Source organism: Enterococcus crotali, assembly GCF_000633635.1.
Classification (GTDB): Bacteria; Bacillota; Bacilli; order Lactobacillales; family Enterococcaceae; genus Enterococcus_L; species Enterococcus_L crotali.
In genome coordinates, this window is sequence record NZ_AYPQ01000001.1 from 1 (window position 1) to 115,343 (window position 115,343).

At 36.0% G+C, this 115,343-nt stretch carries 100 protein-coding genes and 9 pseudogenes (1 of these 109 running past the window's edge); 72 read left to right on the plus strand and 37 right to left on the minus strand.

The features are described 5' to 3' along the window. From V192_RS18815 to V192_RS18820, 8 genes and pseudogenes are all read left to right on the plus strand, one after another. A pseudogene (locus V192_RS18815) lies at window positions 1-531 on the plus strand (transposase); the annotation flags it as partial. Window positions 532-838: 307 nt separating this feature from the next. Next, a complete protein-coding gene (locus V192_RS0100010; protein ID WP_025868373.1) occupies window positions 839-1,660 on the plus strand; it encodes a YusW family protein in 822 nt (273 codons plus the stop codon). A gap of 275 nt (window positions 1,661-1,935) precedes the next feature. Then, complete coding sequence (locus V192_RS0100015; RefSeq protein ID WP_025868374.1) at window positions 1,936-2,268, plus strand: PadR family transcriptional regulator; 333 nt, start codon at window positions 1,936-1,938, stop codon at window positions 2,266-2,268. Then, on the plus strand, window positions 2,255-3,808 hold the full coding sequence (locus V192_RS0100020; protein WP_025868375.1) for a DUF4097 family beta strand repeat-containing protein: 1,554 nt from the start codon (window positions 2,255-2,257) through the stop codon (window positions 3,806-3,808). The genes V192_RS0100015 and V192_RS0100020 overlap by 14 nt, the downstream gene beginning before the upstream one ends. A gap of 525 nt (window positions 3,809-4,333) precedes the next feature. Beyond that, a complete protein-coding gene (gene rapZ / locus V192_RS0100025) occupies window positions 4,334-5,218 on the plus strand; it encodes an RNase adapter RapZ (protein WP_025868376.1) in 885 nt (294 codons plus the stop codon). Then, a complete protein-coding gene (locus tag V192_RS0100030) occupies window positions 5,215-6,213 on the plus strand; it encodes a gluconeogenesis factor YvcK family protein (protein ID WP_025868377.1) in 999 nt (332 codons plus the stop codon). The genes rapZ and V192_RS0100030 overlap by 4 nt, the downstream gene beginning before the upstream one ends. A 27-nt stretch (window positions 6,214-6,240) precedes the next feature. Continuing rightward, window positions 6,241-7,176, plus strand: coding sequence for a DNA-binding protein WhiA (gene whiA / locus V192_RS0100035; RefSeq protein WP_025868378.1), 936 nt, complete (start codon window positions 6,241-6,243; stop codon window positions 7,174-7,176). A gap of 47 nt (window positions 7,177-7,223) precedes the next feature. Beyond that, entirely contained in the window at window positions 7,224-7,463 is a 240-nt protein-coding gene (locus V192_RS18820) for a hypothetical protein (protein ID WP_025868379.1), read from the plus strand. On the opposite strand, the gene V192_RS0100045 is transcribed toward V192_RS18820, so the two are convergent. Together V192_RS0100045 and clpP are read right to left on the minus strand one after the other, a co-directional pair. Then, on the minus strand, window positions 7,437-7,958 hold the full coding sequence (locus tag V192_RS0100045) for a DsbA family protein (protein ID WP_025868380.1): 522 nt from the start codon (window positions 7,956-7,958) through the stop codon (window positions 7,437-7,439). The genes V192_RS18820 and V192_RS0100045 overlap by 27 nt on opposite strands. Window positions 7,959-8,065: 107 nt before the next feature. After that, window positions 8,066-8,662, minus strand: coding sequence for an ATP-dependent Clp endopeptidase proteolytic subunit ClpP (gene clpP / locus V192_RS0100050; protein WP_010760682.1), 597 nt, complete (start codon window positions 8,660-8,662; stop codon window positions 8,066-8,068). A 325-nt stretch (window positions 8,663-8,987) separates the two neighbouring features. Here clpP and V192_RS0100055 point away from each other — a divergent pair, with 325 nt between their 5' ends. The 7 genes from V192_RS0100055 (at window position 8,988) to V192_RS0100090 (ending at window position 18,778) form a co-directional block, all read left to right on the plus strand. Next, window positions 8,988-9,503: a hypothetical protein gene (locus V192_RS0100055; RefSeq protein WP_025868381.1), complete on the plus strand. Its 516-nt coding sequence runs from the start codon at window positions 8,988-8,990 to the stop codon at window positions 9,501-9,503. Between the two features lie 562 nt (window positions 9,504-10,065). After that, window positions 10,066-11,757, plus strand: a complete 1,692-nt coding sequence (gene ilvD, locus V192_RS0100060) for a dihydroxy-acid dehydratase (protein WP_025868382.1) — start codon at window positions 10,066-10,068, stop codon at window positions 11,755-11,757. A gap of 13 nt (window positions 11,758-11,770) precedes the next feature. Continuing rightward, on the plus strand, window positions 11,771-13,465 hold the full coding sequence (gene ilvB, locus V192_RS0100065; protein WP_025868383.1) for a biosynthetic-type acetolactate synthase large subunit: 1,695 nt from the start codon (window positions 11,771-11,773) through the stop codon (window positions 13,463-13,465). 1 nt (window position 13,466) lies between these two features. After that, window positions 13,467-13,949 carry an acetolactate synthase small subunit gene (gene ilvN / locus V192_RS0100070; RefSeq protein ID WP_025868384.1) on the plus strand — a complete coding sequence of 161 codons (483 nt, stop codon included), beginning with the start codon at window positions 13,467-13,469 and terminating at the stop codon, window positions 13,947-13,949. Between the two features lie 54 nt (window positions 13,950-14,003). Next, window positions 14,004-14,999: a ketol-acid reductoisomerase gene (gene ilvC / locus V192_RS0100075; RefSeq protein WP_025868385.1), complete on the plus strand. Its 996-nt coding sequence runs from the start codon at window positions 14,004-14,006 to the stop codon at window positions 14,997-14,999. A 71-nt stretch (window positions 15,000-15,070) separates the two neighbouring features. Continuing rightward, window positions 15,071-16,324, plus strand: coding sequence for a threonine ammonia-lyase IlvA (ilvA, locus tag V192_RS0100080; protein ID WP_025868386.1), 1,254 nt, complete (start codon window positions 15,071-15,073; stop codon window positions 16,322-16,324). Between the two features lie 585 nt (window positions 16,325-16,909). Beyond that, window positions 16,910-18,778 (plus strand): acyltransferase family protein, encoded by a 1,869-nt coding sequence (locus tag V192_RS0100090; RefSeq protein ID WP_025868388.1) that lies wholly within the window; start codon window positions 16,910-16,912, stop codon window positions 18,776-18,778. Between the two features lie 118 nt (window positions 18,779-18,896). On the opposite strand, the gene V192_RS0100095 is transcribed toward V192_RS0100090, so the two are convergent. Next, complete coding sequence (locus tag V192_RS0100095) at window positions 18,897-19,418, minus strand: GNAT family N-acetyltransferase (RefSeq protein WP_025868389.1); 522 nt, start codon at window positions 19,416-19,418, stop codon at window positions 18,897-18,899. Between the two features lie 31 nt (window positions 19,419-19,449). Next, window positions 19,450-20,277, minus strand: a complete 828-nt coding sequence (locus tag V192_RS0100100) for an NUDIX domain-containing protein (protein WP_025868390.1) — start codon at window positions 20,275-20,277, stop codon at window positions 19,450-19,452. A 218-nt stretch (window positions 20,278-20,495) separates the two neighbouring features. Here V192_RS0100100 and V192_RS0100105 point away from each other — a divergent pair, with 218 nt between their 5' ends. The 10 genes from V192_RS0100105 to V192_RS0100145 all read left to right on the plus strand — a co-directional run bounded on the left by V192_RS0100105 (window position 20,496) and on the right by V192_RS0100145 (window position 34,954). Next, entirely contained in the window at window positions 20,496-22,748 is a 2,253-nt protein-coding gene (locus V192_RS0100105; protein ID WP_025868391.1) for a helix-turn-helix transcriptional regulator, read from the plus strand. Between the two features lie 144 nt (window positions 22,749-22,892). Further along, window positions 22,893-25,655 carry a glycoside hydrolase family 3 protein gene (locus tag V192_RS0100110; protein ID WP_025868392.1) on the plus strand — a complete coding sequence of 921 codons (2,763 nt, stop codon included), beginning with the start codon at window positions 22,893-22,895 and terminating at the stop codon, window positions 25,653-25,655. Between the two features lie 44 nt (window positions 25,656-25,699). Further along, window positions 25,700-28,039, plus strand: coding sequence for a beta-glucosidase (locus tag V192_RS0100115; protein ID WP_025868393.1), 2,340 nt, complete (start codon window positions 25,700-25,702; stop codon window positions 28,037-28,039). 190 nt (window positions 28,040-28,229) lie between these two features. Further along, window positions 28,230-28,775 carry a biotin transporter BioY gene (locus V192_RS0100120; RefSeq protein WP_025868394.1) on the plus strand — a complete coding sequence of 182 codons (546 nt, stop codon included), beginning with the start codon at window positions 28,230-28,232 and terminating at the stop codon, window positions 28,773-28,775. A 4-nt stretch (window positions 28,776-28,779) separates the two neighbouring features. Then, window positions 28,780-29,091 carry a CHY zinc finger protein gene (locus V192_RS0100125; protein WP_082265964.1) on the plus strand — a complete coding sequence of 104 codons (312 nt, stop codon included), beginning with the start codon at window positions 28,780-28,782 and terminating at the stop codon, window positions 29,089-29,091. Window positions 29,092-29,780: 689 nt separating this feature from the next. Next, the gene (locus V192_RS0100130; RefSeq protein ID WP_025868396.1) at window positions 29,781-31,226 is read left to right on the plus strand and encodes a PTS mannitol transporter subunit IIBC; all 1,446 of its coding nucleotides are present in this window, start codon (window positions 29,781-29,783) and stop codon (window positions 31,224-31,226) included. Window positions 31,227-31,256: 30 nt separating this feature from the next. Then, window positions 31,257-31,556, plus strand: a complete 300-nt coding sequence (locus V192_RS21780) for an HTH domain-containing protein (RefSeq protein WP_239644524.1) — start codon at window positions 31,257-31,259, stop codon at window positions 31,554-31,556. An 11-nt stretch (window positions 31,557-31,567) separates the two neighbouring features. Then, window positions 31,568-33,328 carry a BglG family transcription antiterminator gene (locus tag V192_RS18825; RefSeq protein WP_239644525.1) on the plus strand — a complete coding sequence of 587 codons (1,761 nt, stop codon included), beginning with the start codon at window positions 31,568-31,570 and terminating at the stop codon, window positions 33,326-33,328. Window positions 33,329-33,371: 43 nt separating this feature from the next. Further along, window positions 33,372-33,806 carry a PTS mannitol transporter subunit IIA gene (locus tag V192_RS0100140; protein WP_025868397.1) on the plus strand — a complete coding sequence of 145 codons (435 nt, stop codon included), beginning with the start codon at window positions 33,372-33,374 and terminating at the stop codon, window positions 33,804-33,806. Next, window positions 33,803-34,954, plus strand: a complete 1,152-nt coding sequence (locus V192_RS0100145) for a mannitol-1-phosphate 5-dehydrogenase (RefSeq protein ID WP_025868398.1) — start codon at window positions 33,803-33,805, stop codon at window positions 34,952-34,954. The genes V192_RS0100140 and V192_RS0100145 overlap by 4 nt, the downstream gene beginning before the upstream one ends. Before the next feature lie 77 nt (window positions 34,955-35,031). Here the strand turns inward: V192_RS0100145 and V192_RS0100150 are convergent, their stop codons facing one another. Both V192_RS0100150 and V192_RS18830 read right to left on the minus strand, forming a co-directional pair. After that, on the minus strand, window positions 35,032-36,219 hold the full coding sequence (locus V192_RS0100150; RefSeq protein WP_025868399.1) for a toxic anion resistance protein: 1,188 nt from the start codon (window positions 36,217-36,219) through the stop codon (window positions 35,032-35,034). 69 nt (window positions 36,220-36,288) lie between these two features. Next, a pseudogene (locus tag V192_RS18830) lies at window positions 36,289-36,950 on the minus strand (5-bromo-4-chloroindolyl phosphate hydrolysis family protein). A 276-nt stretch (window positions 36,951-37,226) separates the two neighbouring features. Between V192_RS18830 and V192_RS0100160 the strand changes: the two are divergent. From V192_RS0100160 to V192_RS0100205, 10 genes and pseudogenes are all read left to right on the plus strand, one after another. Beyond that, window positions 37,227-37,925 carry a hypothetical protein gene (locus tag V192_RS0100160; protein ID WP_025868400.1) on the plus strand — a complete coding sequence of 233 codons (699 nt, stop codon included), beginning with the start codon at window positions 37,227-37,229 and terminating at the stop codon, window positions 37,923-37,925. Between the two features lie 264 nt (window positions 37,926-38,189). Then, the gene (locus tag V192_RS0100165; RefSeq protein ID WP_025868401.1) at window positions 38,190-38,774 is read left to right on the plus strand and encodes an NUDIX hydrolase; all 585 of its coding nucleotides are present in this window, start codon (window positions 38,190-38,192) and stop codon (window positions 38,772-38,774) included. Next, complete coding sequence (gene macP, locus V192_RS0100170) at window positions 38,771-39,067, plus strand: cell wall synthase accessory phosphoprotein MacP (protein ID WP_025868402.1); 297 nt, start codon at window positions 38,771-38,773, stop codon at window positions 39,065-39,067. The genes V192_RS0100165 and macP overlap by 4 nt, the downstream gene beginning before the upstream one ends. A gap of 16 nt (window positions 39,068-39,083) precedes the next feature. Further along, a complete protein-coding gene (locus V192_RS0100175; protein WP_025868403.1) occupies window positions 39,084-39,776 on the plus strand; it encodes a 5'-methylthioadenosine/adenosylhomocysteine nucleosidase in 693 nt (230 codons plus the stop codon). A 31-nt stretch (window positions 39,777-39,807) separates the two neighbouring features. Next, window positions 39,808-40,355, plus strand: a pseudogene (locus V192_RS18835) (cysteine hydrolase family protein). Window positions 40,356-40,522: 167 nt separating this feature from the next. Next, window positions 40,523-41,623, plus strand: coding sequence for a low temperature requirement protein A (locus V192_RS0100185; RefSeq protein WP_025868404.1), 1,101 nt, complete (start codon window positions 40,523-40,525; stop codon window positions 41,621-41,623). 173 nt (window positions 41,624-41,796) lie between these two features. After that, entirely contained in the window at window positions 41,797-42,768 is a 972-nt protein-coding gene (locus tag V192_RS0100190) for an ATP-binding cassette domain-containing protein (protein ID WP_239644526.1), read from the plus strand. Next, window positions 42,768-43,541, plus strand: coding sequence for an ABC transporter permease (locus V192_RS0100195; protein ID WP_025868406.1), 774 nt, complete (start codon window positions 42,768-42,770; stop codon window positions 43,539-43,541). Before V192_RS0100190 ends, V192_RS0100195 begins: the two co-directional genes overlap by 1 nt. An 84-nt stretch (window positions 43,542-43,625) precedes the next feature. Continuing rightward, a complete protein-coding gene (locus V192_RS0100200) occupies window positions 43,626-43,907 on the plus strand; it encodes a hypothetical protein (RefSeq protein ID WP_025868407.1) in 282 nt (93 codons plus the stop codon). 55 nt (window positions 43,908-43,962) lie between these two features. Further along, entirely contained in the window at window positions 43,963-45,843 is a 1,881-nt protein-coding gene (locus tag V192_RS0100205; RefSeq protein ID WP_025868408.1) for a serine hydrolase domain-containing protein, read from the plus strand. Between the two features lie 285 nt (window positions 45,844-46,128). Here V192_RS0100205 and V192_RS0100210 read toward each other — a convergent pair whose 3' ends face one another. From V192_RS0100210 to V192_RS0100230, 5 genes are read right to left on the minus strand one after another with little or no spacing between them, the layout of a single operon-like run. Next, window positions 46,129-47,037, minus strand: a complete 909-nt coding sequence (locus V192_RS0100210) for a sensor histidine kinase (RefSeq protein ID WP_025868409.1) — start codon at window positions 47,035-47,037, stop codon at window positions 46,129-46,131. Window positions 47,038-47,041: 4 nt separating this feature from the next. Then, window positions 47,042-47,716: a response regulator transcription factor gene (locus tag V192_RS0100215; protein ID WP_025868410.1), complete on the minus strand. Its 675-nt coding sequence runs from the start codon at window positions 47,714-47,716 to the stop codon at window positions 47,042-47,044. Between the two features lie 5 nt (window positions 47,717-47,721). Continuing rightward, window positions 47,722-47,991, minus strand: coding sequence for a GIY-YIG nuclease family protein (locus tag V192_RS0100220; RefSeq protein WP_025868411.1), 270 nt, complete (start codon window positions 47,989-47,991; stop codon window positions 47,722-47,724). After that, complete coding sequence (locus V192_RS0100225; RefSeq protein ID WP_025868412.1) at window positions 47,981-48,715, minus strand: tRNA1(Val) (adenine(37)-N6)-methyltransferase; 735 nt, start codon at window positions 48,713-48,715, stop codon at window positions 47,981-47,983. Before V192_RS0100225 ends, V192_RS0100220 begins: the two co-directional genes overlap by 11 nt. Window positions 48,716-48,747: 32 nt before the next feature. Beyond that, entirely contained in the window at window positions 48,748-49,164 is a 417-nt protein-coding gene (locus tag V192_RS0100230) for a GNAT family N-acetyltransferase (protein WP_025868413.1), read from the minus strand. A 157-nt stretch (window positions 49,165-49,321) separates the two neighbouring features. On the opposite strand from V192_RS0100230, the gene V192_RS0100235 reads away from it, so the two are divergent. Beyond that, on the plus strand, window positions 49,322-49,942 hold the full coding sequence (locus V192_RS0100235) for a lysophospholipid acyltransferase family protein (RefSeq protein ID WP_025868414.1): 621 nt from the start codon (window positions 49,322-49,324) through the stop codon (window positions 49,940-49,942). A 78-nt stretch (window positions 49,943-50,020) separates the two neighbouring features. Here V192_RS0100235 and V192_RS0100240 read toward each other — a convergent pair whose 3' ends face one another. Further along, window positions 50,021-51,202: an NADH-dependent flavin oxidoreductase gene (locus V192_RS0100240; RefSeq protein WP_025868415.1), complete on the minus strand. Its 1,182-nt coding sequence runs from the start codon at window positions 51,200-51,202 to the stop codon at window positions 50,021-50,023. 154 nt (window positions 51,203-51,356) lie between these two features. On the opposite strand from V192_RS0100240, the gene V192_RS0100245 reads away from it, so the two are divergent. The 4 genes and pseudogenes from V192_RS0100245 to V192_RS18845 all read left to right on the plus strand — a co-directional run bounded on the left by V192_RS0100245 (window position 51,357) and on the right by V192_RS18845 (window position 59,419). Further along, window positions 51,357-51,731, plus strand: coding sequence for a winged helix-turn-helix transcriptional regulator (locus V192_RS0100245; protein ID WP_025868416.1), 375 nt, complete (start codon window positions 51,357-51,359; stop codon window positions 51,729-51,731). A gap of 191 nt (window positions 51,732-51,922) precedes the next feature. Beyond that, window positions 51,923-53,062, plus strand: a complete 1,140-nt coding sequence (locus tag V192_RS0100250; RefSeq protein ID WP_025868417.1) for an exonuclease SbcCD subunit D — start codon at window positions 51,923-51,925, stop codon at window positions 53,060-53,062. A gap of 1 nt (window position 53,063) precedes the next feature. Then, window positions 53,064-56,206, plus strand: a pseudogene (locus tag V192_RS18840) (AAA family ATPase). A 16-nt stretch (window positions 56,207-56,222) separates the two neighbouring features. Continuing rightward, window positions 56,223-59,419, plus strand: a pseudogene (locus tag V192_RS18845) (DEAD/DEAH box helicase). A gap of 190 nt (window positions 59,420-59,609) precedes the next feature. On the opposite strand, the gene V192_RS0100265 reads toward V192_RS18845, so the two are convergent. Beyond that, window positions 59,610-60,320 carry an HAD family hydrolase gene (locus V192_RS0100265; RefSeq protein WP_025868418.1) on the minus strand — a complete coding sequence of 237 codons (711 nt, stop codon included), beginning with the start codon at window positions 60,318-60,320 and terminating at the stop codon, window positions 59,610-59,612. Window positions 60,321-60,605: 285 nt separating this feature from the next. Next, window positions 60,606-60,785: a hypothetical protein gene (locus V192_RS0100270; RefSeq protein ID WP_025868419.1), complete on the minus strand. Its 180-nt coding sequence runs from the start codon at window positions 60,783-60,785 to the stop codon at window positions 60,606-60,608. 292 nt (window positions 60,786-61,077) lie between these two features. Here V192_RS0100270 and V192_RS0100275 point away from each other — a divergent pair, with 292 nt between their 5' ends. Continuing rightward, window positions 61,078-61,317, plus strand: a complete 240-nt coding sequence (locus V192_RS0100275) for a hypothetical protein (RefSeq protein WP_025868420.1) — start codon at window positions 61,078-61,080, stop codon at window positions 61,315-61,317. 434 nt (window positions 61,318-61,751) lie between these two features. Here V192_RS0100275 and V192_RS0100280 read toward each other — a convergent pair whose 3' ends face one another. Next, window positions 61,752-62,108 (minus strand): hypothetical protein, encoded by a 357-nt coding sequence (locus V192_RS0100280; RefSeq protein WP_025868421.1) that lies wholly within the window; start codon window positions 62,106-62,108, stop codon window positions 61,752-61,754. A gap of 257 nt (window positions 62,109-62,365) precedes the next feature. Here V192_RS0100280 and V192_RS0100285 point away from each other — a divergent pair, with 257 nt between their 5' ends. Then, the gene (locus V192_RS0100285; protein ID WP_025868422.1) at window positions 62,366-64,081 is read left to right on the plus strand and encodes an ABC transporter ATP-binding protein; all 1,716 of its coding nucleotides are present in this window, start codon (window positions 62,366-62,368) and stop codon (window positions 64,079-64,081) included. Window positions 64,082-64,170: 89 nt separating this feature from the next. On the opposite strand, the gene trpS is transcribed toward V192_RS0100285, so the two are convergent. Then, complete coding sequence (gene trpS, locus V192_RS0100290) at window positions 64,171-65,187, minus strand: tryptophan--tRNA ligase (RefSeq protein ID WP_025868423.1); 1,017 nt, start codon at window positions 65,185-65,187, stop codon at window positions 64,171-64,173. Window positions 65,188-65,550: 363 nt separating this feature from the next. Between trpS and spxA the strand changes: the two genes are divergently transcribed. From spxA to pepF, 4 genes are all read left to right on the plus strand, one after another. Continuing rightward, the gene (gene spxA / locus V192_RS0100295) at window positions 65,551-65,949 is read left to right on the plus strand and encodes a transcriptional regulator SpxA (RefSeq protein ID WP_010760718.1); all 399 of its coding nucleotides are present in this window, start codon (window positions 65,551-65,553) and stop codon (window positions 65,947-65,949) included. Between the two features lie 256 nt (window positions 65,950-66,205). Further along, window positions 66,206-66,856: an adaptor protein MecA gene (locus V192_RS0100300; RefSeq protein WP_025868424.1), complete on the plus strand. Its 651-nt coding sequence runs from the start codon at window positions 66,206-66,208 to the stop codon at window positions 66,854-66,856. Between the two features lie 93 nt (window positions 66,857-66,949). After that, window positions 66,950-68,140, plus strand: a complete 1,191-nt coding sequence (locus V192_RS0100305) for a competence protein CoiA (RefSeq protein WP_025868425.1) — start codon at window positions 66,950-66,952, stop codon at window positions 68,138-68,140. 36 nt (window positions 68,141-68,176) lie between these two features. Continuing rightward, window positions 68,177-69,991 (plus strand): oligoendopeptidase F, encoded by a 1,815-nt coding sequence (gene pepF, locus V192_RS0100310; RefSeq protein WP_025868426.1) that lies wholly within the window; start codon window positions 68,177-68,179, stop codon window positions 69,989-69,991. Between the two features lie 62 nt (window positions 69,992-70,053). Here pepF and V192_RS0100315 read toward each other — a convergent pair whose 3' ends face one another. Then, window positions 70,054-70,704 carry a ClpXP adapter SpxH family protein gene (locus V192_RS0100315; RefSeq protein ID WP_025868427.1) on the minus strand — a complete coding sequence of 217 codons (651 nt, stop codon included), beginning with the start codon at window positions 70,702-70,704 and terminating at the stop codon, window positions 70,054-70,056. Window positions 70,705-70,821: 117 nt separating this feature from the next. After that, the gene (locus V192_RS0100320) at window positions 70,822-71,406 is read right to left on the minus strand and encodes a CYTH domain-containing protein (protein WP_025868428.1); all 585 of its coding nucleotides are present in this window, start codon (window positions 71,404-71,406) and stop codon (window positions 70,822-70,824) included. A 194-nt stretch (window positions 71,407-71,600) separates the two neighbouring features. Between V192_RS0100320 and yjbM the strand changes: the two genes are divergently transcribed. The 7 genes and pseudogenes from yjbM to V192_RS0100350 all read left to right on the plus strand — a co-directional run bounded on the left by yjbM (window position 71,601) and on the right by V192_RS0100350 (window position 76,941). Continuing rightward, entirely contained in the window at window positions 71,601-72,281 is a 681-nt protein-coding gene (gene yjbM / locus V192_RS0100325; protein ID WP_025868429.1) for a GTP diphosphokinase, read from the plus strand. A 10-nt stretch (window positions 72,282-72,291) separates the two neighbouring features. Beyond that, a complete protein-coding gene (locus V192_RS0100330; RefSeq protein WP_025868430.1) occupies window positions 72,292-73,089 on the plus strand; it encodes an NAD kinase in 798 nt (265 codons plus the stop codon). 7 nt (window positions 73,090-73,096) lie between these two features. After that, window positions 73,097-73,989: pseudogene (locus V192_RS18850) on the plus strand (RluA family pseudouridine synthase). A gap of 19 nt (window positions 73,990-74,008) precedes the next feature. Beyond that, complete coding sequence (mgtE, locus tag V192_RS0100340; protein ID WP_025868431.1) at window positions 74,009-75,370, plus strand: magnesium transporter; 1,362 nt, start codon at window positions 74,009-74,011, stop codon at window positions 75,368-75,370. A gap of 179 nt (window positions 75,371-75,549) precedes the next feature. Continuing rightward, window positions 75,550-75,951 carry a TetR/AcrR family transcriptional regulator gene (locus tag V192_RS20765; protein ID WP_051581906.1) on the plus strand — a complete coding sequence of 134 codons (402 nt, stop codon included), beginning with the start codon at window positions 75,550-75,552 and terminating at the stop codon, window positions 75,949-75,951. Beyond that, window positions 75,903-76,184, plus strand: coding sequence for a hypothetical protein (locus tag V192_RS20770; RefSeq protein ID WP_051581907.1), 282 nt, complete (start codon window positions 75,903-75,905; stop codon window positions 76,182-76,184). Before V192_RS20765 ends, V192_RS20770 begins: the two co-directional genes overlap by 49 nt. A gap of 355 nt (window positions 76,185-76,539) precedes the next feature. After that, the gene (locus tag V192_RS0100350; RefSeq protein ID WP_128080785.1) at window positions 76,540-76,941 is read left to right on the plus strand and encodes a hypothetical protein; all 402 of its coding nucleotides are present in this window, start codon (window positions 76,540-76,542) and stop codon (window positions 76,939-76,941) included. Between the two features lie 71 nt (window positions 76,942-77,012). Here the strand turns inward: V192_RS0100350 and V192_RS18860 are convergent. Continuing rightward, window positions 77,013-77,644: pseudogene (locus tag V192_RS18860) on the minus strand (copper homeostasis protein CutC). A 138-nt stretch (window positions 77,645-77,782) separates the two neighbouring features. Between V192_RS18860 and V192_RS0100360 the strand changes: the two are divergent. After that, window positions 77,783-78,628 (plus strand): methyltransferase domain-containing protein, encoded by an 846-nt coding sequence (locus V192_RS0100360; RefSeq protein WP_025868433.1) that lies wholly within the window; start codon window positions 77,783-77,785, stop codon window positions 78,626-78,628. A gap of 242 nt (window positions 78,629-78,870) precedes the next feature. Beyond that, window positions 78,871-79,377 carry a tRNA (uridine(34)/cytosine(34)/5-carboxymethylaminomethyluridine(34)-2'-O)-methyltransferase TrmL gene (trmL, locus tag V192_RS0100365; protein ID WP_025868434.1) on the plus strand — a complete coding sequence of 169 codons (507 nt, stop codon included), beginning with the start codon at window positions 78,871-78,873 and terminating at the stop codon, window positions 79,375-79,377. A gap of 57 nt (window positions 79,378-79,434) precedes the next feature. Here the strand turns inward: trmL and gloA2 are convergent, their stop codons facing one another. Beyond that, complete coding sequence (gloA2, locus tag V192_RS0100370; protein WP_025868435.1) at window positions 79,435-79,815, minus strand: SMU1112c/YaeR family gloxylase I-like metalloprotein; 381 nt, start codon at window positions 79,813-79,815, stop codon at window positions 79,435-79,437. 207 nt (window positions 79,816-80,022) lie between these two features. Between gloA2 and V192_RS0100375 the strand changes: the two genes are divergently transcribed. The 3 genes from V192_RS0100375 to V192_RS0100385 all read left to right on the plus strand — a co-directional run bounded on the left by V192_RS0100375 (window position 80,023) and on the right by V192_RS0100385 (window position 84,555). Then, window positions 80,023-80,652: a histidine phosphatase family protein gene (locus V192_RS0100375; RefSeq protein ID WP_025868436.1), complete on the plus strand. Its 630-nt coding sequence runs from the start codon at window positions 80,023-80,025 to the stop codon at window positions 80,650-80,652. 31 nt (window positions 80,653-80,683) lie between these two features. Beyond that, complete coding sequence (gene recD2, locus V192_RS0100380) at window positions 80,684-83,260, plus strand: SF1B family DNA helicase RecD2 (protein ID WP_025868437.1); 2,577 nt, start codon at window positions 80,684-80,686, stop codon at window positions 83,258-83,260. 179 nt (window positions 83,261-83,439) lie between these two features. Beyond that, complete coding sequence (locus tag V192_RS0100385) at window positions 83,440-84,555, plus strand: PLP-dependent transferase (protein WP_025868438.1); 1,116 nt, start codon at window positions 83,440-83,442, stop codon at window positions 84,553-84,555. Window positions 84,556-84,738: 183 nt separating this feature from the next. Here the strand turns inward: V192_RS0100385 and V192_RS0100390 are convergent, their stop codons facing one another. Further along, window positions 84,739-85,698, minus strand: coding sequence for a diacylglycerol/lipid kinase family protein (locus tag V192_RS0100390; RefSeq protein WP_025868439.1), 960 nt, complete (start codon window positions 85,696-85,698; stop codon window positions 84,739-84,741). A gap of 235 nt (window positions 85,699-85,933) precedes the next feature. Between V192_RS0100390 and V192_RS0100395 the strand changes: the two genes are divergently transcribed. Then, complete coding sequence (locus V192_RS0100395; RefSeq protein ID WP_025868440.1) at window positions 85,934-86,440, plus strand: QueT transporter family protein; 507 nt, start codon at window positions 85,934-85,936, stop codon at window positions 86,438-86,440. Window positions 86,441-86,627: 187 nt separating this feature from the next. Beyond that, window positions 86,628-87,833 carry an aminoacyltransferase gene (locus V192_RS0100400; RefSeq protein WP_025868441.1) on the plus strand — a complete coding sequence of 402 codons (1,206 nt, stop codon included), beginning with the start codon at window positions 86,628-86,630 and terminating at the stop codon, window positions 87,831-87,833. A 72-nt stretch (window positions 87,834-87,905) separates the two neighbouring features. On the opposite strand, the gene V192_RS0100405 is transcribed toward V192_RS0100400, so the two are convergent. The 4 genes and pseudogenes from V192_RS0100405 to V192_RS0100420 all read right to left on the minus strand — a co-directional run bounded on the left by V192_RS0100405 (window position 87,906) and on the right by V192_RS0100420 (window position 90,887). Further along, the gene (locus V192_RS0100405; RefSeq protein WP_025868442.1) at window positions 87,906-88,550 is read right to left on the minus strand and encodes an ECF transporter S component; all 645 of its coding nucleotides are present in this window, start codon (window positions 88,548-88,550) and stop codon (window positions 87,906-87,908) included. A 17-nt stretch (window positions 88,551-88,567) separates the two neighbouring features. Then, complete coding sequence (gene coaC, locus V192_RS0100410) at window positions 88,568-89,110, minus strand: phosphopantothenoylcysteine decarboxylase (protein ID WP_025868443.1); 543 nt, start codon at window positions 89,108-89,110, stop codon at window positions 88,568-88,570. Window positions 89,111-89,112: 2 nt separating this feature from the next. Beyond that, window positions 89,113-89,879: pseudogene (gene coaB, locus V192_RS18865) on the minus strand (phosphopantothenate--cysteine ligase). A 15-nt stretch (window positions 89,880-89,894) separates the two neighbouring features. After that, window positions 89,895-90,887 carry an oxidoreductase gene (locus tag V192_RS0100420; RefSeq protein WP_025868444.1) on the minus strand — a complete coding sequence of 331 codons (993 nt, stop codon included), beginning with the start codon at window positions 90,885-90,887 and terminating at the stop codon, window positions 89,895-89,897. Window positions 90,888-91,085: 198 nt separating this feature from the next. On the opposite strand from V192_RS0100420, the gene V192_RS0100425 reads away from it, so the two are divergent. The 8 genes from V192_RS0100425 to V192_RS18870 all read left to right on the plus strand — a co-directional run bounded on the left by V192_RS0100425 (window position 91,086) and on the right by V192_RS18870 (window position 99,180). Next, complete coding sequence (locus tag V192_RS0100425; RefSeq protein ID WP_025868445.1) at window positions 91,086-91,604, plus strand: FUSC family protein; 519 nt, start codon at window positions 91,086-91,088, stop codon at window positions 91,602-91,604. Window positions 91,605-91,806: 202 nt separating this feature from the next. Then, complete coding sequence (locus tag V192_RS0100430) at window positions 91,807-92,349, plus strand: helix-turn-helix domain-containing protein (RefSeq protein ID WP_025868446.1); 543 nt, start codon at window positions 91,807-91,809, stop codon at window positions 92,347-92,349. A gap of 137 nt (window positions 92,350-92,486) precedes the next feature. Continuing rightward, window positions 92,487-93,572 carry an ABC transporter ATP-binding protein gene (locus V192_RS0100435; RefSeq protein WP_025868447.1) on the plus strand — a complete coding sequence of 362 codons (1,086 nt, stop codon included), beginning with the start codon at window positions 92,487-92,489 and terminating at the stop codon, window positions 93,570-93,572. Window positions 93,573-93,583: 11 nt separating this feature from the next. After that, window positions 93,584-94,393: an ABC transporter permease gene (locus V192_RS0100440; RefSeq protein ID WP_025868448.1), complete on the plus strand. Its 810-nt coding sequence runs from the start codon at window positions 93,584-93,586 to the stop codon at window positions 94,391-94,393. Next, window positions 94,390-95,226, plus strand: a complete 837-nt coding sequence (locus V192_RS0100445; protein ID WP_025868449.1) for an ABC transporter permease — start codon at window positions 94,390-94,392, stop codon at window positions 95,224-95,226. The genes V192_RS0100440 and V192_RS0100445 overlap by 4 nt, the downstream gene beginning before the upstream one ends. Beyond that, a complete protein-coding gene (locus tag V192_RS0100450; RefSeq protein ID WP_025868450.1) occupies window positions 95,223-96,296 on the plus strand; it encodes an ABC transporter substrate-binding protein in 1,074 nt (357 codons plus the stop codon). The genes V192_RS0100445 and V192_RS0100450 overlap by 4 nt, the downstream gene beginning before the upstream one ends. Before the next feature lie 383 nt (window positions 96,297-96,679). Then, complete coding sequence (locus tag V192_RS0100460) at window positions 96,680-97,240, plus strand: GNAT family N-acetyltransferase (protein WP_025868451.1); 561 nt, start codon at window positions 96,680-96,682, stop codon at window positions 97,238-97,240. A gap of 629 nt (window positions 97,241-97,869) precedes the next feature. Then, window positions 97,870-99,180, plus strand: a complete 1,311-nt coding sequence (locus V192_RS18870) for a glucosaminidase domain-containing protein (protein WP_025868452.1) — start codon at window positions 97,870-97,872, stop codon at window positions 99,178-99,180. A 322-nt stretch (window positions 99,181-99,502) separates the two neighbouring features. Here the strand turns inward: V192_RS18870 and V192_RS0100475 are convergent, their stop codons facing one another. From V192_RS0100475 to V192_RS0100510, 7 genes are all read right to left on the minus strand, one after another. Continuing rightward, window positions 99,503-100,099 (minus strand): YcxB family protein, encoded by a 597-nt coding sequence (locus V192_RS0100475; RefSeq protein ID WP_025868453.1) that lies wholly within the window; start codon window positions 100,097-100,099, stop codon window positions 99,503-99,505. Between the two features lie 272 nt (window positions 100,100-100,371). After that, window positions 100,372-102,087, minus strand: coding sequence for an ABC transporter permease/substrate binding protein (locus tag V192_RS0100480; protein WP_025868454.1), 1,716 nt, complete (start codon window positions 102,085-102,087; stop codon window positions 100,372-100,374). Continuing rightward, window positions 102,080-103,270: a quaternary amine ABC transporter ATP-binding protein gene (locus V192_RS0100485; RefSeq protein ID WP_025868455.1), complete on the minus strand. Its 1,191-nt coding sequence runs from the start codon at window positions 103,268-103,270 to the stop codon at window positions 102,080-102,082. The genes V192_RS0100480 and V192_RS0100485 overlap by 8 nt, the downstream gene beginning before the upstream one ends. Before the next feature lie 638 nt (window positions 103,271-103,908). Continuing rightward, complete coding sequence (locus tag V192_RS0100495) at window positions 103,909-104,412, minus strand: GyrI-like domain-containing protein (RefSeq protein ID WP_025868456.1); 504 nt, start codon at window positions 104,410-104,412, stop codon at window positions 103,909-103,911. Window positions 104,413-104,565: 153 nt separating this feature from the next. After that, on the minus strand, window positions 104,566-105,273 hold the full coding sequence (locus V192_RS20775) for a helix-turn-helix domain-containing protein (protein WP_025868457.1): 708 nt from the start codon (window positions 105,271-105,273) through the stop codon (window positions 104,566-104,568). Window positions 105,274-105,421: 148 nt separating this feature from the next. Continuing rightward, window positions 105,422-106,057: a GntR family transcriptional regulator gene (locus V192_RS0100505; protein WP_025868458.1), complete on the minus strand. Its 636-nt coding sequence runs from the start codon at window positions 106,055-106,057 to the stop codon at window positions 105,422-105,424. Window positions 106,058-106,077: 20 nt separating this feature from the next. Continuing rightward, a complete protein-coding gene (locus V192_RS0100510) occupies window positions 106,078-108,018 on the minus strand; it encodes an ABC-F family ATP-binding cassette domain-containing protein (RefSeq protein ID WP_025868459.1) in 1,941 nt (646 codons plus the stop codon). A 217-nt stretch (window positions 108,019-108,235) separates the two neighbouring features. Here V192_RS0100510 and V192_RS0100515 point away from each other — a divergent pair, with 217 nt between their 5' ends. Beyond that, window positions 108,236-108,901, plus strand: a complete 666-nt coding sequence (locus tag V192_RS0100515) for a redox-sensing transcriptional repressor Rex (RefSeq protein ID WP_025868460.1) — start codon at window positions 108,236-108,238, stop codon at window positions 108,899-108,901. Window positions 108,902-108,966: 65 nt separating this feature from the next. Here the strand turns inward: V192_RS0100515 and V192_RS0100520 are convergent, their stop codons facing one another. Then, window positions 108,967-109,647, minus strand: a complete 681-nt coding sequence (locus V192_RS0100520; protein ID WP_025868461.1) for a CPBP family intramembrane glutamic endopeptidase — start codon at window positions 109,645-109,647, stop codon at window positions 108,967-108,969. 77 nt (window positions 109,648-109,724) lie between these two features. Then, complete coding sequence (locus tag V192_RS0100525) at window positions 109,725-109,907, minus strand: hypothetical protein (protein WP_025868462.1); 183 nt, start codon at window positions 109,905-109,907, stop codon at window positions 109,725-109,727. A 231-nt stretch (window positions 109,908-110,138) separates the two neighbouring features. Between V192_RS0100525 and groES the strand changes: the two genes are divergently transcribed. Together groES and groL are read left to right on the plus strand one after the other, a co-directional pair. Then, window positions 110,139-110,423, plus strand: coding sequence for a co-chaperone GroES (gene groES / locus V192_RS0100530; protein WP_025868463.1), 285 nt, complete (start codon window positions 110,139-110,141; stop codon window positions 110,421-110,423). Between the two features lie 57 nt (window positions 110,424-110,480). Continuing rightward, window positions 110,481-112,109, plus strand: a complete 1,629-nt coding sequence (gene groL, locus V192_RS0100535; protein ID WP_025868464.1) for a chaperonin GroEL — start codon at window positions 110,481-110,483, stop codon at window positions 112,107-112,109. Between the two features lie 255 nt (window positions 112,110-112,364). Here the strand turns inward: groL and V192_RS0100540 are convergent, their stop codons facing one another. From V192_RS0100540 to V192_RS18875, 3 genes are all read right to left on the minus strand, one after another. Next, window positions 112,365-113,540 carry a hypothetical protein gene (locus V192_RS0100540; RefSeq protein ID WP_025868465.1) on the minus strand — a complete coding sequence of 392 codons (1,176 nt, stop codon included), beginning with the start codon at window positions 113,538-113,540 and terminating at the stop codon, window positions 112,365-112,367. A gap of 359 nt (window positions 113,541-113,899) precedes the next feature. Continuing rightward, the gene (locus V192_RS22510) at window positions 113,900-114,085 is read right to left on the minus strand and encodes a TraX family protein (protein WP_275574515.1); all 186 of its coding nucleotides are present in this window, start codon (window positions 114,083-114,085) and stop codon (window positions 113,900-113,902) included. Further along, window positions 114,067-114,642: a TraX family protein gene (locus V192_RS18875; RefSeq protein WP_275574516.1), complete on the minus strand. Its 576-nt coding sequence runs from the start codon at window positions 114,640-114,642 to the stop codon at window positions 114,067-114,069. The genes V192_RS22510 and V192_RS18875 overlap by 19 nt, the downstream gene beginning before the upstream one ends. A 641-nt stretch (window positions 114,643-115,283) precedes the next feature. On the opposite strand from V192_RS18875, the pseudogene V192_RS18880 reads away from it, so the two are divergent. Further along, window positions 115,284-115,343, plus strand: a pseudogene (locus V192_RS18880) (tyrosine-type recombinase/integrase); it runs 1,067 nt beyond the window's last position.

A 115,343-nucleotide genomic window follows, 5' to 3' on the forward strand; every position in this document is an offset into this window, starting at 1 on the left:
CGCGCCTTTAATACCTTTCGCATCAAAGAGGTTGCCCGATTAAGGCAAGATAATAAGCATAATTTAGCCAATAAAATTGAAAAGTAATTGGCGATTTTTTATTGAAAGATCGTGCCAACATTAATCATTCAACTTACAAAACATGGCGCAGTTTTAGAGCTAACTATTCCTTATCTGACAGAAGCTATGATGATTGATCGACTCCTTGATTTTTCTCCAGCACTGCGTTTTACGTATCAAGTATTTCATGAATTAACAGAAACTTTCCGAAGGAAAGATCATGAACAATTCTTTGAACAATTACGCTCTCTTCCAGAGGAATTGGATGAGACCTTTCGTACAACTATTAGCCACTTACTCTCTTATGAAGAAGGGATTCGTAATGCCATGATTTACCCTTATTCWAATGGRAAGCTGGAAGCMATGAATACACATATAAAGACATTGAAACGTGTCTCTTATGGTTTTAAATCCTTTCAAAATATGAAAACACGAATTTTTCTTATGAATGATTTGATAAAAATGACATAACAAAGAAGTTGGTTATCGAAAGCCTTTCTCTTTCAATAACCAACCTCCTTATTTCTACTCATCAGTCCGATTTGACAAAGAGCCAACATTTCAATGTTTGTTATGGATTCTTTTTTTTAGATCGACAATATATTTCAATATTAACGATATTGTTTTGATATAAATCTTATATCAAATTTTATAAATATATCTTTCTAAAGATTGGTTGACGAACAGTACTATAGACTGTATACTACTGTTGTAAGTTAGTTATTGTTTTATAACGACTACAGAAAAAGGGATATGAAATAAGAAAGGAAGATTATTAATGAAAATGAAAAATTTGACAAAATCATTACTTGTAGCAGGAGTAGCTTTATCAGTTGGTGTAACAGCTTTTTCGGGAGGAGTAGCAGCAAGTGCTTCAACTGTGATTTCTGAAACAGCGTACGAGAAAATCGTTAGCTTTACAAAAGAAGATTTAGAAAAAGCAACGAATGAGCAATTAGATTTGGCATCAATAAATCATGTATATACGTCTTTAAAAGATACAAAAACTTGGGTGAAGTTAGGCTATAATTCAGCTGATGCTAAAAGAATCGCAGATCGTTTTGTTCAAAGTCAATATCAAGCGATCGGAATTTTGACTGATATTGCACACAATGAAGGTTTATCTTTGAAAGTAATAACTGTGAATAAGCCTTATTTTAATACTGTAAACATTGGAACAGTAGGAGAAATCACAAATCCGGAAACAGGTGAATCAAACACTGAGGATTCTGGGGCAACAGAAGAGTCAACTTTGGAATCAACTGAGGAAAGTAACCAAGGAACACTAAGCAAAGCTGTAAAAGAAATTGATATTGAAATTGAATACAAAAACAAAGAGATCGAATTAGAATATGACGTAAAATCAAATGGTACAGTAAAAGCAAAATATGTTAATGAATTTACAGGTGAAAAAACTGAAGGAGCTAAAGCACAAAAAACAATCGAAGCCCTTTTTGTAGGTTTAGATGCTAAAAATAGCAGTAAAACAGAAATCAAAAATCATGTGATCAGTAAACTTAATGCCAGTCAAAAATTCAAAAAATTTGATTTTAAAGTAAAATTTGCGGATAAATCAAAAGTTGATTTTAAAATCAAATAATCTTTAAACAATCAGTCGGAAGAACGTGACGGATATGAGGATGGATTCCTTTTATTTTGTCAATTATCCGAATTTGGAAAGATGGAACAAAACTGTTGGCGGTTTGTTCCATCTTTTTTATACAATTATAAGAATCAAGCAATAAAAATAAATCAGTTGAGCGGGCCTCTTTTTTTAGATCCAGTACAAGCTCTTTCACTTATAATAGAAATAAGTTAAACTAAGCTTTGGAGTTCAAAAAAGAAACCATTACATTTGGAAGGCGGCAATCTGACTTGGGAAAAACAAATCAGTTTAAAAAAGGTGTTTTAGAGCTGTGTGTATTATACCTATTACAAAATAGAGATCGCTATGGCTATGAGTTGACACAAAAAGTTGATAAATATATTTCACTGACAGAGGGAGCTTTGTATCCAATTTTAAGACGCCTAGTCAAAGAAGGATATTGTGAAACGTATTTAAAAGAGTCTTCCAATGGGCCGGCAAGAAAATATTATAAAATTACAATTGCAGGTAGAGAGTACTTAACCGATTTGGAATCGGAATGGACTATTTTTGTAAAAAATGTATCGTTGATAAAAATGGAGGAAGATAATGAAGAAGATTGAAGATTTCTTTGAAGAAATGAAATCTCATTTTTTAGAGAGTGATATGGATTCATTTAACGAAATCAAGGAGGATTTAGTCGAACAGATAGACATTCAGTTAGATGAAGGTAAAACAGAACAAGAGATAGTAAAAGGATTAGGTGATCCAGAAACAATAGCTGCTTCATTTTATGAAGACCAACGATTAGATAAAGCATTAAAAGCAGAGACCGATATTATTGCTGTGGAAGATGTAAAGAAAGTCTATAAAAAAGACCAACAATTAAAACGTAAAAAGCAATTGAAAAAGGCTAAACTAATTTCCTATCTCATTTTGGCTATTTTGTGTTCAGTTCTAGTGATTTATTTGTTCAGTTTTGCGATGATTTATGCTGTTCAAGAGGGCTTCTTTGCAATTGGTCCGATTAGTTTAGCACTTTTTTTCTTATGTGTTTTATATTATTTCATTTGGTTTCTTAGAGGGAAAAAAATGTTACATATTCGTGCGATTTTTCTACTTAGCATCATCAGCTTATTCGTTAGTGGCGTGACTTTATTTAGTGGTCAATGGTTTTACGAAGGGAACTACTATAAGAAAGTATTTGAACTGGAAGAATTGACTAAAGACAAAGCTGCCTTTTTTTCTGAATATCCAGTTGAAATAAGCACGATACCGATTGGCAATGATGAGACACCAAAGGTTGAAATCGAAGGGTACTTAAAAAAAGCAGATGAAGATAAACTAGTGACCACATCTGAAAAGAAAACCACCATTCAACTTGGAACGAAAGATTGCTTTGGTCTATTGAAGCGTATGGAAAAAAGTGAAGTTATATTTTATTTACCACAAAAAGAGCCATTTGTTGATGTCTCATTTACTCTTAATCAAGGAACAGTTTTTTTAAGTCACCTACAAGCTGAGAAATTAACAATCAATATCGAAGCTGGTGAATTACGTTTAAATGATATTTACTCTGACCAAATTAATATTGAGAGTGATAAAGCAGAGACAACAATTTCTAATTTTTATGCCGATATTCAACTTAATAACAAACAAGGCAAGTCTATTTTGAAAGAAGGACAAGGGGAAATCGAAGTAACCTCTCAAGCAGGATTGATCAATTTAAATGATATAACAAGCAAAAAAATGACCATCAAAAATGAAATTGGGAAAAACGTCGTTAGTTCAAGTGCAATCGATTTATTGGCTGTTTCAAATAGGGAAGGTATTACTATAATAGAAAAACAAATCGGTAAAACAGCGATTGAAAATGAAAACGGAAAAATAGTTTTGACGGATCTAGAAGGAAACTTGACACTAAATAATAAAAAAGGTCAGGTCATTGTCTATGAAGAAAACCCGCTTGATGCTGTTATATATAGTGATACAGGCATTGTTAAATGGATTCAAAACTATAATTCAGCCGTTGATTTTGAATTGTCGAGTGAATCTGGAAAAGTGAGCAATGAATTTGAAAATAAACAAGACGCTGCTTACAAAGTGTCGATTAAGACGAAGACAGGCGATATTCGTATTATTGAGAAAGACGAAAAGCAATAAGCAAACGAATCATTTAATCCAAAAATCAGCATGGACATATAAGGATGAATTTCTTGTGTTTTCATGCTGATTTTAAGTGATTGTGTAAAGGTTCAAATAGGCTTTGGCCAATGTTTTTAGCTACGAGAACCAGGTAGGTATTTTACAATAATAGTTAACTGCGGTAGGCTTTTGGCGAGAAAGCAATTACTCCCATCACGTAGCAATAAGGGAGAATTCACGAAAATTGCCAAGAATCATGTAAGTTTATAAACGAATGATTCTTGGTACTTACTTGGTATTCTTCAAACTAGCAATACTCAATAATCTTGGCTTATTCCGAAGACCTTCAACGCTTAGAGCATAGCTCTTAGAAGTTGATGTAGTCGAAACGGAGTGTGGTCTCTTTTTTTCTATCCGTTTATTTGAGCTTTTTGTCTAAATCCTAAGAAAACCTGAACGAAAGACTAGAAAGGTTAGAAAAGCTTTCTTTGATACGCCCGGAATGTTATAATTAGTAAAATGTTTCCAAAGGAGCGCTAAAAAATGGCTGATAATTTACAATTAGTGATAATTACTGGAATGAGCGGAGCAGGGAAAACTGTGGCCATTCAAAGTTTTGAAGATATGGGGTATTTTTGTATTGATAATATGCCTCCAAGCTTGATTCCTAAGTTCTGGGAGTTGATCAAAGAATCTGGGAAAGTAACAAAAATCGCCTTGGTGATCGATTTACGTTCCCGCAATTTTTTTAGAGAGATTCAAGATATGTTAGTTGAACTTGAAAATACGAATCTGATTGATACAACAATCATGTTTTTGGATGCGACTGATGAAGAACTTGTTTCGCGTTATAAAGAGACTCGTCGTGCGCATCCGTTAGCGATGGATGGCCTAATTACAGAAGGAATTAGAAAAGAGCGGGCGATTCTTGAAGAAATTAGAGGGGATGCTCAAGTTGTTATTGATACAACTGATTTGTCCCCTAGACAATTAAGAGAAAGAATCAATGAAGAATTTAAATCAAGAGATACCCATGAGTTTCGTGTGGAATTAGTTTCTTTTGGCTTCAAGTATGGCTTGCCGATCGATGCCGATATTGTGATGGATGTTCGTTTCTTACCAAATCCACACTATATCCCAGAGTTGCGGCCTTTGACTGGACAGGATCCATCTGTTTATGATTACGTCATGAGCTTTCCAGAGACGGAAAGTTTTTATACTCGTTTTATCGATTTGTTAAAAAATGTGATGCCTGGCTATGAAAAAGAAGGAAAATCAAGCATTACGATTGCTATCGGTTGTACTGGAGGACAGCATCGTTCTGTGGCTTTAACTGAACGAGTTGGTAAAGATCTGGAACAAGACTATCATGTTAATATTACGCATCGCGATAAAGGGAAGCGGAAAGAGACGGTGAACCGCTCATGAAAATGAAAACGTACCGTATTAGAAAACCCAAAATCGTCGTTGTCGGTGGTGGGACTGGTTTACCCGTTATCTTAAAAAGCCTTCGTAATCAAAGCGCAGATATCACAGCAGTCGTAACAGTGGCCGATGACGGCGGCAGTAGCGGTGAAATTCGAGAATCAATGAATATGACACCGCCTGGAGATTTAAGAAACGTATTAGTGGCACTTTCTGATATGCCTCAGTTGTATGAGGATATTTTTCAATATCGTTTTGATAAATCTGACAATTATTTTGCCAATCATGCCATCGGCAATTTGATCATTGCAGCTGTTTCTGAAATGCGCGGCAGTACCTATGAGGCTATTCAGCTACTTTCAAAGATGATGCATGTGGACGGTCATATTTATCCTTCGTCAGAACGACCATTGACTCTTCATGCTGTATTTAAAGATGGCACAATCGCAGTCGGTGAATCCAATATTGCGGTCGACCGAAAAACGATCGATCATGTTTTTGTGACTAACACGAATGATGATGAACAGCCAAAAGCTGCTAGAAAAGTGGTAAAGGCGATCGAAGAAGCGGATATGATCGTGTTAGGACCTGGAAGTATGTTTACAAGTATTTTACCTAATCTGGTAATCAATGAGATCGGTGAAGCAATCATCAATGCAGAGGCTGAGGTTGTGTATATTTGTAATATCATGACTCAAAAAGGGGAGACCGAGCATTTTAGCGATGCAGACCATGTGTGTGTATTACATGAACATCTAAAAAGCAAATTTGTAGATACAGTTTTAGTGAATACTGAAAATGTACCAGAAGGCTATATGGACCCAGAAGTCTATGATGAGTATCTAGTCCAAGTAGAACATGATTTTAAGAAGTTAAGAGATGAAGGCTGTCGTGTGATTTCAACTGATTTTCTAAAATTACGAGATGGCGGTGTTTTCCATGATGGTGATAAAGTGGTGGATGAACTATTCCGTATTGTATTTGGCGCGAGATATTAAAGAAAAGATAGAGAGGAGGAGAGATAAGTGTCTTTTGCAGCAGATGTAAAAAAAGAGCTGACCACTTTAGAAGTTCATCGGGAACATGCTAGAGCAGAGTTGGCTGCATTAATCCGTATGAATGGTTCATTAAGCATTGTGAATCAACAATTTGTATTGAATGTTCAGACAGAAAATGCCGCGATTGCCAGACGAATCTATTCTCTTTTAAAAGATCATTATGATGTCCGTTCGGAATTACTAGTTCGAAAGAAAATGAAGTTAAAGAAGAACAATGTCTATATCGTTCGCTTAAAACAGGGCACTAAAAATGTTCTTGCTGATTTGGATATATTGGATGGAATGATGTTTAATACACATGTGTCAGAGGATATCATAGGAAATGCCCAAAAAATGAGATCCTATTTAAGGGGTGCTTTCATGGCTTCAGGGTCTGTTAATAATCCAGAAACTAGCCGTTATCATTTGGAAATATTTTCGATTTATGAAGAGCACAATGATGATATTTGTCAGATGTTGAACTATTATGACTTAAATGCAAGAACATTGGAGCGAAGAAATGGTTATATTTCCTACCTAAAAGGGGCCGAGCGGATTGCCGATTTTCTAACGTTGATTGGTGCGACAAACTCAATGTTAAAATTTGAAGATGTTCGTATCGTCCGTGATATGCGTAATTCAGTGAATCGATTAGTCAACTGTGAAACGGCGAATCTTAATAAAACAATCGATGCTGCGTCAAAACAAATCGATAATATTCAGTATATCGAAAGTACAGTAGGCTTAGCGGCTTTACCAGGGAAATTACAGGAAATCGCCGAATTACGTTTGGAGCATCCTGAAGTGAGCTTAAAGGAATTAGGTGAGATGATTCCTTCTGGTGCAATTTCAAAATCTGGGATTAATCATCGGATTCGTAAAATCAATGAGTTCGCTGATAAACTAAGAGAAAAAAGCGCGTAACTTCTTATGAATTGCTATGACGAATAGCAGAGAGTTTGGTGAATAGAATGGGCGTAGAAGATAAAGATTTTATTATGAGACAAATCAAACAGCTCGGAGAAGGTCTAGGAGATTTTCTTGGAAAAGAAGATGTAGATAAGATTTTAGGCTTTGGAGAAGATGCACAAAACGAAGTGGAAGATTCTACAGCTGAAAAGAAATCACGTTTCACTTGTAAAACTGAAAAAATGAGACAAAGCCCGAGTAGCTTTGTCTCATTTTTATTTACCTTCTATATAACCAATTAATTCTTCTTTAGTAACAGATTCGTCAAAGATATGTTCACCGATCACGATCGTTGGGACAAACTTGATATTTGCCGCTTCTGCTTCAGCAATTATGTCTTGAACGATCTTAGTTTCTTCTTTTTTAGACAACTGCAAATTATCTTCAGCAAATACTGCGACATCTTCTAAAGAAAGATTTCCCCATTGATCTTGTGTATCGTACATTTGTTTCAAGTCAGTCAAGCCCTTTTCGGGTAAATCATAATTAATATGATGATGCATCACGTTTCCACGTTGCAAGCTTTCCTTTTCTTTATCTAAAAGTTTGATGATTCGTTGCACTTTGCCTTCTTTGACGTATTCATTCAATAAATCAAAAGACTCCTCAAACCATTTTTTACAATACGGACAACGAACATTCATAAATTCGACCATTTTTATTGGAGCTGAATCTTTTCCAATGGCTAAACCATTTTTTGTAGTAACCTTTGTTGCATCAATAACTGAAATATCCATTTTACTAACATCCTTTCATTTCTTCTATCTTTAGTGTAGCGCTTTTTAGCTAGAGTTTAAATAAAAATGCCCAAAAATTTCAAAAGAAATTTCGGGCATCGATCGTATTACTTACTTAAAGAGCTGCTGTTTTCCATTACTTCATCGATCAAACCGTATTCTTTAGCTTGTTGAGCTGTCATAAAGTTATCACGATCCGTATCGCGTTCAATCACTTCAAGTGGTTGACCAGTACGCTCTGCTAAGATTTTATTCAAGCGATCACGTGTATCAAGAATGTGTTTCGCTGCGATTTCGATCTCAGTTGCTTGACCTTGTGCGCCGCCTAATGGTTGATGGATCATAATTTCAGCATTTGGTAATGCAAAGCGTTTGCCTTTTGTACCAGCTGTTAGTAAGAAACTTCCCATAGAAGCAGCCATTCCGAGAACGATTGTTTGAACATCAGCTTTAACAAAATTCATTGTATCGAAAATCGCTAATCCAGCAGAAACACTTCCCCCTGGTGAGTTGATATAAATATAAATATCTTTTTCAGAGTCTTGGGCATCCAAAAATAGTAATTGGGCAATGACTGAGTTGGCTACATTATCATCGATCGGACCACTTAACATAATGATTCTATCTTTTAATAGTCGTGAATAAATATCATAGGCTCTTTCTCCACGAGATGATTGTTCAATAACTGTTGGTATTAAATTCATAGTATATTCCTCCTATATAAAAACTCTTCAAACTATTTTATCACAAAGCATACGGTAATGCCTAAAAAAAGTATACTTTATTGGTCAATAAAGGTCAACCTTAATGCTCTGAAAAGCCACTCAAAATGAACCAGTATATGGTTTTAAAACCTTCATTAAAGAATGTACACAATAGTTGTTATGAAAAGATCAGGAGAGAGGATGATTAAACTGAAAACTAAGCAAAATAACTTTTAATTTTTTTGTTTTAGTTCTCTTTTTTTTTACGCTTGTGAAAGAATATGTTATACTGAAAAAACAAGAACGAAAGGGTGAGGGAATCCGAATGGTTGTTTTTATCGCAGGTATGACCGGTGTCTTGATTGGTGCAGTGATTGTATCAGTTGGTGTTGCGTTACGTGTAACATATGAAGAACGAAAAGCAGTACGTTATCGAGAATTAGAAAATTTCGTCAAAGAGATAGAAACACTGAATCTTTTGAACAAGAAAATTAATGAGATTCTGCAGAAAAGAGATATTTATGTAGATAAATCCGTGAATTTTATCTCAATGGATGACTGTTATATCAGCATTGATGATTTTATCTATTTAGAATCGTTTTCAGCTCAAAATAATTTCTATTTGCCTACATATTTGATTGAAGAGTTTTTCAAAAAGATTGCCCATAGAAAGGTGATCCTGACTCCTGATGAAGTGATTTCAATGGGAGGAAGCACCTATAAAGGCGGTCGAGTTATCTTAGAAAGCTTCTCAGAAGAGCTACTTTCGATCATTGAAGATAAGAAAAGACAAATGAAACGTTTAACACATAAGCCCCTCTATTACTTCCAAAAAGGCTAAGACACTCGAATAACGACTGCTCACGCAATAATGAGCAGTCGTTTTTTTTTGATTTAATTTGATGAGAAAATATTAGGAAATAATTTGGACTTAAAAAGGGAAATCAACTTTTGAAACCGCTTCACTTCAATTGCAACGAAAATGAAAAACAATAAGTAAGAAAGGAAATACAAACGTTTTTAGAATTTTCTGAATCTTTTTACCAAATTTTATTGACATTCTCATTTATTAGGTTTATAGTTAACAAAAGCTTTTATTTATCACATGCTATTTTAATCTTTATAGATTTTTTAAAAGAGGAGACCATTGCCATGAAAAAGACAAACAATCACGTATTAGTCATTATTTTATCGTGTAGGACTTAGAACACTGAGAAATTTCGCAGATGTTAGAGTCCTGTTTGTCTTTGGTAAATGGGGGTCTTACTAAAGCATCCCATTCAATCGATGGGGTGCTTTTTTTGTAGAAAGTATTGTAAAGAGGCGAGCAGAATAAATAAGAAAACGAAACAGAGGAATTAGAACTAGTTCTTCTAGAAACGACTGAATTGGAGTGGATGAAAATGCGTAGTGATCAAATAAAAAAAGGAATTGAAGCAGCACCGGCCAGAAGTTTGCTTTATGCGACAGGTCAGGTGAAAAATGCCAAAGATATGCAAAAGCCGTTTATAGCAATTTGTAATTCTTATATCGATATTGTGCCAGGTCATGTGCATTTAAGAGAATTAGCCGATGTTGCCAAAGAAGCAATCCGTGAAGCTGGAGGTATTCCTTTTGAGTTCAATACGATTGGGGTAGATGATGGAATTGCTATGGGGCACATAGGGATGCGTTACTCATTACCTAGTAGAGAGATCATTGCGGATGCAGCAGAGACGGTAATCAATGCTCATTGGTTTGACGGTGTCTTCTACATACCAAACTGTGACAAAATCACTCCAGGCATGTTGATGGCCAGCGTTCGAACGAATGTCCCTGCAATCTTTTGTTCAGGTGGACCGATGAAAGCGGGTGTTGATCCAAGGGGTCATACAACGACACTATCTAATATGTTCGAAGCTGTCGGCACATTTAAAGAAGGCAAAATGACTGAAGAAGAATTTAACTTTATGGAACAAAATGCTTGTCCAACTTGCGGCTCATGTGCAGGTATGTTCACAGCCAATTCCATGAATTGTTTGATGGAAGTTTTAGGGATGGCTTTACCGGGGAATGGAACGATTTTAGCGGTGTCAGACGAGCGAAGAGAACTCGTTAGAAAATCAGCATTTCATTTGATGGACTTGGTCAAAAACCAAGTCAAACCAAGAGATATCATTACTAAAGAAGCAATCGATGATGCTTTTGCATTAGATATGGCAATGGGCGGTTCAACTAATACAGTCTTGCATACCTTGGCAATTGCAAATGAAGCGGAGATTGATTACAACTTAGAAGAAGTTAATGCAATCGCTGAGCGAGTTCCATACCTATCGAAAATTGCGCCATCTTCTGCTTATTCCATGCATGATGTTCATGAAGCAGGTGGTGTTCCAGCAATCATGAAAGAGTTAGTAGACTTAGGGGATGCGATCCATCCAGACCGCATCACAGTAACTGGAAAAACGATTCGTGAAAATGTTCAGGATGCTGTGATCAAAAATGAAGAAGTGATTCATCCAAAAGAAAATCCATACAGCCCAGTTGGTGGTTTGTCTATTTTATATGGAAACATTGCACCAAAAGGCAGTGTGATCAAAGTTGGCGGAGTAGACCCATCAATCAAAAAATTTGTAGGGAAAGCGATTTGTTTCAGTTCTCATGATGAAGCCGTAGCTGCAATTGATGATCATACTGTAAAAAAAGGTCATGTTGTTGTGATTCGTTATGAAGGACCAAAAGGTGGACCAGGTATGCCAGAAATGTTGGCACCAACGTCTAGTATTGTTGGGCGAGGTTTAGGCAAAGACGTTGCTCTGATTACAGATGGTCGTTTCTCAGGAGCGACCCGGGGAATCGCAGTAGGACATATTTCGCCAGAAGCAGCCGCTGGAGGCCCGATCGCATTGGTTCAAGATGGGGATGAAATCGAAATTGATTTAGTCAATCGAACATTAGAATTACATGTTTCAGATGAAGAGTTGGCTAAAAGAAATGACCAATTGCCGAAATTCAAAGCGAAAGTAAAAACAGGATACTTAGCTCGATATACGGCACTGGTAACATCTGCTCACACAGGAGGAATCATGCAGATTCCAGAAGACTTGCTAGACTAGAGGAGGGTAGTTCATGGCAGAACAAGAGAGAAAAATGAAAAATGGTTCAAGGATTTTAATTGATGCGTTGTTGAAGCAAGAGGTAGAGATGATTTTTGGCTATCCCGGTGGAGCAGTGCTTCCTCTCTATGATGCGTTATATGATGGGGACATTCCACATATTTTAACGAGACATGAGCAAGGAGCCGTTCATGCAGCAGAAGGATATGCCAAAGCAACAGGTAAACCAGGAGTTGTCATCGTGACTAGTGGTCCTGGGGCGACAAATGCGATCACCGGCATTGCAGATGCAATGAGCGATTCAATACCAATGATTGTTTTCACCGGACAAGTAGTTTCAGATGGAATAGGAAAGGATGCTTTTCAAGAAGCTGATGTTCTAGGGCTGACAATGCCGATCACCAAAAATAATTACCAGGTTCGGGAGACAAAGGAATTACCGAGGATCATTGAAGAAGCGTTTCATATAGCAACGACAGGCAGAAAAGGTCCTGTGGTGATTGATTTACCAAAAGATATAACCATAATGGAAGCGGCGGTAGATACGGAGGTCAAACTAAACTTACCAAGCTATCAGCCTACAGTAAAACCAAATAAGCTTCAAGTGAAAAAACTGATGGATGCTTTAACTGTTGCAAAAAAACCATTGGTATTAGTTGGAGCAGGAGTCTTGCATGCAGATGCAGGAAAAGAACTAGTGGAATTCATCAACAAATATCAACTACCTGCATTAAGCTCACTACTAGGATTAGGAGCTGTGCCAACAAATAATGAGCTCTTCTTAGGAATGGGTGGTATGCATGGTTCATTTGCAGCAAATATGGCGTTGACTGATTGCGATTTTTTGATCAACATTGGTTCTCGCTTTGATGACCGCTTAGCTAGCGCACCTAAAGAATTTGCGCCCAATGCAGTGATTGCTCATGTTGATATCGATCCAGCTGAAATTGGTAAAACGATCGAAACACAAATTCCAATCGTGGCCGATGCTAAAGAAACACTAAAAGAAATGCTTAAAATCGAGGTAACGTGCGTAGATACTACTGATTGGAAGAAGCTGAATCTTTCACGGAAAAAGCGACATCCATTCAAATATGATAAAGAGCAACAAGCAGAAATCAAACCACAAAAGGTCATTGAATTTATTGGTGAGTTAACAAAAGGCGAGGCGATTGTTGCAACGGATGTAGGACAGCACCAAATGTGGGCTGCTCAGTTTTATCCATTTAAAAATGAAAAGCAACTTGTGACAAGTGGTGGATTAGGAACAATGGGATACGGTGTTCCTGCTGCTATCGGAGCAAAACTAGGTTGTCCCGATAAAGAGGTCGTCCTTTTTGTTGGCGATGGTGGATTCCAAATGACGAACCAAGAGTTAGCTATTTTAAATATATACAATATTCCAATCAAAATCGTGATTTTAAATAATCGCTCATTAGGAATGGTGCGGCAATGGCAAGAAAGTTTCTTTGACGAACGCCGTTCAGAATCTGTTTTTGAAACGCAGCCTGACTTTGTGAAGATGGCAGAAGCTTATCATATCAAAGGAATTAGAATAGAAGATCCAAAAACTGTGGAAGCTGAATTGACTGAGGCGTTTAAAGAAACTGGTCCTTTGTTGATCGAAGTCATGGTATCACCAACGGAACATGTATTGCCGATGGTTCCGGCAGGTAAAGCAAACTATCAAATGCTGGGGGTGGACTAAAATGAGACGAATCATTACAGCAACCGTCAATAATAATTCCGGTGTCTTAAATCGCTTCAGTGGTGTACTGACACGCCGACAAGTCAATATTGATAGCATCTCGGTAGGCCCAACAGAATTGGATGAGGTTTCACGGATCACGATTGTTGTCCAAGTGGCAGATTTAAATGAAAGTGAACAAGTGACCAAACAATTAAACAAGCAAATCGATGTGATCAAAGTTTCCGACATCACAGATGAAGCACATTTAGAAAGAGAATTAGCATTAGTCAAAGTCAATGCTCCAGCAGCTGTTCGAGCTGAACTTTTTTCAGTGATCGATCCATTTCGAGCAAATGTCATCGATGTTGGGACACGCTCTGTTGTGATTCAAGTCACAGGAACTAGTGAAAAAATCAGTGCATTCGTAGATGTCGTTGCGCCTTATGGTATTAAACAATTAGCACGAACAGGCGTTACAGGATTTACTAGAGGCAACAACTAAAAAAGGGTCTTAAAGCATACGCTTATAAGCATAAAAAATTTGGAGGGTTCAATAATGGCAAAAGTATATTATGATAATTCAGTAGAGAACAATCAACTAGAAGGTAAAACAATCGCGATCATCGGCTATGGTTCACAAGGACATGCCCATGCGCAAAACTTAAGAGACAATGGCAATCAAGTAATCATCGGAATCCGTGAAGGAAAATCAGCAGAAGCTGCTCGTAATGATGGATTTGATGTATTATCAGTTGAAGAAGCATCTAAAAAAGCAGATGTTGTGATGATTTTAGCTCCAGATGAAATTCAAGGAGATCTTTATGACAAAGAGATTGCACCAAACTTAGAAGCAGGCAATGCGTTAGCATTCGGACATGGCTTCAATATTCACTTTGATGTAATCAACCCACCAAAAGATGTGGATGTTTTCTTAGTTGCTCCTAAAGGCCCAGGACATCTTGTTCGCCGTACCTTTACAGAAGGATTTGCAGTACCTGCGTTATTTGCAGTTTATCAAGATGCAACGGGAAAAGCGAGTGATGTTGCATTGTCTTATGCAAAAGGAATCGGAGCAACACGTGTTGGAGTATTAGAAACAACCTTTAAAGAAGAAACGGAAACAGACTTATTCGGTGAACAAGCAGTGTTGTGTGGTGGTTTAACAAGCTTGATCGAAGCAGGTTTTGAAACATTAACAGAAGCTGGCTACCAACCAGAATTAGCATATTTTGAAGTATGCCACGAATTGAAATTGATTGTTGACCTTATTTATGAAGGAGGATTTGAGAAAATGCGTAATTCTATCTCAAATACTGCGGAATACGGTGATTACGTTTCAGGTCCTCGTGTTGTAACTGCAGAAGCAAAAGCAAATATGAAAGACGTTTTAACAGATATTCAAAATGGTAAATTTGCTAAAGGCTTCATTGATGATAATAAAAATGGCTTCAAAGAATTCAATCAAATGCGTAAAGAAAATGCTGGACACCCAATTGAAAAAGTTGGAGCAGAACTACGTAAGATGATGCCTTTTGTATCAAGAGAAGACTAAACTAGTAATTAAAGGTTGAGAAAAGAATATTTTTCTCAACCTTTTACATAGTAAGAGGTGAGGGGAATTTGGTGAAATTAACAAAAGCAAAAATCGAAGCAGCATATGATGCACTAAGTAATGTCGTAACAAAGACACCGTTACAATACGATCTATATCTATCTCAGAAATATCAATGTAATGTTTATTTAAAAAGAGAAGATTTACAAAAAGTGCGTTCTTTCAAATTAAGAGGAGCCTACTATGCAATTAAACAAACTTCTCCAGATAAGCTAAAAAACGGTGTAGTTTGCGCTAGTGCTGGCAATCACGCTCAAGGTGTAGCTTATACTTGTCATGAAATGAATGTTGCAGCCACTATTTTTATGCCAACAACAACACCACAGCAAAAAATCTCCCAAGTAAAATTTTTTGGAGGAGATGAAGTAACGGTGCAATTAATTGGTGATACGTTCGATGCATCTGCCAAAGCTGCTAAAGAGTATGCCAAAGCCAATAACAAAGCATTTATTGATCCTTTTAATGATTTAAACATTATGGCTGGTCAGGGAACTGTAGCGGTAGAAGTATTTCAAGAAGCAAAGGATTCGGAATTTCAGGTAGATTATTTGTTAGCAGCGATTGGTGGTGGAGGGTTAGTCAGCGGCGTTTCAGCATATACCAAAAGTGTTAGTCCAACTACAGCTGTCATTGGTGTAGAGCCGCTTGGTGCTCAATCTATGCGGGCGGCCTTTGATCAAGGAAAACCAGTAATGCTAGATAGTGTGGAAAAATTTGTCGATGGCGCAGCAGTTAAACAAGTTGGAGATTTAACGTACGAGCATGCACTTGAATATGTCGACCAATTATTAGCAGTAGACGAAGGGCAAGTTTGTTCCACTATATTAGAATTATATACAAAACAAGCAATCGTTGTAGAGCCAGCAGGTGCCTTGAGTGTATCTGCATTAGAGCTGATCAAAGACGATATCCGAGGAAAGACTGTTGTTTGCATTATCAGCGGCGGTAATAATGATATCAATCGCATGGAGGAAATCGAAGAGCGTTCATTGATTTTTGAAGGACTCAAACATTATTTTGTCATCAATTTTCCTCAACGTCCAGGAGCGTTACGAGAGTTCGTGACGGATATTTTAGGACCTGATGACGATATTACTCGTTTTGAGTATACAAAAAAAGTCAATCGCGGGACAGGTCCAGTTGTTTTAGGAATTTTATTGAAGAATAAAGAAGAATTGCCCAATTTGCTAAATAAAATGGCGCAATTTGACCCTAAATATATTGATTTAAGTGATAATCCTTCCTTATATGCATTACTGGTTTAAAAATGACTGAAAGTATTAAGATTAAAGAGAAATGAATAATAAAGCTAAACAAAAAGTTTTTTATCAACTTTTTGTTTAGCTTTTTTTATAGCAGATGATAACTACATTATATACGAAAAATAGATAAGATCCATTATTTAAAAAAAATAGATTAATTGAAAAAAATGAATAGCTCGATAGACCAAGAAAATCTGAGTCAAAGACTATTTTATATTTATTAAACTGATTTTAAGTATAAAATAAAAGACGGTAAAAGCCACCTTTTTAGGTCGTTTAGGGCACTTTGATTTTGTCCAGAAAAAAATATCTAAAATTTGCTTAAAAAAATTAAAAATCAGAGGAAGAGTCCTTGCCATTTAGTAAGAAAGAACGTATATTAAACTTACTACAACAAATCGGTCAAAAAAAAACAACGACCGTCAAAGAGCATGAGCTAGATAGAAATTTTTTTACACTTCAACAGACCACCTTTTTTGGTCAAACGCGACTTATTTTTTCTATCATCTGTCATTTACACATCATGTTTCCTTTGTTAAAAATTACTCGAATTATAAAAAAGAATACTAGTAAAGTTGGAAAATATAAATGAATAATAAAAAAAGATTAGAAAATCGTCGTTATATTACCGGGTTCGATGGGATCCGAACTATTGCGGTTGTCGGCGTGATTCTCTATCATTTGTTCCCTAATATCATGCGCGGGGGCTATTTAGGCGTCCCTATTTTTTTTGCGGTTTCTGGATATTTGATTACGGATTTACTAAGACAAGAGTGGCTTCAAAATGAAACAATCGATGTTAAAGGATTTTATATTCGGCGAATGAAACGGCTTTACCCCGGGCTTATTGCCATGCTGGTCGGAGCGTCAGCTTATATTGTGTTTTTTCAAAAAGATTTACTTAATAACTTACGTAGCGTTTTTGCCAGCAGTGTATTTTATTATAATAATTGGTGGCAGATTTTTAGAGGGTTCTCGTACTTTGATCGATTTACAACGCAATCGCCATTCACTCATATTTGGTCACTTGCTGTTGAGGCACAGAATTATTTAATTTGGCCGTTGTTATTTATTGTTCTTAAAAAGTATATAAAACACAGTGGGAAAATATTTGGATTGATTATGGCACTGGCTGTTAGTTCTGGGATTTTGATGGCAGTATTGTACACACCCGGAGCAGATCCGACAAGAGTGTATTATGGAACAGATACGAGGTTATTTTCGATATTGATGGGAAGTGGTTTGGCCTTTGTTTGGCCAAGTTTCCGTTTAAAAGAAGAAATTCCAATAAAAGCCAAAACGCTGTTAAATGGAGTCGGTATTGCATCACTAGCCGTCCTTTTGCTCTCCTTTTTATTTTTAGCAGACCATTTTGCTTTTGTATATTATGGCGGTATGTTTATTGTCAGTATTTTCGCAACGTTATTGGTTGCAGTTACTGCTCATCCTGGTGCAGATTTAAATCGTTGGCTGACGAATCCTGTATTTAGCTGGTTTGGAAAAAGAAGCTACGGCATTTATTTGTATCAATTTCCAGTCATGATTTTTTATGAAGCAAAAATCACAAATTTAAGTGATCATGTACTTTTACATTCATTGATTGAGATTGTTTTGATTTTAGGTATCAGCGAACTTTCTTATCGGTTTATTGAAAAACCGCTGGGCAAATTCTATTATCAGTATACATGGTTTGCGATCAAAGACTTTTTCCGCAAGCCGTGGGTTACAATACCAAAAATAACGGCCTTGATCAGTGTTGTCTTATCTTGTTTTGCTTTGTTTGCTTTGGCTGTGGCCCCTTCCAATGAAGTTACTGCGCAACAAGAACAACTTCAAAAAAATATCGAAGCTAACAAAAAGAAGGCTGATCAAAGAAAAGCAGAAGAAAAAGCTAAAAATGAAGGAAAGACAACAGATTCTACCAAGCAGTCTACTGTACCACCACAAGCCAATCTTGATTTGACCCCAGAGGAAATCAAGAAAGCCCAAGGGATGGAGATCACGGCCTTTGGTGATTCGGTTGTTTTAGATGCAGCAGCAGGATTACAAGAAATTTTTCCTAAAATGATCGTCGATGGAGAAGTCGGCAGGCAGTTATACACGAGCACGCCAACCATCGAAAAACTAGATAAAGAAAAGCTGTTGAAAAAAAATGTTCTTGTTGGACTTGGAACAAATGGATCGTTTACAGAAGCCCAATTTGATGAATTTATGACGGCAATCGGTTCTAACCGCAATGTTTATTGGATCAATGTTCGAGTTCCGACACGAAGATGGCAAAATGAGGTTAATGGAATGTTGGAATCGATGAAAAAGAAATATAAAAATTTAGTTGTACTTGATTGGTACGGTTACAGTAATGATCATGAAGAATGGTTTTATGATGATCGTGTTCATCCAAATGTGGAGGGACAAGTAAAATATTCAAGTTTTATTGCAAAGCAAGTCTTAAAATAATTCTGCAAAAAGAGCAACCGAAGTCTTGTTGCTTATTTTAGACAGATTTTAGGTGAGTTCCCCCAGTTCGTAGAATGGGGGTTACTCACCTGTTTTTTATTAAAGAAAAATCCAGAGCTTATGACACTATTAACTGGTAGGCAACACGTTCACCATTATCTACAGGGAGCAAAATATCCCCACAATACATGAAACCTGCTTTTTTTATTAATTGTTGCATAGCTATATTTTTGGGATGCGTATCGATTCTGATATCAAGATGTTCTTTTAATCTAGCAGCAGTAATCAGAAAATTCATTAAAGTCAATGCCAGACCTTGACCTTGATAACTAGGAGCGAGGGCAACACGATGAAGTACAGCATAGTCTCCCGTAGTTTCCTGCCATTGACCGTTTGTGATCTGCTCATAGGGCGCTTCTTTATCTGCTGAAACGATTCCAAGGCCGGCAATCTGTTGATCAACAATCAATAGATAACATTGCTGACTGGCAATATCTTGCTCTAGCTGTAATTTGTTTGGACCTTCGCCATTTTGCCATTGAGGCACTTTATTTTTTTGTAATAGCTGACGAGCAGCCTGAATGATTTCCAATATCTCAGGTAGATCAGTTGTTGTTGCTTTTCTTAAATAGATAGCCATGATACATACCTTTCTTATGTGAGAGTAATTATTAATTTTGGTAAGATGTCTCAGGTTTTAACTGATAAATTTTAGAAGGACGTCCAATGCCTACTGGTCGTTCTCCGATTTCTTCAAAATGATGGAGCATCGCCTTTTTAAAGTTTGAGTGATCAATTGTTTTATAATCAACGCCGGAAAACTTAGCAAAAACTTTACGGGCTTCTGTGATCGTAAAATCTTTGCCTAAAACTTGCAGTACTTGTGGATCATGTTCCATTTTATTGGCTACACGATTGAAGGCCTTTAAAATGATTTCACTGTGGTCGAATGCTAGTGTATCTTTTCCTGTTGAAGCACCACTAGTCAAATCTAATATAATTTCTACGTCACCGTTTGTAAGTGAAAGGATGTTCTCTTTGCGTTCCATCGTAAACCAGCGAACTTCTTTTGCATCATCTCCTGCAATCAATGGTTCTTCACCAATAAAAGCTAGATAACTAATAGTGACAACCCAACCTCTGGGATCACGGTCTGGTCTACTGAAGCTATGAAGCTGCTCAATATTATCTTTAGAAATAACAACACCCGTTTCTTCTTTTGTCTCTCGCAAGACACTTTCACCAGTTGACTCATTTCTATTGACGAATCCGCCTGGTAATGCCCAAGAGTTTCTATACGGATGTCCTTTTCGTTTGATCAACAATATTTTTAATTGATCTTCTTCTTTGTTATAACACATCAAAACAATATCTACAGTCAGAGAAGGTTTTTCATATTCAGGAAGTTCTTGTTGATGGTACCATTTCAAAAATTCAGTCTCATCGGCTTGCTGCTCATAATATTGCTTTTCTGCTTCCTTTGAACTAAAGTGTGTCAAGTTGCTCATCCTCTCTAAAATTAGATAAAAGTACTTTTTACTTTATTGTATCATTCTCATCAAGAAAAACAACTAAAGACTTGTTTTTTGTTAGTCAAACTGAGTTTTAAAAACAAAGGAATATAAGTGTCTCATTGAATATGATAAACTAAGGATGTCTTCTAGAAAAGAACTAGTTATTGGTAAAAATTGTTGAAAAAGTATAAGGAGTGGCAAAGTTGAATCGTGAACTGCAGCTTAAAGGTGACATTACTTCTCTTGAAATCGAGAAAATAGAAGAGAGTGCTTTACATTTCAATGTGGAACTAAAGTTTTTTTTTGTATTATCAGGTTATTTGGAATTGATAAAAAATGACCGTTGTATTGTTTTAAGAGCTGGTGATGTTTATCTTTTAAATAGAGGAGAATTGGTCAGTATTTTAGGGAGTGAGGATAATCTAACGTTAACACTTACTATGACGCTTGATTATACTTATGAAGAGCTTTTTTTTAGACTAGATCGTCCCTTATCCATGGTTTATAAGAGAGAAGCTTATGAAGAGTTTACAAGTTGTTTAGCGGCATTATTTACTGAAAGTAATTATCAAAGAGCAGGTTATCGTCAATTAATGGATGGCTATACCCACTATTTATTAGGGCTATTAATTCGCTATATTACGATTTCAACAAATCAAATGACCAATGTTGATGCACAGACATCCAATAAAAATGAGGAAGTTCTACAGTATTTAACCAGCCATTATACTGAAAAGTTAAATTTAGATCAAATTGCTGATCATTTCTTTTTGAATAAATATTATTTAGCTCATATATTTAAAGAAAAATTAGGTATTTCTATTGGAAGTTACCTAAAAGAGCTAAGATTGTTTCATAGTGTTCGCATGCTAGAGCAGACAAACGAAAAAATTGTTGATATCGCTTTAAATAATGGTTTTTCAAGTTTACGTTCATTCAATAAAGCATTTAAAGAAAAGTTTGACACTTCACCAGCGGCTTTTCGAAAAAAACGTGATTCTGTTTCTCTTGGTACTGATAAAACAGAACCTAAGCAAGATGTACTACGATTATTGGCACCTTATTTACAAGGAAAAATATTTTCTGAACGAGAGAATGTAATCCAAAAGGTAGAGGTAGATACGAAACAAACGAGCATGACGTATCGTGACATCAAATACATTTTGAAAGCTCAGGTTCAAAATATGAATCAACATTTAACAGCAGTTAGACGCGATTTAGGAATCAAGTATTTTGCTGTAACAAATATCTTGGACAAAATTACCTGGTCATTCGATCAAAAAGAACTCGTCTTATCTTTTTCTAAGCTGGACTATCTCTTGCAACAGATCATTGATCAACACATGATTCCTTATATCCAAATTCAAATCACAGATTATGATCATTGGATAGAAAAAAAGGGACAAACAGAGGAATTATTAGAGATGATCCTGACTAGACTGAAGTATCATTTGGTTAACCGATACTCTAATTTTAAAGAATGGTTTATTGAATTTCGTTGCTTTTACGAATTAGGAGATCATAGTAAGCTGTGCGTACCTTTGGCTGAATTGATTCATGTATTTGATGAATATGAAAATATCATCGTTCATTTTCCGGTGACTCCAAATAAGGCAGTTGAATTTGATTTAAAGCATCCTGATCTGGTGTATTGTATCGACGACAGTATGATCGTGAAGAAACTTCCACGTCAACTATTGCAACAAAGCTTGCATGACGACCATTTTATTGAGTTGATTCGTGGCAGTAGAAATATGCAAGTCCAGATGCAACTACTGCAAAAAGCCCTTATGTTGGAAAAAGATGATTATTTATGGCCGTATTTTGATTTGGCATTAGCAAATTTAACGATTTGGCAATTTATCAATCAGCGACTTAGCGAAGAGCAATATTTTACCCCGATTTCCTTAGATGCTGAAAAAGTATTTGAATATTTTCCTGCTGAACTCGCTGATAAGGTATCTTTATGTACTGAAACAGGTTTAATCAAGGAAAGCTGGTATGCGTATAAATTTTTAAATCGATTATATGAAACAGTCATCTTTAAAAATGATTTTTGTGTGGTAACGAAATCAAGAGAGAATTACCGTATTTTAGGTGCGTACCCTGAAGAAGAGCTAAGTAGTTTTTTTTATCAAAAAGAAATTTCTGATGTTGATGAGTCTTTAAAAAATGCGAAAAGTCCATTGATTACGTTATTTATAAATTTGGTGCAGTTAAAAGGACACTATAAAATTACTAAGCAAGAATTGACACCTGAAATTATCGATCGTAGGAATGAATTGTCAAATATAAGGAATAGTCAAAACTTGTCATCGGAAGATGTCGCCTTTCAAAATGCGTATTCAAAACCTTCAAGGATACTGTCTGAAGCTGATATAAATGGGAGTTACGAGGTGAAAATCGACTTGCCAATTTTTGGAATCGTGATGTTTGATCTGGAAAAAATACAATAGTTGAATACCAGAAATTGCTTTTTGTCTTTTTTTTAAAAAGATAATAAAGCAATTTTTTGCCTATTTTTAACCAAAAATAGCACAGAATAATTGAAAGCGCTATTATAAAATGGTCATATCATAAAGTATTGGAGAGAAAATGATATGTTTGAGTATTTTAAAAAGCGTAGGGGATTGAAACAAGAACTGGTTCAGCAAGTAAAGCAAGCGAAAAAAGAGGAGCAGTCCAGAAAAGCGACATTGAAGAACCTTTCTGAAGATGAGTTGAAAAAAGAAAAAAACAAACACAAACAAAGAAAACAAGAGCAAAAGTCGGCTCAAAAAGCTACGTTCAAAAAAATGACTAGGCAAGAGCGTCGTCAAGCTAAAAGAAAAAATAGAATGTATCGTAAAATCAAAAATAGACCGCGTCGTTTCGTTGGTTGGTCATTAGTTGTTATTATCTTACTTACAATCGTTGTTAAAATCGGACCAACGATTTCTGACATGTATCAGGTGATGTCAGGAAAAGAATTAACTATCACAACCGATAGCAAACAAGCAAAAGCTGCACGAATAGAAGGGGAAAAAGTTGCAGAAAAAATCTCTGATGAAGGAATTGTTCTATTAAAAAATCAAGACCAACATTTGCCTTTAGCAAGTAAGAAAGTTAATGTATTTGGTGTTTCTGCTCTTGATTTACGTTATGGCGGTGGTGGTTCAGGTGCTGCAGACGTGACACGTGCCGTTGGTTTATTTGACGGTTTAAAAAATGCAGGAATTGAATACAATGCCCAATTATATGATTTTTATCAAAAAGTAGCTGAGGATGGTAAAGGAAGTAGTAAGAACGATACGGGAATCGTACAGGTGGTTAAAGGAATGCTCAATAAAAAAGAGATCGATGAGCCTGCCATTGACTACCTAAAAGAAGAGACACTGAAACAAGCGCAAGCATTCTCAAAAGATGCACTGATTGTAGTTTCTAGTGACGGAACTGAAGCAAGTGATCTAACGCATGATCAATTAAAATTAACGGAAAATAAAATGGACCTAATCAAAAAAGTCAGTGAAAAATTTGAAAATATTACGTTGATAATCAATGCTGGAAATGCGATTGAATTAGGATTTATCGAGGAAATTCCTGCAATTAAATCAGTTGTTTGGATCGGGACCCCAGGACCTTTAGGGGCACAATCTTTAGGGAAAATCCTAGCAGGCAAACTAAATCCTTCTGGTCGACTCACAGATACTTATGCGTATGATAGTCAGTCAGCGCCAGCTAGTGTGAATTTTGGTAACTATAAATATGACAACGTTGATAAGGCATTTCTTAATTACCAAGAAGGAATCTATGTCGGCTATCGGTATTATGAGACGTATTATGAAAATGATGAAAAAGGATATCAAGAAGCGGTTCAATTTCCGTATGGTTATGGATTGAGCTATACAAACTTTGATTGGAAAGTAACAAATAAGAAACTGACCAAAGAGCAAATGACCGTCAATATTGACGTAACAAATACCGGTAATCAGGCAGGAAAAGATGTTGTTCAACTATACTATTCTGCGCCTTATAAAACAGGTGAAATCGAGAAATCAGCGATTGAACTTGCAGCCTATGAAAAAACAAAATTACTGAAACCAGGTGAAAAACAAACACTTGAATTAACTTTTGCTACAAGAGACATGGCTTCTTATGATATGTCTGATACACAAGCATATGTTTTAGACGAAGGACGTTACACAATCAAGTTAGCCAAAAATGTTCATGAAATCGTAGAATCCTTTGATTTTGATTTGCCGGAAAAAATGATCTATAAAGAAGATGCTGATACGAATACAGCGTATAAAAATCAATTTGACGTTGCCAAAGGTGAGCTGACTTATTTATCACGGAATGAGTGGAAGAAAACGTATCCATCAACGAAAGAGTTAAGCTATACGGCACCGGAATCTGTTGTTGAGGCATTGAATGAGAAGGTCCAACCATCGAAGGCTAAAATGCCTAATATGGGTGTTGATCATGCCTTAAAATTAGAAGAGCTAAAAGGACTTGATTTTGATGATCCAAAATGGTCACAATTTTTAGATCAGTTAACCTTAACGGAAATGAAAGAGTATGTCACTCATGGTGCTTATACAACTCAAGCTATTGAGCGCTTAGGGATTCCCAAAGCTATTTTGATGGATGGCCCTGCCGGGTTTAGTTTCTTCTTTAAAAAAGTTGAAGCAGCCGCTTATCCAACAGAAGTAGTGATCGCCTCGACTTGGAATAATCAATTAGCGTATGAAATGGGGACCGCTGTTGGTAATGAAGCAAAAGCATATGGAATTCAAGGCTGGTATGCTCCAGGAATGAACTTGCATCGAACCGCTCAAGGCGGACGGAATTTTGAATATTTTTCTGAAGATCCACTATTATCAGGAAAAATGTCTGCAGCAATGATCAAAGGAGCTCAAGAAGAGGGAATCATCGTATTTATGAAACATTTTGCGTTAAATGATCAAGAAACCAATGCTCGTTCCGGCATTATGATCTGGTCTAACGAACAGACCATTCGTGAATTATATTTAAAACCGTTTGAAATCACAGTCAAAGAAGCACAGCCATTAGGCGCGATGTCCAGCTTTTCTTATATTGGCACAAAATGGGCAGGAGGTAATCCAGAGCTTCTAAACAACGTATTACGTGATGAGTGGGGCTTTGATGGTTTTGTTTCCAGTGATGCTGTCTTTGATTTTATGGAAGCACCGACTGCTATCAGGTCAGGGAATGACTTGATGCTGGATGTAATGAGTGCCAGTAAAAATGTCAAACGTTTGAATCAAGCCTATAAAGAAGATCCTTCGGGAATTGCTAATGGACTGCGTGACAGTGTGCATCATATCTTCTATACTTTATTGAAGACTGATCAGTTTGAATGAATAAGAGGGAATAAAATAGGATAAAACGTTAAGGTGGAACGAAGATGAATTATAAAGAGTTAATCGATAAAATGACACTAGAGGAAAAAGCTTCATTAATGTCAGGTGAGAATTTTTGGAATACTAAAGCAGTTGAACGGCTGAATATTCCAGCTATTATGCTAACGGATGGGCCTCATGGATTAAGAAAACAAGGGGGAAAGGCAGACCACTTAGGATTGAATAAAAGTTTACCTGCTACTTGTTTTCCGACCGCAGCTACTTTGGCAAACAGTTGGGATCGTTCATTATTGTTTGAAGTTGGTGAGGCTATCGGCAAAGAAGCGGCAAGTGAAAAGGTCAGTGTACTCCTAGGACCCGGTCTAAATATCAAGCGGAATCCTTTGTGCGGACGTAATTTTGAGTACTTTTCAGAAGATCCTTTTTTATCTGGAGAATTAGCCAGCGATATGGTGAACGGAATCCAATCACAAGGGATTTCAGCATGTCCTAAACATTATGCAGTCAACAGTCAAGAGCACATGCGGATGACAATTGATGAAATCGTGGATGAACGGGCATTAAGAGAAATATATTTAGAAGGATTCCGTAAAGTGATTGAAAAAAGTCGACCTAAAACAGTGATGTCTTCTTATAATAAAGTCAATGGGGTTTTTGCGAATGAAAATCAACATTTGATGAATGATATTTTATATGATGAATGGGATTTTGAGGGGGTAGTAGTGACTGATTGGGGTGGTAATAATGATCGTATCAAAGGTCTTAAGGCTGGTAATCAATTAGAAATGCCTGCTACCAATGGTATTACGGATCGTGAAATCGTGACGGCTGTAGAGACGGGTGATTTAAAAGAAGAGCTATTGGATCAAGCAGTTGATCATTTATTAAAATTAGTCTTTGAAACAGCTTTTGATTCAAATCAGCCAGAAGTTACAGTTGATTATGAAGAACAGCACCAAAAGGCCATAGATGCGGCCAAACGTTCGTTAGTGCTATTGAAAAATGAAGCGAAAATTTTACCATTAAGAACAACAGAACGCGTGGCCATTATTGGAGATTTTGCTGAAACACCTCGATATCAAGGGGCAGGAAGTTCATTAATCAATCCTTATAAAATCAGTAGTCCGCGAGCAATCTTAGAAGAAAAATTGAATGTAGTAGGGTTTGCCAAAGGATTCAAGCGAATGGGTGGGAAAAGTCAAGGCTTGCTGAAAGAGGCGATCGCATTAGCTAAAACAGCGGACAAAGTGTTATTGTTTTTAGGATTGGACGAAGGCAGTGAGGCTGAAGGAGTCGATCGGACCGATTTAAAGCTTCGGGAAAATCAGTTGCTTTTAATTTCTGAATTAAGTCAGATCACTTCTAATATCATTGTGATTTTAGCTGGCGGTGGTGCGATCGAAATGCCGTTTATCAATCATGCAAAGGGAATTGTGCACACTTATTTAGCGGGCCAAGGCTCAGCTGAAGCGTTGGCGGCCGTTCTTTTAGGCGAGTATAATCCTAGTGGAAAATTAAATGAAACTTTTCCTTTGAAGTATGAAGATGTTTCATCTGCTCCTTATTTTCCTGGCAAAGAGGCAACCTCAGAACATCGAGAGAGTCTTTTTATTGGGTATCGTTATTTTGATACAGTTGATCAAAAAGTATTATTTCCATTTGGTTTCGGATTATCTTATACTGATTTCACATACTCGGATTTAGTGGTAGAGGGGTTGTCTGTCCGATTTAAAGTTACAAATAGTGGTAAGGTTGCTGGAGAAGAAATAGCACAGCTTTATGTACAAAAAAAAGATTCTAAGATTTTCCGGGCGAAGCGAGAATTGAAAGGTTTTGAAAAAATTCATTTAGAACCAGGTGCAACTCAAGAAATTGTGATTCAGCTAAATGAGCAGGACTTTGCCTATTATAATACCCAGATCAAAGACTGGGCGGTTGAACCAGGAGCGTATGAGATTCAAGTGGGAAGTTCATTACTGACGATCTATCTACAGAAAAAGATTCAGGTAGCAGGGAGCAAATTTAGTGGTAGTAATGACAAAGAAGAATTCCCTAATTATTATACAGGCAATATCAAAGCAATCCCAGATCAAGAATTTTATCGACTATTAGGCTACAAACCACCAAGTCTTTTATGGGATCGAACAGCTGATTTAGGAATGAACGATACTATTGCTCAAGCTCAGTACAAAAACTGGCTGGGACGAAGTACTTATCGTTTCGTACTTTTCTTTAATAAGCTGTTTAATAAAATGAATAAACCTTTAACTGCCAACAATGTTTATTTTATTTTGAATATGCCGTTTAGACAAATTGAACGTTTTACAGGAGGCAAAATCAGTCAGAAAATGGTTACTAGATTTTTAAACAGGATCAATAAATAGTTGATAACTTAGAATGATTGAGACAGATCGAGTGTTAAGAACATCCAATGAAGAGGGGATATGACTCAGAGAGTTATGTTCCACTCACATTCATTGAGGTGTTTTTTTTGGTTAACTTTATTTTTAAATAGGTTGACAAAAAGAGGCGGAAAAGGTATTTTAAATAGAGAATATATATTGGAGGGAATCAATGAAAACAAATGATATCACCAGAATCGCTATTATGATCAGTATTATAATTGTCTTAGGCTTTTTTCCGCCGATCCCGATCAGTCTTTTACCAGTTCCAATCGTTATCCAAAATGCAGGTTTTATGCTGAGTGGTTTACTTCTGGGTAAAAAGAATGGCACGATTGCAACGTTGCTTTTTTTATTACTTGTTGCTATTGGTTTTCCTATTTTAGCGGGAGGCAGAGGCGGAATGACAGTCTTCTTCAGTGTGACAGCAGGATATCTTTTTGCGTATCCTTTTGCCAGCTTTCTAATTGGTTGGTTGAGTGAAAGAATTAATCCAAATAATCAGAAGCTTAGCTATGCTTTTGGCATCACGTTTCTTTTCGGCGCATTGTTTATTGACTTTTTGGGAGCTGTAGGTGTTAGCATATTATCTGATGTATCTCTATCTGCTAGCTTAGCTGGTAGTTTGGCTTTTATTCCTGGAGACACGATTAAAGCCTTTTTAGCTGCTGTTATTGCCAAGAGAATCTCGAAAAGTCTCGCACAAAGGAGCACATAATTTGGTGGAAATATATGGTTCAGTTGTCGATGATCAAGGACGATGTGTTCATTATGATTCTGCTGTGGATGTTGTCGCGAATAAATGTTTTCTTTGCAAAAAATACTATGCTTGTTTTCACTGTCATGATGAATTAGAAACACATAAGTTTATGCCGTGGCCCCTTGCAACAGATTCTAGTGAAAAAGTAGTAATGTGCGGAGTTTGCCAGTTTGAAATGACTGTAAATGAGTATAAGAAGCAGGGGAAGTGTTCAAATTGCGGACAATTGTTCAACCCGAATTGCTCAAAGCACAGCGCTATTTATTTTAGTTAAAGAAGGAATTGAGGTTGGGTCAGAAGTGTTTACCCCGAGAACCAAGTAGGTACCGTTCTACATCAGCTCACACTTCGCTGTGTTTCACAGGAATTTCAGCTTATTTCTGAAGGTGGGGGCTTCTGCTACCACCGTTTATTCAGATTTAGAGCCCTGAACAAAACTGATTTTTAGTTTTGTTCAGGGCTCTTTTTTATTCGGAAATCATTTGTCTGAGGAAAGTCTTTTTCATTTTTTGTCCAAGTACTTTGGACAAAACTACATTTTGATCTTCTTGTATCCTTTTAAGTGAGCGTTTACAATATAGGAGACAACAAAGTGTTGTCTAAGAGCAGATCTGCGCAGATCTAAAGACATTATATTTTAAGAAGTTTATTGGGCTTCAAGAGCTAATTTCTCGGGTCGAGACTAAACGAGCTCTTCAGCTTTTATGTTATCTAGCTTCAAGAGCTAGTCTCTCGGGAAAAAGATAAAAATGGAGTGAGCCAAAGAGCGCCTCAATCCATTTGTCCTATTTTCCATTCGAGACTAAACGAGCTCTTTCAGCTTTTATGTTATCTAGCTTCAAGAGCTAGTCTCTCGGGAAAAAGATAAAAATGGAGTGAGCCAAAGAGCGTCTCAATCCATTTGTCCTATTTTCCATTCGAGACTAAATGAGCTCTCTCAGCTTTTAATTTAGGAGGAAAAAGATGGAACAAACACATGGAAATCTAAAAGTGAAAGTTCAGCAATTCGGCAGTTTTCTTAGTGGAATGATTATGCCTAATATTGGGGCATTTATTGCTTGGGGGATTTTGACAGCTTTATTCATCCCAACAGGCTGGTTCCCTAATGAACAATTAAATGAAATAACAGGTCCGACAATTACTTATCTGTTGCCCATCTTGATTGGGTTTACAGGTGGGCGTCTAGTGTACGACATTCGTGGTGGAGTCGTTGGGGCAATGGTGACAATGGGAGTAATCACAGGTGCCGATATTCCAATGTTTCTTGGTGCAATGATAGTTGGACCAGCTGGAGCTTATTGTATTAAGAAGTTTGACGAGCTTGTTGATGGAAAAATCAAACCAGGCTTTGAAATGTTAGTTAATAATTTTTCTTCTGGTATCTTAGCTTCGATTTTAGCCATTATTGCTTATTTGATTGTCGGGCCTGCTGTAGAAGCTTTGAATAACGGTTTAGCAACGGGTGTTGGCTTCTTAGTAGAAAATGGCTTACTTCCTTTAGCGAGTATTTTTGTTGAGCCAGCTAAAGTGCTGTTTTTGAATAATGCGATCAATCATGGCGTAATTAGCCCGATTGCAATTGAGCAGGCTGCTGAAACTGGTCGCTCGGTATTGTTTTTATTGGAATCAAATCCTGGACCTGGATTAGGCATTTTGTTGGCATACACGTTTTTTGGTCGAGGAAGTGCCAAACAAACTGCACCAGGGGCTATCATCATTCATTTTTTAGGTGGAATTCATGAAATTTATTTTCCATATATTTTGATGAAACCAGCGTTGATTCTTTCAGCAATCGGCGGAGGAATGGCTGGTGTAATGACATTTTCACTATTTAATGCTGGATTAGTTGCACCAGCTTCACCAGGGAGTATTTTTGCAATTTTAGCAATGACTCCTCGTGATGGTTATTTAGGCGTATTTGCTGGAATCATCGTGGCAACGGTCGTTTCATTTGCTGTTTCAGCTGTTATCTTGAACACATCTAAGGCGACGGATCAAACGATTGAAGCGGCTTCTGAGAAAGCAAGTGCCTTAAAGGGTCGCAAGACAATAACTGTAGATGCGGGAACTAGTTTTTCAGCATCTGAAAAACTAAGTGATACAGTAGAGCTGCTTGCGAATACGAAAAAAATTATTTTTGCTTGTGATGCAGGAATGGGTTCAAGTGCGATGGGCGCCTCAGTCTTACGTAACAAAGTCAAAAAGGCTGGTTTGTCGATTGAGGTGGTTAACTCTGCTATTGCTCAGCTTCCAAATGATGCTGATATTATAATAACTCATAGAGATCTGACTACGCGAGCAAAAGAAAAAGTACCGCAAGCTTATCATGTATCTGTTGATAATTTTTTAAGCAGTACGAAATACGATGAATTAGTTGGAAAATTAACAGCAGTACAAACTTCTGTTTAAATAGGTAAATATTTCTAAAGGAGGAATTTCATGTATCTTTCAGCACGAGCTAGACTAATCCTGGAACAACTGTTGATCAATAATCGGCCAGTTTTTATTAAAGAGTTAGCAGAAGACTTGGGTGTCAGTGAGCGGACAATTCGGCGTGATTTAAAGGAAGTAGAGGCCACTTTAACTTCTTATCAGTTGAAACTGGTGAAAGAACAGGGGATTTTAACTTTAGAAGGACCAGACTCTGCTAGGCAAAATTTTCGTTGGCAATTGATGGATTTATCATATAACGAATATAGCCAGAAGAGCGTCAGCAAAAAATTCTTAAAGCGTTATTAAAAGAAGAGGGCTTGAAGTTAGTAGGATTAGCAAATGATTTAAATGTTACCATTTCAACAATTAGCAATGACCTGACTAGAATAGCAGAACGGCTACCTAAAACGGTTACTATTGAAAGAAAAAGGGGATTGGGTGTTTCTTTACAAGCCGATGAAGCACAAAAAAGAGGATTGTTAAGTGAACTATTTGGGAAGCAATTTCCAGATTACCAACTACTAAAATTTTTTCAAGAAAAATCCCGTACCGTAGCTACTAATGACCGAGTCGAAGGACGACTACTGGAGTTGGTCAGTGAAGAATTATTAGAAAAAGTCGAACACAATGTTCGTTTTTGGCGTATAAATAATCCCGATGAGATCAGTGATGAAGCCTATGCTAATTTGATCGTACATATTTCAATTTCGGTAGAACGGATGATTGCAGGAAACTTTATTCAATTATCTACAAGTAGTGATCAGATCCACTATCCAGAATTTGAAACGGCAAAACAATTGTTGGCTGCTATCTTAGAAATGGAACCAGAGTTTGTTCCAGAAGGCGAGGCAATCTATGTCACTTCTCATCTTAGAGGAGTAAAAATCACGCAAAGTAATACTCATCATTTGGAAAGTGAAGAATTAGAAGTGAGAGTTTTGGTTAACAGGCTGATTGAACAAGTGGAGCGTGAACTAGAGCAAGAGTTACCTAAGGAGCTTTTAAGTAAAGGGTTGATTGCTCACTTACGCCCTACAGTAAGACGTTTGCAGCAAGGAATGCGGATTTATAACCCACTAATCCATTCGATCAAACAAGATTATCCAGATTTGTTTAATGTTATTCGGCAGGCGTTCGATTCCGTCTATCAAGAGAGTGTTGCACCAGATGAGGAGATTGGTTATTTAGTACTTCATTTTGGCGCAGTACTCCTACAACTGGAAAGTGAGTATAGTTTTTCTGGATTAGTAGTGTGTGCTAGCGGAATCGGGACATCTAGAATGCTAGTCACTCGATTACGTCAACGAATCCCACAACTAAAAAAATTGGAAACAGTCTCTTTATTTGAACTAAGAAAAAAACAATCTGAGGGAGACTATCATGTGATCATTTCAACGATTGATTTAGGTCCAGTGGATTTTGATTATTTTTTAGTTTCGCCAATCTTGTCTGAAAGAGAGTTATCTCAAATCAGTGTATTTTTGAAAAGTTTGCATAGTGGATCCCACAAAAAAGTTGCAGATGAAAAAAAAGCTGTCGAACTTACTTTACTTGAAGCGACTCACTTTTTAGAAAAAAGGCAGCGATTTACATCAATTGTTCTTACTATTTTAGGCAATTTCAACTATTCCAAATTAAATGAACATCTAGGGACGACCGAAGATACGATTCGAGTCATATGTACGCAACTTTTGGAAAAGGAGCCTGGACTAGATATCGAAACACTAGTCAGAACTTTCCTAAATGATAGCACGTGGAAATCTTTTGGAATTCCAGGTACAAAGATCGGTATGTTCCATGCGCGTAATGAATCAATTAAGGAACCTGTCTTCCAGTTGTTTTCATTAGAAAAATCAATCTCGATCGAAACCATGGATCGGGCTGTGATAGCGGTTGACCGAATTGTTTTACTTTTAGTTCCAGAAAAGTTTTCACAAGAGGGTCTGGAAGTGGTTAGTCATATTAGTATGCTGTTTGTTGAGGATAAACAAATGATCCAGCTTTTAGAACAGGGAGTCAATGAAGCGATCACTACTTATTTTGTCCAAAAAATGCTCTCTTATTTAGAAACGATTTAACTTTGACAACAAATTCAATACTCAAGTTCAAGGAGGAGATAAAATGATCACATTAAAAAGAGAAGATATTGCTTTGAATCAAAGCTTTGATAATAAAAAATCTGCAATTGAAGCAGCAGGTCAACACTTGGTAAACCAAGGGTATGTAAGTGATGAGTATATTGATAAGATGATCGAACGAGATGAATTAACCACAACATATATTGGCAATATGGTAGCGATTCCTCATGGGACAGATGAGTCGAAACATTTGATCAATCGAACAGGAATCGTCATCTTACAAGTACCAGAAGGGGTTGATTTTGATGGGAACGAAGTGAAATTGCTGATTGGTATAGCAGGTCTAGGTGACGAACACTTGGAATTATTGGCTAGTATCGCTTTGGTTTGTTCTGAAATAGAAAGTGTCGAACAAGTGATTGCAGCCAAAACAGAGGCTAAGATCATTGAACTGTTCAAGGAAGAGGTGATGTCATGAAAAAAATTGCCGTTCATTTTGGTGCAGGGAATATTGGTCGGGGGTTTATTGGCTGGTTGTTAGTCCAAGCAGGTTATCAAGTGATTTTTGCTGATGTCGATGATCGTATCGTAAAAGAAATCAATACACAAGAACAATACGAAGTTATTCTGGCAAATGTTGAGCAGGAACAGTTCACTGTAAAAGGAATCAAAGCGGTCAATAGTGCGACGGATTCTGAAAAACTAGCAACTTATATCAGTGAAGCGGAAATTGTGACCACAGCGGTCGGACCAACTATTTTACCCAAACTAGCGGAAGTTATTGCTAAAGGGATAGAATCAAGGGTTGATACGAATCGACATTTGACGGTGATTGCCTGTGAGAACATGATTGGTGGTTCTGAAATCCTTCAAGCCGCTGTAATACCCTTATTAAGCTCGAAAGCTCAAAAATATGCTCATGAATTCATCGCATTTCCTAATTCAGCAGTTGATCGCATTGTGCCTAATCAAAAACATGAAAATCTGTTAACTGTAACAGTCGAACCTTTTTATGAATGGGTGGTGGAAAAGCCGGCGCAAGAAAAAAATGCTCCGAAGATTATGGGATTAAACTATGTGCCGGATTTAACCCCTTATATTGAACGAAAATTATTTACAGTCAATACAGGACATGCTGTGACTGCCTATTTTGGCCATATGAGAAATATCGACTCTATTGAAGATGCGATTCATAATGAAAAAGTTCTCTTTATTGTGCGGAGTGCATTAGAAGAAACAGGCGCTTTACTGGAGAAAAAATTCCAATTTTCTCATCAAGAACATCAAGCGTACATTGATAAAATCATTGAGCGCTTTAAAAATCCTTATGTTTCAGATTATGTGACACGTGTTGGTCGATCGCCGATTAGAAAAATAGGCGAGAATGATCGATTTATCCAGCCGGCAAGGCAATTTGTAGAAGCCTTTAATGAAACACCAAAAGCCTTAGCAATCGCAATTGCCGCAGCAATGAAATTTAAAGAACCTAGTGATGAAGAAGCATGCGCCTTGCAAGAGGCAATCAAGGAACAGGGTCTAGATAATACGATCGAACGATTTACTGGTTTGAAACCTTATACAAAATTATTTGAAAAAATTCGTACTTCTTATTATGAATTAGTATAATAACAAAGACAAGAGCTATTCAATGCGTTTTCTGCATTGAATAGCTCTTGTCTTTCTTACAAATTTTCAGTCACATTTTACTGAGTTAATTCTAATAGCTTGCTCTTTAAATCTTCTTCCATATGACCTAATTCGATTTCAGCAGCACGGCGTTTTTCTTTTCCTTCTTGCTGGATTCGTAAGGTTTCTTGGATTGTTTCAACTAAATCATTTTGTGTTTTTTGTAAGGTATCAATATCAACGATACCGCGCTCATTTTCTTTAGCCGTCTCGATTGCAGAGATTTTCAGCATTTCAGAATTTTTCTTCAATAGATCATTCGTCGTTTCAGATACTTGACGCTGCGCAGTAACAGCGTCTTTTTGACGTAATAGCGTCAATGCAATGACCACTTGGTTTTTCCAAAGAGGAATCGCAGTGTTGATTGAAGCTTGGATTTTTTCAGCCAAAGCTTGGTTTGTATTTTGAATCAAACGAATTTGTGGTGCTTGCTGAATCGTGATTTGACGAGCTAAACGTAAATCATGTGTTCGCTTATCTAAACGATCTAAAAATTGCGTGTAATCATTGGCGATTTGAACATCCATTTGATCACCAGATTCTTCCGCTTTTTTCATCGCTTCAGGGATGATCGTTGTCTGTAATTCCTCCATCTTCAATTCACCAGCTGCAATATAGATATTCAGAGCATCAAAATAGTCTTTATTTTTATTATATAGTTGGTCTAACATAAGATTATCTTTTAAAAGACCGTTTTTTTCATGGTCTAATTTGATTGAAATTTTATCGATTTGCGCACCAATTTTTTGGTATTTGGCAGTGATTTCAAAAACGGATTGCTTCACCTTACCAAGCATTTTTGAAAAGAAATTACCTTCACCAGCACGTAACTGATCTGGATTGGCTTCATTCAAACGATACATCAAATCGGTAAGCGAATCACCAACAGGACCAATATCTTGAGCTTGAACATGGTTTAACATCGATTGTGAAAATTCACTTAACTTTGTTTGAGCTGCAGAACCGTATGTAATGACAGCTTGAGAATCTTGAACATCGATTTTTGAAGCAAGTTCTCTTGCTTGGGCTTGTCTGTCTGCAGGTAGTTTGTCCACTAAGCGATTAGCGACTTGCTGCTCTTGCAAAGCTGAAATCTCACTTTGCTGAGTTGTAGTCAATGAATCGACTGGTGTCGAAAACGGATTATTTAATAAATCATCCAGTGTATCATTTACTGGGGTTACATTTTTTGGATCATTTTCCATTATGATTCCTCCTAAAATTAAAAGCATAGCGGACTTGTATAGTCCGCTTAGCCAGACGTATAAAAGTAACTATTCTTGATTGTTGTTACTTTCATTATCTCTTTTTAAACTATTTTTGGCAACGTTTATCTCTACATCTAGATCTTCTAGATCATCAGAGACAAATTGCTCGTAATCTTTTTTGATTAATTTAGATACTTGATCGATGATTTGAGCGCTTTCCTCTAATTTTTCATAGGTTTGTTTATTCTTGATCTCATGATCATCGATTTCTAAGTACTTACTAGTCAAATCAACTAAGTTGGGCAAGTGAGTATAAAGAAAGTGATTTGCTAAATGCAATTTTTTTGGTTCTTTCACTAATTCTTTAAAGAGTGCTTTTGAAACGCGTAATGTATCATTACGCAAATCGATCGCTCTTAATTTAGTAGAGGCACTCATATTTTCCTGCAGTTGAACGATTTGTTTTTTAGTTATGTTCATCGTGTCGCGGAAAAAATTGATTTCCTGATCAGTCATACCTAGGTTGGCATAATGCTCTTCTTTTGTTTTTGTGAGGTTAGGCAGTTGTTCCTCCACCCCAGTTTTTTCTTAGATCCAATAAAAAATAGAACCATAAGAATCAAAAGAACTACGGCGATGGCAGGAGTGTGTATATCAAGGGTAAGACGTAGAACGAAACCAACTAAAAATAAACAAGCAACTATTTTGATGAATTTTCCTTTTCTCATATTAAGTTCCCTCCAATCATTCATTTCATCGAAAGTTGTTAACCTCCGCTATATAAGTTATTTTAGCACATTCAGGTCAATAAAGAATATCAGTCCAAAGGTTGATTTTAATATTTAGAGAAAATGTAAGAAATGGCAAGGAAAAACAGCACTTTTTACTACTTTAGATGTAGAATGAATAGGTCTGTTCACAAAAAAGTCAAAAAGAAACATGAGAAAAAAAGTGAAACGTGAGGTATAATAGAAGATAACGATTAGGACTAAAGGAGAAAGATAGTGAAAAAATTTAAAATCATTACTATACTATTAGTAGGATTAGTGCTAACAGGTTGTTCTGGCTCTAAGGTAGTCGAAGAAGAAGATGATGATGACATTTATATAGAAGAAACAAGTTCTAGTGTGGAAGAGCTGGGCTCTTATGGAGATGATGAAGTCTTTTATGAACCACGGGATCCTTCAGCGACAAGTGAGGCAAAAGATGAAAACAAAGTTGCCACCGAAGAAACGAAAGAACAATCAAACGATGAAAAAGGAAAAGTAGAGGTAATCAAAACTAAAAATGGCGACTTTAAGCTCGAATTGACCGATGGCTGGGAATCAGTTGAATCAAAAGAATTAAGTGATAACGCAGACGTTAGTCTAAAAAATACAGCAAATGAAGCCTACTATATGGTTTTAAGTGAAGCGAAAAATGGCTTTGACAACTTTGATGGATTTAAAAATTCTGTAGATTTATCTGATCTTGGTGAAAGAACAGATGAGAAGAAAGAGACCATCAAATACAATGGGTTAAAAGGTGAACGTCGCACGTTTACCGCAACTAAAGAGGGTGTAGAGGTTTATTATATCTATGATTTAGTAGAAAGCAAAGATCATTATTTACAGTGTATCAGCTGGACCTTAAACAACAAAAAAGATGAAAATAAGGCTGATTTGATTAAAATCATGAACTCTCTAGCAGAATTGGCTAAATAAGTAGCTGAAAAGTAGTACAGAGTAAGAGAGAAGTAAAACTAGTCAGCTAGTGGTGCTTCTCTTTATTTGTATGGAAAAGTTACACCTGTCACAGCTTCTAAATACTGGTATAATTAAATAGGCTAATTTAGCATATAACACATAAATAGAAGCGATAATCATAAGAATCTTAATTTATAGCTGAGAAAGGATTCACAAAAAGAACGATAAGTGATAAAATTTCAAAATTAAGGTATTATATCCATAGAAAGATTGGTGAACTGCATGATGAACTTTGAAGAGTTTGAAGAAAAGACGATTTCTAGAAAAGAGATTTTTAAAGGACATATGATTGATGTTGTTTTAGACGAAGTGAGATTGCCAAATGGGGAGATGGGTACTCGTGAATTAGTTTTTCATCCAGGGGCAGTTGCGGTCATTCCGATTACAGCTGACAATAAAATGATCATGGTCAAACAATTTAGAAAACCCATGGAAAAAGTTCTTTTGGAAATTCCCGCAGGAAAAATCGATCCAGGGGAACAGGATCACCCAAAAAAGACAGCTGAAAGAGAACTAGAAGAAGAAACGGGGTATCGTGCGAATCAGTTTACCTTTGTGACTTCTATGTATGTATCACCTGGTTTTGCAAACGAACTCCTTCATATTTATTATGCTGAAGACTTAGAAAAAGTTCCTAATCCCCGTCCTCAAGATGATGACGAAGTTTTAGAATTATATACCTTGACATTAGACGAAGCGAAAGCGGAAATTGCTACTGGTCTGATTTGTGATGCAAAAACGATTTTTGCCGTACAATATTGGGAACTACAGCAACTAAAAAAGCTGCTGAAGGAGGATAAACGATGAGTAAAAGTCCGCTGGTTACTCGGACGGAATTACGGAGACGCAAAGAAGAAGCTGAAAAAGAAGCACAAAAAATATATGAACAAGAACAAAAAGAAGCTGATAAAGAGTACCGTAAAAAAGAAAAGGAAATATCTAATTTTTACCGTAAAGAGCATAAGAAGCAAAAAGAAATCACTAAATCGCGTTCAAATGAGCAGACAAAAATTCGTGAACGTAGCAATACGCTAACCAAAGCAATTATTGTTGTGGCTATTTTGTTGGCCATTGTAATATTTATAGTATTGAATTTATAGAAAAGAGGAAATTACAATGAAAATCGGTATTATCGGTGCTATGGATCAAGAAGTAAAAATTTTAAAAGAAACATTATCTGATGCTAGATCTTGGGAAAGAGCTGGTGCGTTATTCATTTCAGGTTCTTTAGGACGTCATGAAGTCATCGTAGTCCGTTCTGGAATTGGTAAGGTTTTATCTGCTGTAACGACAACGTTATTGATTCACCAATACGGTGTTAATATGGTGATCAATACAGGATCTGCAGGTGGTATTGGAAAAGGTCTTGCTGTAGGTGATCTAGTGATAGCTGATAAATTAGCCTATTTCGATGTAGATGTTACAGGATTTGGCTATAAACCAGGTCAATTACCAGGCATGCCTTTGTATTATGAATCAAGTGACTATTTAAAATTAGAAATGAAAAAGGCGGCAGAAAGTACTGGTATGTCCATCCATCATGGGTTGATCGTAACAGGAGATTCTTTTGTGAACGACAAGGAAAAAGTCAAGGAAATCATCAAAGATTTTCCAGAGGTACTCGCTTGCGAGATGGAAGGCGCGGCAATTGCTCAAGCAGCAGCACAATTCAATATTCCATTTCTCGTTGTTAGAGCAATTAGTGATACCGCTGATCACGAAGCTTCTCAAACCTTTGATGAGTTTATTGAAGAAGCCGGAGAAAAATCTGCAAAAATGGTGATTAATTTTGTGGAGCATCTTGTTTAAACAAGCAGACTTTTAAAGTGGAGGTTCTAGAATGAAAGCATTGATTTCAATCGATTATACAAATGATTTGTTGCAACAAATGGTGCGCTGACAACTGGCAGTGCCGGACAAGCCATCGAACAAGCTATTTTAGCTGTGACAGAAACATTTAATAAAAATAAAGATTTTGTGGTTTATGCTATCGATCGCCATGAATCAAACGATCCCTATCATCCAGAAAACGCGCTATTTCCACCACATAATATTGCGGGTACGAATGGTCGTAAGCTTTACGGAAAACTTGCAGATATTTATCAGCAAACGCGAGAATATGAAACGGTTTATTGGATCGATAAACGTCATTATTCCGCTTTTAGCGGCACGGATCTAGATATTCGATTGCGAGAAAGAGGTATTACAGAACTCCATTTAGTTGGTGTTTGTACGGATATCTGTGTATTGCATACAGCAGTAGATGCTTATAATTTAGGGTATCAAATCATTATCCACAAGAATGCAGTGGCTAGCTTTGATCCAATCGGACATGAATGGGCACTAAAGCATTTTAAAGAAACACTGGGTGCAGAAATAGTTGAATAGTAGAATAAATAAAGAAATAGTCGAAAAGTTATTGTGCTTTTCAACTATTTCTTTTTTTGTGAGGAAAAGGATAAAAAAACGTCACTATCTTTGTATTAAATGGCAAGTCAAGACTATAATGAAAAAAGAAACGAAAATAACTTATCATTCAGAATGGAAGTGATCGAATGCAGGTGCTAAAAAAAGAGGTTTCCGAGTTCGAACTGTTTTATGATCTGATTTTTGCGTATGCGATCAGTCGTGTTGCAGCAATCTTGTTTGTTGATGCAAATCAGATGCTCTCTTTCAAAAGTTTGGGAGAATTTTCAATGTTGACGCTGGTTTTTTGGACGATTTGGACATATCAAACGGTTTTTGCCAATCGATTTTCTATTAAAAACAAAATAAGTGCACTTTTTCTATTTTTTGATATGTTCTGGGTAATTATCTTGGCGCAAGCGATCAATGTTGATTTTGAAAAAACGCATTTTACTTTTGCAGGAGCAACATCAATTCTATTCTTCAGTATTGCGTTACAATATTACTTGAAAATGAGGAGTACTGAGGACCCTGTTGTCAAAAAAATGTGTTATCAGTTGGTCATAGTTTTATGTGCGAGTGGGGTGATCGGGTTTAGTACGATTTTACCGTGGGGAACTTATACTATCCGCTTTGTAGTATATGCTTTTTCTATCTTTATTCCGGCATTTTTTCCAATTGTTATGAAAAAAGCGTTAGCCGATTTTCCAACGAACTTTGGTCATTTGACTGAGCGTTATAATTTATTTACCCTGTTACTATTTGGTGAAGCAGTGATCGCTGTTGCTAGTACAATTGTTTTTAATAAGATAAGTATTGGTAGCGTCTTCTTCTTTTTAGTCGTCATTGTGATGTTTCTCTTTTACAATACTATATACAAGTCAGGTATGGATCGGCACAAGGCTACAGCAGGATTGATCTTGATCCACTCTCATTATTTGATTTTTGTCGGTTTGGGTTTGTCGATTGTTTTATATGAAAATTATGTAAATAATGACATCCAGCCACTCTTTTTCGTACTATGTCTGGCTGCTAGTTTGATTTGTTTTTTAGGTGGAACCCTTGTTAATATGATTATTTATACTAAAAAAGAACATAATTATCTGCCTTTTATTAGTAAAAGTGTCTTGTATTTTGCTGGCTGGATTATAGTAAGTTTACTGTTGCAGGATTTTATGGTACCATTTTTATTTGTTAATGTGGTATTTCTGTTATTTTTACTGTATAAAGTTAAGCAAGAACTTAAATAATCAATAGGTGTAAAATTAAAGCTGAGATAAGATGGTTGCTTCTGAAAGAGTTGTCTTCTCAGCGCCTTTTATTCGGTTTGAAAGCTCGAAACAAAACTGATTTTTTTAGTTTTGTTTCAGGCTTTTTTTGATTTAAGAAATAGTTAATAAATGGTTAAGAGATCAATTAAGAGATGCCTGATATAGTTAAGATGTTGAATGAAATGGAGCGAGTAATGATGAGTGAAACAGTATTGGCTTTAAAAAATGTGAGGAAAAATTTTGGTAAAGAAGAGGTTCTTAAAGGTGTTTCTATGGAAGTTAAAAAAGGGGATATATATGGTTTGGTTGGAAGAAATGGTTCAGGCAAAACAACAATCATGAAATTGGTTGCAGGTTTATCTGAACAAACATCTGGTGAAATTGTCCTTTTAGGCAAAACAAAACAATCAGGAGAGTATAACAAGGTCTTACAACGAATGGGTTCAATGATTGAAGAACCAACTGCTTTCAATAATTTGACCGCCTACGATAATATGAAAATCACGTGTATTCAAAATGGAATTCATGATTTAGTGGTTATTGAAGAAATGTTAGCCTTTGTAAACTTGGCCGACATGAAGAATAAAAAATTTAAACACTTTTCATTAGGAATGAAGCAACGTTTAGGGATTGCAATGGCCTTAGTCAACAATCCTGACTTTCTTATTTTAGATGAGCCAATCAATGGCTTAGATCCAATTGCGATAATTGAATTTAGAGAGATTATTGAACGAACCAATCGTGAGAAAAATACTACGATTTTGATTTCAAGCCATATTTTAACTGAACTTTATCATGTATCTACTCGATTTGGTTTTATTCATAATGGGCAAATAATCCAAGAAATAGCGAAATCAAAATTTGAGACTTCTAATACAGAAGCGATTGTTGTAAAAGTGGCAGATGTCAATAGAGCGGCTGTTGTATTGAGAGAACGAATCGGTGACCAATTCGAAGTAGTGCAGCAAGATGAAATTCATATTTTTTCTAAAGATTTACTAGTTAGAGAAATTAACTTGTTACTCGTAGTAAATGGTGTGATGGTAGATTTCATAGGAAAAAAAGAAAATAGTTTAGAAAGTTATTACACAAATCTCGTGAGTAATATGAAGGAGAAAAGCTAATGTTACGTTTGATACAAGCCGATTTTTACCGATTATTTCATTCAAAAAGTTTTTATGTTATTCTTTTAGCTATTTTTGGGATGGCAAGTATAGTACTTAGTTTTCATTTTTTTCCTGCAATTGGTCCGAATGAAGCAACATACAAGTTGGTATTAAAAATGAAGAATGAGGCATGGAACACAAAGGTTGCATTTCAAGGAGCACTCGCTACGTATCCTTTTTTAATTTACTTGTTTATCAGTTTTTTTATTATGAGTTCTGGTTACGAATTTTCCCAGAAATGTTATAAAAATACCTTAACTTCTGGAGTTAGTCGTGCCACATTTTGTATCGCTAAAAATACTGTGCAATGGTTGATGGTTACACTTGGTACAGCGATTTATTTTGGATTGATCTTTATTTTCTCTTACTTTAAATATGGTATGACAGATAGTGATAGTGGATCATTAGTCAATGATATGCTCTATGCAGGTTTTTGTTTGGCCCTTGGTATTAGTTTTATTTTGAGCTTAGCTAATATTATATTAATCATTACTACAAGCAATGTGGCAGCAACTGTTTTTATCGCCGTATCTCCTTTACTGATCCCAATGATCAGGCTAAATACTGGCTGGAACTGGGTAGTATATTTTGATTTTGTCACTCTTGCACAGTCTATGGCATTTTATGAACTTTTCGGAAAAGCGCTATTTCCTTATATAGTGGTATATATAGTGCTTATTATTTGCTCAACGACAATTAGCATAAGTGTTATTAAGAGAAAGGAATTATAGTTTAATGGTTGCTAAGGCTATCCAAAAAAATCGGAAGATAAAAACCTTAAATAACAGGTAAGGTATGAGTGGAATGGCAATAACATGAATAATAACGAGATAGATTTCGCAAAAGTCATCAAGTATATCGATGAACGATATTCAGAGATCGATTTAAAGGAACAAAACCTGTCAACGGCATTTGAACAAAAAAACATCTTAAATAGTGACGTAGAAATCAGTCAGTTTTTGATTTATTTAGGCTACTCTGAAGAAGGCGTCACGTATTATTTTGAACATGATATGGCCGCAGATATTTATTATGAAGTGTTTATGATCTTGTCTAGGTGGGACTTAATAAATTACTTGAATACAGAGGAACTATAGCGAGCAATTTAGAACAGATAAAAGGTTAAATAGTGAAAGTTATAGAGGTGGAAAAATGAAAAGATTAATGACAATTATGGGTATGTTAGTGTTGTTTTTACAATCAGGTTTAGTAGTCTATGCACAAGAAAATCAGAAAGAAGCAAGTGCAGATGAAACAATTGAAAAACAAGTGGATCAAATCATGGAGAAATATATTGGTAAAGAAATTCCCGGCGCGTCAATTGGAATCGTCAAAGATGGGAAAGTCATTTTAACGAAAGGCTATGGTGTCTCAGATATTGAGAAAAAAACCCCCGTTAATGGAGATACAACAGTTTTTGAAACGGCATCTGTTACGAAGGTTTTTACTTGGAGTATGCTCATGAAGCTTGCAGAAGAAGGGAAAGTCAAGCTAGATGCAGATATTCAGGAGTACTTGCCAAAAGGAACGCTGAACCTAGCCTTTGACAAAAAAATTACAATCTTAGATTTGATGAATCATACAGCTGGATTTGAAGAAAAACTTGAAGGTATGGACTTAAAAAATAAAAATCAATTAAAACCATTAAAAGAAACCATAACGAAGGAAAATCAACCAAAACAAGTCTACGAACCGGGAACAGTTACATCGTATTCCAATTATGGTGCTAACTTGGCTGGCTATATTATTGAACAAGTGACAGGTCAAGAGTATATGAAGTATATGAATCAAACGGTATTAAAACCGCTTCAGATGAATTATTCAACGTTTTCTATGATTTATGATGATCAGCCTCTAATAAAAGACAATAAAAGCTCAGGTTATTTATATGATGGTTCAAAATTTGAGAAAATGAACGTTGATCTTACGAATGATTTTCCAGCGGGTTCACTAAAATCGACAGCAACAGATATGACGCATGTTATGTTGGCTCTGTTGAATGATGGAGGAAAAACGCCCTATAATTTCTTTGAGCAAAAGGAAACGTCAAAACAGATGCAAGCACATTCTTATGGAATAGTACCAGGTGCACTAGGTAATGCTCATGGTTTTTGGGAAGAGGAAGTAGGCGGGAAACGCATCATCCAGCATGGTGGAAACTCAGGTGGTTTTTCTTCACAATTAAATTTAGTTCCAGAAGAGGGACTGGGGTATATCCTATTAACGAATCTTAATAATGAGGCAACAGGCATTCGAAATGAGTTAAATACATTATTAGTGGGCAATGAAAAGATAACTTTCGATTTACCATTGAAAAAAAGTTCAAATGATCAAAAAGTAGCAGGACGCTATCGAATGGCAAGACAACCCGTTTCAACTTTGGGGAAAGTAGCCTATATCATTGCAGATTTTGATATGGTCGTAAAAGCAAATAAAGAAGGTGGCATCAATGTCACATCACCTCAATCGAAAAAAGGCATTTATTATGTGGAAGTCAAGCCAGGTATCTATCAAAAAATTCAAAAGGGCTCCAAGGATAAATACCTGTATTTTAAACTAAATGACAAAGGGCAAGTTCTTACCGCTGGCAATGGTATGACGACTGACTCATTACCAGTATCTTTTCTGGATACACAATTATTTAACTTTATTACCTTTGGTGTTTCCTTTGCAGCTTTTTTAGGGTCGTTGATTTATCTGTCAGTTAAGTTTGTCAAACAAAAACGTAGAAAGAAAGTTGCTGGATGGTCAAGAAACTACACTGTACTTGCAGTCTTTTCAACAGTTGGGTTACTTGTGATGATTACAGCTGTTGTGATGATATTTAAATATGCATCGAATCTTTCGATTGTCTTTTCTTCAATGCAACCGTTATATTATATAAATTGTTTATTACCACTCTTTACCATTGGGATGATCATTTGGCTAGCTAGGACTTGGCGTAAAAATGAAACAAAATGGCTGACGATTTTCTTGATTCTAATCGGTTTAATCACTACTCTACAATTTTATAATGTCCATTTATTCTTTTAAAGAGGTCAAATCTTACTAGTAAAACGAGTGTTAATTTTAACTTAAATTGAACTTTAGAGATTATAGTGAGTTAGCAATGATGAAGCTGTATATTGCTCCTAATAAAATTTATTATCAGTCTATCCTTGGATCTGGTAGTGCAGTTTTGGATCACATTATCTCCACCATACTCAATCAAAAACAATCGCAGATAACTTAAAAAAATTTATGAACGAAAAATAAATAAGTATAAAAAAATCAAGCCGGTTTTTGATATATTCTATCAAAACTGTGCTTGATTTTCTTTTATAGCCCAAACGATTTTTCTGAATGGTTTTTTAAGGTCAAAACTAAGTGAAACTCATTGTTCTCTGCATGCAACGTAACCTCGCTATGGAGTAAACTTGCCAACTCTTTAATAATACTTAAACCTAACCCCGTACTCTTATTCGATCTTGATAAATCTTCTGTGAAAAAACGGTCAAAGAAAATTTGGACATTTTCTACTGGCTTTAATAAACCATTAGAAAATCTAATTTGAATATCATCCCCATTATTTTCTAATACAATATGGGCATAATCTTTGCCGTGTTTTAGGATATTACCTAAAATGTTTTGAATCAATCGTTGGAACACTGAAACATCTAAGAGTAGTTTTTGGTGTTCTTGAATTTGTAAGTCTAAATGGATTTGCTGTTTTTCAAATTCTTCGTAATAAGTAAAAAGATTCTCTTGTAAAAATTCAGATACATCGACGATTTCCAGATTTAATTTGATTGTTTTTTCTTGAATCAAATTATACTCCATTAAATAACTCAAATAATGAGAGATATCCATTAAACTAGTGTCGATTTTTCCTAAGATTTCTTTATGTTCTTCTCTTTCAATTTCTTTTAAAAGAAGCTGTGTGTAGCCAGATGAAACGGTTAGAGGCGTTTTTAAATCATGTGTTAAATTTGTTAGGATCTTTTGGACCTCTTTTTCCTTTTGCCGTTGTTGTTGATAAAATGATTTGTTTTTCTTAATTAGAAGATTGTTTTTAGATAGTAAATGTTTAATCAGTTTATTTTTTGAAGTAGAGGTCAGCTCTGCGTTTGTTTCATGTTCAGTGATATAGGTCAGCTGGTTAACAATGTGTCGTAGTTCATTTAAAATGAAAATAAAATAACCGCTCACTACTAAAAAAAGTAATGCAAATAATAATGTCCACTTCATCGAATCAATCCTCCTTTGATAGGCGAATACCGGTGCCCCAGATCGTTTCGATGTATTCTTCATTAGGATCTAATTCTTTCAATTTTTTTCTGAGGGAACTAATATGGACATTTACAGTATTTTCCCCGCCAATATAAGCATCATGCCAGATAGCTTCATATAAATTAGCTTTAGAGTAGATCTTATTTGGATGCCGCAATAATAACTCTAATAGTTGAAATTCTTTATTAGAAATCGTCAAAGTATTTTCATTGATGAGTGCTTCAGAGTATTCAGTATCTAATCTTAAATTTTTATGTATGAGGAGTTGTTTTTCTTTTATAGAAGTCTGATGTGTGTGGATCTCGATCCTTGCTTCTAATTCTTCGATATGAAAAGGTTTCGTCACGTAATCATTGGCGCCATTACGCAATAACTCGACCGTTTTTTCTTTAGTATCGATGGCTGTAAGAATGATGATCGGAACATCGGATGTCTTTCTGATAGTCTGCAGCACACTTTCTCCAGTAACACCAGGGAGCATCAAATCAAGCAAAATCAAATCATAAGAATGGCTGAGGGCTTCCAAAATCCCTTCTGTACCTGATTGTTTTACAGATAGTTTGTATTTGTCCTTAAATAAAAGACGAACTAAGTCACAAATATTTTGATCATCTTCGATCAGTAAGATTTTTTTCATCAAGTTTATTTCTTTCCCCCTTTCTCTTTTAAATAAGCAATTTTATGTTTTCTCGTTAATTTTTTAAATGCATACTCTGCTTTGGTTGCTTCACTGCGGCTGCTAAATTTCTCAATATGGATCATTTTTGCAGGTAAGCGGGAGGGAAGCCGCGTATACTTTGCTCCAGTCCCACTGTTGTGTTCTTTTAAACGCCTTTTTGGATCTGTTGTGTAGCCACCATAAAAGGTGTTGTCTTTACAATAAAGAACGTAAAAATAATGATCATTCTCCATATAACATCGCCTTCATTTCTGGTAAATAATTGTTTTGTTCATCATAGGTATATAACGGTGGTAAAACGCGAAAACCGTCCTTTTTCCCTTGTTTAATCCCTTCGATCAATAAAGTATTGGCTTCTTTTCCAATTTTAGGATAAATGAAACGTACGCGTTTGGGGGCGATATTAGCAGACTCCATTGCATGTAGAATGTCTAAAAAGCGGTCAGGCCGATGGACCATTGCCAGACGGCCATTTGTTTTTAAGAGTTTTGCCGATACTGCAACAACTTCATCAAGAGTGGTATGTATTTCGTGACGGGCGATCGCTAAGTGAGGGTTAGGATTTTTTTGACTTGTTGGTAGTTCTTTAAAATAAGGCGGATTGCATAGAACTAAATCAACGGAGTCTGGTTTTACAACAGTTGTTGCTAGTTTTAAATCTAATTCAAGCATAGTCATTTGGTCTTCCAAATGATTCAACTGAATACTTCGTTTGCCCATGTCAGCTAATCGCTCTTGGAGTTCGATTTGTTTTATTTTCGCCTTCGTTTTTCGACTGGCAAATAAACCAACAGCACCATTTCCAGCACAAAGATCAACAATTAAACCATTTTTAGGAAATAAGGGGAAATTTGCGAGTAAAACAGCATCAATTGAGAATGAAAAAACTTCTTTACTTTGAATGATCTGAATATCATCTGCGAATAATTGATCGATTCGTTCACCGGGCAATAACATGTACAATTCATTCCTTTAACTTTTTTTTCGATTTAAATTTTTTTGACTAAATAATATTTGGTTGTGCCCGTAAATGGCGTATTGTCGAGTTTGCCAAAAACGTGGTAGTCAAATTTTTCATAAAACGTCTTCGCTTGATAATCTTGTGTATGAATCGTGATAAGTGACGAGCCTTCTTTTATAGCAAACTGTTCTGCTTTTTGAAGTAACTGGCTACCATAACCTTTACCACGATAGTCTTTATTAATTGCGAGTAAAGAAATATGTGTAGCGTTCATCCACTTATTCGCTGTAATACCACCGATATAATGTTGATCATCATAAAGGGCAATAGAGAATGCTGTATTTTGTTCAGCAGGAATTTTTTTGATTTCTTCTTGATTTTTAGAAAGCAACGCAATCAATTCAGTCTCATTTTCATCTTTAGGCAGGGGTTTAAATTCAATCATAAACGAAGTCCTCCATTTTTTTTAAGCGCTTTGATGGAATCAAAGGTACCCTTATATTATACTACGATTAAGATACAGAAGAAACATCTGAAAAAGACTTGTCAAAAGTGTTCGTTTTCGGCATACTTATAGCTAGTGAAAAGAAAGGAAGAAGAACATGTTTTTTACATTTATGCGTGGCGTTGTCCGGGTCGTTTTGTTTGTTATCAACGGCAATGCACATTATGAAAAGAAAGACCGTATTCCTCAAAATGAAAATTATATTTTAGTAGCACCTCATAGAACTTGGTGGGAACCACTATATCTGGCTGTTGGCGGATCACCGAAAAAGTTTAGTTTTATGGCGAAAAAAGAACTATTCAAGAATCCATTTCTTAGTTTTATTTTAAAACATGCGAATGCCTTTCCTGTCGATCGGGAAAAACCAGGACCAAGCGCTATCAAAACACCAGTCAAAACGCTGAAAAATACTGATTTAAGTTTGGTCATGTTTCCAAGTGGTACGCGCCATTCATCTGAATTAAAAGGCGGTGTAGCATTGATAGCTAAGATGGCGAAAGTTAGTATCGTTCCAGCTGTGTATCAAGGACCTTTAACGTTGAAAGACTTATTTAAACGTCGTCGCGTGACTGTGCGTTTTGGCGAACCGATCGATGTCAGTGACATTGCCAAAATGGATAAAGAGGGGATTGCGGAAGTTGAACGTAGAATGCAAACTTCATTTGATCGTTTAGATCAAGAAATCGATCCTAATTTTAAATATGAAGTGAAAGAATAGCAAAGAACGAATCAAAACATTCTCCGTTTTGGTTCGTTCTTTTTAGTATGTGCTGGTCAAGATGCTGAGTATCAGTTCCTACAGCTTTTTAAAGTTTTCCATCGGTGCAGGTGTATCTTCATAGTATTGAGTAGTGGTGAAATCTGTTGTATAGTGCATCACACTATTGAATGATTCTTTTAGATAAGCCTGCATAGCGCTTGGGATCCTCAATTCTTCAATATCCAAAGGACTTACTTTAGTGCGAATGCTAGCCAGATCGTCTGACTCCACTTTTTGTACCCACTGAGGCTCGCGGAGTAATTCTCGACCAATTGCTACAAAATCCGCACCGTCTTCTATAACTTTTTCCGCTTCTTCAGGCTGCTCGACAGATCCGATACCGATCAGGGGAACGATCCCTTTCGTTCTAGCTGAAAATTGAGAAATCAATGTTGCTTTATTTGTTTCATCATTTAAAGAAGTTCGTTTGTAATTGCCAATTGATAAATGGATATAATCAACCTTATCTTTGATTTGATCGACTAAATACAAGGAGTCATCTAGGCGGATACCTGGTGTTTCGATTTCTTCTGGTGACAAGCGATAACCAACTACGAATGGATTTTGAGCTTTCTTTTTGACCATTTGATTGACGGCTTCAATAACTGATAACGGAAATTTCAAGCGTTTTTCTAATGATCCGCCCCAGTCATCTGAGCGCTGGTTTGAGTTTTCAGAAAAAAATTGTTGTAGTAAATAAGTATTTGCTCCATGCAATTCAACGCCATCAAATCCAGCAACGATTGCGCGTCGAGTTGCTTCAGCAAAATCTTTTATGATTTGGACAATTTCTTCATGAGTTAACGCCCTAGGCATTTCAGAATCGGCAGGATAGCTCGCTTTGAGAGCACTCGCGCTAACTGGCTGTTCCCCTCTCAAAATACTGCTAGTTGACTTTCTGCCAGCATGAAAAATTTGTAAAATGGCTTTGGTTCCCTCTTGTTTGATTGCAGCAGCAAGTTTTTGTAGGCCGGGGATCATCTCATCGCTAGTAACAGATAATTCCCCTTCAAATCCTTTGCCGCTTTCACTGACATTTGCAACGCCAGTTATGATCATGCCTGGACCGCCTGCGCGCATCGCGTAATAAGCAATTTCATCTGACGTGACCATCCCGTTGTGAAAGCTGGACTGAGTGGTCATAGGAGGCATTACAACTCGATTTTTGACAGATAGTCCATTAGAAAATAAATAACTAGATAAAAAATTTGGGGACATAGTATTCGCTCCTTTGTGTTTGTAGAGAAATGTTTTTTGTTATTCTTCTCTGTAAATGCTAGTATAAATGTTAAGTAAAAAGTAACAAGTACCTACTTTTAAGTGCTATAGTAACTGAAAAGTAATAATAGTGAAGGGTGAAAGGGATGGTAATATGAAAAAAGTTTATTACATGTCTATTGAAGCAACTTTGGAGGTTATCGGAGGGAAATGGAAGCCGAGTATTTTATGTCACTTAGGTAACGGTACAATGCGGACAGGAGAACTAAAAAAGCACATTCCTCAAATTACACAAAAAATGCTGGTGCAGCAATTACGAGAATTGGAAACGGACCAGATTATTACTCGTAAAATATATAACGAGGTGCCGCCCAAAGTAGAATACTCATTAACTGAAGAAGGGAAATCATTGAGAGAAATCTTGATAGCTATGTCTGTTTGGGGTGAAAAGAGAGTACAAAATCTGATTGAGACTGGAAATGATGTTGAGCTTTTAAGTGAAAATTATTCGGGCTTTTTAAACTATTAAACTTAACTATAGAATGATAAAAAACGAATGACAGCTAAGCAATTTAAGCTGTCTTCTTTTTTTGTTTAAACGCAAAAAATAGCCAAATTAAGCAATTGTTTTACTGTAATCAAAATATGATACGTTTGAACCATATATTTTCCCGTAAATTTGGTATAATAGTAAGAAGGACTTTTTTAGGTGGTGGGAAAATGCGTTTTTTACATACAGCAGATTGGCATATCGGCAAAAAATTACATGGGTATGACCTATTAGAAGAACAAGTAGATGCATTTCAACAGATTTTAACGATTGCTAAAGACGAAGATGTAGATGCAATTGTCGTTGCAGGAGATCTATATGACCGTTCAGTTCCTTCTGTTGAAGCAATTGAAGTGTTTAATCGTATGATCGTAGAAATGAATCTACAGGAGCAATTTCCAATCTTGGCCATTTCTGGTAATCATGATAGTAGTACTCGTCTAGAGACCGGTGGACCATGGTTTGTTCAATCAAATTTTCATTTAAATACGCGTTTGGATCAGGCCTTTGAACCTGTTGAGATGGGTAATACTCAGTTTTTTCTGTTGCCTTATTTTGAACCGATTTCAGCACGTTTGTATTTTGAAAATGAAGACATTCGGACAATCGAACAAGCAATGAAAGAAGTAGTTACTGAGATGAAAAAGCAATTTAAACCCGATATGGCTCATGTTTTAGTCAGCCATTTTTTCGTGGCGGGCAGTGAAAAGTCGGATTCAGAAACGAAATTAATGGTAGGTGGTTTGGATACAGTCCCACTCACTTTATTAGACTCTTTTGATTATGTGGCTTTGGGACACTTACATGGGAAAAATGCTTTACAGGCTGAAAATGCACGGTATAGCGGTTCGCCATTAAAATTTTCTTTATCTGAGATGAATCAGACAAAGGGCGTTTGGATCGTGGATACAAACACTTCTGAGACAGTATTTACTTTTAAAGAAATTACTCCTTTAAGAGATATCATGCAAATCGAAGGTAGTTTTAAAGAGTTGACCGCACAAGCATTTTATGAGGCGATCGATCGTGAAAATTATTTACAAATTCAGTTAACAGATCGCGCCGTAATTCCTAATATGATGAACCAGCTGAGACAGATTTATCCAAGAATAATTGGTGTTGAACGCTTATTTGGAAGAGAAGAACGGCAGAAAAATAGTGAAACGAAAAAATCAATCAAGACCTTAGCACCAACAGAATTGGTCGATCAATTCTTTTCAGAAGTAACTGGAGAAACACTAACATTCCAGCAGCAAACCTGGATCAAAGACAATCTGGCAGAAATTCATCAAGAAGAAAGAGGGAAATAAGTTGAAACCATTGACATTAACATTGAAAAACTTTGGCCCTTATATTGATGAAACCATTGATTTTAGTAAATTTGAGGATTCCTCCTTATTTTTGATCAGTGGAAAAACTGGTTCGGGGAAAACGACGATTTTTGACGGAATGAGCTATGCATTATTTGGTGAAAGCTCAGGAAAGCTGCGTCAAGGAAAAGAGATGCGTTCAACCTTTGCAGACCCATCAGAGTCAACGGAGGTTCAGTTAGCTTTTTCTCATGGCGACTACTTTTATGATATTACTAGAAAACCTGAACAAGAGCTTTTTAAAAAGCGTGGTGATGGTACACGGACTCAAAGTGCTAAGATTTCATTGATTGTTAAAGACCATGCAGGAAAAGAACTTAGAGAATATACGAAACGTCGTGAAATCGATAGTTTTATCCAGGAACTGTTACATTTAGATGCCACACAGTTTGCTCAAATCGTTCTCTTGCCCCAAGGGGAGTTTAGAACATTTTTGATTGCAAACAGTAACGATAAAGAAAAAGTACTCCGTAATTTATTTGGCACACAATTGTATCAAACGTTGAATGAACAGCTTAAGAACCAATTAAAAGCAGTCAATAAGACAATAGAAGCTACCCAACAAACGATTCAAGCAAAGTTAGACCAATTATATTGGCATGAACCAATTCTTGAGGAGCTATCTGTAGAGCAGCAATTGATTGAACTTGCCCACCAACAAGAAACAATGGTCGCACAACAGCTTGTTCAGCAGAACCAATTGACCCTATTAAAGGAACAAAAACAAGAGAAGGAACAAGAAAAGTTTACGTTGGAAGAACTCTTGAATGATTTTGCGAAACAAAATCAGCTCAAACGTCAAAAAGAAGAGCTTGAACAGGCAACTGAAATGATCAATAACCTTCGAGTAGAAGAACAACAACTTCAATGGGTAAAGAATCATCAAGGGCTGATTGAAAAAATCGATGAAAAAACTGATTTGATCACAACGTACGAACAGGAACTCAAAAAAAATCAAACAGAGCAAGAAACACAAGCACAAGCAATTCAGCAATGGGAACAACAGCAACAAGCAGTATTAGCACAAGCAACAACAATGGAGCAGCAAAAGGCTAGGCTAACAAAACTTCAATTTCAATTACCTTTGTATGAAGAAAAAGCAAAATTAACAAATACATGGGAAAAGAATCGTGTAGAGCTGGAAGGATTAGTTGAACAGCTTAAAGAAATTAAAGCAATACAGATAAGTACTGAGCAAAATTATCAAAAAGAGCTGGCAATAACAGAACAGAAAGCACATATTGAAAATGAACAATTGAAATTAGAGCGTCATCAAACACAATGGCTGACGTTTTTAGAGAGTTGGGAGAAACAACAACAATTTGAAGCTAAAAAACTAGCTACCAAACAACAGCTGAGCGAACTAGAAGCGAAACTTAAACAAGCAGAAACGAAACAAACAATGCTCAATAAGCAAGTCGAAAATCAAAAAAGTCAATGGGCAAAAATGCAAATCAGCCGTCTAAGCCTATTTTTGGTCGAAGGTGAACCTTGCCCAGTATGTGGTTCAGTAGAACATCCAAAACAAAATGAGCATCAAGAAGTTTCGCTAGAAGAAATTCAATCACTAGAAAACCAATTAGATGAGTTAGAGAAGGCGGCTCAAAAGCAAGCTGGAACAGTTGTAAAATTGCAAGCTCAAACAGCTCAATGTCACACTACAGAGCAAGAGCTACAGCAAGAAATAGACCAACAAACTAACAAAGTTAATACATTACTTGAACAATTGGAAGAAAAACAAAACCTTACCTTAAGTACGCCATTGACCTCTGCTAGAATTGAACAAGCAACCGTTGAGTTTGAGTTGGCAGCAGTTGAACTTGAACGAGAAGCAGAACGAATCGAAGCAGCTAAGCAGCGTCTCAGCAAACTCGAAAAAGAAGTCAAGGATCAACAAGAAAAAGTAGTGATACAAGAAGAAATTGTTGGTCAGAAGCAACAGGAACAAGCGGCAAATCAAACTAAAATCACAACGATTACCGAGCAATTAGGTGAGGATGATCTTTCTTTAACTGATATCACTGAAACTAAAGCACAACTTGAGCAACAAGTAGCACAATGGGAGAAACAAAAACAAGAAATCGCAGAATGTTTAGCCAAATCCAAAGAAAATCAGCTACTACTAAAAAATAGTGAGGAACATCTTACCAAGGAAAAGACAGCCAATCTAACTGAGAAAGCAACATTAGAACAGCAATTAGCTGAGGCCTTGGAAGAATCAAGTGTTGCTTTAGATGAAAAAATACTTCGAGTTTTGCTAAGAGAAGTTCCTAAGTTAGAAGCAATCAAAGAAGAATTGACAGCTTTTGATAAGAAAAAAGATCAACTTGTTTTTCAATTAAAAGAACTCGAACAAAAGCTAGAAAATAAACAGCAACCAGAGCTGACAACTATTCTGGCTGAAATAGAAAGACTGAGCCAGTTGATTGAAGAAAAGGAAGCCAGCTATTATCAACAGCAAGAAAAAATTCAGGCGAATGAAAAAATTCAACAGCAAGTAAAAGAATTAATTGCTACAGTTGAGCAGCAGTGGGAAGAAGTCACCGCGCTACATCAATTAACTGCAACAGTTAATGGCGATAATCCAAGAAAAACTAGCTTGGAAAGATACGTTTTACAAACCTATTTAGAAGAAGTTCTGAAAGTAGCTAATCAACGTTTAGGGTTATTGACAAATAATCGCTATCAGTTTGAATTGAATCAAGATTCAGGTAGTTATAAAAATCAAACAGGCCTTGAAATCAATGTTTATGACGATAATGCAGGAAGTAGCCGTAGTGCACATACTTTATCTGGCGGTGAAAGCTTTATTGCCGCATTGGCATTAGCCTCTCGTTAGCTGAAGTGATCCAAGAGCACGCAGGTGGTGTCTTGATCGAAGCATTATTCATTGATGAAGGATTTGGGTCTTTAGATGAAGAAGCCTTAGAAATGGCTATGGAAGCACTGGAAACAATTGAAAACGAAGGAAGAATGATCGGTATCATCAGTCATGTAAGTGAATTAAAAGCAAGAATTCCGCAACAACTACAAATCAAAACAAACGGAAATGGTCAGAGTCAAGTGACCTATCAAACGGCTTAAGCCAGGAGGTGAGAAAATGAAATGGAGTATTCCAGAACGAATTGTTGAGCGAGGCAGGGAATATATGAAAGAAGGCAGAGTGTTGTCTATCGTTCAAGACCCAGAAAAAAAAATCTGGCATGCGAAGTACTTGGTAATGAATTGTATCGTGTTCAGCTAGATGGAACCGCCAAAGAAAATGATATTTGTGAATGTCCTTATTGGAAGGACCATGGCTATTGTAAACATACGGTGGCCGTCGAGTTATCATTGCGTCAAAAAGGCACATCACGAATTATTAAAGCAGACCAGCCAGTGACCTTTGAAAAGCGCTCATTGTCTATCTCAGAAATGTTTACAAAAGGCTTTGCTAAGTTGAATCAGGTGGAGGATAGAAATAAAGTTACCCCACTAATTGTTGAATATGTTGTCGATGTGATCGAAACAAACAGTTATTATCCGGAGCTAGCTGTTTTAGGTGTTTCTTTACGGATCGGCAATAAAGGGGTCAAACCTAAAACCTATATTATTAAAAATATCGGAGAGTTTTTCCAGGCCTTTCAAAAAGAAGGTTCGTTTTTGATCAATAAGCAGCATCATTTCGATTTGAACAATGAGGCTTTTTCAATTGAAAATCAAGAATTGCTGGAACAATTAGCCGCCATTTATCAGACTAGTCAATTACTAGGTGCAAACGGCGTACAAGTCAAAGGCAAGATCGATAAACGTTATCTTGTTTTACCAATTGACCAAGGGCAGAAACTGATTGAAAAAATGAGCCTGATTCCTCATTTTCAATTAAACGATGAAGAGATAAAATACCGACATCTGTTATTTGTAAAAGGCTCGTTGCCAATCTATTTTGACATAAGCAAGCAACTGGACAAGACCTATAAATTGGTGATCGACGACCAGATAACAACTTTTTTATCTCATTATCAATGGGGATTTAGTAAGAACCAAGTGTTTGTGTTTACACAGGAGCAAGAAGCAATCTACACCACCTTATTACAGCTACTAAAGAGGATTGAAAAACCTGAGATCATTTATGAAAAGACTGAGCTCTCTGATTTATTTGGAGCAGTTGTTCCATTATTGAAGCGATTAGGAACAGTCACCGTTAGCGAAGATGTGGAAAAAGAAGTGGTCTACCACCCATTAGAAGCTGTTTTGATTTTTCGTAAAATCAAAGGAATGATCAAAGTCAGGGTAGATTTCACTTATGGAACTGTTGTCTTTTCAACAGATGATGCACATTCTGTTGCTTCTGGAGCAGATCAGGAAGTTGTACGTGATGGGAAAAAGGAACAAGAAATTTTAGAACAATTAGCCGCATTTGGGTATCAAAAAGTCACTGATGGATACGAGAAGAATTTGCCTGCTGGTGAACGCTTGTATTACTTTTTTAAAGCGGAAGTGCCGACTTTTCGTCGTTTAGGGGAAGTTCGTATGGGGAAAAAGTTGCGGGAATTATATTTAGATGCAGCACATCATCAACCCATGATCGAAGTATCAGACGCTGATTCTTGGCTAGATGTTCGCTTTGATATTACTGGGATTGCTGAACAGGAAATCGATGCTGTTTTAGCTAGTTTATTGCGTAATGATCGTTTTTATACATTAGAGACTGGAGAGGTTTTAGCTTTAGATTCAGAAGAATTTCAGCAGACAAGTGAAGTGTTGACATTGCTGAGAAAGAATATGAAAAATGTTCAAGGAACCATTCAAGTACCAAGAAATCAAGGCTTGATGATCGAAAATATGTTGGAAAACAATTCGCAAGCACATTTTTCAGCGTCCTTTAAGGAAATGGTTTCAAACTTGACTCATCCAGAAGACTTTGAAGCTATGCTTCCTAAAAAAATCCAAGCTACACTTAGAAGCTACCAAATCGAAGGCTTTAAGTGGTTAAAAATGCTTAGTTATTATCAATTTGGTGGAATTTTAGCTGATGAGATGGGACTGGGGAAAACACTTCAGACGATTACGTATTTATTATCTGAAAAAGAAGAACAAAAGCAAAAAGGAGCTGCACTGATTGTGGCCCCAGCCAGTTTGATTTATAACTGGGTAGCTGAAATTAAAAAATTCGCACCTGATTTAAAGGCGGAAGTTGTGGCTGGAAATAAATCAGAACGAGAAAAACTTGCGAAGCAGGCAGAGCTAGATGTTTTGATCACATCATATGCTAGCCTAAGACAAGATATCGAGATGTATCAAGAACTGAATTTAGGCTACTTAATTTTAGATGAAGCTCAAATGGTGAAAAATAGTGGAACAAAAACGGCTCAGGCTCTAAAAAGTTTGACAGTTCCTCAACGTTTTGCTTTGAGTGGTACGCCGATCGAGAACAATCTAGACGAGTTATGGTCGATTTTTCAAATGATTTTGCCAGGCTTATTTCCATCAAAAACCTTGTTTAGGTCAATGAAACCAGAGGAAATCGCCAAAATGATCCAACCGTTTATTTTAAGACGAGATAAAAAGACGGTATTGGCAGACCTTCCCGATAAGATTGAAAGTAATTTATATAGTGTTCTTACAGAAGAGCAAAAAACAGTCTACTTAGCGTATCTCAAGCAGATGCAAGAAGATGTCAGTCAAATGGATCAAGACGCTTTTAAAAAGAATCGTTTAAGCATTCTGGCTGGTTTGACTCGTTTACGCCAAATTTGTTGTGATCCTCGTTTATTTATTGATGATTATACAGGTGGCTCTGGAAAACTGGAACAAGTGAAAGATTTATTGGTCGCGGCTAAAGAAAATAATCGGAGAGTGCTGTTATTTTCTCAATTTACAAGTATGCTGTCGATTATTGAAACTGAATTACATGAATTAGGCTTATCGACCTTTTATTTAAGAGGAAGTACCAAGCCTAAAGAACGGATAACGATGGCTGATGCATTTAATGAAGGAGAAAAGGATGTCTTTTTAATTTCATTAAAAGCCGGTGGAACGGGTTTAAACTTAACCGGTGCAGATACTGTAATACTGTATGATTTATGGTGGAATCCTGCAGTGGAAGAGCAAGCAGCTGGCCGAGCGCACCGAATTGGTCAAAAAAATGTTGTGGAAGTCTGGCGGATGATTGCTGAAGGTACTGTTGAAGAAAAAATGGACTCTTTACAGCAAGAAAAACGAGAACTATTCCAAAAAGTAATCCAAGGAAATGAAGAACAATTAGCGAAAATGACTGAAGATGATATTCGAATGATCTTGAGTATTGGTGAATAAAGGAAAAATGCGGTGAGGTTGGGTCAGAAGTGTTTAACCCCGAGAAATAAGAAGAGATTCACGAAAATTGCTCTTCAAATTTTTGTGAATCTCAGCTTATTTCCGAAGGGGTTGCTTCTGATCCCACCGTTTATCCGGATTTAGAGCCCGAAACTGATTTTTAGTTTTGTCCCGGGCTCACCGCATTTTTTTATGAAAATAATGATTGAATCGTAGGGAATAAATCATCGAATGAAGTGACTTCTTTAATGTGATACGCTTCTTCGTCAGCAGGCATTTCGCGTAAACGATGATTGAACCATAGAGATTTCCAACCGCCATTTTTAGCACCAGCAATATCATTTTCAAAGCTATCTCCTACATATAATGTACGTTCACAATCCATACCGAATTCTTTTGCAGCCAGATCAAAAATTTCTTTTTCTGGTTTTTGAAATCCGGTACTTTGAGAAATAATAATGTTATCTGTTGGAACCCAATTTTCTAATTGGAGTTGTTTTACTTTTTTGAATTGATGATCTGTCGGACCATTTGTAATGATCCCCATTGGAATGTTTTTTTCTTTTAAGAAATCGAATACTTTTTTTACCTCTGGATGCATTACGATATTATCTAGTTCATCCTCATATGTTTTCTGGAAAATCAAACCATTTTCTTGTGAAACACTTGGATAACCAAGGTCTTTTAAGGATTCATTGATACGGAAAAACCGCATATATTCCAGTGTCCATTCATCAGACATGACCTTGGGAAATGTCTCATCACTGTGGAATCGAAAGCGAATATATAGTGTATGCATATCTTCTGGTTTTACACTTGGAAAGACTGCATTGATCGCATTTCTAAAAGGTTGTTGCTGGTCATAAATTGTATCATCAACATCAAAAACAATAGTTTTCATTAAAAAAATTGCACCCCTTAATAATTTTCAGAAAAATTTTCAAATTTCATTTCCATTGTAGCGAACTTTTTCACAAAAGGACAGAAAGAAATTTTTAATTTAGATTAGAATACTAACATCGTTAGAAGGTGGATGCACAAATGAATATGATATCTACCAAAATCTTAGTGACCTAGCTACAGCTACGAAAGCCTCCTATTACCGATGATACTCAAATATACATAGCAAAAGAGCTAAGCATGACGGCTTAGCTCTAATTTGGTGCAGGACATTGTATTTAATTGATCATTTAGAAGCATTTGTATTATCTACCTTAGCACTTAATTTATTTAAAATTGGAAATGAGCCAGATAGAGCAATAAAAAATACGAGAGCTGAAAAAATTTCTTTTTTTGTCAATAAGTAGAATATACCAGCTACAAAAATTGCAACAAAAAAACTCCCCGTAGTTACTTTTTTATTCATATAATAGTCCTCCTTTAAAGGAGGACTATTATATGAATAAGAAAAATTTGGATAGCTGATGAAAACAAGAAGAAATTGGACAATCAAGTATAAAGCTATTCTATATAAATATAGCGTGTTCCTATTGAAGAGAATTGATAGAAAATCATTTAAGCGATACTAAGGTAGACAGTGGTAAAGATCTATTTTTCAGGAAGGGCTAGTTTATACATAAAAAATAGAAGTAATTATCAGAGTGTTTATTTTGTCTATTGATTCCTTTATAATGAACTAAAATAAAGGGGTTGTTTATATGGATAATGAAAAATTACTGTTTCAATTAGGAAAAATGATTGGGCTGAGTCTTGGTTTAGCAAGCATGAACACTATCGCAATTGTAGTGATGACTATAATGTCAGTAATCGCAGGTAGAAGTATTTTTGAAGAATTGAGTTTTACGGTGTGGTTGCTTATGACGATATGTTCTTGGATAATTATTTTTATATTCTTTAAACAAGCAGATGTAAAATTTATATCCAACAAGGATCAGTAAAATCATAGATTTTCTTTTTGAATAGTCATAAGTAACATAAAAAATTAAGAAGTAAATACTCTAGGTCACTTAGATCGCTCGAAAGCTATATGAAAAAGCCTCTTAAATAGAAATGGATGTTTTACACATAGGGCTAATAAAAAAATAAATTGCTAATTTATTCTTCAAAAAAGTATGATCGATAGTCATTTTTTGAAGTAGTGAAAGAGTGACAACTTTAGTATAATAAAAACAGAAACACCGATCAGGCCTATCTTCCCCAAGACATAAGCAACTCATCGGTGTTTTTTATGATGTACATGTATACGTATAATTTAACAAAATGCTTGTAGCTTTTCAAGTTATTGAGATAACAGGCTTTAGAGCGTTCAAAATGTATAAAAAACTGGAGCGAATGTCTTCTCTCCAGTTTGGATTTCAAATGATTTGTTCTTTTAATGACAACTATTTATTTTTTTGGTATCCCCAATGACAAATGTTGCACCAAAAATAATAGATAGTACAGCCCAGATATATAAATCCCCATATCCGCCAGCAAGTAAGAATGCAATAATACCTCCTGCAATATAAAATCCTGCGGCTACAAAACCGCCATTCCCAGAAGAATTTCTAGTTGCAATAGCAACGATTCCAGCAACTAATAAACAGATAGCCAACAACATACCAGCGCTTCCGCCAGCTTCCCCGTTGTTTTGCATGCTGTTTGCCAAACCTGCGACACATGATTGAAATAAAACCAACAATGATAAAATAATACTGATAATGCCAATAACTAATTTTGCTGTTTTCACTTAAACACTCCTTAATATGATAAATAGTGGTTATGTGTTAAATACACAACCCTATCTATAATATAGTTAAAATAACAATTTTTCAACATAAATTCGAGTTATTAGTATTAAATACTAAATTATTTTTTCTTTAGAATAGATAATGTCGTTAAATGAAGTAGAGCGAAGGTTAAACGTCTATTTAAGAGCTTTCAAATTTTGCATCCTGCTGTCTCTTTGCGTATAATAGTTTTAGTGTCGAAAGAAAGAGGGAGTTTATGTTAAAACGATTTTTTAGTTATTACAAACCATATAAGCACTTATTTATTTTAGATTTTGGCTGTGCCGTTTTGGCAGGTCTACTGGAGCTAGCTTTTCCAGTTGTTGTGAATCAAGTGATCGATAAAATCATGCCAAAAGGGAATTTTCGGTTGATTGCGCTTGCTTGTGTAGGATTGCTCTTATTTTATATACTTAACACATTTTTACAGTATATCGTGGTCTTTTTTGGTCATAAACTAGGGGTCAATATTGAAACAGATATGCGTCGAGAACTATACGGACACTTACAGACGCAGCCGTTTGAATATTATGACAATCAAAAAACAGGTAAATTGATGAGTCGTCTGACAACTGATTTATTTGAAATTTCTGAAGTTGCTCATCATGGACCGGAAGATGTATTTATCACAGTCATGACCTTGATCGGTTCATTTTATTTGATGCTTAGAATCCATGTACAATTGGCTTTAGCTACATTTATTGTTCTGCCGTTTATTACGGTTGCATTGGTTTTTTTCAATAAAAAAATGACCAAAGTCAATACTAAGATTTATGATAACTTGGGCGATTTTAATGCAGGCGTTGAAGCATCAGTCAGCGGGATTCGTGTGACACAGTCTTTCGCTAATGAGCCTTTTGAGCGTCAGCGTTTTGAAGGATTGAATCAAGCGTATCGCCAATCAAAAATCTTGTTTTATAAAGTTATGGGAATTAGTTCTGCTTATAACTACTTTTTGATTCGCTTGATCAATTTGTTTACATTGATATTTGGTGCATATTATACGATCAAAGGTGAAATTACTGATGGTCAATTTGTCGGTTTTATTCTATTATCAAATGTTTTCGTCCGCCCAATTGAAAAAGTCAATAATATGATTGAAAGCTATCCTAAAGGAATCGCTGGATTTAAGCGATTTACCGAAGAAATCGATAAGAAGCCTGCGATTCAAGATAAGCCAGATGCAATAACAGTCGATCATTTACGTGGGGATATTATCTATGATGATGTAACATTTTCATATGCGGATTCGACAAAGGTTTTAAATCATATTGATCTGCAAATCGTTCCGGGTGAAACTGTAGCGTTCGTTGGACAAAGCGGATCGGGAAAAACTACATTATGCAATCTATTACCTCGATTTTATGAAGTAACTGGAGGCGCAATTACGATTGATGGGATCAACGTTCAGGAGATGACACTTGCTTCTTTACGAAGTCAAATTGGGATTGTTCAGCAAGATGTTTTCTTGTTCCCAGGGACGATCCGAGACAATATTGCTTATGGAAAGCTAGATGCTACAGAAGCTGAAATTCAAAATGCGGTAAAATTAGCTCATCTAGAAAAAGTAGTCGATCAAATGTCAGAAGGATTGGATACGATGATCGGTGAACGAGGAGTCAAGCTTTCCGGCGGTCAAAAACAACGAGTAGCGATTGCTAGAATGTTTCTAAAAAATCCGCCAATTTTAATTTTGGATGAAGCAACTTCTGCTTTGGATACTGAAACAGAACAAGTAATCCAAGAATCATTAAATTCATTGGCAGAAGGTAGAACAACCTTAATCATCGCTCATCGCTTGGCAACGATTAAACATGCGACAAGAATCATTGTTGTCAGTGACAAAGGAATATTAGAAGAAGGAACACACGAGGAATTACTTGCAAAAGGTGGACACTACCGCCGATTGCATGATGCTCAATTTAGAGACTAAATAAGAAAAAATAAAAGCATATAACTCCAAGGATCATTAGGAGTTATATGCTTTTTTAATAATATTTGTTTAGAACGCGACCTTGATTGTTATTTTTTCTTGCGCGGTTTTCTACCTAATCCGATAGCGTTTTTCATTCGCTGTAAGGTTTTGTTGGCTACAAGCCTAGCTTGTTCAGCACCTTTGTCAAGAATGTCGTCTAGTTCATCAGATGCTAATAATTCATGATAGCGCTCTTGGATCGGTACTAGTAAGTCCACTACCGCTTCAGCTAAATCAGATTTGAATTCACCATATCCTTTTCCTTCATAAGCTGTAGCTAACTCATCAACAGCACGGCCGGTTGCAGCAGAAAAGATACTTAGTAAATTAGAAATTCCTGGTTTGTTTTCTGGATCATATTCAATTACTCCAGTTGAGTCTGTCACAGCTGATTTAATTTTTTTGCGAATAACATTTGGTTCATCTAGCATCGAAATAAAGCCTTTTTTGTTTGAATCAGATTTGCTCATTTTACTTGTCGGATCTTGTAAACTCATCACACGTCCGCCTTGTTGCGCGATTTTTACTTCTGGGAGGACTAGGATTTCTTGATTTGGTTGTCCATAACGTTTATTAAAGCGTTCTACAAAATCACGTGTCAATTCTAAATGTTGTTTTTGGTCATCGCCGACAGGCACAAGATTCGCATTGTATAAGACAATATCACCAACCATCAAAGGCGGATAAGTCAATAGTCCAGCGCTGACACCTGTGCGTCCATTTTTCTGTGATTTATCTTTAAATTGAGTCATGCGCTCTAACTCGCCGATCGTTGTGTTACATTGAATGATCCAAGCAGCCTCAGCGTGAGCTGAAACTTCGGACTGGATGAAAATCGTTGATTTCTCAGGATCAAGACCTACAGCTAAATACAGTGCAGTCAGACTACGTGTCTGTTGTCGTAATTTTAAAGGGTCTTGAGGAACTGTTATTGCATGTTCATCAACAATACAAAAATAGCAGTTATAGTGATTCTGTAAGTCAATAAATTGTTTCATTGCACCAATATAATTTCCAATAGTTGGGATGCCGCTTGGCTGAATGCCAGAAAAAATAGTTTCCATAAATAACCACCTTAATCAATTAATAAAAAGTCATTGTTACCATTATACAGCTAAAAATAAAAAAAAACAGGATTACTCCGAAAAAAATAAAATGTCAGAATTTTTAGACTAGTACAGTTATAGCAGATAATAATTACTGTATCACTTTTGCTCATTTTGAAAACGTTATAATTTTATGTTGAAAAAAGCGATCTTTATTTCAATATTTTAAAAAAAACACGTAAAATAACGAAAAAGTATGATTTTTTTTGGAAAAAGAGCTAGTATTTTTATTAGAAGTTGGGTATACTAACATTAAATAGGAAAACAGAAAGCTTTCCTGTTTCAAAAAAGTGACGAAAGTCGCAAAAAGGAGTGATGCACATGTTGACACTTTATACTTCCCCAAGTTGTACGTCTTGCCGTAAGGCTCGTGCATGGTTGCAAGAACACGAGATTCCATTCAAAGAAAGAAATATTTTTTCAGAACCATTGAATATTTCTGAACTGAAGGCAATTTTACGAATGACAGAAGATGGAACAGAAGAGATTATCTCTACTCGTTCTAAGGTTTTCCAAAAACTTAATATGGATTTGGATGAACTTCCATTACAGGACTTACTGGAGTTAGTAAAAGAGAATCCTGGATTGTTGCGTCGACCAATAATGATTGATGAAAAAAGATTACAGGTTGGTTTTAATGAGGATGAAATTCGTCGTTTCTTGCCAAGAGGAGTAAGACAACTAGAGTTACGTCAAGCACAATTGATGGCAGGCTTATAAAAGTATAAGGAGAACCTTTGTCCTTTGGGCAAAGGTTTTCTTTTTCTATTAATCTTTACATAGTAATATAAGTTAATACTTTTTTTATATATATTTATGAAAAAAGTACATAGTGTAGTAGGGCAGGTTTTAAGGATTATACTAAGACAGCAGATTATTTAGGGATATTATTACTTTTCCCTTTACATTTGGCGTGATTCCGCTACAATGTACGTAAGAATAAGTTTCCTGATTAGCAAAAGTGAGGTGTAGCGACATGGAAATGGAACATATCAATGAAAATACAATACGTGTGTTGATTGGCAATGAGGATTTGGCTGATAGAGGAATTACTTTTTTAGATTTACTCGGCAACCACAAAGAAGTAGAGAATTTTTTCTACAGTATTTTAGAAGAAGTTGATGTGGAAGATGAATTTCAAGGCAGTGAAGCTGTTACCTTTCAGGTTCTGCCGAAAAGTGATGGATTAGAACTATTTATTAGTAAAAATGCATCAATCGATGAAGTATCAAATTTTGAAGGCTTCAACGATTTAAATTCAGAAGAAGTTAGTAATATAATTCGTAAACAAATCGAAGAAGATTTTGCTGATGAAGCACAAGATTTCACTGATAATACAGTGAAAAACTTAGTTTTTGAACTAAGTGATTTTGATACAATGGTACAATTAGCAAATGAAGTATTCTTACAGTCTGTGATAGCGAATTTATATACATTTAAAGGAACATACTATCTACAAGTTGTTTTCTTATTGGATGAATTAGGAAAAAACAATGTAGAAAATGAATTGGCTCAGTTACTAGAGTATGCGAATTTATCAGCTGTTACACCGGAAACATTGAATGAATACGGCACGTGCATCATGGAACGTAACGCTTTAGAATTAACTAGATATTACTTTGAATAAGCATAAAAAACTGAAACAAGCGAAGTTCGCTTTGTTTCAGTTTTTTGATGAATCGTAATCTATCTTGCGTATCTTAATTATGAGGTGAGATAAATGTTCAATGCGTATTCAAAAGACAAAGAAGTTGTGACGCTACTCAATTTAACTAGAGAAAAAATCGAGAAAATGAAGGGCAAACCATATTTTTGTCCGGCTTGTAATCATCCAGTTCGAATAAAAAATGGTAAAGTCAAGCTACCGCATTTTTCTCATTATAATCAAAGCTCGTGTGCTTTATACTCAGAAGGCGAGACAAGAGAACATTTGGCCTTGAAAGAAGTTTTTGCTACATGGTGCGAAAAAGAGACCATTCACTATGAATTAGAAAAATACTTACCAGAGTTGAATCAAAGACCAGATCTTTTAATAGGCAATATCGCAATTGAGATCCAGTGTAGTCCCATAAGTGTTAAAAGGTTGGTAGAAAGGACTAATAGCTATCAAAAACATGGCTATACGCCAATCTGGATTTGTGGAAGCAAACTATTTTCGAATCCTCAGACTTTAAGTGAACTAGTTAAGAACTTATGCTATTATTCGGAGCGATTAGGCTTTTATCTCTGGTCAGCTGACTGGCAAAATAAAGAATTGAATGTGTATTTTCATCTTGAAGAAGATTGGAAGAAGCGAATCTATTCTTCAAAAAAAAGTTGGGCTTTTTATAGTGACTTATTGATGGAAATTCTAGATTTTCCCAGTAAATCTCATATTTACATTCAAAGAAAATTTAAAATTGGTGAACTGATCCAAGACTATTATTGGACGTTGAGGAAAAAATTATATACGAAAGATGAGCACACTAGAGTGATCCAATCTGTATTATATAACAAGCGATATCATTTACTTTACTTGCCAAATTGGTTTTATTATCCTGGTCTACACCTCTTTTGTTGTAGGGGATCAGACTTGTTGTTGAAGGTTCAAATTTGGAAATGGGTACAGTTTTTTGATCAGAATGTTTTTGAGCTGGAGGACTTATTTTTACATTTCGACAGGGAGTTAGAAAAGTCGCTTGGATTATTTTACGAGCTCCCAAATATTCCTGTCGATGTTGTCAAAGAATACTGTATAAATCAGTTATTGATGAATTTAATTGCTTGTGATCATTTAGTCAAAAGCCGATCGGGGTGGAAAGTGTCAGCAAATACTACTGAACGAAGCATAGCGGATGTCGAGAAGTGGTTAAAAAGAATTGAAAATAAATGTTTAATCACTGCTACTCCATTTAAAAATGTGATAAGATAAGTCTATGTAAGAATAATTTGAAATGAGGTAGATATAATGACTGAAGCGAAGCAATTACCAGAACGTTCGAGCTTACCAATCGATCAGACTTGGGACTTAACTAAAATTTTTAAAGATGATCAAGCGTTTGATGAGGCTTTTCAAGCATTATCAGATGAGCTAAAAGAAGGGGCTCGTTTTAAAGGGACTTTAGGCAAAGACAGTACTACTTTTTTAGACAGTATAGAAAACTTGTTAAGCATTTACCGTAAAATCGAAGTGATCTATGTTTATGCTCATTTAAAAAATGATCAGGATACGACGAATACGACGTATCAGGCCATATATGCAAGAGCGAGTGCTCTATATGCTCAAGCCAGCGAAGCGGTCTCTTGGTTTGAACCAGAAGTTTTATCATTAAGTGATGAGAAGATTTGGGGTTACTTTGACGAAAATCCTAAGCTAGAGATCTATCGTCACTTTATTGAAAATATCTTGAGTGAACGTCCTCATATCTTATCAGCAGATCAAGAAGCTTTATTAGCTGGTGCAGGTGAAATTTTTGAAGCATCCAGCAATACTTTTTCCATTTTGAATAATGCTGATTTAAAATTTCCTGTAATCGAAGATGAAAATGGAGAAAAAATCCAATTGACTCATGGTGTTTACGGGCAGTTGATGGAAAATACAGATAGAAGAGTACGTGAGGAGGCATTTAAAGCTCTTTACACTGTTTATGACCAATTTAAAAATACCTTTGCGCAAACATTGAGTTCACATGTTAAAACGCATAATTATAAAGCAAAAATCAGAAATTATCCCTCTGCAAGAGCGGCTGCTTTGAGCGGTAATCATATTCCAGAAAGTGTTTATGATACTTTGGTAGATGTAGTAAATAAAAATTTGTCCTTGCTGCATCGTTATGTAGCCTTACGTAAACGTTTATTGAAGTTAGATGATCTTCATATGTATGATATGTATACGCCTATTTTAGGAGAAGCATCGATCAAATATACTTATGAGGATGCAAAAGAAAAAGCAATTGCAGCGTTAAACCCAATGGGCGATGAATACTTAGAGATAGTAAAAAATGCATTTAATGACCGTTGGATCGATGTTGTAGAAAATCAAGGAAAACGAAGTGGTGCCTATTCATCTGGTGCTTACGATACAGCACCTTATATCCTTATGAACTGGCACGATAGCTTAGATCAATTATACACATTGGTGCATGAGATGGGTCATAGTGTTCACAGCTATTTTACTCGTAATAACCAGCCGTATGTATATGGAGATTATTCAATTTTCTTAGCTGAGATCGCTTCGACAACGAATGAAAATCTTTTGACGGAGTATTTGCTTGAAACAGAGACAGATCCTCGGACTCGAGCATATGTTTTAAATCATTATTTGGACGGATTTAAAGGAACGATTTTCCGTCAGACACAATTTGCTGAATTTGAACATTTTATTCACACCGAAGATGCCTTGGGAACGCCTTTAACAAGTGAATATTTAAGTGATTACTATAGTGAATTGAATCAGAAGTATTATGGTCCTGAGGTGACAAAAGATTCAGAAATTGCATTAGAATGGTCAAGAATTCCTCATTTTTATTACAATTATTATGTCTATCAGTATGCGACAGGCTTCTCTGCTGCATCAGCTTTAGCAAATAAAATGTTAGCAAAAGAGCCGCTTGCATTAGATAAATACTTGACTTATTTGAAATCAGGTAGTAGTGATTTTCCGATTGAAGTGATGAAAAAAGCTGGTGTTGATATGACAAAACCAGAATATATCGAGGATGCTATGCGTATTTTTGAATTAAGGTTGAATGAATTAGAACAGCTTTTGGAATCCTTAGCATAAAAGCCTAGCACAAAAAAAGCACCCCTTTTTAATAAAGAGGGTGCTTTTTTGCTAAATTTCAACTAAAGCAAATGCAAATGTCCGTGTGGTACACGAGATTCATTGTAATGATTTAGTTCAAACTTTTCGTGAAAATACTGTAAATTATCTTCCGATGTTTCACAAAGTCTTTTGATTTCATCCATTGACTCACAATCTTCCACGAGTACACCAAAATCACGATCACATGTATAGTTATAAACTACTGCGGATGGATGTTTTGCAATTCCCATTTCACGAGCAATTTGTTGATCTGTTTGAAAAGATTCTTTTACGAAATCAGATTGTCGATCCGCTTTGAACATATCTAAATCGCCGCCAGCTTCTACTACTAATTTCTCAGCTAATTCTAAAGAGTAAGGAACCTTTTCTACTGCTACCGCTTGTTGTAGACCAAGCAATAAATGACGTCCTTTTTTCTTTCCTTGTAGTTGTGCTGCTTTATAATCTAATGCAGCTGAATAAATATCTTCAAACAATTGATTGCGTTGTTCAATATCATGTGATGGAATATCGAATAACTTTATAAGATGATTTATGGTCCGCATATTAACTAGCGGAATGAAACGAAATTGAATTTTTTTATTTTCAGTTTCAACCAATTTTAAAATATCCTTTTCTACGTTGAGACAAATGCCCCCCAAAGGATTAACGAACAGATAAATTTCAATCATTCATACTTCCTCCAATTTGACCCTTTTGCGACTAGACATCATTTCTCAACTAAGTGTCCCTAATTTATCAGAAAATCCGGGAAAAATGAAATGATATGTTTTTACCATTATAACTTCTTAATCTTTCTCTTTGGCACTTAGCATCATTCGCTGGATTTTGTTTGGTGCCGGCGATTCTTTGATGTTCAAAGTTTCCAACAAAGATAGAAAATCTGCTTTGCCATTTAGTGCGTTTTGCACTTCTAGTTCTAACTCAAAATCATGTTGCTTATTGTACCAACTTTCATCTAGCGCGAGTAAACCTTGGGGAAGTTTTATTTCTGCTCGTTTAGTTGTTAAGCTGCCGATTAAACGTAAATCATGAGTATTGATACCTAAATCAACCAATCTACTGTAAACATTTCCATAATCTGGAAGTGCAGCCGAGTCAACGATGTGCTGAGCTTCTGAAACAGAAAGCGCATCATTGATTTCCAATAAACCGACTTTTTCAGGAATTTTTAACGTGATTTCAGCATTATTTGATAGTATACGAACTCTTAGACCGATGTGCCGTTTTTTTAATTGAAAATCAGCAGAATCAAAATAATAATTAACTTGCGTAAAAAAATGATTTTCATTTAGCTGGAAATAATCAGTTGTACGCGAAAAATCCTCAATAGATAATAATGTTTTAAATTCTATTTCTATATTTTCGCTCACTAATTTTACCCACCTAATTTTATTTTAATTCAATTTTTGCATACTTTACCCATTTACGTCAAGAAAAGTGAACTAGAAGTTAAAAAGTTCGCTATTGTTGAAAAAATTTATACAATTTCTCAAATTACCCTATTTTTCTCGGCTCTATGGTAAAATAAGCTGTGAATCAAATTCAAGGAAATTGAGGGATTAGGATGGAGAAAGAGTGGGAGCTTTTTCTGGCACCGTATGAACAGGCTGTTGGAGAAATGAAAGTTAAGCTGCGCGGCATCCGTAAGCAGTTTCGAGAACAAAATAAACATACACCGATTGAGTTTGTAACAGGTCGAGTAAAACCAGTAGATAGCATTTTAACGAAAGCTGCATTGCGAAATATTCCTGTCGATCGTTTAGAAGAAGAAATGCAGGACATCGCTGGCCTTAGAATCATGTGTCAATTTGTTGAAGACATTCGTCAGGTCGTAGATATCATTCGCAATAGAAAAGATCTACAGATTATACAAGAACGAGATTACATTACCAATAAAAAGGAAAGTGGGTACCGCTCGTATCATCTAGTAATCGAGTACCCAGTTCAATTGATTACTGGTGAGAAGAAGATTTTAGCAGAGATCCAAATTCGTACATTAGCAATGAATTTTTGGGCTACGATTGAGCACTCATTAAATTATAAATACCAAGGAGCCTTTCCAGAAGAAATGAAAGAGCGACTTCAAAGAGCAGCTGAAGCTGCCTATCAGTTAGATGAAGAAATGTCTACGATCCGTGAAGAAATCCAAGAAGCACAGCATCTATTCTCGCATGGTCGAGGGAAGTCAAAAGATAGTTACTACAAAAGAATCAATGATAAAAAAGATGAGCTTAAGAAAGAATAGGAGGGCTGAAATGAGAGTAGCGATCGTTCATAATCATGAGCACAAATCAACTGAAGTTACCCGTCAACTCCTCCTTCTTTTGAAAAAAAATAAGATCGAGATCGATGATCATCAGCCAGACCTTGTGATTTCTGTAGGAGGGGACGGTACATTACTATCTGCATTTCATCGATTTAGTCATCGATTAGATGAGGTAAGCTTCCTTGGTGTCCATACAGGGCACTTAGGTTTTTATACAGATTGGCGAGATTATGAGTTAGATGAACTTGTTCAAAGTCTTTTGGTCCATCAAGAAAAGAGTGTTAGTTATCCCTTGTTAGATGTAAAGATCAGTTTTCATGGAAATAAACCAGATAAACATTTCTTGGCATTGAATGAATCGACCATTAAGCGTGCTAATCGTACAATGGTCGCCGATGTTCTTATCAAAGATGAGCTATTTGAACGTTTTCGTGGAGATGGTTTGTCTGTTTCAACACCAACAGGTTCTACAGCATATAACAAGAGTATTGGCGGAGCGGTGCTGCATCCAAGTATCAATGCGTTTCAGCTTGCTGAGATTGCTTCACTGAATAATCGTGTTTTTAGAACGTTAGGGTCACCGATTGTAATTGCTCATACTGAATGGGTTGAAATCAAGTTGCAGGAAAGTAATGATTACTTGATTACGGTCGACCAGTTGGATATCTACCAAGACGACATCAAGTCGATTTATTATCGAATTGCGGATGAACGCATTCATTTTGCTTCATACCGCCATATGCATTTTTGGCATCGAGTAAAAGATGCCTTTATTAGTGAGGATTAATACATTAATGGAATTTAATTGGATAGTTGAAAAAGAAGAAACACAACAAGTCAAAGCTTTCTTAAAAGAGCAGGGAATCTCTAAAGGTCTTTTAGCGAAAATCAAATTTCAAGGGGGAAAAATCGAGGTCAATCAGTCGGTTGAGAATGTATTATATAAACTTTCTTTTGGCGACCAAGTCAAAATCACGATACCTGATGAAAAAGAACACGAGACCTTACTCGTTGATGATGTCCCAATCGAGATTGTTTTTGAAGATGAGCATTATTTAGTGGTCAATAAACCAGCGGGAATCGCATCGATTCCTGCCCAATATCATCCTAATGGAACCATGCTAATCGGGTGAAAGCCTATTTTAAAGCGCAAAACTATCTGGATCAGGTGATTCATGTGGTGACTCGCTTGGATCGAGATACGACAGGGTTGATGTTGTTTGCCAAACATGGTTTTGCTCATGCAATGTTGGATCAAGAATTACGAAAAAAAGAAGTGATCAAGATTTATCAGGCGTTAGTTGGTGGTGACGTATCGACTTTAAATGAGCATGGGAAAATCGAGCTTCCAATTGGGCGAGATCTGTCCTCTATATTAAAGCGGACAATAGTTGAAACAGGCCAACAGGCTAAAACAGAATACTGGCTAATGAAACGTAAGAATGATCAAGCATTAGTGAACATCCAACTTCATACTGGGAGAACACATCAGATCAGAGTGCATTTTGAGGCTCTGGGATGCCCTTTGTTGGGAGATGAGATGTACGGTGGTAAAATGGATAGTGGAATCGCTCGTCAAGCGCTACACTGCTGTAAATTGAGTTTTATCCATCCCTTTACCAAGCAAAGGCTAGAATTAACTTCACCTTTAGCGGCAGATATGAACAAAATCGTAGATCAACTTTAAATTGAAAGGAGAGATTTTGATGAATGAAGGACAAGAAATGGAAGAACATTTCTCCTTACTGTTGGAAAAGTTGAAAGAGCAACAAATGGCTGAATTTCGAGAGCTGTTTCTAGCACTTCATATTTATGAACAGGGACAATTTTATCAGTCGATCGATGAAACCGATAGAAAACAAATTTACAGTTATTTGTCACCAAAAGAATTAGCAGATATGTTTGATGTTATCGAAGAAGATAATGAGAATATGAAAGACTATATTGCTGAGATGCGACCAAGTTATGCTGCTGAAATGCTATCAGAAATGTACACGGATAATGCAGTTGACTTGCTGAACATGCTTGATAAAAGTCAAAAAGCGAAATACCTTAGCTTGATGAGTACAGAAGATGCTGGCGAGATCAAGGAACTGTTGCATTATGAAGATGATACAGCAGGATCGATCATGACGACAGAATTTGTTTCTATCGTTGCCAATCAAACCGTTCGTTCCGCAATGTATGTGCTGAAAAATCAAGCAGATGTAGCTGAAACGATTTACTATGTCTATGTCGTGGATCAAGAAAATCATTTAGTTGGAGTTATCTCATTGCGTGATTTGATCGTAAACGAGGATGATACAATGATTTCTGATGTCCTAAGTGAACGGGTGATCTCTGTCCATGTTGGAGATGATCAGGAAGATGTTGCTCAAACGATTCGAGATTATGATTTCTTGGCTCTGCCCGTGACAGATTACGATGATCATCTGTTAGGGATCGTTACAGTTGATGATATCATTGATGTTATTGATGATGAGGCTGCAAGTGATTACTCTGGACTTGCTGGGGTCAACGTTGAAGAAGTCAGTGAAAATCCAATCAAGGCAGCATCAAAACGGCTCCCGTGGTTAATTACTTTATTATTTTTAGGAATGTCTACAGCAACATTAATCAGCCATTATGAAGAGTTAGTAAGTGAAGCAAGTATTTTGGCTGTATTCATTTCTTTGATCACAGGAACAGCTGGGAATGCCGGTACGCAATCATTAGCGGTTGCGGTTAGAAGGTTAGCGGTATCTGATGAAAAGGATAATAATTTTGGTCGTTTGATCATTAGTGAGGTATTAACAGGACTTGTAACTGGTGCTGTGACTGGTGTGGCGATTTTTGTCGTTGTTGGAGTCTGGCAGCATAATTTTCCTTTAGGGTTTGTGATCGGGATGGCAATGCTTTGCGCGATTACAGTGGCCAATTTAGCTGGAAGTTTGATTCCTATGCTGATGGATAAATTAGGCTTCGATCCAGCTGTGGCTAGTGGTCCCTTTATTACGACGCTAAGTGATCTAACAAGTGTTTTGATTTATTTTAATATTGCTAGTCTCTTTATGCAGTATTTTGTTTAATGGTGAATTTAAGACAAAGCTAGCGACACATATTTAAAGTATAAGTGAGTAAATCGAAGCGATAATTGCTTTGGTTTACTCCATTTTTTGTATAAATCAAAAATATCATCAATGAAGATTTGACAAAAAGAGCGCTTTTAGATATGATACATACTAACGGTATGTATGGAGGGAAGCTTATGGCACGCAATAAGTATCCAGAGGAAACAGTAAAAAAAATATTAGATGTATCAGAACAGCTTTTTTTAGAAAAAGGCTATGATCATACGACCATTCAAGACATAGTCGATCATTTAGGTGGATTGACTAAAGGAGTAATCTATCATCATTTTAAATCAAAAGAGGAAATTTTTAATACGATACTAGAAAAAAGATATGCAATTGGTGTGATGAATCAAATCGAATCGATGAACGATATAAGTGGTTTTGAAAAAATCAGAAAAATCAATTCAATGAGTTTGCGATCATTAGAGCATCAAAAACTCGCTTTTTCTGCAAAATCATTAATTACGAACCTAGAATTATTGGGGAATTGTATGCAGAAGCCTTCACAAATATTATCCCGTACATTAAAGCATTAGTAGAAGAAGGAATCAAAGACGGTTCTATAATCACTGATTATCCTCAAGAAATAGCTGAATTGATCGTACTTTCAACAAATATTTGGTTGGCTCCCTCATTTTATAAAATGGATGAAAAAGAGCTTTTAAACAAGCTTTCATTTTTCAAAATGTTATATGATGGCGTGAACTTTCCACTGATTGATGATGACTATATCAATGATGTAGTGACTATGTTTAGAGCGATCCAATAGTAAAAATGCTTAACTGCATTTTTATTTTTCAATGATACATACCGTTAGTATGTAAATGAGAAGTGTAGAGGATTAAATTAAAAGGTGTTTATAAATCATATGGCAATAAAACTGTTTTAGCTAGTTGTAGTTTTGAGATAAAAAGGGATGAAATCGAATTGTTGGAAACAAAGAACAAGTTATTGGAGGGAAATGATCTATCGTTTGAGTAGTAAGTTATTTTAACGAATCAGTTGTTTCAGAGTTAGTCGCTTTGATGATAGGAGAGATTTCTCTTGCTGTTGGGTTTAAATACGAATCAGTGATTTCAACAATTATAGCGTCATTGATTCTCTGTTTAATGTTGAGCAATGCTATGCAATTACAGAAGGGAGGTTTGTCTAGTCTTATTTACGGATTATTATTAGCTGTTTTTATCGGAGCAGTTATGAGTGTTATCAATAAAGTAAAACAAAATGGAAGTAGGACAAATCAAACCAATAACAAAACAATTATAGGAGGAAAACGAATGATCAATGAAATGAATGAGAAAATAAATAAACTGAACAAAAAATTAGGAGTAAATGTAAAATTGCCAAAAATGAACAGTCGCAGGTTGAACCAAAGTGCTACAATCAATTTGATTATTGGTGGAGGACTAACGAGTGCAGGTGTATTTTTTAAAAGAAATGAGTTGTTTATTTTAGGTAGTTTAGGTCTTCTTAGTAGTTTGGTCATGAGTATCGAGGCTAAAAAAATAGAAGATCAATCAAAGTGATTTAGTGGATGGGATAGAGAAAGATAGGAGACGATTCTAGTGAAATGAACCGTCTCCATGTTGCTTAAAGCTTATTCTACAATTTTAGTTCCGTGAACTTCATTGACCCCTAAAGCATGTACCACGCCGTCAACATTTTTACTAGAAATTCCTCCACCTGGCAAGATAATGATCCGTTTATCAGCATAATCAATCAGCTCTTTCAGGTGTTCAAAATTATCCTCGATGGCACTTCCAGCAGGCCCACCATGTGTTAAAATCCGGTGAACATCATGTTCAGCTAACCAGTCGATTGCTTTAAATTGATTTTCTTTACTTAATACATCAAAAGCCATGTGGAAAGTAATCTGTAGCCCTTCAGCTGTCTCGATCAACAACTCCAATGCTTCTTCATCTAACCAGCCATTTTCTGTTAGACAGCCTAAAACCACTCCATCGGTCCCGATTTTTTTGCTTCAATCAGATCAGTATGCATGATTTTAAGTTCGATATCATTGTAAACAAAATTCCCAGATCGAGGTCTGATGATCGTCATAACAGGAATCGATTTTTCACCGGCGTAAGCGACCACTTCTTCGATGACACCAGTACTAGGTGTGGTGCCGCCTACAGCTAGATTGTCACACAATTCAATACGTCCAGCGCCATTACGAATAGCAGTAGGGATATTAGTGAAATTTTCAGCACAGAATTCTTTGATCATTTGGTTCACTCCTTGTTTTTTCTTCACAGGCATTGTACCATAATTCTGGCTGTTGCCAAAGTCTTCTTCCCGTTGTAAGATAAATAACGACAGTTTATCAGCTAGTATCAGAATTTATAGTGAATGGGATGAAACCTTATGTTGAAAAAAATTGATTTTGCTCGTAATTTTTTAGAAAAACACCAAGAACAATTTCGTTGTCCAGTATGTAACAAAGCATTTCAGTTAAATGACTATAGTTTGATTTGTGGAGAAAACCATCAATTTGATTTATCGAAAAAAGGCACTATTTATTTTCTGACGCATAGCATTCAGACAGAATATAATAAAAACATGTTGGTTCATAGAGGTAAAATGATTCAAAGTGGGATGTATCAGCCTCTACTAGAAAAAATGATCACTATAATGAATCCAGCTGGAAATACGTTAGATGTTGGCTGTGGCGAGGGGAGTTTTTTATCAGAGCTTTCTACTTTAGGTTTAGCTGGGGCAAAATTTGGCTTTGATATTTCTAAAGATGGCATCTACTTAGCCAGTAACCAAGCAATCGATGCTTTTTGGTGTGTGGCTGATTTAACGAATCTACCATTTGCTGATCAGTCGATGGATACTGTTTTGAATATTTTCTCTCCATCCCATTATCAGGAGTTTAAACGTGTTTTGAAAAAAGATGGGGCAGTAATCAAAGTAATACCGGAAGCTAATTACTTGAAAGAACTAAGAGCGGCTTTTTATCCAAATGATAAAAGTAAACAAATCTATTCAAATGAAAAAGTGTTAGCGAAATTCGCTAAAGAAATGGATGTTTTAGTGGATGAACGAGTAACCTTCACTTTTGCTGTACCAAAAGAATGTCGCTTGGATTTATTAGAGATGTCACCACTTGAGTGGGGCGTTTCTGACCATGTAAAAGAAGCGGTTCAAAAAAATCCATTATCTGAAATCACAATTGACGTTCGCATGTTAAAAGGAAAGATAAGGTAACGCTTACATTTAGTTAATTTGCTAAAAGGTATTGCAAAGCTCTGATAATGGTGTTATATTACATACAAGTTGTTTTTTCGTTGGTTTTTATCAGGTTCCTGTTCTGATAAAAGTTAGTGAAAAGAGCTTCACTAACGTAGCGACTCGCAGTGATTGACACCGAGGCGATACGTTTTTTTTATGTCGATTTTAGTGAATAAAAAATAAATAATGTGTCATTCAATTGAAAGGAAACTGTAATCATGACAAATCATATTGTATTATTTGAACCGCAAATTCCAGCAAATACAGGGAATATTGCACGCACATGTGCAGCAACTAATTCGCCCTTACATCTCATCGAGCCGTTAGGTTTTTCGACAGATGATAAACATTTGAAAAGAGCTGGCTTGGATTATTGGAATGACGTTAATATCATGTACCATAAGGATTTGGCTGCGTTTTTAACCTACTTAGAGGATCGTCCATTGTATTTGATTACAAAATTCGCAAATCAAACGTATAGCGAGATAGATTACACTGACAATCAAGACCGTTATTTTATGTTTGGCAAAGAAACAACAGGATTGCCTGAAGCGTTTATGCGAGATAATGAAGAAAAATGCCTGCGTATTCCGATGAATGATGAACATGTTCGTTCGTTGAATTTATCGAATACAGTCGCTTTGGTCGTTTATGAAGCTTTACGTCAACAAAATTTTCCAGCTTTAGAACTGAACCATCATTATGAGAATGATAAATTAGATTAACTTCAATAACTAAAAAACTGTTTCCTTATTGTTGTAGGAAACAGTTTTTTTTACTATTTATTCATGTAACTCTAACGGTAAACCATCTGGATCAAAGAAGAATGTCATTTTTTCACCAGTAAAGGTATCCGTTCGAATCGGTTCACAGTCAATTTCTTTAGTGTTCAAAAAGGCAATGACCTTCTCAATATTTTCAACTTTAAAGGCTAAATGTCGTAAGCCTAGAGCTTCTGGGTAGGAAGGACGAATAGGTGCATCTGGGGAGACAAATAGCTCTAATTCATAATTGCCTAATCTTAGATCGATTTTAACGTCGTTTTTATCTTTGCGTTGATTTTCTCGAATTATTTTAAAACCAAGTTTTTCTACGTAAAATTCTTTAGTTTTATCATAATCAGAACAATTAATCGCAATGTGATGAATATGCTCAAAGAACAAAGGGATTTCCTCCTAATATGGATGACGTACATGACTCACTTTCTTATTATAACCTACTTCTTTTTTTATAGATAATCAAACTGTTTGCCTGTTATCAACCTCTTAGTTCAATGGAATTTTCACTGCGAAAATGATACACTAGATAAGATAAATAAATGGAAATCAAGAAATAGACAATCAATAAATTAGAATCAAGGGAGCAAAAACATGAAATTATATTTTACTCGTCATGGAAAAACAGAATGGAATCAGGAACTGCGTTTTCAAGGAATGACAGGAGATTCACCACTGCTTCCAACAAGTTACGAAGAAATAAAATTATTAGGCCAAACGATCAAGGATATCCCGTTTGAAAAAATCTTTTCCAGTACTTCCCCCCGTGCAAGAAAAACAGCTGAAGGTATCAATCAAGAATTAGAACAACCAGTAGAAATCATCTATACAGACGAACTGAAGGAACTGGGCTTGGGAGCCTTAGAGGGTCAGTCTATTGTTGAAATGAGAAAAACATATGGACAGGAATTAGATCATATGCGTTATCAGCTAGATCGTTACAATCCAGAAGTGTTTCAAGGTGAACCGATCGATCAGGCGATTTCACGAATTTCTTCTGTAGTCAATTCCGCGGTTGCTAAAGGTGAAGGTCCATATCTTTTTGTAGGGCATGGGGCTTCATTAACAGCAGCAATCCAGTCACTTTCAGGTAAAGAGTTAGATGAGTTGCGTAGCATGGGTGGACTTAAAAATAACACTTTGTCGATCTTAGAAACAACAGAAGATGAACCCAACAAATCGTATACCTTAACATTATGGAATGATGATTCTTTTTTACAATAAAATACTTTTTTGATAAAGCGAGGTGAAATCGATGGATACATTGTTTGGAGATGGGGAAAAAGAATACGTGGTTGGGCAAGTTCAGGCAATCTTTTTTCAAAACCCCAGTAATTTTTATAAAGTTTTGTTAGTTAAAATTACAGATACGAATACGGATTATTTAGAAAAAGAAATTGTAACGACTGGAAGTTTCGGTCAAATTCAGGAAGAAGAAATGTATCGCTTTTTTGGACATTTCGTTGATCATCCTCGTTACGGCAAACAATTTCAAGTCGATAGCTATCAGCAGGAACGACCAACTTCTGCCAGCGGTGTTGTAAATTATCTTTCTAGTGAAAAATTTCCAGGGATAGGGAAGCGAACCGCTGAGAAAATCGTCGAAATTTTAGGTGAAGATGCAATCGATCGCATTATTGAAACACCAAATGTTCTCGAAGAAGTGCCACAATTAAATGAAAAAAAACGCCAAACAATCATTGACACGATTCGCTTAAATCATGGGATGGAACAAGTGATTGTTGGTTTGAATCGCTATGGTTTTGGGAGTCAGCTCTCGTTTGCAATTTATCAGACATATAAAGAAGAAACGTTGGATATTATCCATGAAAATCCATATCAATTAGTTGAAGACATTGAAGGGATTGGATTTAAACGGGCAGATAATATTGCAGAGCAACTTGGTATTGGCGCAGATTCAGACAAACGTGTACGAGCTGCAATCACGCATGAAATTTTCCAGCATTCTGTTCGCTCTGGAAATACTTATGTGGAAGCAGAAATGTTACTCAAAGAAACGATCAATACCTTAGAAGCCAGTCGTCCTGTGGAAATTTCCGTCGATCAGGTAGCAGAGCAGATCATTCATTTGGTAGAAGAAGCTAAAATCCAGCAAGAAGGGACAAAACTTTTTGAAAATAGTTTATATTTTTCAGAATGGGGAATTGGTACATCGATTCAGCGTTTGCTAACGCGAAAAAAAGAAATCAAGTACGATAAAAAAGAAATTGAAAAAAATATTCGCGGCGTTGAGAAACGATTAGGAATTCTATATGGCGATTCCCAGCAAGCGGCAATTGAAGAAGCAATCAAATCGCCATTATTCATTTTGACTGGTGGGCCAGGCACTGGGAAAACGACGGTCATCAACGGAATAGTTTCAGTCTTTGCTGAATTAAATGGACTTTCTTTGGATATAAAGGATTATACACAAGAAATGTTCCCAATCCTATTGGCTGCGCCAACTGGACGTGCGGCAAAGCGGATGAATGAAACAACAGGGCTACCAGCAAGTACGATCCATCGCCTCTTAGGATTAAGCGGACGAGAAAAAAATCCAAGCATGACAGCTAAAGAACTAGAAGGCGGCTTATTGATTGTCGATGAAATGTCGATGGTCGATACGTGGTTGGCAAATACTTTGTTTAAGGCTATTCCAACCAATATGCAAGTGATTTTCGTTGGCGATAAGGATCAATTACCCTCTGTTGGGCCAGGTCAGGTTTTACATGATTTGATGCAAATCAATGAAATTCCACAAAGGGAACTAACGGAAATTTATCGACAAGGAGACGGCTCAAGTATTATTCCCTTAGCTCATGAAATTAAACAGGGGAAGCTACCGCAAGATTTTACGGTCAATCAAAAAGACCGTTCATTTTTTCCAAGCGATGTCTATCATATCGAAACCTATGTCCGTCAAATCGTAACTAAAGCCAAGGCAAAAGGCTTCTCTCCACAAGATATTCAATTACTAGCGCCGATGTACCGGGGAGCTGCTGGGATCGATGCTTTAAATAAAATGATGCAAGAGATTTTTAATCCTAATGATGGCACGAAAAAGGAAGTAAAGTGGAATGAATCTGTTTATCGGATTGGAGATAAGGTCCTGCATCTAGTCAATACGCCAGAACTCAATGTGTTTAATGGTGATATGGGTGAGATCGTTGGAATCATCTTAGCTAAAGAATCAGAAGATAAAGTGGATGAGCTAGTGATTCAGTTTGATAATAATGAAGTCAGCTACAAACGAAATGAATGGAATAAAATCACACTTTCCTATTGTTGTTCGATTCATAAAGCTCAAGGTAGCGAGTTTAAAATGGTGATCTTGCCAATGGTGCACCAATATCATCGTATGCTGCAGCGCAATTTGCTTTATACCGCAGTTACTAGAAGTAAGGATATTCTTATCTTATTGGGGGAAGTTCAAGCGTTCAATACTTGCGTTGCCCATGAATCAGCTAGTCGCTTGACGATGCTGAAAGAACGAATCACAAGTGCTGATGACATGTCTTTAACTACGAGAATGCAACTTGAAGCCTATGAAGAAGGGTTGAATAAAGAGGACCCATTTTCAGATACAACAGAAATGAAATCAGGGACATATGAAACGGTTAAAGAAGAGACTCCTGTAGTCGAAGAAGCAATAGTGCCGATAAGAACTAACCCTAAAACAGAAGAAATTTCGTTGTTTAGTGCACCTGTTCAAGAAACGAGTGAACAAATAGAAGCAGAGGTCGATCGTTTACTGACACCAAGTTTAGTTAGTGCCCAAACGATCGATCCGATGATCGGAATGGGGCAGACAACACCAGCTGATTTTATGTAATAACAAACGAGTGGTGCAAAATAATTTTTCCAACCCTTATTCTCAAGCTTTAACCCTTTATGATATAGACAGAACTATTACTTGCTTTAAGAATCAGTCGATGTATATAATTGAAAGAACACGTAATTGTGTTGCATCATAAATGAAGTGGACTATTTTGGTAGAAATGAGGGAAGGTAATGGAAAAACAAACAAAATCGGGAATGATTCAAACAGACACATTTTTGGCGCAAATAGGTAATCATCAAAATCCAGTGACTGGGTCGATCAATACGCCAATCTATTTTTCAACGACGTATGAACACCCAACCCTAGGAGAGTCGACGGGCTATGATTATACTAGAACTAAAAATCCAACAAGAGAAGTGGTTGAATCAGCATTGGCTGTCTTAGAAAATGGTGCGGTCGGGTTAGCGACTAGTTCAGGAATGAGTGCAGTTCAATTAGTATTCAGTCAATTTCCTGTAGGCAGCCAAATCGTGGCTTCTAGGGATTTATATGGCGGGAGTTATCGCTATTTTAAAGAGCTGGAACAACAAGGGATGTATCAGTTTCTCTATGTTGATGATGAGGCTGGATTTGAAAAGGCGATTACAAACCAAACGGCAGCTGTATTTGTCGAAACGCCCACTAATCCATTGATGAGTGAGGTTTCCATAGAAAAAATTGCCCTTTTAGCCAAACAATCAAATGCACAGCTGATTGTTGATAATACATTTTATACACCCTTGATTCAGCGACCATTAGATCTAGGAGCAGACATTGTTGTGCATAGTGCGACTAAATATTTAGGTGGGCATAATGATTTATTGGCAGGCGCTGTGATCACGCGTTCGAAAGAACTGGGAGAGCAGCTAGCTTTTAGCTTGAACACTACAGGAGCAGTTTTGTCCCCATTTGACAGCTGGTTATTGATCAGAGGAATGAAAACTTTAGCGTTACGGATGGAAAGACATGAGAAAAATGCTCAGGAAGTTGCCGCCTATTTGGAAACCTGTGATAAGGTCAAAGAAGTGTTCTATCCAGGACGAGGTGGGATGTTGAGTTTTAAAATCAGCAATCAAGAATGGATCAAAGATTTTTTACGAAATTTAACGATTTTCACTTTTGCAGAAAGTTTGGGTGGGGTAGAGAGTTTGATCACTTATCCAACAACGCAAACACATGCGGACATTCCGCAAGAATTAAGAGAGTCATACGGATTAACGCCGGATCTACTAAGGATTTCAACAGGAATTGAGTCTAGTGAGGACTTAATCAACGATTTAAGGCAAGCCTTTGAAACAGTAGGATAAAAAGTAAGGGTGGTGAGGTTGGGACGGAAGTATTTAGTTCCGAAGCCTTTAAAACTTAGCACTTAGAATGTAACGTGATCGAAGCGTTGTACCTTCTTCTGCTCCCATCCTTTACTCAGCTTTAGAGCCCAAGACAAAACTGATTTTTAGTTTTGTCTTGGGCTCTTCTCTCTTACTTTTTATTTAGAACCAGAAGTATCTACCTGATGTTCCAAACGTGAAATCTGTACTTCTTTTTCCTAAAATTTCACCATCTGCATGGATATATTGAGGAACTGTTGAAACGATGCGTAGTTTACTAGATTGAATATGGTGAAAATATTTTGAATTCATCTGTCTTTTTTGAATCAATAATAAAATCAGCCAAAAAATCTTAAACATATTGACCCGTTCTACCAAAACAAAATCAAGGACAGGCTTGCGTGGATCAGCAACAGGAGCAATTGGAACACCACCGCCAAAATAAGGATGTTTGGTCACGGTGCATAAGAAAGCTCGACTAAATTCAATCTTTTTTCCATTGACTTCAACTAGGATCGGAAATCCCTTTTGGGTGAATAATACCTTCAAAATCGAAAAAATATAAGACAAGGAACCCATATTAAATTTATTTAGTGCATTTTTTGAGGCCGATGTGTTGGCGGCGTTAACAATTGCGGCATCTAATCCGATACCAACATTATTGACTGCAAGACCTGTTTCTTCTTGAATAGATTCGGTATAGGTGATGACTTGAATTTCCTGAGGTGCTTCAGCTTTCAACAACTGGAAAAAGGCTTTTTCCGGCTGTCTAGCGATTCCCGAACCACGGGCGAAATCATTTCCGGAGCCACAAGGAATGTAGCCAATCGGTATTTGTGAGTCAAATGGCAACAAGGCGTTAAGCACACTATGCAGCGTACCATCTCCACCTAAAACAACTAAAAGCGGGAAAGATTCTATTTCCAGATCAGAAGACCAAGGAATCAAAATATCTTGAGCTAAATTTTGCACGATTTCTGTTTCGTGACCAGCATAATCTGTATAAAAAGTCGTATAATCAATAGTGGCTGTCTGCAGCTGCTTGATGATCTTTTCCGCGGCTTTTCGCCCCGTGCCGCTGCCAGCATTTTCATTGATGATAAGATAAAAATGTTTCTTCATTTGTTTCCTCCTTGTACAAAGTCTTATTATAACAGAGATAAGAAAATTTAAGAATGAGAGAAGCTTGAAAAAGAGCAAAGAAATGAATTTGAAAATGAAATTTTTATAAGAGCGATATTGTTAAATCATTGATTATGAGATATAATGCCTACGTATCATTTTTTGAGGATTCATTTCCTTAACAAGGTTCATCAACCATCCCTTGTAAAAAAACTCGGAGAAAGAAGGGGAAACTATGCAAAAAACTGTTACATCTAACAGTAATGTAAAAGCGATCACTATGAACGGTATTGTGATGGCATTGTATCTTGGCTTAACAATTTTAGTAGCACCGGTTTCGTCAGGACCGATCCAATTTAGGATTTCTGAAAGTTTGAATCATTTAGTTGTCTTTAATCGGAAATTGATGTGGGGCGTTTTAGGAGGAGTCGTTGTCTATAACTTTTTCTTTGGCTTTGGGGCCATAGATGCTTTATATGGGGGATTACAATCGTTTATCTCGCTGGGACTGACAGCCTTACTACACAAAAGAGTGCCTAATGTCATGGCTCGTTTAGCATTGAATACGGTATTTTTCACTGCAACGATGTGTATCATTGCCTACATGCTTGCACCAAATGGCGGAGCCGCTTTTTGGGGTAATTATGCAACATTAGCACTTAGCGAGTTTGCAACAATGGCAGTAGCTGCACCAATCATGTACTGGATCAATAAATCCGTTCACTTTGAAAAGCGACTTTGACCATTAAAAAATTTCAATAAGTCTATCAATAAAACATACGAAGATTAGAGACTGAAACAAGACTGTAGTTGTTTTGATTCAGTCTCTTAAAGTTTTCTCACTATTTTCATGAAAAACTTTACTGTTCCTCTTCAATAAATTATGATATGGTAATACAGAAGCTAAAATGTAGAGGAGTTTTTTTAGAATGTTTGAATTTAAAATTGGCATTGATGCCAAAGAACACGATAAATTTGTGGAAAACCATCCCTTATGTAATTTGTTGCAATCATCGGACTGGGCTAAAGTGAAGGACAATTGGGGCTCAGAAATTGTTGGTGTTTATGAAGATGGACACTTAGTTGCATCTAGCTTAGTACTGATTAGACCATTGCCAATGAAATTTACAATGTTGTATACACCAAGAGGACCAATCATGGATTATACGAATTCAGAGCTTGTAAACTTCTTTTTAAAAGAGTTGAAGCAATTTGGTAAGAAAAAAAGAGCCTTATTTGTCAAGATGGATCCAACGGTTCATTATAAAGATTTTCATTTAGGGGAAGAACAAATAATCGATCCTAAAGCTCAATCAATCATTGAAAATATTATTGCAAGTGGCGCGAAGCACCAAGGCTTGACGATGGCGATGGATGCCACGATCCAACCGCGATTTCAGGCAAATATTTATAAAGAAGATTTCAGTGAAGAGCAATTATCAAAAAGTACGAAGAAAATGATGAAACAAGCACAGAAAAAAGGCGTCACTGTTAAAATGGGGCATACTGAATTAGTAAAAGACTTTGCTAAAGTTATCGAATTAACAACGGAACGCCAAAATATCTCGCTTAGAAATAGCGATTATTTTGAAAAATTATTAACCATTTACCCTGAAAATTCGTTTATCATGTTGGCGCAAGTGAATTTAAAGGAGCGCTTTGAAGAAACAAAACAACGCTTTGATAAAAATAAAGAAGACCTAGCAAATTTAAAAGAAAACCAAGTGAAAAAGCGTCACAATCTTGAAGAACTCGATTTTTCTCTAACACGTGAGATGACAGAACTTGAAGAAAATATTGCCCATTCTGGTGATATTGCTGTAGTTGCTGGGGCCTTGGCAATCACTTTTGGTTCGACTAGTGAAATTCTTTACGCTGGGATGGACGACCGTTATAAACGATATATGCCAGCGTATCTAACTTGGTTTGATGCAATCAGCGAATGCTTTGAGCGCAGCTGTACATCTTGTAACATGGGTGGTTTGGAAGGTAGCTTGAGTGATGGGCTGATCAAGTTTAAAGCTAACTTTAACCCAACCGTAAATGAATTTATTGGTGAATTTGATTTACCTGTTAACGGCTTACTTTTCAAAGCAAGTGAGTACGCTTATAAATTGAAGAAACAAAAAAAATAAAAAAGATCAAGAAAAAGTAGTTCGTTCCGAGAAGTTGAAGTGCTCGGAACAAACTACTTTTATTTAGGCTCTTTAGAGTTTTTGCGTAGCATTGTTTTTCACTAAACGCAGCAATACTGAAGTGACTCCGACTGTGGCAATTGCCGCAACAAGTGCTTCAACAATTCCACTAGTAAAGATAACAGTCAAGATTGCTGTATAAACTGCTGCACCATTGGCACCGATACTTTGCGCATAGGAATCCTTAAATAGAAAATAAATCAGATTCATTACTAAAATCGTATTTGTGGCTGAACCTAGAAAACCTGCAATAAACAAACTGGTTGTTTGCGATGTAGGCTTATTTTTCGTTAGCTTTTTTAGACCTATAAAGGCAAAATATGGCACGATGCCGATCAGAATTCTTGGAAGCAGCGCAACGACGATTGCTTTCCAACTCCCTTGATTTGTTCCAATCACCGGGATAAAAGGTGAAAAAACAAAAGATAACGGGGACAGAACCACTGTGCTGCGGATCATACTGATAATACCAAAGACGCCGCCTAAAAAAGCGCCGATTCTAGGACCTAAGACAATCGAAGCAATAATTACAGGAATATGCATCGTTGTGGCATTGATTGGCCCGATTGGAATAAATCCTAAAAATGGAACAGCAGATAATAGAATCAGGATTGCTAAGAACATGGCCGTTAATGTGAACGTTTTTGTATTTTTCATAAATGACTCCTCAAAAATTATTTCGCCAAAACTTCATTTGTTTTAGCAACGATCTCCTCGACTGTAGCAAGAGCGCCTCGACCAAAATCACCACAAGCCAGTAGTGCTTCCCGTGGTTCGATTTCATGATACCCAACTTCTTTCAAGGTTGCCAAATTACGCTGAGTGATTGGATTTTGATACATATAGGTATTCATCGCAGGGGCAATGAGTTTTGGTACATCTTCTTTTAATGCTAAGGCAACCGTAGAAAGCATATCATCCGCGATACCATTGGCTAGTTTTGCCAAAATATTAGCAGATGCAGGTGCAATTAGGAAAAGATCAGCCTTTTTAGCTAATTCGATATGATTGATTTTGTCAGGTGCGATTTCTTCCATAACATTTGTGTGCACTGGATTTTTTGATAAAGACTGCAAGGTTAAAGGCGTGATAAATTTAGTGCTGTTAGTCGTCATAATAACGTCAACATTATAACCAAGTTTTGTAAGTTGACTTGTGATATCTGCTGCTTTATAAGCGGAAATACTACCAGAAATACCTAACAATATTGATTTCATCATTAGTTCCTCCATTTTTCTTCAACCTTAGTAACAATTAGTTGAGCGATTTTACTCTTAGTTTGAGCTGTTTCTGTGTGTCCTTTTGTATCAATCAAAATTCCTTTATGTTGATCCTCGTGTATTTCTTCAAGATCATTTGCTAAAATGAAATCACAATCATTTTTAGCTAGGATCGAGCGACCAACACGAATCAATTCTTCTGTAGAAACACCAACTAAAAGCTTAAAACCAACAAGGATAGCTTTTGGTTGTTGTTCTCGAAGCATTGCAATTATTTTAGGGTTTTTCTTCAAAAAAAGCAAGAGACGATCTGTTCCAGAAGGTATTTTTTTTGATTGCTGAACTGTTTGGCCAATCTCATCCAAGCTGTGGTAAAGTGTTTCAGTTAAATTAGTTAAATCAGCTAAATCTCCCTCTGTTGTTAATTTAGCAGCAAGTTTCTCGATAAAAAGATCTTCTGATAAGGTAGTTTCTGTTGTAAAATCACTGACAGCATGCTGTGAATAATGCTATCAAATGTTTGTTGCTTAAACAAAGTAAGTAAAGCTGATTCCAAGTCTTTTGTTGTCTCGATTTCAATGAGTGCTAAATGTAAATTATTCGTTGGATGAACAGCTTGGGGCGTAGTCACATAGGTTACTTGATGCCCTTGAGCTAGGAACATTTCGGCAATTGCTTTTCCTAAACGTCCAGTTGAATGATTGGTGATTGAACGAACATTATCGATTTTCTCGGAAGTTCCTCCAGCTGTGATTAAGATATTCATTTATAAATCACTCCTTTATTTCATTTTAACGATAGTCCGACCAATATGCGTACCAGATTGTAATTGCTCTAAGCTATTCGATAGATCTATTAAGTCGATTTCATTGGTCAGCTCATGACGGCTTACATTCAAGTCTGTTGCTAAACGTTGCCAAATAGCGACACGTTGCTTCATCGGGACATTGACTGAATCAATTCCTAAAAGGTTTGTCCCTCTTAAAATGAAAGGCAAGACTGTGGTGTTTAATTGAATTCCTGCTGCATTTCCACAAATTGCGATGCTGCCGCCATAACTCAATTGTGATAAAAGGGCAGAAGTTACGTCTCCACCAACAGTATCGATAACAAAATCAATTGTTTGTTTAGCTAAAGGTTTAATTTTTTCAGGCAGAAATTCGTCTAGTAATACAACATTGGTTGCGCCAATTTTTTTCAATGAATCAACCGCTGATTTTTTGCGGCTCAAGGCTGTAATATTTTGATATCCTAGTTGTTTCAGCATAGCAATCGCTAAACTTCCAACACCGCCAGAGGCTCCTGTAATTAAAATAGTAGCTGCTTTATTTTGGGATAAACCATGATTTTCAAGCGCTTGAACAGATAAAGCGGCAGTGAAACCTGCAGTACCGAAAACCATTGCATCTCGAAGACTTAGGGCATTAGGCAATGGTACGATCCAGTCTCCTGGCACACGAGCGAACTCAGCAAAACCACCTGTATGAGAAACACCTAATCCGTAACCAGTTACTAAAACGTGCTGGCCTTCTTTAAAACGTGGATCTTCACTGGCAATCACCGTTCCACTTAAATCGATACCAGGGATCATTGGATAGTCACGAATGACACCACCGTTTTGCTTTATAGCCAATGAATCTTTATAGTTTATCGAAGAGTAGGCAATTTCAATTAGAACGTCTCCTTTAGACAACTCATCTAGGCTTAGCTTCTCTATAGATGTAGTGACTGATTCATCCACTTTTTTTACCTGAAAACCCGAAAACTCTTTCATAAATAGTCTCCTTTAAATTTAATTAGTTTTATCGTTACTATCATAACATATTCTCTTTTTATCTTTACCAAATTCTTCTTGAACATCTCTTCATAATAGAAGAAAAATAAGTTAAAATAGAAGATGATGTTTTTTATTGGACAATAAGAAATAATAATTAGTCATATGTTTATTAAACGGTGAAAGGAATCTAGTTTGTTGAAATTTAAAATTGGAATGCGAACATTTAAAACAGGGTTGAGTGTCTTTTTTTGTATTTTAGTTAGTATTTTATTAAAACGAGAAACGTATGTAGTTGCGGCAATCACAACAGTTTTTACATTGAGGGAAGATATGGAAAATACAGTGAGATATGGGAAGCATCGTATCATTGGAAACGTGATGGGAGCCTTGATGTCGGTTGTTGTGATTGCTGTTTTCAATTTGTTGGGTAGAACAGAATTGGTACAATTGATTTTTATTCCTGTGATTATAACCCTGATGATTGCATTATTGGCAGGGTTAGGTTACCACGAAGGAACAGTTGGTGCGTGTGCAACTTTGTTGACGATTGTCTTTATGATTCCTGCCAATCGTTCTTATGGTTATGCATTTGCCAGAGTTGTAGATAGCTTTATTGGAATGGGCATTGCTTTATTAGTAAATTATTTTATTCCGTTAAAAATTGGTAAAAAAAGAATCGTGCCCCCTGTAGAAAGTGAAGAAGTGTCTGAATAATAGACGCTTTTTTATTTTGTTAAAATACGTCGATCAGTGCTAGTATAAAAGTATGAGATGTAACTAAAAAAAATAAATTTTATTGCTAAAATTTGTTGCTATTTTTTGAAAAATTTGTATACTAGAAAAGGTAAAATTAAACTTCTAGTTTAGTATGAGCAAACTTTTATATGTTTTTTATAGATTGAAATGGGGTGGTCAGATGGAAATTGGTGAGAAGTTGCGGAATTTACGTGTACAAAAGAACTTAACACAAGAAGAATTAGGCGAGCGAACTGATTTAACAAAAGGGTATATTTCTCAGTTGGAGCGCGATTTGAGCTCCCCTTCAATGGAAACATTTTTTAATATTTTAGAAGTGTTGGGTATTACACCAGAACAATTTTTTAGTGAGGGAACATCAGAGCAAAAAATTGTTTATAAAGATGAAGATAGTACACTTTATTATGATGAAGAGAATGGCTATGAATTAAAATGGTTGATTCCTGAATCAAATGAAAAGGAAATGGAACCGATTGTTTTGACCTTTGATAAAAATGGTCAGTATAAGACTTTTGAGCCCTCACTATCTGAAACGTTCATCTTTGTGATCGATGGATCTGTCTCATTGATATTAGGTGAAATGACTTACTCTGCCAAAAAAGGAGAAGCAATGTATTACCAAGCGACAGAACGTCATCAGCTGATCAATCATTCAAAAGGAAAAAGTCGAGTGCTGATCGTAGCGACAGAGTCATATTTATAATGGTTGGTGTTCTGAGCTAGCTCTTTGGAAAAAAGATAAATTATAAATGAGTTAAAAAGTACGTTAGTTATATTTTCCTATTCTTCAAACAGAGCCGAATAAGCTCAGTACAATTTTAATAGAGGAGGTATCAGTGGGTGAAGAAAAATATTATTACGTTTGAGAACGTTGTGAAACAATATGAAGATGAAAAAGTACTAAAGAATGTTAGTTTTGAAATTGAGCAAGGAAAGTTTTATACATTGCTGGGTCCTTCAGGATGTGGAAAAACAACGATTTTGCGCATTTTAGCGGGATTTGCAGATGCGACAGAAGGGGATATTTACTTTGATGGACAGCGAATCAATGATATTCCGGCCAATAAACGTCAAGTGAATACTGTGTTTCAAGATTATGCGTTGTTTCCTCATATGAATGTGTTTGATAATGTAGCATTTGGGTTGAAAATCAAAAAAATTCAAAAGAAAGAAATTGAAAAAAAAGTCAAAGATGCTTTGCGGATGGTTCAGTTACCGGGCTATGAAACGCGAGAAATCAGTGAGATGTCTGGTGGTCAGCGTCAACGTGTAGCAATTGCTCGAGCAATCGTCAATGAACCAAAAGTATTGCTGTTAGACGAGCCTTTATCTGCATTGGATTTGAAGTTGCGAACAGATATGCAGTATGAATTACGTGAATTGCAGCAACGTTTAGGCATTACATTTATTTTTGTCACACATGATCAAGAAGAGGCTTTAGCGATGAGTGATGAAATTTTTGTTATGAACAAAGGACACATCGTGCAAAGTGGGACGCCTGTAGATATTTATGATGAACCAATCAATCATTTTGTGGCTGATTTTGTGGGTGAAAGTAACATTGTCAATGGCACGATGATCGAAGATAATTTAGTTGAATTTGTTGGAAAACGTTTTGAATGTGTGGATGGCGGGATGCGTCAGGCAGAACCTGTTGAAATCATGTTGCGTCCTGAAGATTTGACGATCACAACAGCGGATAAAGGGAAATTAGTTGTTACGGTGGATACACAATTATTCCGCGGCGTGCACTATGAAATCATCTGTCATGATGAGGATCACAATGAGTGGATGGTTCATTCAACTAGAAAAGCAACAGAAGGTGCTAAAGTTGGTCTATTTTTTGAACCAGAGGATATTCATGTTATGCGTTTCAATGAGTCAGAAGAGGACTTTGATGCTCGTTTAGAAAGCTACGAGGAATAGGAGGAATAATAATGAAAACAATGCGTCGGATTTATTCGATTCCTTATATGATGTGGCTGTTATTGTTTGTGATTGCGCCAGTTTTGATGATTGTTTATCAGTCATTTTTTGATATGAACGGACAGTTTACTTTAGACAACTACCAAACATACTTTACTTCTGGCACTTATTTGAGCATGACGTTGAATTCGGTTTGGTATGCGTTTTTGATCACGTTGTTTACGTTTTTGATCAGTTATCCGACAGCCTACTTTCTAACAAAGTTAAAGCATAAGCAATTATGGTTGATGTTGGTGATTTTACCGACATGGGTGAATCTCTTACTGAAAGCTTATGCCTTTATCGGAATTTTTAGTATACATGGCAATGTAAATCAGTTTTTAAGTTTTCTTGGAATCGGTCCACATCAAATTTTATTTACGGATTTTAGTTTTTTATTTGTCGCAACATATATTGAAATTCCTTTTATGATTTTGCCGATTTTTAACGCTTTAGAGGAACTAAATCCTTCTTTGATCAGTGCTAGTCGTGATCTTGGTGCTAATAGTGTTGAAACGTTTCAGCGTGTGATTTTTCCACTATCACTGAATGGCGTGAAAAGTGGTGTTCAAGCGGTCTTTATTCCATCACTATCATTATTCATGTTGACTCGTTTGATTGGTGGAAATCGAGTGATTACACTTGGAACTGCCATCGAAGAGCATTTTATGGTAACACAAAATTGGGGCATGGGTTCAACGATCGGTGTGATTTTGATCGTTGCGATGTTTATCGTGATGCTATTGACAGGTGAGAAGAAGAAAAAGGGGCGGGTGAAATGACAAAGAAAAAATTTAAATGGTCTTATGTATATCTGATCATCGTTTTTGCTTTATTGTATGCGCCGATTTTTTATCTGATTTTCTACTCGTTCAATGATACAGATACAATGAATAAATTTACGGGCTTCACTCTTGCAAATTATACAGCAGTCTTTGAAGATACGCGCCTATTGATCATCGTGTTGAATACGTTTTTGTTAGCTTTTTTGTCGGCTTTGCTAGCTACGATCATCGGAACATTTGGTGCAATGGGAATCTATTATACTAGACGTAGAAAAACTAGGACCACTTTAATGAGTTTTAACAATATTTTGCTTGTCTCTCCAGATGTTATTATCGGTGCTAGCTTTTTGATATTTTTTACAGCGGTCGGTTTTATTAGCTTAGGATTTACTAGTGTGTTATTGTCTCATATTGCCTTTAGTATTCCGATCGTTGTGTTGATGGTACTACCGAAATTGCAGGAAATGAATGACTCAATGGTAGATGCAGCTCGTGATCTTGGAGCTAATAATGTACAAGTGATCAAAAATATTATCTTGCCGTTTTTATCACCAGGCATTATCGCAGGCTATTTCATGGCATTCACATACTCGCTAGATGATTTTGCTGTCACCTTTTTCGTGACAGGTAATGGATTCTCAACACTTTCAGTTGAAATCTATTCCAGAGCTAGACAAGGAATCAGTTTAGAAATCAATGCTTTAAGTGCCCTAGTCTTTATTTTTTCTATGATTTTAGTCATCGGCTACTATTTTATCAGCCAAGATAATACGTCGAAACGGATGAAAAAATTGCGTCGTGAACAAAGTGAGGTGGCGAATCTTAAATGAAAAAACTACAATCTTTGCTTATTGGTATTTTAGCGATCATTCTGATTTTATTTTTCGGGGTTCATCAATTAGAAAAAGCTAGCGGAATGGCTGGTGCTGATACCTTGACGATTTACAATTGGGGTGATTATATCGATCCTGATTTATTACGTAAATTTGAAAAAGAATCAGGCTATAAGGTCAATTATGAAACCTTTGACTCAAATGAAGCGATGTTCACTAAAATTCAGCAAGGTGGAACGGCCTATGATATTACGATTCCGTCTGAATATATGATCCAAAAAATGATGAAAGAAAAAATGCTATTACCAATCGATCACTCTAAATTAAAAGGTCTGGAAAATATTGATGAACGATTTTTGAATCTTGATTTTGATCCGCAAAATAACTATTCGGTTCCTTATTTTTGGGGAACATTAGGGATCATTTACAATGATAAATTTGTTGAGGAAGGTCAAATTCAGCATTGGGATGATTTATGGAAACCCGAATTAAAAGATAATGTGATGTTGATCGATGGGGCTCGTGAAGTAATGGGCCTTTCACTGAATAGCTTAGGTTATTCTTTAAACAGTAAAAACAATCAAGAACTACGTGAAGCAACGGATAAGCTAAACAAGCTTACTACAAATGTCAAAGCAATCGTTGCTGACGAAATAAAAATGTATATGATCAACGAAGAGAGTGCGGTAGCTGTTACATTTTCTGGTGAAGCCTCTGAGATGCTGGATAACAATGAGCACCTACATTATGTGATTCCATCAGAAGGATCGAATCTATGGTTTGATAATATTGTGATTCCTAAGACTGCGAAAAATATCAAAGGCTCTTACGAATTTATCAATTTTATGTTACGACCTGAAAATGCTGCTCAAAATGCAGAGTATATAGGGTATTCGACACCAAATAAAGTAGCCAAAAAGTTATTACCTAAGGAAATTTCTAGTGACGAACAGTTTTATCCAAGTGATGAAGTGATTAAGCATTTAGAAGTTTATGAAGATTTAGGGGCGAAATATTTGGGGATTTATAATGATTTGTTTTTAGAGTTTAAGATGTATCGTAAGTGATTGGAGTACCTAGTAAAAACACCATAAGTCAACAAATATTCAGGAGAATAAGCTAGTGTTTTTACTGTTAGTTTTCCAAAATTCTATCAAAAGCGACGAAATTGTCGCTTTTTTTTGTTTAAATGAAGCGTTTATTTATATAGAACAATACACTTGAGTAGTGGGTGAAGGAATTGAATTTGAAAAACTGTATAGTGGAGAAGAGATAAAAGAGAATAGACTTTAATGTGTCTTTCAGTTTAATTCTCAAACTGCTAGAATCGGCTAATTAAGTACAACATTGTATTACCTTATTTTATATATCTTAAATTTGTCTATAGACTTTCTTTTTTATTCAAATTTTTGCTACAATATTAAATATATTCATGACAAGGAGGATTACTATGAGTAAAAATTATTTTAAGATGCAGATTGAGGATAATCTATGTCTTGTTTATCCTGAAATAAGAATGGCAAAAGAGTTATTCGAGTTAATCGATTCCGACAGAAAACATCTACGACAATTTTTGGATTTCGTAGATGGAACTATTGATTATACAAATCAAGAAGACTATTTCAAGATGAAATTGGAAGGTATTTCTAAGCAAACAGATGCTTTATTTTTTATAGCAGTAGACGATAAACTAATTGGATGCGCCGATTTTCATGGAATAAATTTAACTAACCGGCAAGCAGAGATTGGCTATTGGATTCATTCAAAATATAAAAATCAAGGAATTACCTCTAAAGTAGTCAAAAAATTATGTGAATATGCTTTTGAAAGTTTAGAACTAAATCGATTAACTATCGTAGCTGATATTGAAAATGTACCAAGTAATAAAGTAGCGTTAAAAAATGGCTTCACCCTTGTAGGAACCCAAAAAGAAGAAAGACTCATGTATGATAAACTTAGAGATATGAATCACTATTACTTGTTGAAAAGAGACTTTCTTAATAATCAATAGTTAGTAGCTTAAGGTATCATTGAAAAAGAGAAAATCAAGCTGGAAACCTCGCTATTAAAAAAACTGACAAAAGAAGTGAGGCAAGAAGGAATAACCTATGATATTGATTTTATTAAAGAGGTTTACTGAGCTTTTTTAAGAACTGAAAAATCGAAATGCTGGCTCTTTAAATCAAGAATACCCAATGTTTAATTTTAGTAAGTAGGATTTACTGTATAAATAAGAGTTTTCCTCTATAGTCACCATAAATTGTCAACTTTGTGCCCAAATAATGAATTTTTGAGGAAAGTTTATTACTTTTTGAGTTAAGTAGAAGATTTTAGCTGCTACGTATGGTAAAATAAGTTCAACTTATAGAAGGTTAAATGTGATTTTTAGAGATATGAGGCAGGTGGATATATGGAGAAAACTCAAAAGAAATCCAGAGTCAATAAGGGATTCATGGTACTCCTATGCTCAGGATGCTTTACTGATTGGAATTGATGAAAGTCAGTGTTTTAAAAATGATGACAAGGTTGCCTTAATGCTTAAGATCCAAAAGTAAAAGGGGATCAGCCTGAAAAATGAGTGAAAGATTCTAAAAATCCAGTATTAGAGTCTTTAATTACGTGTGAGAGGAATTAAAATGAATGAAGCGAAAACTTTTATCACTCCAGATGATTTGCGTGCTACTTGGTGTTAATTTTGTACCAGTAATTAGTTATGCAGACGAATTAACTCAGTCGGATTCAGAGGTTGTCGAAGAAACGCCAACAGAATCAACTGAAAATTCGTCGACTGAAGAGACGCCAACAACGACAGATTCATCCTCTTCTGAAGTAGAAACTGGTACAACAGAAACAACCGATACCAGTACAGGATCTTCAGAAGAACCACAACCTCCTGCAAATAGTCATGAGGAAGTGCCAGTAGCGCCACAGCCAAGTGCGCCAGTTGATGAAACAGCACCAGAACAGCCTGTTCAGCCAACGAGCGATCACGCACCTACTGAAGCGCAATTGGATCAAAATATCAAGGTTGTAAAAAATGAACCAACAGAAACATTTATTCGCCGAATTGGTGAAAAAGCGCGTGCTGTAGGTCAAAAAAATGATTTATATGCGTCTGTTATGATTGCCCAAGCGATTTTAGAGACCGGCTCGGGTAATAGTGATTTAAGCCAACAACCCTATCATAATCTATTTGGAATCAAGGGTGAGTATAAAGGCGAGAAGGTTGTCTTCTCTACACAAGAAGATGACGGTTCAGGCAATTGGTACACGATTGATGCTGCTTTTAAAAAATACCCTGGCTACAAAGAATCATTTGAGGATTACGCTAAGTTGATGAAAGAAGGTATTGATTCAAACAAAGCGATCTATTCAGGTACTTGGAAAGAAAATGCTGTTAGCTATCGCGAAGCGACAAAAGCTTTAACAGGCGTATATGCAACGGATACTAGCTATGACCAAAAACTGAATGCATTTATCGAAGAATATGATTTAACAGAATATGATAAGGAAAAACCTTCTACATCAACAAGTGGAATCATTGTTTCTGATAGCCACCCTGATAGTGATTTCAAAGACTATTCTGGAGAAACTTATTCTGGTTCAGAAGCGTATGCAGCAGGAAACTGTACGCAATATGTTTATAATCGTATCGTTCAACTAGATGGTTATGTTGAAACAACGATGGGTAATGGAATGGACTGGGGCACAACAGGTAAAGCCAATGGCTATGAAGTAACAAGTAAGCCAAAAGCAGGAACAGCTGTCAGCTTCCAACCAACCGTTGCTGGAGCGGATGGAACGTATGGACATGTAGCGTTTGTTGAACATGTTTATGATGATGGGTCTATTCTAATTTCAGAAATGAATGTTGCTGGTTTAGGTATGGTTTCATTTAGAGTAATCGATAAAGATACAGCGAATACTTTAGCATATGTAACTCCTAAATAAAAAAGATAAGTCAATGATACTGTTGAACCTAGCCGTTCAACAATGTCATTGACTTTTTTTATTTAAGGTCTATTTACTCTTTCTTAATGATTCTATAGAAAACCTAAATGATTTAGGCATAGTTTCTTCAAATCTTCCCGTTATTATTAACTCATACCCAATAACAAACCCAAACAAAACACTTTTTCATTTTTACTCCTCAAGTAAAAAGAACTCCTTGCCACCGCCTACCCAGCGGTGGTTATTTTTTTATGATAAGTAAGGACAATTGCTGGTAATATGCAAGTGTTTTACAAAATAATAAAAGGAGTGCTTGCCACGATTAAACAAACGAATTTAAATATTCATATGAATCGGCCATTTTCTCAGTGATTAATTGTTTTAATTGAGATAGTTGCTCTTGACTTAATTTTTTCTTTGAAATCAATAAAATAGATGTTGAATTCAATAGTAAAGCAAGATCATTGTCTGTTTCGATGCAATTTATAAATATTGGCCATTCATAAGTTGAAACTGATAGCGACGTGATTACTTCGATCTTTTCGTTGGTTATAATAAACTCTTTTTCAGTAAAAAAAGAACGATTTGAAGGATTTTTCAACATTCGTTTTATCCTAAAATCAATTCCTTTATAGTAGATCAGCAATAATTCAATACCTACAATGAAAAAAAGAAGTGCGCTATAAAAATCAATTGGACAATAATGAATGATTTCTGCAAAGCTAACGGATAACAGAGAGAATGAATCTTTTTGGAAGAAATTCCAAATTTTGTAGATAGAGTAGAAGAACATAAAGAAACTTATGATGGAGATGCTTAAAAGAAGCTGCCGTCTACGTTTATTTTTTTCTTTCATATAAATTCTATTAAACTCTAACCAATTTTCTTGAGTCAAAGTCTGTTTGAATCTTAACACCATTTTATCGCCTCCTGCTTCAAATTATAGCTTTTACTCGCTTAGAAATAAAGAAATAGAAATAATTTGTTTTCATGTAAATAGTGCAAAATGAAGCAAATATACATAAAAAACGTTGACTCTTTGAAATAAAAGGTTAACCAATTTTATTTTTTGCACTAAATGCGTAAAAAATATGACTGAGGCGTAACTTTTAAAGTTACGCCTCAGTCACTTAACATTTGAATAAACGGTAGAAACAGAAGCAATCCCTTCTGTCCCAAACTAAGTTTTTACTATTTTTTCCACTCAGCAACTTCTTTTGAGTGGCTATCGATCCAATCTCTTGCTGCTTGTGTAGGATCTGTTCCATTATTGATTTCTAACATAACAGATTCCATATCTTCTTTCGTCCAATGGAAGTTTTTCAAGATATTATAAGCTTCAGGATTTTCTTTTTCTAATCCCTTTTTAGCCATCGTGTGAATGGATTCTTCACTACCCATTGTGCCTTTTGGATCTTCTAAATATTTAAGATCGTATTTCGCGAACATCCAATGAGGAGACCAACCAGTGATTACGATCTCTTCTTTGTTTTTGATGGCTTGTCCAAGAGCGACAGTCATAGCACCAGAAGAAGAGGTTTCGACTGACCAGTCAGATAAATTGCTATATGCTTTTTGTGTTTTCTCAGCAGCAGCTACGACACCGGCACCTGGTTCGATTCCAGTGATTTTTTTACCTGCTTGATCTTTCAACTCTTCAATTGAATTGACATCCATATATTGTGGAACGACGATGCCAAGTTTGGCACCTTTTAAGTTTTCACCTAAATCATCCACTTTGTCTTTGTATTGTTTGTATTGCTCGCCGTGAGTACCAGGAAGCCATGCAGCAACCATTGCATCGGTTTCACCTTTTGAAATCGATTCCCACATAATGGCATTATCCAACGGTGTTAGTGAGACATTGTAACCAGCATCTTTTAATACTTCTCCGACGACATGTGTTGAAGCAACTTCTGTATCCCACTCTACATATGAAAGAGAGATGTTTTTTTCTTCATTTTTAGCAGAAGAGAAAAGTGTTGAGCCGCCAATCAATGCGATGATTGCTACAACGGCAATCACAGTTCCACCGATCTTTTGTTTTTTAGATAATTTTGATTTACTTGGAGTAGTTTTTTTCTTATTTAAATTTTGCGTAAAACGATCGATGATAATGGCTAGGATAACTAACGCAACCCCATTAACAAAGCCATTTCCCACTTGAGCACGTTGTAAGGCAGAAAGAACGCCGCGACCAAGACCAGGAGCTCCGATCATTGATGCGATAACTACCATAGAAAGTGCAAGCATAGTTGTTTGATTGACGCCTGCCATGATCGTATTTTTAGCTAAAGGTAATTCAAGTTTGAATAATTTTTGCCATCCAGTACTACCAAATGAATCGGAAGCTTCAACGAGTTCTTTCGGTACTTGTCGAATCCCAAGATTGGTAAAACGAACAGTCGGAGGTAAAGCAAAGATCACTGAGGCAAACACCCCTGGAACCATCCCGATTCCGAAAAATGCAACAGCAGGAATCAAATAAACGAACCCAGGCATCGTCTGCATGAAATCTAAGATAGGCGTAATAATACTTTGTGCTTTATTACTTTTTGCCATTAAAATCCCAAGTGGCACACCGATCACGATGGAAACCACACTAGAAAGTAAAACTAAAGTCACGGTACTCATCAGATCTGTCCAAAGATTTTGATTATAAATGAAAAGTAACCCAATCAATGTAAACAGACTTAAACCAATTTTCTTATTTGAAATAAAGAATGCAATGGCTGTTAAAATAATAATAAATAGTACAGGCGGAATCGCAACTAACAGAGAAGTAATTCCATCCATTAAACTTTGACCCGTTGTTTGGAAGAAACTGAACACACCTGAAAAGGTATTTGTCATCCATTCTGTGATTGTTTCTACCCAATCTGCTACTGGTAATTGATAATTATTCATTAATGCTCACCTCTGTTTCTGCTAGTGCTTCAAGAACGCTGCCTCGAATAACGACACCAAGCAATTTATTGTTGTCCGTTACGGCAACCGGTGTAGGTGAATCATAGATGATCGGGAAAATATCGTTGACGAGCATATCTTTATCGATAGAAGTAATATCTGTATCCACATAATCAGTTAACGGTTTACCAGCTTTACGTGCTTCAAGAGCTCGCTCAGCTCGAACGACACCTTTTAGCTGACGTTTTTTATCAACAGCTAAAAGCATACTAACTTCTTCTTGGCGCATCCGCGTCAAAGCAACTGTTGGACCATCGATTTCGATATTCGTTGTTAGTGCTGGAACCATGATGTTTTGCGCTGTTAAGACTTTAGAACGGTCCACATCTTCAACGAAGGTACGTACATAATCGTTGGCTGGATTGGTTAGAATTTCTTCACCAGTCCCGATTTGCATGATTTGTCCATCTTTCATCAAAGCGATGCGATCACCAATACGTAAAGCTTCATTTAAATCATGGGTGATAAAGATGATCGTCTTTTTCACATTTTCTTGTAAATCAACTAATTCATCTTGCATTTCCCGACGAATCAATGGATCAAGAGCTGAGAAGGCTTCGTCCATCAATAGAATTTCTGGATCATTAGCTAAAGCTCTAGCTAAGCCCACACGTTGTTGCATCCCACCAGACAACTGATTAGGAAACTGATCTTTAAAAGCCAACAGACTTGAGTTTTCTAACGCTTGTTCGGCTTTTGTTGTTCGTTCTTCTTTAGGAACACCACGAACCTCTAAACCATACTCCGTATTTTCTAAAATTGTACGGTGTGGGAAGAGACCAAAATTTTGAAAGACCATGCTCATCTTATTCCGACGAACTTCTCTAAGGCCTTCTTTATCCAATTTTGAGATGTCTTGATTATCGATAAAAATATTTCCAGAAGTGGGTTCGATCAAACGATTCAAAAGACGAATCAAAGTAGATTTACCACTACCAGAAAGTCCCATGATTACGAAAATTTCTCCTTCTTCAACCTCGAAATTGACATCATAAACGCCGACTGTAGCACCAGTCTTTTTCAAGATTTCGGTTTTATCTTTGTTTTCCTTGATCATATCCAGTGCTTGCTTTGATCTTTTACCGAATATTTTTGTTAAATGCGAAACTTTTACTTTGGGCAAAACAAAATTCCTCCTTATTTTAAAAGCTGAGCAGGCTCGTCCAACTCCGACTGAAAAATAGAAAAATCAGAGGGTGGCGTTTTTTTGCCACAATCGGATTTTATCTTTTTTCCGAGGAGTTAGCCTGCGAAGCTAGATAACACTAAAAGCAAAACGAGCTCGTTCAGTCTCGACAGGAAAATAGGAAAATCAGAGGGTGGCGTTTTTTGCCACAATCGGATTTTATCTTTTTTCCGAGGAGTTAGCCTGCGAAGCTAGATAACACTAAAAGCAAAACGAGCTCGTTCAGTCTCGACAAGAAAATAGGAAAATCAGAGGGTGGTGTTTTCTGCCACAATCGGATTTTATCTTTTTCTATTAGAGTTAGCATACAAAACTAAACAGCAACAAATGCTATTTTTATCAGCTACAGAGCTAAAACTTATTCACATGTAAAGAAAATCATTTTCTTTTCTGTAAAAAAGTGACCATTCTAGGTTAACATCGTGTAGTCACTTTGTCAAATATACAACTTATATAGGAAGATGAATAAAATTGATTAGATTAGTAAAAGAAGGATTAAATAAAGCGCAGAGCATGCGTAAAACCGTTACAAACATTCTCTAATAAGAAGAACGGTAACGGTTTTTATGAAGAGGTTAATTGGTGGTAGTTGTTGCTATTTTTGAGACAGGAATCCAGACCTCTTCTTGAGCATTTAAATCATAAGGATGATAATTTTCATCTAAAACTTCAAATTGTTCTCTAGATAAATCTATTTGGTAACCTGATTGAGGTAAGGTTTCACTAATAACCTTGAAAAATATGGGTGGAAAATTCTGCGCAGGTCCTGTAAATGTAAATACAGCGTAATGACCGCCAGTTAAGATAGTCGAAACTAATGGTTTTTCTATGGTGTAAAAATCAGTTACTTCTACAGCAGCCCATTTTTGATAGGTACTTTTTGAATCCTGAAAAGAAAAGTGGGCATCCGTTATTTTTATTGATAAGCTGTTTTGATTTAATTGGTTTTGGATTGTCGCTCTTTTACTCATAAAATCTTGCCAAAGCTGGCTAGTTACTTCAGAATCTTTTTCTAAAGATGTAGTGATTGATAGACCAATTATTTTTTTGGGTGGTAGTGTTGTAAAAGTTATATCCATATTGAATTTCCTCCTAAAAGATTAGATTATGTGTAGTGAAATGTGAATTTCTCCAATGAATTTCGTGCTATTACTTTTTTGTGTGAAGCGTTCAAGTTCTGGCAAACCAGAGGGTAAAAAATCAAGTGAAGAGTGAGTAGTGAGTAATTGTTCCTATACATAACGAACTTGACTCAATTCATCTACTTCAAAAGAAAAAATCGCCCAGTTTGCACTGGGAATGATAAACTCTTTAAAGTTACTGTTTTTTGGTAATTGATACTGTTCAGATGCTTTCGAGGCCACGAAAAAGTTAAAAGTAGTTGAATAAACAGTGCGACATCCGTGATAGATTTCTAAGGGAGTAGTGACTGCATTTGAAAATTCTGATTTCAACTTTTGAATCATAACTTGAGAAACTTTAGGTATCTGATCAAGTGTGACGCTCATTTTTTGTCCGATAAGCTTAAATGAACCTTTAGACACAATCTGATAATGCAGTGTTCTATTTTGAGTAACTGACATATTGAATCTGATTTTAGGATACAAAATTAACTGACATTTTTCTTTACGAGCTTTTGAAGGCGTTACTCCATGCATTGATTTAAAAGCTCTCGTAAAAGAAGTAGATGATTCATATTGATAGTCTAAAGCAAGAGAAAGGATCGTTTTGGAACTACTTTGCAGCTCTGTACCTGCCTCGGATATTCTACGTTTACGGATATATTGTTTGAGTGAGATTCCAAAAATCAATGAGAATAGTCGTTGAAAATCATTAGCAGAACAATGCATAAATGCAGCTAGCTCTTGTAATTCGATTGTTTTTTTCAGATTATTTTCAATATAGTTCAGTACTTTTTCCATTGAATTTGAAAAGTTCATCTTTATTCCTCCACATAAAAAATAATAGCAAAAGGTTGAATGGAAATAGCGACAATTCTTGTGCAGGAATTGTCATTATTCACGTTTAAGATAGAAAAAAACGGACAATTTTGCCCGTTTATATAGAACTAAAAGATTTTTAACAAATTTATGAGTTCGGATAGAAAAAATTCTGAACTCGTTGCAAGGTTGATTCGTGACCAACAAAATAAATCGTATCGCCAGCAGTCAGTTTTGCATACGGACCAGGGGAGACAAGCAATTCATCACCATGTCTGATTGCAATCAAGGTAGCAGAAGTACTTTGCCATAAATTTAGTTCACTGATGGTCATTTCAAGGTGTGAGGCATCAGTTGTTAAGGTAAAGGTTACTGGATTTAACGGATTGAACGAATCAAAGCGTTTAGTCTGATCGACAAGCTTATCTAGAATTTCAGAGAAATGACTTAATTCTTCTTTTTGTTTTTTTACACTATCAATCAGATCATCTTTTAAATCATGAATAGATTGGACATCCTGGTATTGATCGACGAAGAGTTTGGCTTTCTCCATCGAATGAACATAAAAACCGCTGCCGTGTTTTGCTTGAACGATCTCTAAATCAACCAACACGCTGATTGCCTTACGAGCTGTTTCGGGAGAAACGCTGTATTTGTTTGCAAGAGTAGAACGTGCATGAATTTTATCGCCAACTTGAAATGTCTGGTCAACGATTTTTGCTGCTACATCCACTGCAATCTGCTGATACTTTGGTTTCGTCACATTCATACGTTTTGAAGTCATGTTTGACCGCCTTTCGTCAGTTAGTTATCTTCTAATTCTTCAAGTTCTAAACTAAGATTTTCCCAATCAGATAGTAATTGTTCTTGTTGCATTCTTTGTGATTCAAGTTCTTCATTTAATGACATAAGTTTCACATGATCATCAACAAGAGAAGGATCGCTCATAGATTTTTCCAACCGTGCAATGGTTGTATCTAAGTTCGCTAAGTTTTCTTCGATTTGAGTAATTTTCCGACTTAAATTACGCAGGATTTTTTGTTGTTCTTTATTTTGATAGAAATTATTTTTGGGTTTGGCGTGTTCTGTTTGTTGCTGAGTGGTATCTTCAGCCAACAATGCGGCTAATTCTTCCTCTTCTTTTTTCTTTTCTAAGTAATAATCGTAATCACCTAAGTATAATTTACTACCGTTTTCAGAAAGTTCAATGACTTTGGTCGCGATTCGATTGATAAAGTAACGATCATGGGAAACAAATAATAATGTTCCTTCATAATCGATCAGAGCATTTTCTAAGACCTCTTTATTATCAATATCTAAATGGTTAGTTGGCTCATCCAGAATCAAGAAATTTTCCTTATCCATAGACAATTTTGCTAAAGCAACGCGTGCTTTTTCACCACCGCTTAAAAGCGGAATTGTTTTTTCTACATCATTTCCGCTAAATAAGAAGCTGCCTAGAATATTGCGAATATCCTTTTCTGGCGTCGTCGGATGTTCATCCCAAAGCTCGGCTAAGACGGTTTTTGTTCCATGAAGGTTCGCTTGTTCTTGGTCATAATACCCGATCTGAACATTGGTTCCAAGCGTTGCTGTCCCTTTTATGAAGGGGATATTTCCAATAATCGATTTTAGCAACGTAGATTTCCCGATTCCATTTGGTCCAACAAGAGCGATGGCTTCTTGTCTACGGATATCTAAGGAAACTTGCTCAGATAAAATCCGCTCATCATATCCAATCGCAGCATCTTCCACTTGTAAAACAACATTTCCAGAAGTTTTTTCGATAGCGAATAGGAAATTAGCTGATTTCTCGTCTCCTTGAGGTCGATCTAAACGTTCTATCTTTTCGAGTGTTTTTCTACGGCTTTGGGCGCGCTTAGTGGTTGACGCTCTAACTAAATTGCGGGCAACAAAGTCTTCAAGTTTATTGATTTCAGTTTGTTGTTTTTCATATGCTTTCCATTCGCTGGTTAACTGCTCAGCTTTTAACTCTAAATATTTTGAGTAGTTTCCCTTGTAATATCGCATTTTATGACGACTGATTTCATAGACTTCTGTAACGACTTTATCCAGAAAATATCGATCATGTGAGACAATTAAAAGGGCGCCTGAATAACTTGGTAAGTAATTTTCTAACCAAGAAAGTGTGTCGATATCCAAATGGTTGGTTGGTTCATCGAGAATCAAGATATCCGGCTTTTGTAGTAACATGCGAGCTAGAGCTAAACGTGTTTTTTGCCCACCAGACAAAGTACTGATTTGTTTTGAGTAAAAGTCTTCCTTAAATCCGAAGCCATGTAAGACAGAACGAATTTCATTTTCATAGCCATAACCATTTTTTTCTGAGAAATCATGTTGCAACCGATCATATTCTTTCATGACCGATTCATAATTTACCGCATTAGGCAACAGTTCACTAATGATCAGTTCTAGTTCACGCATTCGTTTTTCCATTGTGATAACATCGACAAATGCTTCAAGCATTTCATCCCAAACGGTTTTATCAGAATCAAGGCCAGTATCTTGGGCTAAGTAACCAAGACTAGCTGTTTTATTTTTTGCAATCGTGCCAGCATCGGGTGCATCGATCCCAGCGATTATTTTTAAAAGAGTAGATTTACCAGCGCCATTACGACCGACTAATGCGATCCGACTGTTTGTGCTGATCTCCATTTGTATGTTTTCAAACAAAGTGTCTGCGCCAAAATATCGGGCGATTTGGTTTGCTTGGAGTAAAATCATGGGGCATCCTCATTTCTATTTCAATGGCTTTAGTGTAGCATAAAATGAGTCAAAATAGCACACTTACTATATAGTGAGTTGATAAAAATCGCAAGAAGCTTTAAGAAAAACTGAAAAAAAGGAGTTTCTTGAGCTGTAAGATTGCTTTTTGTCTGGAACAACTGCTATTATGATTAAGTGGATATTTGTCTATATTTAAAGTATTGGAGGTACGATTGTGAAAGACCAAATTATTCCAAAAGCAACGGCGAGACGCCTTCCCCTATATTATCGTTATTTGAGAATCCTGCATGATGCAGGCAAAAATAAAGTTTCATCTACTGAACTAAGTGAAGCAGTACAAGTAGATAGCGCAACGATTCGACGAGATTTTTCTTATTTCGGTGAATTAGGTAAGCGCGGATATGGCTATGATGTGGAGAACTTGATGAACTTCTTCGCAAAGACATTGAATGATGATGAACTAACCAATGTAGCCTTGATTGGTGTAGGTAACTTAGGAAGTGCCTTACTGAAATATAAATTTCATCAAAGTAACAGTATTCGTGTTAGCTGTGCATTTGATGTCAATGATGATATTGTTGGCAGAATCGTTGATGGAATTCCAGTGTATCCAATGACGGATATGATGGAACAGATTCGAGTACAGCAAATCGAAGTAGCGATTCTAACCTTACCGGCAAGAAAAGCGCAAGAAGTTGTCAGTCAGTTAGCTGATGCTGGTGTTAAGGGAATTTTAAACTTTACGGCAGCGCGTTTAGTTGCCCCAGCAGATGTTTTAATTCAAAACGTAGATTTGACGAACGAATTACAAACATTGATTTATTTCCTTCATCACGACAGTGAGTTAGCGGAAGCAGAAATCGAAGACGAAAAAGAATAATAAAAAAACCTTGTGATTGCAGATTTTAAGAAATCTGCGATCTCAAGGTTTTTATTGTAGATTATTTATTTAGGCAGTTCAATATTTGCATAATGTAGTACAAGTTGAGCGATCACGACCATGGTATTCATTCCACAGTGGGCAATAATAGAGGTCCAGATTCGTCCAGTCATCTTATACAGTAAAGCAAAGAAAAAACCCATGAAAAAATAAACAAAGAAATGACCATCTTGGTGTATAACTGAAAATAAAGAGGAACTAATGATAGCTGAAATCCAAAAGCCCGTATAAGTTTCAGTTAAACCGATCAAAGAACGGCGAAATACAAATTCTTCCATAATCGGCCCGCCAATCGTCGTTGCTAAGATAAATAAGGGATTGGCCAAAATAACAGCAATAATATTTTGGGTATTTTGTGAGCTAGGTTCAACTCCTGTAATGGCCGTTTCAATACTAAAAACAATGGCTTGAATAATCATCGCGATAAAAATACCACTGATGCCAAGTAATAGGGTAAAAACTGGAGATGTCAATTTGGCCTCTTTTTCAACGATTGTAGTAGCAGAACGTTTATTTTTGAGATAAAGCCAGATCATCAATCCAGCGCCAAGAATATAAGTGGCAGTTGTTCCGGCAATGATAATATCTGGTGGAAAAGGTTTGAATAGAAATGGAGAAAAAAATACAAGTACATATAAAAGAATCGTGATTAAACTGATTTTTTTAATAGAAAAATTGCTAGGCATGGAAACAAAAGACTCCTTTCAAGAATGACAGAATAAAAAAAGTATACCATAGCTTTGAGTTGATCTGCCTAAATAATTTATTTTTTGTGATTGTTGCGATAGCCTAGTAAGAGAAAAATGAATAGGAAGAAAAAAGCAGCCTCCCATAAAGTGGTTGTCCAGTCTAAGCGTCTATTCATACCAAAAAAGAAGTTGCCGACATTGGCAATAAGCAAGTACACTCCGGTTGCTATCAAAGCTCCCGTAATTCGTTGTTTCATTTTAATCGCCTCTCTTTCTGATTTTATTTTACCATGAAATGGATGAGAACGAGAGAATCTAGTGATATCCGTAAAAAAATTTTTTATAAAATCGAAGGGAGAAATTATTAAAAAAAAATAGTCAAAAGACTTGCATTATGAAGGTGAAATGAGTATTATAAATAGTGTGAGTTAGCACTCTGTAACTAAGAGTGCTAAAAATGATAAATATTTTTTATGGAGGGATTTATTGTGTTAAAACCATTAAGCGATCGCGTCATTATTGAAGTCGCGAAAGAAGAAGAAAAAACAGTAGGCGGCATCGTGTTAGCATCAGCAGCTCAAGAAAAACCGCAAACAGGAAAAGTCATCGCAGTCGGTGAAGGCCGAGTTTTAGATAACGGTACAAAAGTTCCTGCCGATGTAAAAGAAGGCGATACAGTAATGTTTGAAAAATACTCAGGTACTGAAGTCAAATATGAAGGCAACGATTACTTGATTGTCTCTGGAAAAGACATCATTGCAATCGTTGAGTAATTGTTAAGAAAAACAACTTTAATATAGAAAAAATAAAAATTTTGAGGTGAAGGAATTATGGCAAAAGAAATTAAATTTGCAGAAGATGCACGTGCAGCAATGCTTCGTGGAGTAGATATTTTAGCGGATACAGTAAAAGTAACATTAGGCCCTAAAGGCCGTAACGTTGTTTTAGAAAAATCTTTTGGTTCACCATTGATCACAAATGATGGTGTAACAATTGCTAAAGAGATCGAATTAGAAGATCACTTTGAAAATATGGGTGCTAAATTAGTTTCGGAAGTTGCTTCTAAAACAAATGATATCGCAGGTGACGGAACAACAACTGCGACAGTCTTAACACAAGCAATCGTTCGTGAAGGCTTAAAAAACGTTACTGCAGGCGCTAATCCATTAGGTATCCGTCGTGGAATCGAATTAGCTACAAAAGCTGCAGTTGAAGAATTACACAATATTTCAACAGTTGTTGATTCAAAAGAAGCGATTGCACAAGTTGCGGCTGTTTCTTCTGGTTCAGACCGTGTGGGACAATTGATTGCTGACGCTATGGAAAAAGTTGGTAATGACGGTGTCATCACGATCGAAGAATCAAAAGGGATCGAAACAGAACTTGATGTAGTTGAAGGAATGCAATTTGATCGTGGCTACCTATCACAATACATGGTGACAGATAATGATAAGATGGAAGCGGCGCTAGAAAATCCATATATCTTGATCACTGATAAAAAAATCTCTAACATCCAAGATATTTTACCTTTGTTAGAACAAATTTTACAACAAAGTCGTCCACTATTGATTATTGCTGATGATGTGGATGGAGAAGCATTACCAACATTAGTATTAAACAAAATCCGTGGAACATTCAACGTTGTTGCTGTTAAAGCACCTGGCTTTGGTGATCGTCGTAAAGCAATGCTTGAAGATATCGCTATTTTAACTGGTGGTACTGTGATCACTGACGATTTAGGTCTTGAATTAAAAGACACAACAATCGAAAACCTTGGGAATGCAAGCAAAGTTGTTGTAGATAAAGATAATACAACGATTGTTGAAGGCGCAGGAGAAAAAGCAGCAATCGATGCTCGTGTTCAATTGATCAAAAACCAAATTGCAGAAACAACCTCTGATTTTGACCGTGAAAAACTACAGGAACGTCTAGCAAAATTAGCTGGCGGAGTTGCCGTTGTTAAAGTTGGAGCTGCAACTGAAACAGAATTAAAAGAATTAAAATTACGTATTGAAGATGCTTTAAATGCCACTCGTGCTGCGGTTGAAGAAGGTATGGTTTCAGGTGGTGGTACGGCGCTCGTAAATGTTATCGGTAAAGTCACTGCTTTAGAAGCAGAAGGCGATGTAGCAACAGGAGTGAAAATTGTTGTTCGTGCACTAGAAGAACCAATCCGTCAAATTGCTGAAAATGCTGGATATGAAGGTTCAGTGATCGTCGATAAATTAAAAAATATCGATTTAGGTATTGGCTTTAATGCTGCTAATGGCGAGTGGGTAAACATGGTCGAAGCAGGAATCGTTGACCCTACGAAAGTAACTCGTTCAGCGTTACAAAATGCTGCATCCGTTGCTGCCTTACTATTAACGACTGAAGCAGTTGTTGCTGATAAACCAGAACCAGCAGGAGCTGCAATGCCTCCGATGGATCCATCAATGGGCATGGGCGGTATGATGTAAGAAAAGATTGAGAACCTTGAAATTTCAAGGTTCTTTTTTTGTGGAAAGATCAGCTGCTATGGAGAGCATTGATATTGAGCAATTGAGATATGTCTTGTATTTTAGATTATTGTTTTGTTTAAGATTCATAATAGTAGTTAAAGACACATGTGAAAAGGAAATCGCTCAATGAGTCAGGTCCTAATCACATGTGTCTAAATAATGCTCTTATTTCTTTTCTAATTTTGAATGTAACGTTTATAGTATAACTTTTCCTCAGAGTAGTTGATCGAACCTAGCTATGATTTCAAAAAAATTTTCTCCTTTAAGATAAGAAACCAGATGAGCAAATAGAATCATCAATTCCTCAAAGAAAATTTTATAGTCATCATCACAATAGTCATTTTCTGAACCATGGGCTAGATTATTTCTTATTTTAGCCAATTTATTCATCTTATTTAGTATCAATGATTCTAAGCTACATTCATTTCCAAGTTTTTTACTAAAATCCTCTACTTTACCGAAGTTTCCGTCTGAACAGAATTCTAACTGAATATATAGTCTTATAATATCTCTTAATTTGTCATTAATTAAGTCCCTTTGATCATTGCAAAGGCCGTTATAAATTCTAATATACCATTGTAAATTATTTTCAAAAGAATAATTTGAAAAATCTAGCTCTATTTCATTCAAAAAAAACTGTATTACATCGACGTTATTTGCGTCGTGATAGCTATAATAAAGCTCTTTTATAAATATTTTAAGTTTCTCTTTTAAATGAAAAATAATTGTTTCTATCAAAGATTCAAAAGAAACAAATCCAAGCAAGAATGCGGTTCTGAAATTGTTAGAGTTATAGCTTTTATAAGCTTGAACAAGATAAAATTCCCACATTTCATTACCTAAATAGATTGTTACATCGACTTCTAAGCATAAATCTCCGATCACTCCATAAGAACAATTGTAGTTATCATAATCGAACATCATCACATAGCTTTCATTTGAGCCATGTACTGGAGAAACCTCAAAATTGCTGACTACGTCATTTGTAGTGAAAGAATCATGTAAACCTTCATCAGTGATCAATAAAATATTTTGAAAACTTGAAGTAATGACTTTATTATAGTCTATTGAGGGATTTTTTAATGGTTTATTTTCTAGCTCTTCATACTCATATGAATAGGTATAACCTTGTTTTAGTTCATTTGATTTTATTATATCGGATTTACCCCAAAACTTTAATTTTTCCTTGTATTGATCTGTAAATACGTTCTCTGAAGGCGCATAATAATATTTTTTTACCGTTGTGGAAACGAGTAATTCTTCGATGATATCATTAACAAAATTTTTATTCTCCAAATTGTTTTCGAAAAGTAAAATTCTGTTCACTAGCTTATTTAGCGCTAGCTGTTTAATTTCTTCCTCTTCTAAATTCTTGGTGTTAATTTTCAATTCTTTATTTAAATAAACACTTCTTATATTTTTATATTCGTCTTTACTGATTTCATTTCCTTTTAGAAAATCCCAAAAACAATCATAATCTTTGCTATTGTTTTTTCAAAGTCATAATAAAAGGTGTCGTATAAAATATCACAGATTCTATCAACTGACAAATCGTTGTAAACAAGTCTATCAGAGAATAATGACTTGAAGTAGTTCAACATTTTTCTATGCTCAATAACACTAGTTTTTTCATCATCAGTAATATTCTTCATTAGTAAATTTCCTTTCGCTCGAATTTATAACCGTCAAAATATAAAATAATATTAACATAAATGGTGAACTTTGCAATAAGGAAAATGAATCATTTTTCAATTTAAATAAGGCAAGACCAAATACTCCTGAATACCGTACAACACGAGTAAATGAACTGGATAAAACCAATAAAAAAAGTACTTCCATTGTTTACCACGCTGACCATTGTAAAAATAAATCGGTACAAACGCTAGAACCCCAAACAAGCTGTTTTGTAGAAGAATCAAGCTCCTGCAATACATTTTATTAGGCCTTCTTTTCTAAGGAGATAGAATGACACAATGAGCAACACACCGATCCAACCACCGTAATCTGTCTGCAACCATTCTGCACAAAAAATCCCAGTACCAATTACTATCGTAGCAAGAAGTCCACTCTTTAATGAATGAACCTGTATTTTTTTCAAACCGATAATAACAATTAGACCAATCAACAAAGTGAAAAATACATTTTGACTTTTTAAATCAATGAATTGGTGCGAAAAAGCTAAGTCATAAGGAACTTCAGCAATTAAAGCAAATATGGTCAGGCGTAACAGGTATTTTTTTGGATTTGATGTATGGATAAACCCTTCAACAAGTAAAAAACAGAAGATAGGAAAAGCTAATCTTCCGATCATAATAAATAGAGGGAAGATGATTTGAGTATAAGTGAGCAAGGTATTTGGTTCAGCGGCATAGGGCACTAATGCCATTGTAGATGGTTGGAACGAAATGATCTTTGCAGTATGATCTAGCAACATAGCGAATATTGCTAGCCACTTCAATTGACTTCCCGAAAAATAAGGCTTTGTTTCCAATAAGAGGACTCCTTTACATTAAGCGTAGTCTAATACACTATTTTAGCATAGACCACCATTTTTTATTCAAAAAAATGAGAAAAGACTAGCTTATTTACATACGAACACGCCAAATGAAATGTTTTTTTCCTGCTAGCTCTGAGAATAAAATAAAACTACTAAGAAAACTTGTTGTCGTTTTTCTCGGTAGTTTTTATTTTTTAAATATAAAATAAATGATTTAATTTTTAGTAAATAAATATAATGGTGAAAAATATGAGATATATTGTTATAATGAAATTGGGTTTAAACGATAATAAAATTTTTCTTGAATGTAGCAGTTACAAGAAAATAATGAATAGAAGGCATGTAGAATCAATCCTTCATTTCAACTACTAATTCATTCTATATCAAAGTTAAGCAAGAGTCTATAAGGAAAAGTTTATTTTTTTATCATATTTTTATCTAATTTTATAAAAAAGTGAGAAAAACTAGATGTTAATTAGCGTTTATAATAAATATTCGTTGAGTCTTATTGTAAAATATCTTGTGTTAAATTATGTTTGGCAGTCTTTAACGTTGTTACTATATATTAAAAAAAGAGGTTCATATTTTTTAGCCGTCAAATAAGCCGTCAATTTTTTTGGAAAGGGTGTCAGGTTTTGAGTAGAAAAGGTGAGAATATATACAAAAGGAAGGATGGCCGTTGGGAAGGGCGGTAC

Bases quoted from the DNA above. Each gene is read 5' to 3' on its own strand.
- V192_RS0100010 (WP_025868373.1), top strand. From the start codon at position 839: ATGAAAATGAAAAATTTGACAAAATCATTACTTGTAGCAGGAGTAGCT.
- V192_RS0100020 (WP_025868375.1), top strand. From the start codon at position 2,255: ATGAAGAAGATTGAAGATTTCTTTGAAGAAATGAAATCTCATTTTTTA.
- rapZ (WP_025868376.1), top strand. From the start codon at position 4,334: ATGGCTGATAATTTACAATTAGTGATAATTACTGGAATGAGCGGAGCA.
- V192_RS0100030 (WP_025868377.1), top strand. From the start codon at position 5,215: ATGAAAATGAAAACGTACCGTATTAGAAAACCCAAAATCGTCGTTGTC.
- V192_RS18820 (WP_025868379.1), top strand. From the start codon at position 7,224: ATGGGCGTAGAAGATAAAGATTTTATTATGAGACAAATCAAACAGCTC.
- V192_RS0100045 (WP_025868380.1), bottom strand. From the start codon at position 7,958: ATGGATATTTCAGTTATTGATGCAACAAAGGTTACTACAAAAAATGGT.
- clpP (WP_010760682.1), bottom strand. From the start codon at position 8,662: ATGAATTTAATACCAACAGTTATTGAACAATCATCTCGTGGAGAAAGA.
- V192_RS0100055 (WP_025868381.1), top strand. From the start codon at position 8,988: ATGGTTGTTTTTATCGCAGGTATGACCGGTGTCTTGATTGGTGCAGTG.
- ilvD (WP_025868382.1), top strand. From the start codon at position 10,066: ATGCGTAGTGATCAAATAAAAAAAGGAATTGAAGCAGCACCGGCCAGA.
- ilvB (WP_025868383.1), top strand. From the start codon at position 11,771: ATGGCAGAACAAGAGAGAAAAATGAAAAATGGTTCAAGGATTTTAATT.
- ilvN (WP_025868384.1), top strand. From the start codon at position 13,467: ATGAGACGAATCATTACAGCAACCGTCAATAATAATTCCGGTGTCTTA.
- ilvC (WP_025868385.1), top strand. From the start codon at position 14,004: ATGGCAAAAGTATATTATGATAATTCAGTAGAGAACAATCAACTAGAA.
- V192_RS0100090 (WP_025868388.1), top strand. From the start codon at position 16,910: ATGAATAATAAAAAAAGATTAGAAAATCGTCGTTATATTACCGGGTTC.
- V192_RS0100095 (WP_025868389.1), bottom strand. From the start codon at position 19,418: ATGGCTATCTATTTAAGAAAAGCAACAACAACTGATCTACCTGAGATA.
- V192_RS0100110 (WP_025868392.1), top strand. From the start codon at position 22,893: ATGTTTGAGTATTTTAAAAAGCGTAGGGGATTGAAACAAGAACTGGTT.
- V192_RS0100115 (WP_025868393.1), top strand. From the start codon at position 25,700: ATGAATTATAAAGAGTTAATCGATAAAATGACACTAGAGGAAAAAGCT.
- V192_RS0100120 (WP_025868394.1), top strand. From the start codon at position 28,230: ATGAAAACAAATGATATCACCAGAATCGCTATTATGATCAGTATTATA.
- V192_RS0100130 (WP_025868396.1), top strand. From the start codon at position 29,781: ATGGAACAAACACATGGAAATCTAAAAGTGAAAGTTCAGCAATTCGGC.
- V192_RS21780 (WP_239644524.1), top strand. From the start codon at position 31,257: ATGTATCTTTCAGCACGAGCTAGACTAATCCTGGAACAACTGTTGATC.
- V192_RS0100140 (WP_025868397.1), top strand. From the start codon at position 33,372: ATGATCACATTAAAAAGAGAAGATATTGCTTTGAATCAAAGCTTTGAT.
- V192_RS0100145 (WP_025868398.1), top strand. From the start codon at position 33,803: ATGAAAAAAATTGCCGTTCATTTTGGTGCAGGGAATATTGGTCGGGGG.
- V192_RS0100150 (WP_025868399.1), bottom strand. From the start codon at position 36,219: ATGGAAAATGATCCAAAAAATGTAACCCCAGTAAATGATACACTGGAT.
- V192_RS0100165 (WP_025868401.1), top strand. From the start codon at position 38,190: ATGATGAACTTTGAAGAGTTTGAAGAAAAGACGATTTCTAGAAAAGAG.
- macP (WP_025868402.1), top strand. From the start codon at position 38,771: ATGAGTAAAAGTCCGCTGGTTACTCGGACGGAATTACGGAGACGCAAA.
- V192_RS0100175 (WP_025868403.1), top strand. From the start codon at position 39,084: ATGAAAATCGGTATTATCGGTGCTATGGATCAAGAAGTAAAAATTTTA.
- V192_RS0100185 (WP_025868404.1), top strand. From the start codon at position 40,523: ATGCAGGTGCTAAAAAAAGAGGTTTCCGAGTTCGAACTGTTTTATGAT.
- V192_RS0100190 (WP_239644526.1), top strand. From the start codon at position 41,797: ATGCCTGATATAGTTAAGATGTTGAATGAAATGGAGCGAGTAATGATG.
- V192_RS0100195 (WP_025868406.1), top strand. From the start codon at position 42,768: ATGTTACGTTTGATACAAGCCGATTTTTACCGATTATTTCATTCAAAA.
- V192_RS0100200 (WP_025868407.1), top strand. From the start codon at position 43,626: ATGAATAATAACGAGATAGATTTCGCAAAAGTCATCAAGTATATCGAT.
- V192_RS0100205 (WP_025868408.1), top strand. From the start codon at position 43,963: ATGAAAAGATTAATGACAATTATGGGTATGTTAGTGTTGTTTTTACAA.
- V192_RS0100210 (WP_025868409.1), bottom strand. From the start codon at position 47,037: ATGAAGTGGACATTATTATTTGCATTACTTTTTTTAGTAGTGAGCGGT.
- V192_RS0100215 (WP_025868410.1), bottom strand. From the start codon at position 47,716: ATGAAAAAAATCTTACTGATCGAAGATGATCAAAATATTTGTGACTTA.
- V192_RS0100220 (WP_025868411.1), bottom strand. From the start codon at position 47,991: ATGGAGAATGATCATTATTTTTACGTTCTTTATTGTAAAGACAACACC.
- V192_RS0100225 (WP_025868412.1), bottom strand. From the start codon at position 48,715: ATGTTATTGCCCGGTGAACGAATCGATCAATTATTCGCAGATGATATT.
- V192_RS0100230 (WP_025868413.1), bottom strand. From the start codon at position 49,164: ATGATTGAATTTAAACCCCTGCCTAAAGATGAAAATGAGACTGAATTG.
- V192_RS0100235 (WP_025868414.1), top strand. From the start codon at position 49,322: ATGTTTTTTACATTTATGCGTGGCGTTGTCCGGGTCGTTTTGTTTGTT.
- V192_RS0100240 (WP_025868415.1), bottom strand. From the start codon at position 51,202: ATGTCCCCAAATTTTTTATCTAGTTATTTATTTTCTAATGGACTATCT.
- V192_RS0100245 (WP_025868416.1), top strand. From the start codon at position 51,357: ATGAAAAAAGTTTATTACATGTCTATTGAAGCAACTTTGGAGGTTATC.
- V192_RS0100250 (WP_025868417.1), top strand. From the start codon at position 51,923: ATGCGTTTTTTACATACAGCAGATTGGCATATCGGCAAAAAATTACAT.
- V192_RS0100265 (WP_025868418.1), bottom strand. From the start codon at position 60,320: ATGAAAACTATTGTTTTTGATGTTGATGATACAATTTATGACCAGCAA.
- V192_RS0100270 (WP_025868419.1), bottom strand. From the start codon at position 60,785: ATGAATAAAAAAGTAACTACGGGGAGTTTTTTTGTTGCAATTTTTGTA.
- V192_RS0100275 (WP_025868420.1), top strand. From the start codon at position 61,078: ATGGATAATGAAAAATTACTGTTTCAATTAGGAAAAATGATTGGGCTG.
- V192_RS0100285 (WP_025868422.1), top strand. From the start codon at position 62,366: ATGTTAAAACGATTTTTTAGTTATTACAAACCATATAAGCACTTATTT.
- trpS (WP_025868423.1), bottom strand. From the start codon at position 65,187: ATGGAAACTATTTTTTCTGGCATTCAGCCAAGCGGCATCCCAACTATT.
- spxA (WP_010760718.1), top strand. From the start codon at position 65,551: ATGTTGACACTTTATACTTCCCCAAGTTGTACGTCTTGCCGTAAGGCT.
- V192_RS0100300 (WP_025868424.1), top strand. From the start codon at position 66,206: ATGGAAATGGAACATATCAATGAAAATACAATACGTGTGTTGATTGGC.
- V192_RS0100305 (WP_025868425.1), top strand. From the start codon at position 66,950: ATGTTCAATGCGTATTCAAAAGACAAAGAAGTTGTGACGCTACTCAAT.
- pepF (WP_025868426.1), top strand. From the start codon at position 68,177: ATGACTGAAGCGAAGCAATTACCAGAACGTTCGAGCTTACCAATCGAT.
- V192_RS0100315 (WP_025868427.1), bottom strand. From the start codon at position 70,704: ATGATTGAAATTTATCTGTTCGTTAATCCTTTGGGGGGCATTTGTCTC.
- yjbM (WP_025868429.1), top strand. From the start codon at position 71,601: ATGGAGAAAGAGTGGGAGCTTTTTCTGGCACCGTATGAACAGGCTGTT.
- V192_RS0100330 (WP_025868430.1), top strand. From the start codon at position 72,292: ATGAGAGTAGCGATCGTTCATAATCATGAGCACAAATCAACTGAAGTT.
- mgtE (WP_025868431.1), top strand. From the start codon at position 74,009: ATGAATGAAGGACAAGAAATGGAAGAACATTTCTCCTTACTGTTGGAA.
- V192_RS20765 (WP_051581906.1), top strand. From the start codon at position 75,550: ATGGCACGCAATAAGTATCCAGAGGAAACAGTAAAAAAAATATTAGAT.
- V192_RS0100350 (WP_128080785.1), top strand. From the start codon at position 76,540: ATGCAATTACAGAAGGGAGGTTTGTCTAGTCTTATTTACGGATTATTA.
- V192_RS0100360 (WP_025868433.1), top strand. From the start codon at position 77,783: ATGTTGAAAAAAATTGATTTTGCTCGTAATTTTTTAGAAAAACACCAA.
- trmL (WP_025868434.1), top strand. From the start codon at position 78,871: ATGACAAATCATATTGTATTATTTGAACCGCAAATTCCAGCAAATACA.
- V192_RS0100375 (WP_025868436.1), top strand. From the start codon at position 80,023: ATGAAATTATATTTTACTCGTCATGGAAAAACAGAATGGAATCAGGAA.
- recD2 (WP_025868437.1), top strand. From the start codon at position 80,684: ATGGATACATTGTTTGGAGATGGGGAAAAAGAATACGTGGTTGGGCAA.
- V192_RS0100385 (WP_025868438.1), top strand. From the start codon at position 83,440: ATGGAAAAACAAACAAAATCGGGAATGATTCAAACAGACACATTTTTG.
- V192_RS0100390 (WP_025868439.1), bottom strand. From the start codon at position 85,698: ATGAAGAAACATTTTTATCTTATCATCAATGAAAATGCTGGCAGCGGC.
- V192_RS0100395 (WP_025868440.1), top strand. From the start codon at position 85,934: ATGCAAAAAACTGTTACATCTAACAGTAATGTAAAAGCGATCACTATG.
- V192_RS0100400 (WP_025868441.1), top strand. From the start codon at position 86,628: ATGTTTGAATTTAAAATTGGCATTGATGCCAAAGAACACGATAAATTT.
- V192_RS0100405 (WP_025868442.1), bottom strand. From the start codon at position 88,550: ATGAAAAATACAAAAACGTTCACATTAACGGCCATGTTCTTAGCAATC.
- coaC (WP_025868443.1), bottom strand. From the start codon at position 89,110: ATGAAATCAATATTGTTAGGTATTTCTGGTAGTATTTCCGCTTATAAA.
- V192_RS0100420 (WP_025868444.1), bottom strand. From the start codon at position 90,887: ATGAAAGAGTTTTCGGGTTTTCAGGTAAAAAAAGTGGATGAATCAGTC.
- V192_RS0100430 (WP_025868446.1), top strand. From the start codon at position 91,807: ATGGAAATTGGTGAGAAGTTGCGGAATTTACGTGTACAAAAGAACTTA.
- V192_RS0100440 (WP_025868448.1), top strand. From the start codon at position 93,584: ATGAAAACAATGCGTCGGATTTATTCGATTCCTTATATGATGTGGCTG.
- V192_RS0100445 (WP_025868449.1), top strand. From the start codon at position 94,390: ATGACAAAGAAAAAATTTAAATGGTCTTATGTATATCTGATCATCGTT.
- V192_RS0100450 (WP_025868450.1), top strand. From the start codon at position 95,223: ATGAAAAAACTACAATCTTTGCTTATTGGTATTTTAGCGATCATTCTG.
- V192_RS0100460 (WP_025868451.1), top strand. From the start codon at position 96,680: ATGAGTAAAAATTATTTTAAGATGCAGATTGAGGATAATCTATGTCTT.
- V192_RS18870 (WP_025868452.1), top strand. From the start codon at position 97,870: ATGAAGCGAAAACTTTTATCACTCCAGATGATTTGCGTGCTACTTGGT.
- V192_RS0100475 (WP_025868453.1), bottom strand. From the start codon at position 100,099: ATGGTGTTAAGATTCAAACAGACTTTGACTCAAGAAAATTGGTTAGAG.
- V192_RS0100480 (WP_025868454.1), bottom strand. From the start codon at position 102,087: ATGAATAATTATCAATTACCAGTAGCAGATTGGGTAGAAACAATCACA.
- V192_RS0100495 (WP_025868456.1), bottom strand. From the start codon at position 104,412: ATGGATATAACTTTTACAACACTACCACCCAAAAAAATAATTGGTCTA.
- V192_RS20775 (WP_025868457.1), bottom strand. From the start codon at position 105,273: ATGAACTTTTCAAATTCAATGGAAAAAGTACTGAACTATATTGAAAAT.
- V192_RS0100505 (WP_025868458.1), bottom strand. From the start codon at position 106,057: ATGACTTCAAAACGTATGAATGTGACGAAACCAAAGTATCAGCAGATT.
- V192_RS0100510 (WP_025868459.1), bottom strand. From the start codon at position 108,018: ATGATTTTACTCCAAGCAAACCAAATCGCCCGATATTTTGGCGCAGAC.
- V192_RS0100520 (WP_025868461.1), bottom strand. From the start codon at position 109,647: ATGCCTAGCAATTTTTCTATTAAAAAAATCAGTTTAATCACGATTCTT.
- V192_RS0100525 (WP_025868462.1), bottom strand. From the start codon at position 109,907: ATGAAACAACGAATTACGGGAGCTTTGATAGCAACCGGAGTGTACTTG.
- groL (WP_025868464.1), top strand. From the start codon at position 110,481: ATGGCAAAAGAAATTAAATTTGCAGAAGATGCACGTGCAGCAATGCTT.
- V192_RS22510 (WP_275574515.1), bottom strand. From the start codon at position 114,085: ATGTATTGCAGGAGCTTGATTCTTCTACAAAACAGCTTGTTTGGGGTT.